Origin of the sequence: Chryseobacterium sp. OV279 (assembly GCF_900128945.1) — a bacterium.
Classification (GTDB): domain Bacteria; phylum Bacteroidota; class Bacteroidia; order Flavobacteriales; family Weeksellaceae; genus Chryseobacterium.
The window spans coordinates 346,030-461,372 of sequence record NZ_FQUD01000004.1 but is presented as its reverse complement, the minus strand read 5'-3'; the positions used below and the strand labels follow the sequence as shown (position 1 = coordinate 461,372).

The following is a 115,343-nucleotide window of genomic DNA, read 5'->3' as shown; positions in this document are numbered from 1 at the left end:
GCTTCTGTAGGAGGTTTCTCCATTATGAAAGCTATGTCTACCAGAAATGATGATTTTGCCACCGCAAGCCGTCCTTATGACACAGACAGAGACGGTTTTGTCATGGGTGAAGGTGCCGGAGCTCTGGTTCTTGAAGAATATGAGCACGCCAAAGCAAGAGGCGCTAAAATTTACGCTGAACTGGCAGGTGCTGCTATGACCGCAGATGCTTATCACATGACGGCACCTCATCCGGATGGAGTGAGCGCGATTAAAGCGATGCAGCTGGCTATGAAAGAAGCGGGAGCCAATTTAGAAGATCTTGATTATCTTAATCCTCATGCTACCTCTACTCCGCTTGGAGACCTGGTAGAATTAAAAGCGATCAGCAAATTATTCGGAGGAAACAAAAAGCTTGATATCAGTGCTACAAAATCCATGACCGGACACTTATTGGGTGCGGCAGGTGCTGCGGAGGCTATTCTTTCTATTAAAGCTGTAGAAAAGGGAATTATTCCACCTACGATCAATCTTCACAATATTGACGAAAGCATTCCTAAGGATGTAAATATCGTTTTTGGAGAAGCTAAAGAGAAGAATATCAACTTCGCGCTAAGCAATGCCTTTGGATTCGGGGGACACAATGCGACTTTGGTTTTCAAGAAATTTAATTAATTTCGTACTATACATACAGTAACATGTCCAAATTGAAAGAAATAAGAGAGAGAAAAAATCTGACTCAGGAAGAGTTGGCCGAGAGCTCTGGTATTTCTGTCAGGACAATACAACGGATAGAAGCAGGAACTCAACCAAAAGGTCATACGCTTCGGGTTTTGGCTAAAGCTTTAGAAACAACAGAAAGCGAGTTTCAAAACATAGAAATCGAGACAAAAGATCTTGAAATTAAAGAAGATCAAATTCCTGCGAATTATTCTTTAATAAAAGTGATCAATCTTTCTTCTATCCCTTGTATGTTGCTACCGCCATTAAATATTTTGGTTCCTCTTTTTCTGATGTTTAAACTAAAACAGAAAAATGGCTTAGTAAAGCAAATAATTTCTGTTCAGATCATTTGGACCATATTTGCACCTGTCACATTTCTATTCGGTATCTTCTTAAAACCCGGACCTGCACTTACGATTATCATGATCATCTTGATTTTCCTGTCCAATATTTTTATTATCCTTAGAAATTCTGCTGAAATAGACAGAAACAAAGAACTTCTTTACAAACTTAATTTCAGCCTCATATAACCTTGTCGGATGATTGTCGGGTTTTTGTCAGGTTCTATTTTTTGTACTAAAAATAAGAAACCTAATCTTTGTCAAAAAAAAATAAGACAATGACAAAACTCTTTTATTTTACCCTGTTATTTCTCCTTCTGTTTTCCACGAATACCAATGCTCAGGCAGAAAAAGTAAGCAGCCATTACATTACAGATTCAATTTTTGATCGTGATAAAGAAATTGAAAACTGGCTCCACGAACTTAAAGTTCCCATTCTTGGGCTTGGCATTATAGAAGGCGGCACATTAAAACAGATTAAAGTATTCGGAAAAATTAAAGACGATATTTCAGCACCTTACAATACGATTTTCAATGTAGCATCACTTACCAAACCAATTACCGCAATGGTAGCATTACATCTGGTGAATATGGGAAAATGGGATCTTGATGAACCGGTTTATACATATTGGACCGATCCGGATATAGCCAATGATCCAAGGAATAAACAGTTGACGACAAGAATAATATTAAGTCATCAAACAGGCTTTCCCAACTGGAGATACATGAAAGAAAACAAAAAATTAAGTTTTGATTTTGACCCGGGAACAAAATTTCAATATTCAGGAGAAGGTTTTGAGTATTTGAGAAAAGCCATTGAAAACAAATTCAAAAAACCACTGCAACAATTAGCAAGAGAATTGATATTTCAACGTCTAAAAATGAATGATACCAATTATATTTGGGATGAAAACACAGATAAAAACAGATTTGCCAAAGGCTATGACAAAAATGGAAAACCGTATAAAACAGAGGAAAATAAATTGGCAAATGCGGCTGATGATCTGCATACAACAGTAGAAGATTATGGAAACTTTCTCGCTGACATTCTTAACGGAGGACATCTTAACAATGATCTTTATAAGCAGATGATGAAAAGACAGGTTCAAACCAGGAAAAACAAATACTATGGATTAGGCTTTGTTATTTACGATCTGGGTAATGGAGAATATGCATTGTCACATGGTGGTTCTGACTCCGGAACATTTTGCATTACGATCATTCTTCCGAAAACCAAACAGGGACTTCTGATTTTCACCAATTCAGATAACGGCTACAAAGTATTCGATAAATTACTTGCTCATTATCTGGGAGAAAACGGAAAGAAAATCATCAAGATAGAAACTCAATAAATAACAAAAAGCAGTCAAAACTGACTGCTTTTTGCTTTTACCTTTCTTACTTTAGATGGCAGATTCTTACTCAGAATCCTGTATAAAAAAATCATCCGCATTGTCTGCCATTGGAATATATAACCGTTCCCATTGTTCTCCTTCTTCTATTTCCCAACTGTGCCCCTCGCCCTCTACATCTTCTGCCAGAAGGATAATTCCAGGTTCGATATGAAATGTGGAACCATTACTTACCTTAAACCGAATTTTTCCTTTCAACGTTACTACATATTGCTTTCTTGGGGCAGTATGCACCTCTTTTTCCCATTCTTCAGTAGCAGTACTTATCCAAAAAGCTTTTGTGTTCATCTGCTTCAAAGTAGGAATTTTCCCTATTTCGAAAGTACTTGTCCCATCGGGATTATTAAGTAACCTTATGGCAGGTACAGAATCGCTTGTGCTTTTCAAATTATACTATTTTTATACGGTTATTACTCTCAATTAAGATTTCAGCCATTCCGAAGAAGAAAGGTATTTCTGATCGGGATAATAGATGAAAAGGCAGTTACGCCCTTTTATGGTATTAATGATAGGCTGTGTCAATGCTTTCGGTACGGCAGGACATCCCCAGCTTCTTCCGATTCTTTTGTGCATTGATGCAAATTCATCGCTTACATATTCTGCCCCGTGCATGACGATCGCTCTTCTGTAGGCTGCATCATTAAATCCTTTATCCATTCCCAGCAGTTTCAAAGAATATCCGTTGTCTCCCTGATAAGTGGCATCCGTGATATAAAATCCCAAACTGCTCTGCAGCGAACTTTCCGTGTTAGAAAAATTCGCAGCAAATTCTTCGCCTGTATTTTTTCCGTGTGCTACCAGTGAATTGAACAGTACCTTTTTCTCGTTGGTATCAATGACCCAAAGTCTTTTTGTATTCGAAGACATAGAAAAATCGCAGATAGTCAATAAATGCGAGTCCTGATTCAGCAATCCTGCTTTTTTTAAATTTTCAAATCCTGTTAATGCTTTTGAGAATACTTCATAATTCAATTCATGCTCAGGATCAAATGGAATTGATTTGTACAATTCTTCTGATGAAGATGCTTTAGCGTCAGTCTTCTCAGATTTCGTGTCAGCTACTTTTTCAATTTTTGCTGTATTCACATTCCCAGTCTTTGCTGCCTTTCCCGGCGAAAGATAGAATGAAGTCGTGACCATATAAACAAGGCCTAATACACTATAAATTCCTTTCATTCAATAATATTAAATTCCAAATTAGTGAGGCAAAATTATAAAAACATAATTACCAGCCTGTTATAAACGCGGAAAGTTTAACTGAATTTAAGAAACTTTAACTTCCTGATTTCGTGAATTAAAAGGGCTTATTTCTCTGAATCTCCAACAAATTCCAGGCTGACAGAATTCATGCAATACCGCAGTCCCGTAGGTTTCGGACCATCATCGAAAACATGTCCCAGATGGGAATCACATCGTTTGCAGAGCACTTCTACCCTTTCCATTCCATAGGCTCTATCTCTTTTGTAATACACGCCTTCTTTATCGGCTTCAAAAAAGCTTGGCCATCCGCAGCTGCTGCTGAATTTCGAAGTGGACCGGAACAGATGATTACCGCAAACGGCACAATAATAGTCCCCGATCTCATCAAACTCATTGTATTTTCCGGTAAAAGCTCTTTCCGTAGCAGCTTCTCTGGATATCGCATATAGGTCGGGAGCAAGGATTTTTTTCCATTCTTCGTTGGGAATATCCAGTTTTGCAGTATCGGTTCTGGAGTAGTATGGATTGTTTTTTGCTTCTTTATTTTCCATAGGAACAGTTTTAAAAGGCTGAAACTTCTGCGGACAAGCCTGCAGAGTGATTAATAATATAATGAAAGTTAAACATTTCATGATGAGTTTTACTTTCAATTAAACTCATCTCATGACCAAATTTAGTAAATTTGAGAATATGAATGATGAAGCCAAAAGAAAACAACTGAGAAAATATAAAGCATTTGCCACCGGATTATTTGTCCTGATGGCCATTATTTTCATTGCCACTACGCTCCTTCAAAAGTCAAACCCTTCGCATTGGTTAGGTTATGTAAGGGCTTTTTCCGAGGCAGCAATGGTAGGGGCACTGGCAGACTGGTTCGCGGTGACCGCTTTATTCCGGCATCCGCTGGGTCTTCCGATTCCGCATACGAATCTTATTGAAAACAGTAAGCAGAGGCTCGGTGATAATCTCGGCAGCTTTGTGGTCAGCAATTTCCTTTCACCACAGAATATCCGCCCTTATATCCAGAAGCTTAAAATTTCAAACTTTGTCGGCGAATGGCTTGCTAAAGAAAAAAGCCAGGACATCCTGATCAGGAATCTTTCGGATATTGTTCTGGACATTCTCAATAAGCTTGATGATACTTCGGTAAGCCAGTTTATCAGCAAGAAAGTGTCTGAAATGACGGATGATATTAAGCTGAATAAAGTGGTTGGAAACGGGATCACCTATATTCTGGAGAAAAATGATCATCAGAGAATCATCACCAATCTTTCCAAACAGATTAAAGAATATATTATCGAGAATGATGAAATGATCAAAGAGCGTGTTGAAAAGGGAAGCTATTCATTCATTCCTTCTTTTGTTGACAATAAAATCGCTGATAAAATTGCGAGTGGACTTGCTGATTTTTTCAAAGAAATAGAAGAAGATCCGGAACATGAAATCCGCAATCTGATCACTCAAAAAATCCATGAATTCTCTACCGATCTGAAGGAAGATCCGAAATGGGATGATGAATTTAAAACCATCAAAAACGGTCTTCTGAAAAGCGATAAGTTAGATGAATACTCCAGTGACATCTGGATTTCCATTAAAAAAACATTAATGAAAGAACTTCAGGACGACCAGTCTTCATTAAAAGGCTATCTCACTAAAAACCTGAATGAATTTTCCCAAAATTTAAAAACGGACGAAAATCTTCAGAATAAAATTGATCATTGGGTAAGAGTGACTGCTTACAAATACATCCTTAAAAATACCCATCAGTTCGGAAACCTCATCAGCTCTACCGTTGGAAACTGGCAGGGAAAAGAACTAAGCGAAAAGCTGGAGCTGGAAGTAGGAAAAGACCTGCAGTTTATCCGGGTCAACGGAACACTCGTCGGCGGATTGGTAGGACTGATCATCTACACCATTGCCAACTTCTTCATTTAAAAAACTATTCACCAACCAACCATGAAAAAACTTTTTATTACATTATTCCTCCCTCTTTTTGTCCTCTGTTTCTGCCAGAAAGTTGAACTCAAGGCCGTAACAGATTCCTCACAGATTTTCAAAGGCGAAATTGCGGGAGTTCCCGTTACCATGCAACTTCATTTCGCAGGAATTGCAGATTGCAGCCTGTATCAGTATTTTGTAGACGGCTGGTATTATTACGATAAATATCAGAAAAAGATCCCTCTGACGGGTATTTATGATTATGGGAAACTGTCTTTATATCATTTCGGAAACAAACAAAAGCAGAATTCCAAACTGTTGAAAGATCAGATCACTTCGCCGCAGAAAGTGGAAAAAACTGCAGAAATTGCGGAGGCTATGAATCCCAAAGAGTCTATTACTTTTACGACAGATAATCCTAAAGAAAATTCTATCACCGGGAACTTTTATATGGATAAAAAAACGCAACCGGCCAAACTGTTTACCGGAAATGATATGATTTACCGTTATAACAATTACCTGACGTTACCCAACAACAAAAAGATCAATACGTTTGATTTCATTAATAAACATGGAGGAAACCAATTGATTTCTTACGCCTCGGGAGACAACGGGAATCGTATCTTATTATACTTTGAGCATTCTTCCAATTTCAATGCATGTGGAAAATGCGGGGCCAGCGAAGGGGAAAAAGGCTACAGAATTCTGTACTTCACCAAAGACTGGAATTATAAAAACTATGAAGAATTCCTGACTGAAAGCTGTTTGGAAAACATTTATGACACCACAGAAACAAAATCCCAGGACCGGAAAATTTTAAAGTATAAAATTAAAAAATCCTCATCTACAGCAGCATACAGTCTTATGGTAGATATAAAAAATGCCTCTATAATCAAATCTAAATAATATGAGATTGGAAGCTGGAAGAAGGAGGCTGGAAGTTACTATTAGTCACTAATTTTAAATAATTACCGTAAAATTAGTTGAAGTAGTTAAAAAATTAAACTACGTTTCGGTTCTACCCTGGACTGCAATAACTTCCCTCTTCGCGCTTCAAACTTCCTAACCATATTATCTTGGAAGCCTGCTGGCTCTCGTTAAAATTTCTTTGTTGATCTCATTGATCAGTTCCGGGCCTTCATAGATAAATCCGGTGTAAAGCTGTATCAGACTTGCTCCTGCATCCAGTTTCTCGATCGCATCTTTAGCCGAATGAATTCCTCCTACTCCAATGATCGGGAAAGCTCTGTTGCTTTTATCGGAAAGGTATTTGATCATTTTTGTACTTCTTTCACGGATCGGTTTTCCACTTAGTCCGCCATTTCCTATCTGTTCTAAAACTTCAGGAGAGGTTTTCAGACCTTCGCGGTTGACAGAGGTATTGGAAACAATCACGCCGTCAATTTTTGTCTCTGCAATCAGTTCGACAATTTCGTCTAACTGAGCGTTATTAAGATCTGGGGCAATTTTAAGTAGTATGGGTTTCTGTACCGATTTTGACTGATTGATTTTCTTTACTTCTGTAATCAGTTCGCGCAGATAGTCTACATCTTCCAGCTTGGCGTGGCTTCCCACATTCGGGCAGCTTACATTTAGTACAAAATAATCTACATGGGGATGAAGTCCTTCAAAACAGTCCAGATAATCCTGGGTGTAATTTTCAGGGGTTGTATGGGTGTTTTTTCCAATGTTTCCTCCGATGATTATTTTTCCTTTGTTGGATTTCAGCTTTTCGATTGCTGCTTCAAGACCATCATTGTTGAACCCCATTCTGTTGATAATTCCGCCATCTTCAATAAGACGGAACAGTCTTTTCTTAGGATTTCCTGCCTGAGCTTTTGGTGTTACGGTTCCGATTTCTACAAATCCGAAACCAAGATCTCCCAACTCGTTGAACAGGACAGCATTTTTATCGAAACCGGCTGCCAATCCTACAGGATTTTTAAATTTCAATCCGAAAACTTCTCTTTCCAAACGTTTGTCTTCAATAGGTTTTGGAAAAAATAATTTGGCAAGAAATCCAAAATTTTTAAGCATTGAAAATGTAAAATGATGAACTTCCTCGGGATCGAATTTGAAGAGAATGGGTCTGATGATACTTTTGTACATTGAAAAAAAGTTTTACAAAAATAATCAATTTAAAATTAACCTTCGGCTAACCTATGATATTTTATGAAAAAATGTATTATAAATATCATCTATAAAACGCAGACATCTGCATGATATGTAAAATCAAACTACTTTTATCCTTACTGGACATTTATTCCTTAAATTAAGAATACGAGCTTAAATCCAGCTTCAAAATACCTCCTACTCTTTTGAACTCTTCGTTTACCGTAGCATTCACCGTAATTCTTTCATTGGTAATGGGATGATTAAACACCAATTGATGGGCATGAAGCATCAGTTTACTCATATCGAAAGTTTCCAGCCACAGTTTATTTTGTTTGTTGCAACCGTAAGGACGGCAGCCCAAAATGGGGTGCAAAATATGTTTAAAATGTTTTCTCAGCTGATGCATTCTGCCCGTTTCCGGAATAGCTTCTACCAAACAGTAGCGGGAAGTCTGATGTTTTCCAAAAGCCAGATCTATTTCCGAAGTCTGTAAACGATGGTAATAAGTAATAGCATTCTGCTGGATTTCGTCTTCGTTAATCAAATCATAATCGATCGTTTCTTCTTCTTTTGCCCAACCCCGAAGAATGGCCAGATATTTCTTCTCCACCGTTCGTGCTGCAAACTGATCACTCATTATTCTCAAAGAATCTTTATCTAAAGTAAACAACAGAACACCCGAAGTTTTCCGGTCTAAACGATGCACAGGATACACATACTGCCCAATCTGATCTCTCAATTCCTGAATGGCATAAGTATCTGCCTCTCCTGCATAATATGATTTATGAACCAGTAATCCGCTTGGTTTATTGATGGCGATAAGATGCTCGTCGCGATAAAGAATTTCTAACATGGGACAAAAGTAGAAATTTTTGGGCGATTTAGCCCTGATTGAGCGGCATGTTTGAGCTCTCTTTATTGGTTTAGGCGCGGCGGCGGAGCCGCCGCGCCTAAACCAATAAAGAAGCGAGTAGCGAAAGCAGGTTCCCGGCTCCTGAAAATAGTACAAAGTATTACCGTTATCAGTTTTATTTTTCTATTTTCGCGGAAAAATTACCCTATGAAACTATTATTTTCGGCTTTATTCATGGCCTTTTTCTTTATTTCGACCTCTGCTCAGGTTTCAGATTCTGTTAAACTCGGGAAGAATAACCGTGAATTTTTTATCAAAGGAGATCAGAAATTCAAGTTCTCGGAATACAAAAAGGTATTTACCAACCCTGAAGCTTTAGGCTACATGAAAAAAGCCAACACCAACGGTACTGTTGCGCAGATCTTTGGAGCTATAGGCGGCGGTTTGGTAGGTTTCGGATTGGCTAAAGAAGTATTCAGAACGAAAACAACGTATCAAAATGGTGTTGCTTACAAGAAAAAAGATAAAAGCGGCTGGGGATTGGTAGGAATCGGTCTTGGAGCCATCGGAGTAGGAATTCCTTTTGCGATAAGCTCAGGAAAAAACATGAAAAAGGCCATCAATACACAAAACCAAGCTGGCGGTACAGACGAAACGAAGACAACATCTTACAAACTTGATCTTAGCGGAAACAGTGTTGGGATTACTTATAGTTTCTAAAATCTGTTTAATCTGAGAGAGTCTTTAACTCAGATGAATACCTGTTTTTTCTGTTAATACACTCTTTTTTTATTGAATTTCATGAATTTGGAATCCAAATTCATATTTTTGCACATCAGACGTAAAAAAAATTATGGCAAAGCAAGAAGATGTTTTCAAGAAAGTGATTTCTCACGCTAAAGAATATGGTTTTATTTTCCCTTCCAGTGAGATCTATGACGGTTTATCCGCTGTTTATGATTATGGACAGAATGGTGCCGAATTAAAAAACAATATCAAACAGTATTGGTGGAAAGCTATGGTACAGCTTAACGAAAATATTGTGGGTATTGATTCCGCGATCCTTATGCACCCTACCACATGGAAGGCATCAGGCCACGTAGACGCTTTCAACGATCCATTGATTGACAATAAAGATTCTAAAAAACGTTTCAGAGCAGATGTTCTGGTAGAAGACTACTGTGCGAAAATTGAAGATAAAGAGAATAAAGAAATTGAAAAGGCAGCGAAAAGATTCGGTGACTCTTTTGATAAAACTCAGTTTGTTGCGACGAATCCAAAAATTCTGGAATACCGTGCTAAAAGAGAAGCTATTCTTTCAAGATTAGCCAAATCTTTGGAAAATGAAGACCTTGCTGATGTAAAGGCTTTAATTGAAGAGCTTGAAATTGCTGATCCTGATACTGGTTCTAAAAACTGGACGGAAGTAAGACAGTTTAACCTGATGTTCGGAACGAAGCTTGGAGCTTCTGCAGACAGCGCAATGGATCTTTATCTGAGACCGGAAACCGCTCAGGGTATCTTCGTTAACTTCCTGAATGTTCAGAAAACTTCACGTCACAGACTTCCTTTCGGTATTGCACAAATCGGTAAAGCGTTCAGAAATGAAATTGTTGCAAGACAGTTTATCTTCAGAATGCGTGAATTTGAGCAAATGGAAATGCAGTTTTTTGTAGCTCCGGGAACTGAACTTGAATTCTACGAACAGTGGAAAACAAAACGTCTGAACTGGCACCTTGCTTTAGGTTTAGGGGATGACAACTACAGATTCCATGATCATGAGAAATTGGCTCACTATGCGAATGCAGCGGCTGATATTGAATTTAACTTCCCATTTGGTTTCAAAGAACTGGAAGGAATTCACTCCAGAACAGATTTCGACTTAAAAGCGCATGAAGAATTCTCAGGAAGAAAACTTCAGTTCTTCGATCCGGAAAGAAACGAAAACTATGTACCTTACGTAGTGGAAACTTCTGTAGGTCTGGACAGACTATTCCTTTCTATCTTCTCACACTGTCTTAAAGACGAAGTATTGGAAGACGGTTCGGAAAGAACAGTTTTATCTTTACCACCGGCATTGGCACCAATCAAAGCAGCGATTCTTCCGTTAATGAAAAAAGATGGTCTTGCTGAATATGCTGAAAAGATCTTCAACGACCTGAAATATGATTTCAATTTATTCTACGAAGAAAAAGACGCCATCGGAAAACGTTACAGAAGACAGGATGCCATCGGTACGCCTTACTGTATCACCATCGACCACGACTCTCTTACAGATCATACAGTGACCATAAGAGACAGAGATACGATGCAGCAGGAAAGAGTTCCTGTTTCTGAATTAAGAAGAATCATCGACGAGAAAACAAACTTCAGAAATTTACTTTCTAAACTATAGACTAAAGCCCCATTAATTGGGGCTTTTTTATTGCTTATTTACAGCTTTTAATAATTTCGCGCAGATTGTGCAGATAACGCTGATTCTTTCTAGTCTTTAGAGGAGATATTAATAATACAAACCTTATAGATCTTTAAGACCTGTAAGGTTTTTCATTTTCAGAAAAACTCAGTACAACACACTTTCTTCATCAGATAAAATCTTTCCTTTTCCTCTGCTTTATTTAGAATATGAATAAAGAAAATGAAACTTCTCCGGCGTATTCGTTAATTTATTATTTTTGGCAAAATAATAACTATGAAAAAAATAAGTTTACTGGTATTCGGGCTTGTTCAGATGCTGGCTTATTCCCAGACTCAGGACCTTACTGCACTGGCTGCCGGTGATCATGTGGGAATGAATGCCCTCTTCGATGACAAAGACAATCTTTACGGTTATGTATCCCTTTATTCTTACGGAAAAACAGGTGACAGAACCAAGAAATTCGAATATGTAATTCTGGATAAAAACCTTAATCCTGTTGCCAATAAAGAATTTGAAGGCGACATCACAGCTGCCTCTTACCGCGGATATGTTGACTTTAAGGGACAAATCATCTTAAGACCTTCCATGATGGATTATTCTCTGGTAAAATCAAGAGAGATCTTCACTCCGGTTTCTATGGTCATCGATCCGAAAACCAATACCATCAAAAGAAAAGTATATTACGATTATCTTGAAGACGGAACTTTCAAAGAGATCAACGAGCCTAAAAACTGGAAAGCACAGCGGAAGGAAAACCGGGAAGAGAAAAAAGAAAAGGGCTACAATTATGTTTCCGCGGTTGGAGAAGTAAAAGAAGGTGGCTACTTTGCCGTAGAATACAAAGACTTCGGAAAATATGTGAACAACAACAGCATCATTAAATTTGATGATAATAAAAAAGAGCTTTGGCGCTATAAATACAATACCGATGGTACTAAAAAGGTTTTCTCTACCTTATCCGTTCTGGACAGAGACGAGAAATACATGTACTGCATCATGAAAAAGGCGGACGATGATAAAAAGTCTTTCAGCATGGTCGTGATCGATATGAAAACAGGAAAAGAAGCCTCCAATAAGCCGATTACAGGACTTTCCGATACCACAATAGACCTCATCGACAGTTTCGCTGTGGGCTATGACAGCAGCCTTGATAATGATAAAACGTTTGACGACAAGATTGTTCTTCTGGGAAGAAATTTCACCAAGAATGATTATATCGGATACGCCAGATTGATGGTTAACAAATCGGATTTTACGGTAGATACAAAACAAATCAATTTCAAGCCGGATTTCGCGTCCTATCTTCCGAAAATCAATACCAATGGTATGGTAGAAAGCGGTTATATGCTTCAGACCAAAGATATGTACTTTATGAATGACGGAAGTGTAGGAATTCTTACCGAAAAATACAAACCGGCCGGACAGTACAATGCTCCTAAAACGACGGATCTCGTTTATGTGTATACGGATAAAGATTTCAAGATTAAAAATATCCAGGTTTTTGAGAAAGAGAAATCGAAATGGGTCAACAGTGATTACCTTTTCTCGCAATACCTCAATGGTGGAAAAGATGTGGTATTCTTCTATCGCGATTATCAGAAAGATGAAGTCACCAGACAGAAAAAATGGAATCTTTTCATCAATACGGTGATCGATGGCAAATTCAAGCAGGAAATCATTCCTATTTCTGAGAAAGACAATTACGCCGTTACGCCCTACGTAGGAAAAGAGGGATACATTCTCCTCCGTGAATACAACGAAAAAGAAAAATTCAATAAGCTCCGTTTAGAAAAACTGAACTATTAAAAAAAACAAGAATCCTGATGATGCATCAGGATTCTTTCATTTGGTAGCTGCTCTGGTAAAAGTCCGCTATATTTTTGATGTCATCAAGGCTCAAATTCCACATAAAGTTCAGGAACTGCTGATAACTTTCACTTTGATTTTTGGGTTCTATTCTGTCCAGATAACGGTTCAGGTTGTAATTTTTCCGGGCTTCGTATATTTTCGAGAAACATTTACCCAGCCAGCCTTTGTAGTATTTTTCCTCTTCCCCATCCTGCAGAAACTGCATCGAGGCATAAATTCCCAGTCCGTAATCTTCGGAGTGAAAATAATTGGGAAGGATCTCCATTCTGGCCATTTTCTTCAGAGTTGTAAAAGTCTCAGAAGGTTTTTCCGACTCTACCGAGGGTTTAAGTTCAGGAAATATTTTTTTTAATTTTTCAATCCTTCTGGACATTTCCGGATGCGAGGCCAGCGAGTCTTTATCCAGTTTTTCTTTATAAAAATTATAATTGTACAGCGAGAAATCTTCCTTCTTCATCCATTTTTCATTGAAGGCCTGTTTGGGAAGATCAAAAAGCTTCTTATAGGTTTCTATCTTCAGCTGGCGCGGGGAAATGGTGTCAAAATCCTGCAGTCGTTGAAGTGCGTTTACATATTCATTCTTTTTAAAATCACTGTTTTTAAAGATCACATAGCCTAGTGAATCTGCTTGCATTTCCTGCTTTCTTCTTTCCACGCCTTTTTTATACGCTCGGTTTTTAAGGATATCAAAAGCTTTCTTATTCTGGGTCTGACTGCGACTTTCCGTCGTTTCTTTCAGGTTTTGTACGGTTATTTTATCCAGCTGATTCTGTTCGATAATATTTAAAAAAGTTTTGAGGGAATGTTCATCAATCTTATGACCTAATTCATGGGTAATCACGGCAGCGATCTGGTCTTCACCATTCAGCCAGTTGTACAGTCCCATATTGATGACAAAAGTTCCGTCCGCAAGGCAATAGGCATTCGGTGTATTATCTCTTGCTACCAAAATTTTAAGATCCTGAGGAATTCTGGGATTATTCTTTCTCAGACGTTGGATCAGGGTTTGTATTTCCGTTTCAAATTCAGATTTAAAAATAAAATCTTTGTTTTTCACCTGCTTTTCAAAATCGGTTCCGAATTCCTTATAGATTTTAGACAGTTCAGAACCTGTCTTCCCGGAATACTGCGATCTTAATTTTTTTATAAAAACTTCGTTATTTCCGGCAAAACTTTTTAAAAATTCTTTTCTCTGCAAATAGTCTGCGGTGTCGATCATTTTATAGGTCTGGGCGGCTCCCATCACTGAAAAAATGAAAAACACGAATACAATGAGTTTTCTGGTCATATTTTTCATCAATAATCGCAAAAATAGTTTATTTACCGTTCCTTTCTCCTTTTCTTATCAAAATTATTTTAAATTTGTTTGAGACTGATACTCATGATCATATGAAGGCATTAAAATATGTAATAGGCGGAGCAGCCGTAGGGGTAGCCGCAGTTTATCTTTTGGGATACGACTATTTATTCAGCGGAATTTCGAAAACGTATCTTAAAGGAAGATCCAGCGCCTACATCGATGATGGAAAGCTTTTTCCGGGAAACCTCATCGCTACGGAGGAACCGGAACTCTGGACGGAAGATCCTGACTACAACAAGAAAGAACTGCCTGAACATGTACTTGAAAATCTGAAACATTCCAAAACCGCAGCTTTTGTGGTTATAAAAAACGGAAAAATCCTTCATGAGCAGTATTGGGACGGCTACAACCAGCTTTCACAGACCAATTCTTTTTCAATGGCAAAAGCTGTTACGGTAATGCTTCTGGGGAAAGCACTGGAGGAAGGCATCATTAAAAATATCGATGACAGGCTTTCTGATTTCTATCCTGAATTTAAAGAAAAAGAATTCGGAAGTGAGGTTACGCTTAAAAATTTAGCCCAGATGGAAGCCGGACTCGACTGGGATGAAGATTACAATAATCCATTTCTGCCGAATGCCAAAGCTTATTACGGCAGAAATCTCATCAAAGCCGTATTTTCAAGAAGATTTCAAGAACAGCCCGGCACTCGTTTTCAATACCAAAGCGGAGCGACTCAACTTCTCGGATTTGCTTTAAAAAAAGCTCTGAATCAAACATTAGCCAGCTATTTATCCGAAAAATTCTGGATCCCGATGGGAATGGAACAAAATGCCTCATGGAGCACCGACAACCACGGGATGGAAAAAACATATTGCTGCATCCACTCCAATGCGAGAGATTATGCGAAACTGGGACAACTGTTTTTAGATGATGGAAAAGTTGGAGAGCAACAAATCCTCAATCTGAATTTTATCGAGCAAATGAGAACGCCTACTGAAAAATCTCAGGAGATCTACGGGATGGGACTTTGGATCAATCATGACAATCCCGTTAAACATTATTATTTCCTTGGATTACAGGGGCAGTATATCATTATGGTTCCGGAACACAATATGGTAATCGTAAGAACCGGAAGCTACAGCAATAACCCTAAAAATGACAGGGGAAGACCGGATCAGGTGAAATTCCTTGTCAATGAATCCGTTCAATTATTTCAGTAAAAAACTATGGAAAAATACAATATACAGGTTGATGAATACATCGAAAAATCCCCTGATTTTGCACAACCCATTTTAAGCTATCTACGGGAAACCATTCATGAATGCTGTCCCGAAGCAGAAGAAGCTATAAAGTGGAAATTTCCCACTTTCATGTACAAAGGAAAAATTCTCTGTTCAGTTACCTCTTTCAAACAATATTGCAGCCTTGGATTCTGGTTACATGGGGAGATGAAAACTTTAAAGGAAATGGAAACGACCGCCGAAAAAAGTTCAATGTTCAGTTTAGGAAAGCTTACTAAAATGGAGGATCTTCCCTCTAAAGTTCAGCTTAAAAAAATGATGAAAGAAGCTATGGAACTTACCGATATGGGCGTTACTATGAAAAAAGCGGCACCGTCCAAAGTGGAAACTGAGGTCCCCGATTATTTTCAGGCTGCTTTGAATGACCATAAAAAAGCTTCAGAGGTTTTTGAAAAAGGATCACCGTCTTTCAGAAAGGAGTATATCAACTGGATCACCGAGGCCAAAACCGAAACAACCAGAAACAAAAGAATGGAACAGGCTTTGGAGTGGCTTGCAGAGGGAAAAGCAAGAAACTGGAAGTACCAAAAACCTTAAGGAAAACAGACATTATATTAAACGTCCTCTTGGCAACCCAACCTCGTGTGCCTGTGGATAAGGTTTTCTGGATGTCATACTCACATCTTCTTTAATTTGCCTGTGAATATCATATTGCTTCTCTTTATCATAAGCATAACGGGGATCAGGAATCATGGGCATTTTAGCCATCTTATGAATGGTGATGGTTGGAAAATGAAAATCGACTTCCACCGTTCCCAAAAGCAAATAACACCCTCCTCCCTGAAAATCATATTGCTTCAAACTATCGGGAAAATGGGCTGTGTCAAAATACTCACCATTCACGTCTATCCAGGTTCCAAAATACATCGTCCCTTTTTTGGTAGGAACATGTTTTCTTGAAATCAGATAGGCCAGCATCTTTACCTGTCTTTTATGAAATTTCAATAAATTATTTACAAAAACAGAACCTCTGTATTTCGTCTGTAGCAGATCAAATGGACTGCAGGAAACCGGAAAACCAATGAGTTCAATTTCATCGAAAGCATCTTCGAAATTTTCTCTTTTTAATTGAGGTAATTTAAATTCCTGAACAGGTTCTTCAATTAACATAAGCCCCCTGTTCTCGGGTTTAAAATTGACTAATAGCAGCCGTGCTTCAACCAGTAATTCATTTTTGGGTTTACCGGTAAATCTGAATGCGCCAATAAAAATTAAAATCTGTACGGTTTCAATACTAATGGAGATGCGTCTGATAAAATCTTCTAATGACTTATAGTCTCCATTTTTTTCACGTTCTTCAACAATTGCATGAGCAATTCGTGTTTCCAGCCCTTCCAAAAGCATTAAACCCAAATAAACGTCTGCTCCTTTCAGTGTGGTTTGATATTCACTTGTGTTGACACATGGAGTCTGGATATTCCCTCCGGACATTTTTGCTTCGTGGATATACACTTCGGTGCGGTAGAAACCTCCCTGATTATTGATCACAGAAACCATAAATTCTAAGGGATAATATACTTTCAGATAAAGGCTCTGATAGCTTTCCACGGCATATGATGCTGAATGGGCCTTACAGAAAGAATATCCGGCAAAGGATTCAATTTGCCGGTAAGCTTCGGCGGTCAATGCCTCAGAATGCCTCTTTATTTTACACGATTCAAAGAAATTTGTCTTTACCTCCTGCAGCTTTTGAATAGAGCGGCCTTTTCCACTCATGGCTCTTCGGAGAATATCTCCATCTGCTAAGGATAGCCCCCCGAAGTACTGGGCAATTTTAATCACATCTTCCTGATACACCATAATCCCATAGGTCTCCTTCAAATGTTCTTCAAACACCGGATGAAAATATTCAAACTGATCGGGATGATTATGCCTGAAAATGTATTCCCGCATCATTCCACTTTGGGCTACTCCCGGTCTGATAATGGAAGAAGCTGCGACGAGGGTTCTGTAATTGTCACATTTCAGTCTTCTTAAAAGCCCACGCATGGCCGGAGATTCTATATAAAAACATCCGATTGTCTTTCCTACCGCTAAGTATTCATTTGCCTGTTCTTCATTTTTTGACAAGGTTGTGTCCCGGATATCAATGGTGATTCCTCTTGTTTTTTTAACCAGATTTACAGTATCATTAATGGTCCCAAGACCTCTTTGGGAAAGAATATCAAACTTTTCAAGGCCAATATCTTCTGCTACGTTCATATCAAACTGAACAATCGGGAATCCTTTGGGAGGCATTTCTAATGCAGTATAATGGGTAATAGGTTCTTCTGAAATCAAAATTCCGCATGCGTGCATACTTCTTTGATTAGGAAACTTTTCCAATAATTTACCGTATTTCTGAACCTGTCGTACCACTGAATTCCGGTCATGGCTCTCCATCGGTTTTTTCGACAAATCATCCAGCTCTTCTTTGGGTAAACCGAATACCTTACCTACTTCTCTGAAAATAGATCTGTATTTAAACTCGACATTGGTTCCACAAAAAGCAACATGGTTTTTTCCATATCGATCAAAAATATATTCCAAGATGGCATCTCTGTTTTGCCAGCTCCAGTCGAGGTCAAAATCCGGTGGTGTTTTCCGGTTCAGGTTCAGGAATCTTTCAAAATACAGATCCAGCTCCAGCGGACAGATATCGGTAATTCCTAAGCAGTAACTGACTATTGAATTTGCTCCGCTTCCCCGCCCTACATGCATAAATCCCATCTTATTGCTGTACCGGATAATATCCCAGGTAATCAGAAAGTAAGAACAGAAATTGAGTTCGTCAATAACTCCCAGCTCTTTCTCAACTCTTGTTTGAGCCACTTCATGACCGAGTCCGTATCTTTTTTCCAAACCTAAATATGCCAGCCTGCGGAGAAGTTGTACATCAGATTCTTTAGATTTTGTATAGAACTGTTTGTTCTTAACTTTTTTAAAATCAAATTCAAAATCACACTGTTCAAGAATGTTTTTTGTGTTTTCAATAATTTTGGGGTATCTCTCAAATGTCTTTATAATATGCTGTTCGGAAATAAAATATTCAGATTGACGACAAACCTCTCTTTTTGTTAATTTTGACAGCAATATATTATTGTCAATGGCCCGGAGGATTTTATGCAGTCCATATTCTTCATCTGTGCTGAAAGTAACAGGATGAAGGACGACCATTTTAGAAATATACTTTTTATATTCCGGACGGATCAGAAAATTTAACTCTTCTATTCTGACTCCTACAAATTCATTGGCTTTCAGTTCTGCAGGAATATTACTCATCGGATACACCACCAATACTTCTTTAAATTCAGGTGCCGTTTCAAAGAGTTCTTTATCATCAAAATTATGATCAGTGATTACTTTATTAATTTCACCAATTCCTGAAAACCTTCTGGCAATTGCCACATACAGAAGTTTTCCTTCTTTTCTGACCTCAACTCCGGGAATAGGCTTTATACCCAGATCTTCGCATGCTTTTTTAAAATCATAGATTCCGGTCACGGTATTAATGTCAGTCAACACTAATTGTTTTGCCCCCAATTCATGCGCCTGCCTTACCAATTCCTTAATGGATAAAGTTCCGTAACGGAGGCTATGGAAGGAATGACAATTAATAAACATGTTGAAAGATTTAAAACTTATTTTCCGAAATCGAAGCCGGATGCCCGTCCTACAGCATCGGCACCGAAACGGTTTTTGATATAATCCATCGTTTGATATAAACTCATTTGCTCCTCGGTATCTTCAAATAAATTCATTTGATGATTCCCATGTACCAATCCTGTAAACCGTAAGCCTACGAGCCGAAGCCTCATCCTCCTTGTATAGACTTTATTAAAAAGGTCCAGTGCCACTCTCGACAAGGTATGATCGGCAGATGTGTAGGATACTTTGCACTGCTTGGTTTCCGTATCAAAATTGGCATAACGTATTTTTATAACGACTGTTGAAGTCAACCACTTTTCCTGTCTCAGCTGATAAGCCAGCTGTTCTGCCATTCCCGAGATCAATCTTTTCAGTTCTATCATATCCATGGTATCGGAAGTAAAAGTTCTTTCAGTTGATATAGATTTTCTTTCAGAATAAGGAACTACAGGATTTTCATCAATTCCGTTGGCTTTTTTCCATAATTCTTTTCCGTTAAGACCAATCATCTGCTGCAAGACCAAAACCGGCATTTCTGACAATGTATGGATGGTACGGATTCCTATTCTTGACAACAGTTGAAAGGTCTTGTCACCCACCATTGGAATTTTTTTGATTGACAGGGGGTTTAAGAATGGCTTAATTTCCATTTCATTGATCTCCATTCTCCCAACGGGTTTTGCTTCTCCGGTACCAATTTTAGAAACGGTTTTATTCGTTGACAGCGCGAAACTTATGGGAAGCCCGGCCTCTTTAGTAACCGCCTCTGCAATTTCTTTTGTCCATTGATAGCATCCAAAAAACTTATCCATCCCGGATAAATCGAGATAAAACTCATCAATACTGGCTTTTTCCATCAGGGGAACTTTTTCCTGAATAATTTCCGTAACCGTATGTGATAAATTAGAGTACATTTCATGATCTCCACGAATCACTTTTGCATCGGGACAAAGTCTTAATGCCATCCGAATTGGCATCGCTGAGCGAACCCCAAATTTTCTTGCTTCATAGGAACACGAGGCCACCACTCCACGGTCGCCCCCTCCTATGATTAAGGGAATACCGTCAAGCTGCGAGTTATTACGCCTCTCACAGGATACAAAAAATGTATCTAGGTCCATATGTACAATTGCTCGGTTCACGTCACAAAATTAGATACTTTTTATATCAAATCAATCATTAAAGTTGATATAATTAATATCAATATCGTTTTTATCAGATACAATACGCTTTTTAAGAGGCAAGAAGGAAAAATGGAAATATTCCTCTGGTGTATGACCAGAGGATCTTGAACCGAAGAATTTTGATAATTAATATTTTTGTAATTAAGAGGGGCTGTTACAAACAATTTGCCACCCCGGGTTCTCCGTTTAGATCATCTTCAGACGCTCCTCTTCAAGGTCAATCTGGTACAATTGCTGGCGGATCACGTCTTCATTGATGGTAACATCTTTATTCAGCTCTGAAAGATACTGTCTCTGCACTTCCAGCATTTCAACAAAGATGATTTTATTTTTTTCATTCATCCAGCCGTCATCATTGGCTTTTGTTTTTTCTTCCCAGTGTTTCAGCATCCTTTCTACCCCCGCATGTCCCTGCAGTTCATTTTCATGTTTTGTTTTAAGGAACTGATAGACGTGCTGTTTCAGTTCATGTTTTATTTTCAATCTGGTCTTTTCTTCTTCCTCTTCATTCATAAAATCCCGAAATGCTTTTCCTTTGTTGATAATATAAGGCAAAGTAAGGCCCTGTACCAATAAAGTAAGCAGGATGACCACAAATGTGATAAACAATATTAAATTTCTGTTAGGGAAAGGCTCACCATTGCTAAGAGTAATAGGAATAGCAAGTGCCGCCGCCAGAGAAACCACCCCTCTCATCCCTGTCCAGCCAAGAAAAAGGGGCATGAGCAGACTTCTCCTTCTTGTAGACGCTCTTGGAGCAACACTTGGCCGAAAGACATAGGTAGCCACCATGGCCGCATAGGCGCTGATGATTCTCGCCAGAATAAGAACAGCGGTCACGAGGATCCCATATTGTATGGCTGTTGCTAAAGGAATTCCTTCGGAACGCAGACCTCCTACAATTTCAGGAAGCTCGAGACCGATGAGTAAGAAAACGATCCCATTCAGGATGAATACAAAGCTTTCCCAGACACTGTGTCCTTTTATTCTGCTCGCACTATTCAAAAATATGAGACGTCTTGTTGACATAAACAAACCTCCGCACACTACGGCAAGTACTCCGGAACTATGGAACTGCTCTGCCACCCAGTACATGATGTAGGGCTCTATAAGGGTCATGGCAATATCAGAAGAGGCGTCTGTAGGGAGTCTTTTATGAGCCTGTACGAAAATCCACCCCAGCAGCAGCCCAATTCCCGCGCCGCCAATGACCATCCATAAAAAGCTCAGGGAAGCTTCCTGCCACACAAACTGACCGGTTCCTACGGCTATGAGCGCAAAGCGGAAAATAATAAGGGAAGAGGCATCATTTAATAAACTTTCTCCTTCAAGAATGGCAGAAGTGGTTTTTGGAATCTTTACAAATTTCATAATGGCTCCGGTACTTACAGCATCCGGCGGAGAAACAATTCCTCCCAGCAAAAATCCTAAAGCAATGGTAAATCCGGGGATAAAATAATTGGCAGCCACAGCTACTGACAATGCTGTAAAAAACACTACCAGAAAAGCAAAACTGCCGATAATACGCCACCATCTTCTCATCTCCTTGAAGGAAATAGCCCAGGAAGCTTCAAACAGTAAGGGTGGTAAAAATATAAAGAAAATAAGATCGGGATCTACTTTTACAACGGGAAGTACCGGGACAAAACTGACCAGCAGACCGAAGACGACCAGCAGAATCGGGTAAGCAATTTTCAACTTAGTGGCCCACATATTCAGCAATACGATAGCGGCTATCATTGCCAGAAAAAAAGGTAAAATAGTATGCATTGAAATATTGTGTTTTTATCAGTTTCTCATTTCAATTTTCAATCTTAATGAGCAAGTTTTTTACAAATATACAGTCAATTCTCTTTTCTTGTATTCATTTTTCCGACCCTATACGAACTTAATTTGAAATAGTCATAAAACCCTGTATCATTGCTCCGCCAGCTGTAATTTATTAACAAATAATAAAATCTTTTATTTAAAAATTTAATTAAATACGTCAAGTTTCGTCGCCTCTGATCTATACTTTTGTATTATAACAATATACATCATGGACAAAGTAACCACAGAGAGAATCAACAAACTGCACCCTTCCGTAAGAGATGAAGTAAAACAAATCATCAAAGAATGCGATGAAGCCCTTACCGGAAGAGCAAAAATCAGAATAACACAAGGCTTGAGATCTTTCGAGGAACAGGAAAAACTATATGCCATCGGAAGAATTACGGCGGGCAAAAAGGTTACCAATGCCAAAGCGGGACAGAGCATTCACAACTATGGACTTGCTGTGGATATCTGCCTTATGATTGATGGAAAAACAGCAAGCTGGGATACGGCAAAAGACTGGGATAACGATCAGGTAGCCGACTGGTATGAGTGCGTCAAGATTTTTGCCAGACACGGCTGGGACTGGGGCGGAAACTGGAAGACTTTCAAGGACCTTCCTCACTTCGAAAAAAAGAATATCCAGACTAAAAAAGGCCTTGTGAAAACGACTTGGCGAACGCTATCAAAGATGCCGAGGGATAAGCAGAATTATATTCTATTTTAATTCCCTATTATTTGAAAATAATTATAATACGACAAGTTCTGTCGCTTCCCAGGCCTACCTTTGTTTTATAAGAAAAACGTTAGTAAACTGAGATCTCAATACTAAAACCAGCATCTGTTTTCAAGGGCAGAACGTTGGTTTTAGTTGTCTCAGGACCTTAGTTTATCTTTTAAAAACCAACAAAACATCACATGAAAAAGACAACCATTCTTTCTTTGGACGGGGGCGGAATAAGGGGTATTATTACCTGCATTATTCTCCGCTACATAGAAGAACAGCTTCAGTATCATGATAATCCGGGAGCCAAACTCGGTGATTATTTTGATCTGGTAGCCGGAAGCAGCACAGGAGGACTGATTGCTTCTATTATTCTATGTCCCGATGAACACCGAAAAGCGAAATATTCTATCCAGAAAGGGCTGGAATTATACGCTGAAAGGGGCGGCGACATCTTCCAGGTTTCTTTCTGGGAAAAGCTGGTCAATCCGTTTGGCCTTCTGAATGAAAAAATTCCCCAGGAATCACTTGAAAAAAATTTGAATGACTTTTTTGGACACTTAGAACTTAAAGAATTTATAAAACCATGCTTAATCACCAGTTATGATATAGAAAACAGAAGAGCCAAGCTTTTCAATTCGTGGGAAGCCAATCTGAGCACAGATAATTTTTATGTAAAGGATATCTGCAGAGCGACATCGGCGGCACCTACTTACTTCAGCCCGGTACAGATCAAATCTATGTACGGACAGATTTTCAGTCTGATAGACGGCGGTATGTTTGCCAATAATCCTGCTCTCTGTGCTTATGCTGAGGCGAGAAAAATTCCTTTTGCGGAAGTATTGAAGAATCATCAGAAAGCCAATCATCCCGGCGTGAACGATATGATCATTGTTTCTATCGGAACGGGGATTGAGGCAAGACCTTATTCTTTTAAAAAATTACAGAAATCCGGAAAGATAGGCTGGGTAAATCCCATCATTGATATTCTGATGTCTGCGAATGCTGAAACGGTAGATTATCAGCTTTGTCAGATGTTCCAGACTTTAGGACAACGGAATCAGAAAAATTATTACCGGCTGAATCCATCCTTAAAAAATGCATCTCCGGGTATGGACAATGTAAGAAGGTCGAACATTGAAAATCTGATCCAGGCGGGATTGAGCTATATTGATGATAACAGGGAAACACTGAATCAGATTGTACAGAAACTGATCAGAAATAAAATATAAGCTTTTTACCTTATAATAACTCAATATAAGCTTAAAAGATAATATTTAAAAAATAAAAAAAGTTTTTAAAACACGTCAAGTTTTGTCGTCTTCTCCCACTACTTTTGGAGTATAAACAAAGACACAAAAAAACAATCATTAAAATTTTAAAAAGCCTTTGAATTCACCATTTATCAATGCTGGACAGCCAGAAATATGTTTAAAACATAACCTCAACTTTAAGACACCCAACATGGAAACACCAGATCACAATCCAGATATACTTTTCGATGAAGATCTCTATACTATTGAATGGAGCGACATTGAACATGCAGAGATGGACTATGAGAACTATCTCAACGACATTGAAAACTTTTTCAGGGAAGATTTCACAGATGGTATTCCTGAAGAAGATATTTACTAAATAACATGAGCTCGGGATAAGACATTTCAGTTTTATCATGATGTAAGGAAGTCAGAAGCCCGAAGAAGGAAGTTATTGAAGGTCAAAGATAGAAATACGGGATATTTTATTCATCTTTTTAAAACGACTTCAATACATTTAAAAGGAATTGTTAAATATTTAATACCAAACAGTAACTTCCATCCTCCAGCTTCCATCTTCCAACTTTTAATCTTAATTACTTATCCCAAACTCAGCTTAAATTTAATTTTATCACGACAAGTTCTGACGCTGTCCGGAATTATCTTTGAAACACCAAATCAAGACACCCGACATCACCCCATCATCATTCAAACACCCCTTTGAATCCATCATTCACAAAATGCCGGACAGCCAGAACTATGTCAAAAACTAACCAAGAAACATAAAAAATGAATCACAACATGAAATGCACAAGTGGGCATAAGTTCTACCACTTAAAAAACTAAAACCTTTAAGAGCTTTTGTAAAAAGACTCTTCAAAATATAACCTATTTATTAACCCAAAACAAAATCACAGTGTTTTTATTATGAAAACAAAACAAGAATTAAGGCTCAAATTCGAGAATGGAGACAAGCCTACACAAGACCATTTCTGGGAATGGCAAGACTCTTACTGGCATAAGGATGAGAAGATAGAAATGTCCAAAATTACAGGTCTGGAAAACGGATTTCCACGTTTCAATGACTTTTATGCCGAGACAGATGAATCAGGAAACGCTTCGCTGGCTCATTTGCAGGTCAGAAGGATCTTTATCAAACCAGGAACACTGCATATTCCCGATCTATTTGCCAATTCATTGGGGATATCTGAAGTAATCCTTACTGACAGCATACTTACCATCGGAGCTGATGCTTTTCGTGGCAACGCAGTTAAAACCTTAACCATTACAGGAAATGTATCCATTATTGGCGAGCGTGCTTTTGAAAACAATGAGCTGACTTCAGTGGTAATCCCTGAAAGCGTCAAAGAAATTAAAGATTCTGCCTTTGCTTATAATAAGCTTAAGTCATTGTACGTACCTCCAAGTGTTACCCTGATCAGGCCGAATGCCTTCAATTTTAACCCGGGTTTATCCTCTGTACTACTGGACAGAGCCACGCAATATTATCCTGATGCATTTGGAGCAAACACAAGGGTTACCGGCGGAACCTTAATCTTTGATATGTAAAAATCAAATAAAGCAACAATGAAAACAAAACAGGAAATAAAACAATATTTCGAGAACGGAGATATCCCTACTCAGGAACAGTTCTGGGAATGGCAGGATGCTTACTGGCATAAAGAGGAAAGCATTGCCCAGGATAACATCAGCGGACTGAAAGATGCTTTAAATGCTAAACTTAATAAGCCACAGGCAGGAACCGGCTTTTATATTATTGCCCAAAATGGGGATATTCCCGGTTATTCCAAACTCAATCTGCAGTCTTATAATATTCCTTACTGGAACGGATCCAGCCTTACAAGCAGCGGCATTTATCACAGTAATAATAGAACAGGGCTTGGAACGCAGAACCCTTCGGAAATGCTTGAGGTAGCAGGAAATATTAAAACTTCGGGACTCATTGTCTCTAATCTTCCAGCAGCGAACCTCAATTTCAGCAGAAATCTTGTAGCGAAAGATGACGGAACTATCGGATGGGAAGCTAAATCTGTCTCTTCCGGAACGTATATCCCATTATCCGGAACACAAGCCAGCAAGCCTATCTCAGGAAATCTGGAACTGATGACGGAGCAGCCTGAAGAAAACAATCTTATCTACAGAAATAACATAGATACAGGGGTAAAAAATGAAATCGGGTTTTATCCTTCAGGAATGTCCTTCGCCTCTTTGAACACGCAGCAAAATATGATCATGTCCCGGATAGATCTTTCCAATGATGCTCTTTATGTATCCGGTCCTTCTTCCCAGCTTGCTATGGATCAGGCAAGAACTACTCTGGCTTATCACAATGGCAGAGATATGAAAGGAATTATTATAGATTCCAATCTGGAGCAACCAATCATGATCAGCCATATTGACTCTTCTCAAAAACCCAGAGGACTCTCGGGAGTACAATATTACGGTGATTATGCAGAAGCAAACGACTATATCCAGAAGCAGTATGTAGACAAAAAAATGTCCTATACCCGCGAGGAAGTAAGAACGGAAGGAACCTGGATCAATGGTAAACCGGTTTACAGACAAACTCTGTTTTTTGACCAGATTCCAAGAACGGGAGAGATCGATCTCGGAAAGTATATTCCGGACATTGAAACCATCATTTCCAATGAAATGTTTACCGAATGGTGGGCTTTGGATATGGCATTCGCCGGCAACCAATGGAGAAGCCAGATTTTCATCTCCGTAGAAACAAAACTCATCAAAATTGAATTTCTGAAAGAACCTGATTACGATTACTCTGTCATTAACTCCTTCAGCATCACCCTGGAATACACAAAAAGAACTGATTAATAACAAAAACAACAACACAATATTAAAATGGCAACAAACGACACAACTAACAACGCTTCACAAACTCTTTTCAGATTTGTAAGCCTTAGAAATCCTCAATTAACAGAAACTAAAGAAAAAAACTTAGGTTTCATTCACAGACCTCAGAAAGGTTTAACCAGCTATTTCGATTCTTATATCAACCCTGCTGATTCTGCACTGGTTAAATTCCAGGCTATGGAACGCGCTTCAAAGTCTTTCAATCCTGCGGGTTTTGAAACGGAACTTAAGATAGAAGAAGGAGGTTACGCTGACATTCTGAAAATAGGAAGAAAAATTTCAAAACAGGAAGAGCTGACCGTGCTGGAAGAAAGTGCAGCAATCAACGCTTGTCAAGCCACCTCTAAAGACCAGCTCAGCGTTTTATGGGATAATCTAATGTATCAAACGGCATCCCAGAACAATTTTTATGTGAAAGAAGCTGTAGCTCACATCTTGAGAGCCCTTCATTTCGGATATGTATGCACCCTTGCTTCAACTGACGAACTAGTCAAAATAAACGGTTCCGATTTTAGAGCAAAAGCGCTTGAAGCAAGAATTGTTCTTCCAATGAAATTTTTTGGAGACGGTTACGAAGGCGAAGGTTCCGGAACAGGAAATCCTACTTCCCGTCAGCCCTTCACCGTGGGAAAATCTGCTATTGGAGACGATCCTATTAACGAAACAAAAGCCGTTCTTTCTGTTCCTGCCAAAGAACAGCTAAAAGCTGAAGGGGAAAAAATTCTGGAACTTACCAACCTTAATTTAGAAAAAGACAGTTTAAATGTTCTAAAATCTGAGCTGGAAAAAGTACAGAAAATTTACCAGAAAACAAGAAACAAAGCGTATGATGAGGCTTATAAAGAATATCTTGCCGCCAATCAGCCAGCACTTGACAGATATAGAGCCCAACTGAAAGAAATTCAGGACCAGATCACAAAGGAAATGACAGAGCAGGAAATCAATGCTTTGTATGCAAAACTTGAAGAACCTTCTATTCCTCCATTCGTTTTCACGTATAAGAATGAAGTCAATTTCGGGGATTTTACAGAAATACTTTCATTGAACTCTTTAAAAATCTTCGTTGACAAGTTTACGGCATTAACCAGCGGACAAAAACCTGAAGACGGCTTTGACTTCACAAAAATAAGTGTGGTATCCGACAGAAAACTTCAGCTTGGAGCAGCAGTGGTTTCCATCACCGATGAGTTTGATACTTATCCTGAAGTATTTGAAAAAATCGACGAGGAGCATGCTGCAAAATCTCAGACCCTGTATAATAAAACACCGGCTCAGGAGCAGACATTTGCCAGCCTTGGAGGAATCCTTGTCCCTGTTGCTGATTCTTTTACACAATATGCAGCTAAGGTAACGCCAAGATCTTATTTCCTAAAAGCAACACCTCAGGGAAGTATTTTTGCAGGCAGCCAGGCATACCTTACATTCTATTATCAGGCAGATAGCTCAGCATGGGGAATAGCATCCGCTAAATTATCACTGATCTCCGATGTAGGTAATTTTGATGAAAGCTACAACAATATCGAAGTTGTGGACAACAAAGTGACTCTTGCATCAATTATGGTAGGCAAGTTCAGCAAATACATCCGAAACATCAAGATCAAAATCTACTTTAACAACGGTAAAGAGGCTTCACTGGATCTTTCAGGAATAGAGCCTAACCAAGCCTATACTGATGTTTTATATGTTAAAGATATTAAAGATGAAACCGGAAATCCAGGCGGTGGTATTGAAAACCCTAAACCGGGAACTTTCATCCCTAAACATTTCGGTGTAAAGAGATTGGGTATTGCCGATTATCTCAAAGTAGAGCAAAGCGTTCACGCCTACGTTCCGGGAGAAGTCTCCAATATTGAGAATGTGATGGCCAGCGAACTGCGTCATAAGTCTTCTGTAGCCAGAGATTATTCTGAAATTACAGATACCACTTCTGAATCTATTGAAACGGAAAAGATTTCTGATACTACAAAAGCGGACAGAAATGAAATGCAGACCGAAATCGCTCAGGAGCTTAAAAAAGAGCAGGCAATTACTGCGAGCACTAAGTTTACATATGACACAAAAGTAATGAAGTACGAGATAGGTGGAACCTATGCCAACAATACTTCACAGCAGGACAGTACCAAACAGGCCGTAAAAAAATCTCAGGAGATCACAGAGCGAGCCATGGAACGTGTCCTTACGAAGATCAACAAGGAGCGTGTGCAGAAAATCATTAAAGAGTTTACTGAAACCAATGTACATGAATTTGATAACAGAGGCCAGGCAAGCCAGGAAAATCCTCAGCACATTACCGGAGTATACAGATGGGTAGATAAGAAAATGAAAAACCAGATCTACAACTATGGTAAACGTACGATGTTTGAATTCATGATCCCGGAACCGGCAAGACTTCATACTCTGGCTACCGCAGTATCGAAAGCAGACACGCTTACCGCTCCGGCAGATCCAAGAAGAGCTGAAAAACCGTGGGGCATGGCAAGTGCTCAGGTGGCTACCAAAGATCAGATTGAATACTGGGCTAATATTTACAATGTGAAACTTACTGAACTTCCAAAATCTCCGATCAATCTTATTTTAGGAAAGCAATGGGAAAAAGTAAACGGAAACGAAGAATACAGACACAGAACGATCGACATTCCTGTGAACTACGAAGCGAGCAGTGTAAAAATGTTCTATGGTTTTGAAAGAAACAGAAAAGGAACGAGTACACTTTATACCAGCAACTTTGCAGGAGGAATGGTTCCTTTCTCAAATGGAGGTACTTCTATTGACTCTACCGCGTATTTCACGCCTCAGAACGTCACCGGATCTTATGATTTTGTGTACAAATGCAGCAACATTGATTCTGTCAATATTGCGTTTGAAATTACTTGTAAACTTTCTCAGGCATTCATGAAATCATGGATTCAGGAAAACTTTACAGCTATTATCAAGGCGTATGACGAGGCGTATGCTGTTTTCTTGGAAAAACAGAAGGAACTGCAGGATAAAGCAAAAGAAGAGGAAGCTGCCAACAAAGAAAAGCTTGGGAATTTCTACCGTGAAATGGAGTCTGTGATTCTGAAACACAACTGTATTGCTTATCTTCTTCAGGATTATCTGACTACTCTGGGACAGGCATTCACTTCAGGAAGCCAGATGAGTGATTTCAAAGTAATTCTGAGCGAAAACCTTGAACAATACACCGCTTTGGCTAAGTTTATGGAACAGGCGTTTGAGTGGAGCATTATGGACTATACGTTCTATCCGTATTACTGGGCAGACAGAAAGAGATGGCAGGAAATGTATCTTACGCAAAGTGTAGATCCATTGTTCAGAAACTTCCTTCAGGCAGGTATGGCAAGGGTTATCGTAACCGTGAAGCCAGGTTTTGAAGACGCTGTACAGTTCTTCATGAGTACCGGAAAAATCTGGAACGGAGGTGAAGTTCCTGTAATCGGAGATCCGTTGTACATGTCTATCGTAGACGAATTGAGAAAGCCAACCGGCGAAGCTCAGGGTAAATTCTGGATCACAAGAATTCCTACTACATTAACGATCCTTCAGGCTAAATCTGTAGGACTGGAAGTAGAACAGGCTCTTCCGATCTTCCGTGAGGATGATCCTGCAAACTGTGAGAATCCGAAGGATCTGGAAACAACGAGTCCATTCAAGCTGCTGGATAAAGCTACGCTTGAGGCAGGAACACTTCCAACCACTTTACCAACCAATATTATCAACAAATAATTTTCATGAACGGCGGCGGAATTTTTTCCGCCGCTTTTTTACCCAAATCAAAAAAATATTAAAATGAAAAATATAGATATACGATATCCTGCGGGGATTGGGGTTTCTGATATTGATGTTTACAAAACCAATAAAAAGAAAGCCTACATTACCACGCCTACCTATTTTCTGAAGATAAGAACCACAGCTGGCTATGATGGCGAATTCGGGTTTGACTGGATTGATGTGGATGCAACCTCGGGAATGGTACAGAAAATTCAGGGAGTAGGCTTCAATGAAATTGAATATTTTTACAAAAAGCCCTCAAACCCGGGAAATCCCATGGATCTGGGAGATATTGTTCCGGTCTCTGCAGATACAACCGCAGTGCGGGAAAGCATAAGCAGCAGGTACAGCGTATCTGAGCTTGAAAAAACAAAAATAGACATCCCGTGGGTTTTTATGAAGCCTGGACAAAGCATCGAATTAAATCTTGAAGTTAATGTAACGGCCGCCGCGGGACTTACTTCAGAGGCCATTCATATCACCGGAGATCAGTTTTATGAATTTACCATCCGTGAGGGCACTAAAACAGGAAATAAAACTGAAAAAAGCCTGGGATTAGAAAAAGTAATTATCCTGAATGTCAAATGTCTGAAAGAAGCTCCGGACAAAGAATACAGTATTCTACAGGAAAGTGCATCCGGCACTCCGTTCAAAGTAGGCGGTTTTAAAATGATGGAAAACAAAGTCCAGAAAATAAAATTCAGAGTGATCGCATTGGTTTCTAGCGGTACCGACGCGGCGGATAAAGCAAAAAAAATCCTGCAGAAATTTACAGATGAGAAAATCTCCAACTATCTTAATGCCCAGTCTATGAACCAGGCCGGATATGAAGTGGAAATCGAAAACCAGACCTTTCTGGATAACCTGGCTACAACTTCCACAGATATTAATGATTATTTTTATGCTTTTGACAAAACTGACTGGACTAATAAAAAATACTTTGCCGCTAGCTTTTCCAAACTGTCGCCGGACGTTATTCCCGGAACCAATGAGTGTAAACCGGGAAGCTGGGACAGTACTAAAAGTGAATGCGCCCTGGTTACGGTAATAAAAGACGTTATTGTTCACGATCAAAAAGATCTGGGACTTCCTGAAAAGTCTAATGAACTGGATAATCTGGTGTATAAAGAGTATCAGGAAAAGCTGAAAACCTTAAGCAAGGACTATTCCGGCGGTATTATCATTCTCTCTGAGTACGAATCGTCCAATAATTACGCAGGCGCCTACAGCCGGTCTATACCGCTCAATCATTATAAGCTCTTTGTTTACAGTACCAATATTGGGTCAAAAGCTACCTACTCCCATGAGATTGGCCACATGCTGGGACTTCCCCATCTGTTTTATGATACTGAAGAAAAGGGTACTTATGACAAGTATAAGCTGTTATTGCTTGGAAACGGAAAACCAGAGATCAATCCTGACAATACTACCAACAATGATTTCGGACTCTACAATTTTGCCCGTGAAATAGAAAAAGCAAAATATGAGTTTCGCGGATGGAGAGGTCTTACTGCCATTAGAGAAGACATGATCAGGAAAATGGATACCCATAATGAAAAAAGAAAGGTTCAGATCTCCAATTTTGAAAAGGAAATTCTAAAATTCGCTCCTTATCCGGATTCATACGTCATTAATTTTTCGGATGGCACCAAAAAGACTAAAAAAAAGCATACAGAAGATCTCAAAGACTCTATTAAGAATTCAAAAAACAGTTTACAGGAAAATACAGATGCTGTAAAAGAACTGAAAAGCAGAAAAGGTAACAATTATGAATCTCTGGATATGTTGGCCAATTTTACAAGAACTGATTTGGTTGTTCTTTTGAAACAAAATATCACCTACGCGCTGGATGTTCTTGAACAAATAACCTCCAACTACATCATGTTCCGCAAAGAAAAAACAGACAATATGATGGATTATTCTAACGTGAGGAAACGTTTTCTACACAATCAAATCAGAATTATGCGTAAAGATCTCCAGAATTATATCAGGGATTCCGGATCACCTCCAGCAGTTTCAAAACTCAAAAAGTAACCCAAAAAAGTTCTGCAAAAAATTAAAACACGACACGTTTTGTCGCATTAAGCCTATATATTTGTCTTATAAAATTTTACCATGAAACGCAGCTTTGCTGCCGCATAAATTATAGACGAATGAAAAAAGATTTTTATCTGACAAGATATGCCTTAATTATCAAAAGATTAGAAAGTTCTCCGGCTACCTATTCCCAGCTGGAGGACTATCTTCTTAACTCTTTCGAATTTCAGGATGCAGGGATCAAGAGCTACTCGATCCGTACGTTGCAGAGGGATATTCGTGAGATTTCTGATCTTTTTAATCTTTCCATTCACAACAAGAAGAAGGGCGACAATCGCTATTATATTGAAAGCCGTCCCATCATGGAAGTGGATGAATACAACCAGAAATTATTGGAATCTTTTCAGGTAAGCAACGCATTAAATCTTCATCCGGATTTTTCAGATTTTATCTTTTTTGAAAGCAGAAAACCCACCGGAATAGAGCACTTCTATGATCTTTTCTTCGCCATCCGTAATAAAAGGGTCGTAAGCTTTGAACATTACAACTACAAAAACAAAATAATGACTTCCCGGAAGGTTCATCCCCTGGCTTTAAAGGAATCCAAGGACAGATGGTACCTCATCGCCATTGATACCAAAGACAAGGTCCTGAAATCTTTTGGTTTGGACAGAGTCAATTACCTGGACGTGAGCGACAACAAATTCCGCGAAAAGTACAATTACAATTTCAGGGAACATTTCAAAAATGCTTTCGGCGTGATGAATCTGGCAGAACAGAATCCTGAGAAGATCGTAATGAAATGCAGCAGACATCAGGGAGAATACATCAGAAGTTTCCCGCTTCACCAGTCTCAAACAGAAACTAAAGAAACTCCCGAAGAGATCTATTTTGAGTTCTTCCTCCACCCCACTTACGATTTTATGCAGGAGATTCTTTCATATGGAAAAGAAGTCACCGTTCTGGAACCTAAAGGTTTAGTTGATGACATCCGCACCCATCTCCAGGAGTCCCTGAGCCGCTATTTTGAAAGCTGATACACAAGAATAAAAAGCTCATTTATTTTGATTATATTTACATAAATATACTCTTTTGAAAGCTTTATTTCTCTACCTGTTTTGTCTTATTTCTTCATTTTGCTTTTCACAGCAGAAGGAAGAATTCCGGAATGTAAAAAGTTTTTACAACCAACACCGGAGTATGCTGAATACGGAGTTTAAAAAGAAATTTGATCTGGAACCGGACTCCTACATGAAAGCCAATATAAAAATTGACTTTGTCCTTTTCATGAAAAAAATGGACAGCATTGAAAATGTAGCGATGATTGGTGCTTTGCTAAAAGTGAGAAACCTCGAAGATCTTCAGTCATTAAAAAATCCAAAAGGCATATCAGGAAATCATACCGAGAAACCCGGTGTTTTTGAAAAACCAGCCGATTATCCTGGTGGTTTTGGTACGTTGAGACAGGAAGTGGCCAATCTTTTTTACACACCAGCGGTTTATACCGAGGCCAAAACGGTAAAAACAGATGTAGCTTTTATCGTAGAGAAAGACGGAACGATTAGCAATGTCCATGCAAAAGGGGATAATTTCACATTCAACCGGCAGGCTGAGATTGCACTGTATTCCATTTCAGAGAAATTCTCACCCGCGGTCATCAAAGGAGATCCGGTAAGATATCATCTGAGACTTCCTTTAACGTTAACGATTGAAGATTAAATGTTTACCGACGAATATTACATGAAAATGGCCCTGCAGGAAGCAGAAGCCGCATTAGAAAAAGATGAGGTTCCTATTGGATGTATCGTGGTTTCCAATAACCGCATCATTGCAAGAGCCCATAACCTTACAGAAACACTGAATGATGTGACGGCCCACGCAGAAATGCAGGCCATCACCTCCGCTGCGAATTTTCTTGGTGGCAAATATCTGATCAACTGTACGCTTTATGTGACATTAGAACCCTGTGTAATGTGCTCCGGAGCGCTTTCGTGGTCGCAGATTTCCAAAGTGGTGATCGGCGCAAGAGATGAACAGAGAGGATTCATTAACAAACACCTTTCTCTGCATCCAAAAACGGAAATCGTAACCGGCATCATGGAACATGAATGCTCAACCATCGTTAAGGAGTTCTTTAAAAGTAAAAGATAATTGAGTTTGAGAGTCAGAGAGTTTTAGGGTTTGAGAAATGCGGGGTTCGGGTCTTCTGATACCAGAAATCTCATATTTACCCAAAAGATTCACTTTTCACTTGCGTAGCAAAATTCACCATTGACGATCTTAGATCTGATGTCTGATGTCTGATGTCTGATGTCTGATGTCTGATGTCTAAAATCTATTCCGCATCTTCTATAGCCGCATGGAAAAGAGGTTGTAAAGCATTCATCTTTCTCCAGTTCAGTTCTTTGGTCTTTATCATGTATTTTCCAAAATCGAGTGTAAGAAGACTGTCTTTTTTCTGATAAACATAATTCACCTTTGTCTTTCTGTTTTTGTAATCTTCGAGAATAAGCTGATTCTTTGAGCCCTGTAGATAATGAAAATCCACCATCTTTTCATTTTTATCCATCAGGATAAGATAGCTGTTCCGGTGAAAGAAAACATATTGAATATCCGAATCTTCATCTAAATTTTTAAAAGCACCATGAAGCAAAGGTCTGTCTGCTGTGTCATCATCAAAATCCCCTGAATTAATGAACGGAAATAGGATGACAACCATTGAAAGTCCCAAAAAAGCAGTCTTGAAAAACACCCAAACAGACTTAAACTTTGGAGTAATTTCTTTTTTTTCTCCCGGTTTGACTTCCTGTTTTAAAATCAAGAAACGGTACAAGGGAATCCAGTCATCTTTTAATGCAAAAACGGCCATAAAAAGCAGGATCAGAGAAAAGAATTTAACCGAAATATCGAATCCGATATTGATGAGAAAAATATTAATCAGGACACCAATGGAAACCAATAATCCCAGTACCCGCGTTTTACGGAAAAGAATCAGGAGCGCGGCCAAAATCTCCAAAATTCCGGCAGATACGGAATACAAACGGGAAGTTCCCATTGTACTCCAAAAAAGAATATCTCTGTCCAGGTTCCCGAAGCGTGAGTACAAAATATTAGGTTCAGGAAGATAGAACTGGGCTTTAAAAATTTTATCAAAACCATATTTCATCAGAACTACAGCTAAGTATAAAACGATGATTTCTTTAGATAAATCAAGAATTCTCTGTTGGTGTTTTTTTTTGATCAATATGACAGCTAAAGCCGATACAGTTATAAGAATCATCACCAATGCAAACATAGAAATGCTGTCCGAAGAAAAATCTATTCTTGCCTGATTCATGTTAAAAATATTTTTTACGATCCAGCCTGCGAGATCTTCCCATAAAAACAATGACCATTGTCGCTGAAAATCACCCAAAAAAGTTAATGGAAAGAAAAGCACAAACAGCAGAAAAAAGATTCCTGTTCCGGGCAGAAGTCTACTTCTCATTTTTCTTTTTATTCTTTTTCCAGCTGTAGAATCCTGAAGCTCCCGAAAACATCAGTATCCCTAAAAGAAGACCTTTCGGGATTTTTTCTGACTTCTCTTTTTCAGGTTTAGCAGCTGCGGGTTTAATGACTTTATAGGATTTATTCTTTTTGCTGTACTCTACCACAACAACGCTGTCCATATCATTAACGAATTTAAACTCATTTTTCAGGACTGTCTTTACGCTGTCTATATTCTTTTTTGAAAAAAGAGCACGATTCTGCACTACTTTTCTTCCTGGCTGCCATTCCTCTTTTTTATCATTAAATAAAATGCCTGCAGATCTGGTCACCAGAACACTTTCTCCATCCTCAAGAATAATCACAGAATCCAGTTTTGTTTTTTCGTAAAACGGTCTGGAATCACCTAAATTAGAAAAATTGGCATCGAAAAGATCTTCAGAAACTGCTGTACTGAAATTTGCTGAATGACCGCTATGGCTTTTAAAAGCAATCAGTTTGGTTTGTGAAAAGATGGAAATGCTTATCAGAAAAGCTAGAAAAGAATACAATATTTTCATGGGAGTTATTTAAAGTTTAAAAAATCATTTTGAGAAGAATCCTATTATTTCTTCTTACTTTTTTTCCAGCTGTAGAATCCTGAAGCTCCCGAAAACATCAGTATGCCTAGAAGGAGACCTCTAGGTATTTTTTCTGACTTTTCTTTCTTTGGTTTAGCCTCTTTTACAGGTTTGACTTCTTTATAGGATTTATTTTGTTGATCATATTCTACAAAAACAACGCTGTCCATATCATTGACGAAGTAATAGTCTTTTTTCAAAACATTTTTTACACTGTCAATATTCTTCTTTGAAAAAAGGGCATGATTGCGTACCACTTCCCTTCCCGGCTCCCATACTCTTTTAGTCCCTTCGGGAACTATTTTTCGTGCAGAGCTGGTCACCAAAACACTTTCTTCATCATTAAGAATGATCACGGAATCTAGTCTGGCATCTGTTACGTATCTTTTTGGAACAATACCAAGGTTTGACGCATTGGCATCGAAAAGATCTTCAGAAACGGCGCTATTGAAATCTGCTGAATTCCCGCTGTGGCTTTTGAAAGCGATCAGTTTGGTTTGTGAAAAAATGAAAGTGCTGATGCTTAGAGCAAAGAGAATGTAAATTGTTTTCATGGAAATATTTGCAGATTTGATAGCGTATTCCACGAAAGGTTAAATCGTTATTTATTTTTGAAGACAGAATACATCATCACATCAAAGTATTCCCCGTCTTTCTTGAGATGCTGTTTCAGCATTGCTTCTTCTTCCATCCCGGCTTTTTCCATGATTCTTCCGGAAGCAGGATTGTGGAGAAAATAGGTCGCGTAGATTTTATTAACGCCCAGTTCACGGAATCCAAAATCAATCAGAGCAATAGCTGCTTCTGTGATATATCCTTTGTTCCAGAACGGTTTTCCCATCCAGTAGCCCAGTTCGGCTTTATCATCGTCTCTGTCGTGAAGCCCGATAGCGCCTATAATCTGTCCTTCTTTATTGCGGACTGCAAAAGTATATCCTGTACTGTTTTCAAAGGCTTCCTTATAGATTTTTATCCACAATGCCGCGTGTTCCAGCATATAAGGATACGGAATATTGGAAGTAAGATCTGAGAAAATTTTCTCCTGAAGATATACCTTCACCAGAGGAATATCTTCCTCTTTCAATTGTGAAAGGATCAGTCTCTCTGTTTCTATGACCGGAAATTCTTCTAGTTTTCTCATAACCTATTTTTTATGCACTATAACTGTATTCACAAATCCCGATTCCCTCTGCCTTAACCTTATAACGGCTATAAATCTTTTCCTAAGAAATAAAGGCCTTTCAGGGTATGCAACCTGTCCATCACATGGATTTTCTCTGTCAATGGCTTATACACATGGGAAACCCCACCCGTAGCGACAACAAAGCAGTTATCATTCACCTCATCGTTGATACGGTCTATAAAACCTTCTACCATTCCGAGGAATCCATAGACCATTCCGCTCTGCATACAGGTTACGGTATCTAATCCAAGGACTGTTTTTGGCTTTTTAAGTTCAATATCAGGAAGCTGTGCCGTCTGGCTGATTAATGAATTCAAAGAGGTTACAATTCCCGGAGCAATGATCACACCTAATGTTTCTCCTGTTTCCGTAACGCAACTTGCTGTAAGAGCCGTTCCAAAATCAATAACGATTTTCTTACGGTTGGGATACAGATTGTGAGCAGCTACAAGGTTGGCATAAATATCCGTCCCCATCTGTTTGGATTTCGCCTGAACCCCGGAAGGTGTAGATCTGTCAACGATCACCGGTGAAATCTTATGGATCTTTTTAATGGCCGAACTGATCACTTTGGTAAGCTGCGGGACCACAGATCCGATAATGACTTTACTGATCTCTTCCGGTTCTATTTTGTAGGTCTGATACAGCATCAGCATCTGTACATACAGCTCATCTACCGTTCTGTACGGCTTGGTATTGATCACCCATGAAATATCACAGTTGTCTCCATTGAAAAGTCCGAATCTGATATTGCTGTTCCCTACGTTGATTACAATTGAATTCATTTAATTTTTTAAGCTAGTCTGGGTTAAAAAACAGGTGTAAAAATAAGGCTTTATCCTCAAAAATAAGCAATATCGGTGTTATTTAGATGAATTCATAAATCTCTTTTGGTTACAGGAATACATTCTCTGAATATTTTACTTCCGTTATATAAAATTTGAACCTGAGATTTAGAAAATTGAAAACAATTAATTACCTTTAAAACTCAAAATATTTTAAATCTCATCTTCCATGAAAAACCTCATCTTCCTATTTCTCTTTTGTATCGGCCTGAATACTTTTGCGCAGAGTGCGTCTCAGGTGAACAGCGTATTTCAGAAAATAAAAGAAGGGGCAAAGATTGATAAGAATGACCGGGCTGTCTATGATCTTCTGGATGAATTTTACAACAAAAACCTTCAGTCCGAAAAAGATGAAATGACACCGGAAACCGTGGAGAGAATTGAAAAAATGGCCTCAAATCCAGACACCAAAAACCTTCATGTTCTTATGCTTTTTCTGATGTACCAGCAACACATCAGCCGTACAGCAATGGTTGGAAAACCATCTGATACAGACTTTCAGATCGAAGCAATGACTCTGCTGGAAAAGGAAACAAAGGATATTTATGGAAAAGTACCCGCAATCATTTATATCTATAAAGCCGAAGCACTGGACGGAGGCGGAAAGAAAAATGAAGCCAAAGCAGCCGTTGATCAGGGATTAAAAGAATATCCTGATTCTGTTCCTTTAAAAGTATACAGCTACCTTAATACAAAAGATGCAGCCCTAAAAAATGATCTTGTAAAAAATCACTCCAATCACTGGATGGTGCAGCAGTTTGAGATAAAATAAGGAGATAGAGTTCAGATGGCAGACATCAGATCGTCAGTGGTGAATTTTGCTTCGCAAGTGAATGGTGAAGCTTCCTAAGACATAAGATTTCAGACGTCAGATTTCAGACCTGAAAACTAGAAGATTTCAATACAAATAAAAATCCCGCGGAAAAATTCTGCGGGATTGTTTTTTAATTTTATGGATTTATTGTTTTACTTCAACAATATTATCATCCATATTGACATCTGCCAATCTCTGGCTGAAATCTATTCCTAAAACAGACAGCTGAGATTTTGTATAAGGAATCGTCAATGTATATTCTTTTTGGGTCCATGGCCAGTAAGGCATCGTCTTAAAGTCACCATAGATATCTTTATCCTTCCATGTATGGGTCATGTTCAAAGGAATCTGGTAGGTTACCACTTTTTTATCTGTCGTCAGTACACTGAAATCTACAGGCATTGGAACCTGTCCGTTATTGACAAGGGTAATTGTGGTAGATTTTCCATCATACTTCACATCTTTAATCCCGTAATCAATAGTTTTTGTCGTGTTGATCCAATAGTTATGGAACCATTTCAGATCCATTCCTGATACTTTCTGAGCAATATGAAGGAAATCCCTGTCAGAAGGATGTTTCATATGCCATTGGTCGTAGTACTGCTTTAAGGTTTCCGCAAGTTTCTGCTCACCCATAATATAGCCCAGCTCTACAAGATACAACTCTCCTTTTACGTAAGAAGCATAGGTGTAAGCTGTCCCGTTATCGTGATGATCGCCCAACCATACGGCAGGCTCTTCAATTCCTTTTTTAATAAAATTCCTGTAAGCTTCTACAGTATGTACAAAAGGATTCGGAAGTTCTTCCGGGAATAACTGATGCATCACATATCCTTCTGCATAGCTTGTAAATCCTTCATCCATCCATGGACGTACTGATTCGTTGGTCGCCAGCATCTGCTGATACCATGAGTGTGCGCCTTCGTGAGCCATCAAGCCCATTAAACCTTTCATATCTTTAGCTTCTCCCAGGATCATGGTACACATTCCGTATTCCATTCCGCCGTCACCACCTTGAATAAAGGCATAAGTTGGGTATACATATTTTCCGAAGTGAGCATTCATCATTTGGAAATATTTGGTCACATAAGGCTGAGCTTCTTCCCAAACTTTAGTTTTGTCGTTCTGCTGATACACAAGGAATACTTTCGGTCCTTCAGGAACATCAAAACTTTTAATGATATAATCTCGGTCTGCACTCCATGCAAAGTCCAGAATATTATTGGCTTTCCATTTCCAGACTGCTTTTTTGCTTTTATCTGCTTTAATTTTTGCAGCGGCATCATATCCTTTTACATCTGCCGGATTTTCAAGAACGCCTCCAGCTCCAATCACGTAATCTTTATTGATTTTAATGGTAACATCAAAATCCGAGAACGGTGCATGAAATTCCCTTCCAATATAATCAAAAGTTGCCCAGCCGTCATAATCGTATTCTGCAATTTTAGGATACCACTGAGTCATGGTCATGTCTACTCCTTCTCTGTTGTTTCTTCCGCTTCTTCTGATCTGCTGAGGGATTACCGCATCCCAGTCCATGGTAAAAGTAGTGGAAGAATTGGGTTGGATAGGCTCTGCCAGATACACCTTCATGATGGTTTCCTGGATTTCAAACTTCAGCTCTTTTCCGTTTTGCTTGATCCAGTGAATATTTTGAGCGCCTTCCTGATCTTTTGGAATAGAAGCCAGTCTCGAAACACCCTCTTTCTGCAGCCTGGAATCTCCATTTTTTCCCTGACCGGCAATTCTCTGGTCCATCATTGAATTAGGCTTAAAAGCATTCCAGTACAGATGAAAATACACGACATTCAACTCATCCGGTGAGTTATTGGTATATTCTAAGGTTTGATTTCCCTGATAGGTAAATTTTTCAGCATTAACATCAATATCCATCTTATACTTCGCAGCCTGCTGATAATAAGCCCCCTGCTGAGCCTGAAATTGTGAAATGATAAACGCAAAAAGGATTGCAGCCGATTTTCTCATTTAAAATTTATTTTTTTTAAAGGTAGGTAATTTATGTAAAACCCTCAAATATGGAGGTATTTTAGGGCTTTTTGATCTGTTCTGGATTAGATGAGGTTTTATTCTGATGGTTAAGTTTGATCGTGCATATTTTGTTTTTTTTAAACACAAACGGCACAAATTATTTCACGATTTTAAACACTAATGATTCGTGAAGATATTTTCCTGGAAGCCTTGTCAAGGCTCATTCGTGCGAGACATTTGTGGCGTTGTGCTTCAAACTAAAAATCAAGATGATGGGTGAGTCAGCATCTTTTTTATTAAAGTGATCTGTCCCAAATGATAGTAGCTATGCTCAATCATCCCTTCTATATTTCTTCTGTAGGTTCCATATTTTTCATCCACGAAAACATCACCGAGCTTATCATCAGGGATTTGCTCTACCAATGATGCAAACTTTTCTGAATCCGACCAAAGCCTGTTCAACAAATCTTTCCACTGTTCTTCAGATTCAATAGGCGGAAGATCAAAACTGAACTGATCCTTTATTTCAAGATCTCCTCCTTCCAGTACATTGAGAACTCCTGCTATATAATAATGAATATGAAAGGTGAGCATGGCAATGGTATTTAAAGAATCTACTTTGGTGACAGCCTGTTCCCAGGTTACGTCTGAAAGCTGATCTTTAAAATTCATATTGGCGATCCACAAGCCGTCCAGCAAGACTTCTCTGAATCTTTTTGCTAATTGTGAAGCTAAGCTCATTATTTGAAATTTTATGATTCTTAAAGATAATTATTTTTTATTGAGCCATGCTGCAGACTTATTTAACCACAAATGACACTAATAAAAGCACAATTTTAAACACTAATCAATTCGTGGTATTCGTGAAAAAAATTCGTGACATTCGTGTTTAAAAACAAAAAACCTCAAGTGCAAAATACACCTGAGGCTTCAATATGATTTAAAATCAAATTATTTTTTAGCAGGAATTTCTTTTTTTCCGCTTTGTAAGATCTTTTCAAGGATTCTTAAAGTAATCAGATAGGTAGGTTTTACGCCTGTAAGACCAAGACCTCCTGAAGAAAGGGTACTTCCCGTTTCCAATGGATTATCGGAAGCATAATAAGCGTAACACACAAACAGATCCGGTGCAATATGATGTCTGATTTTAGAAGCTACCTGAATGGCTTTCTGGTAATGCGCTCCTTCCATTTCAAGACCGATGGCTTTCCATGAAGTGTTCATAAAGTAAGAAAGGATATCTCTGTTCTGAAGTGATGTTCCCAATACGGTGATCATCGGACCTTCAAACGCCTTCAGCTCATCATCTTTGAAATCATCCAGTTTCAGGGCATTTTCAAATGGATAGTTATCTGCCGTTCCTTCAAAGATATGAGAAGTAGGAATCATGATATCTCCTTTTCCTCCATCCAGAATTCCAGCTTTACCCATGATGGAAACAGATTTCACCTTCATCATATACACCTCTCCTTTGTGTTCGAAAGGTCTTAACAATTCATCCATTACCTCAAAAGCCTGCTCTCCAAAAGCGTAGTCGAAAACCATGATCACATCGTCTCCGCCATATTTTATACCGCTGAATGGGGTATTTTTAAGATCTGTCTTGCTTAAATCGATGATCTGAACATCAATATTACTTCCGCTCTTATCATTAATATAGATCAAACCTTCTTCCAAAGCATATTTTGAAACTTTGTCGCGAAGTTCTTTTTTATCGGAAATATCTCCGTACAATTTATAATCTACTTCTTTGTTGTCTTTTTTCTTTAAAGCATCATTTCCATACAGCATATTTTTCACGGAGTGCATGTTGGCAGAAATGATGTGAAGCGGACGCATGTGAAGATTATTTTCAAATAAAACTTCTTTCACTTTGTTGGCCCATTTTTCACCGAAATAGTGGTGTCCTACTCTTTCCTTTAATATCGCACTGAAATGAATTTCTCTTTCTCTGGTCTGCTTTGCATCTTCAAGACTTACTTTTCCTAAGTTGTAGATGATTTTGAATAAACGGTCTGGGTTTTCATCATCTCCGAAAGAATTATAAGCGTTCAATGTCTCTTCAAAAGTTCTTCCTATTAAAGAAGATAAATGAATCAAAGCCACTTCTTTTTCTTTTCTGCTGAATTTCTTTTCCCCTTTTACTACTTCTTCGATGATTTTAAAAGCACGTGTAGGTTTCCAGTTTTCATCCTGAATGAAAGCCAGATTTCTCACTTTGTCGGCTTCTATAAATAAGAAGGTAAGGTGGGTAAGAATATCATAAATTTCCGAACGGCCCAAAAGAACTTCAATATTCATCTGGTGCTCGTCTATCCTGTAACAGTTTCTTCTTCTCTTTTTAGGTACAATAGGTTCGAAACTTCCTTTATCAAAACCCTCATCCGATGTAAGATGAATAAAAGCACATTCTTCAATTCCTTCCGGAAGTCTGTCTAAAACGTACATCAAACCATTTAATTCCAATTTATTAGGAATATTCATGGTACCATAAATCTCTGGATTGATAGTCTTTAACAAACTTCTGATACTTTCTCCAGAAACACCGGCAGGTTTAAAAAAACCTCTGTAAAAGAGGTGTCTCATAGAAATATACAATCTTTCAATTGCTTCCGTTGTTTCTCTAGCTCTAGAATTTGTCATAAAATAAATTTCACACAAATATACAAAATATCGGCTCAACTTATTTTAAGTATCTTTTAACAAGCAGTTTAAATTTGTATCTTGTAGCTGGCAAAATGCAGGATGTAAAATGTATTGATGATGCTTCTATAAATGATAAATTTTAGAATACATTATCCAGGCACCCCCATAATAAAAAGTTAAACCACAGTTTATATTTTAAAAATTTCAGATACACCCCTATATTTTTTGGGGCAAAAACGTTTTGAATTCATTTTTTTTGTAAATTTGCCCCACAAAATACAACCTTAATATGTCAACTTTAAGATTCAAAGCGTTAGAAACTTTACCATTTAAGGACTTCAGAAGAGATAATTCTGTTGAGGTTCCCGGAAAATTGTCAGAACTATTCTGCCAAAATGTTTTCTCAGAAGAGACAATGAGAGAATACCTGACAAAGGAAGCATTCCAGTCTATTATGGATGCTATTAAAAAAGGAACAAAGATCCAGAGACACATTGCAGACCAGGTAGCCGTAGCTATGAAAGACTGGGCAATGAGCAAAGGAGCAACTCACTACACGCACTGGTTTCAGCCATTGACAGGAACTACTGCAGAAAAGCATGATTCTTTCTTTACCCCTATTGAAGGAGGAAGAGCGATCGAGAGATTCAGCGGAAACCTACTGATCCAGCAGGAGCCTGATGCATCTTCTTTCCCGAACGGAGGAATCAGAAACACTTTCGAAGCAAGAGGTTATACCGCGTGGGATCCTACTTCTCCTGCATTCATTATGGGAACTACTTTATGTATTCCTTCTATCTTTATCTCTTACACTGGAGAAACTTTAGATTATAAAGCACCTCTTTTAAGAGCGTTGAATGCCGTGGATGAAGCCGCAACCAACGTAATGCAGTATTTTGACAAAAACGTAACAAAAGTAACTCCTACTTTAGGTTGGGAGCAGGAATATTTCTTAGTTGACTCCGCATTATACCAATCACGTCCGGATCTTGTTTTAACAGGTAAGACTTTATTAGGTCACTCTCCTGCTAAAGGACAGCAGCTGGATGATCACTATTTCGGTTCTATCCCGACAAGGGTCATGAACTTTATGAAAGAGCTGGAGATCGAATGTATGAAGCTGGGAATTCCTGTAACAACAAGACATAACGAGGTGGCTCCAAACCAATTTGAGCTGGCTCCAATGTTTGAAGAAGTAAACGTTGCCGTAGACCACAACTCTCTGTTGATGGACATCATGGCAAGAATTGCTCACAAGCACCATTTCCATATTTTATTCCATGAAAAACCATTTGCAGGAGTAAACGGAAGCGGGAAGCACAACAACTGGTCTTTAGCAACAGATACAGGTGAAAACCTATTAAGCCCGGGAAAAAACCCTAAGAAAAACTTACAGTTCTTAACATTCTTCGTTAATACCATCAAAGCAGTTTACGAGTACGCTGACCTTTTAAGAGCAAGTATCGCTTCTGCAAGTAACGACCACAGATTAGGTGCCAACGAAGCTCCGCCGGCAATTATTTCCGTATTCATCGGAAGCCAGCTGTTCAGAGTATTGGAAGAACTGGAAAAAGTAACAGAAGGAAAACTTTCTCCGGACGAAAAAACAGATCTTAAATTAAATGTAGTTGGAAAAATCCCTGAAATTCTTCTGGATAACACAGATAGAAACAGAACGTCTCCATTTGCATTTACAGGAAATAAATTCGAGATCAGAGCGGTAGGATCTTCTGCAAACTGTGCAGAGTCTATGACGGTAATGAACACTATCGCTGCAAAACAATTAATCGATTTCAAAAAAGAAGTTGATGCTCTTATTGAAACAGGTCTTAAGAAAGACGAAGCAATCTTCAACGTATTGAGAGAATACATAAAGCAGTGCAAGAGCATTATGTTTGAAGGTGACGGATATTCTGATGACTGGGCTAAAGAAGCTAAAAAGAGAGGTTTGAATAACTTAAAAACCACTCCGGAAGCGCTTAAGCAGGAAATGGATAAAAAATTCGTTGCTCTTTACGAAGAAATCGGAGTATTTACGCATAGAGAGGTTGAGGCAAGAAACGAAATCAAATTAGAAAAATATTCTACTGTTATTGATATTGAAGCAAGAGTTTTAAGTGATATCGCAAGAAACCACATCATTCCTTCAGCTTTAAATTATCAGAACAGACTGATCGAGAACGTAAAAGGTCTTAAGGAAATTTTCCCGGACAAAGAATTCAAAACACTGGCGAAAGAGCAAATGAGCTTAATCACCAATATCTCTGAAAACGTTTCCAAAATTAAACTGGGCGTTGAAGATCTTATTAAAGCAAGAGAAGCAGCGAAGGCTGTATCTAATAGTCAAAAGCAGGCAGAAACATACTGCACCAAAGTAATTCCTTTATTTGATGTAATCAGAGAAGCTTCTGATGATCTTGAAATGATGGTGGATGACGAGCTTTGGCCAATGACTAAATATAGAGAAATGTTATTTACAAAATAACATCTGTAAAGTTCCATATTAGTTAAGTTCCCCGGTTTTTCCGGGGAATTTTTTTTGATCTAAAACCTCTTCCGGCGGTCATCTTCAGACATTCATCCTCCCTCTTCCATTCCCGAATATCAACCTCAGCATCAATATTTTAGTCAACTTCAAAATTCGTATAAGATTTAGTTTTAATTTTGTTGCGTTATGAAAATTCTGATCATTGAAGATAACAAAGATTTAGCCCAAAGCATGTCGTGCTATCTGGAGCGGGAGCACTATATCTGCGAATGCGTATACAAGTATCACGAAGCACTGGAACGGCTGAGCTTTAACTCTTATGACTGTATATTGCTGGACATTATGCTTCCGGACGGCAATGGACTGCAGCTGCTGAATCACCTCAAAAAAGAGAAAATCAACAGCGGAGTCCTGATTATTTCTGCTAAAGATGCGTTAGATGACAAGATCCACGGACTGGAAAAAGGAGCTGATGACTATATTACCAAACCTTTCCACCTTCCTGAACTCCATGCCAGATTAAGAGCCGTTTTCCGCAGAAAAAAAATGGATGGCTACAATGAAGTAAGGTTCAATGAGATTATTTTGAATACAGACACTTACGAAGTTTCCGTGGGTGAAGCAAGGCTGGAAGTCACCCAGAAAGAATTTGAACTGCTCCTTTATTTTCTGGTCAACAAAAACCGGGTATTATCCAAACAATCCATCGCCAATCATCTTTGGGGCGATTATACCGATAATTTAGCTAATTTTGACTTTGTTTATCAGCACGTTAAAAACCTCAGAAAAAAGATAGGAACAGCAAAGGGCAACGACTATATCGAAACCATTTATGGCCTGGGATATAAGTTCAATGCATTAAAGTATAAGGGTTCATGAATCTATTAAATAAAATATCGCTCTGGTTCATTGCTATTGTCTTATTGGTTACGCCAGTGAGCATGTATATTTCCTACAACAGCACAAAAAAAAGGCTGGACAATGTAGAAATTGAGCGTTTAAAATCAGTAAATCAACATGTCACCTACCAATTAAGAGTAGGTGAAACACCCGAAAAAAAGACACAGGGACTTCCCATTTCCGTTACCTTATTAAAAGGAAATACACTTCCGTCCAAAAATCCTGAAGTCATCCATACCTGTCTTAAAAACAATGGATTTTCACTGAATGAATGTAAAATCCGGATCAATACTTATATGGCGCTCGATCAGAAAGTATACAGGATTTCCTCGTATACCTATGTGACAGCAACGGAAGAAATCATCGGCGGCATGTTGAATGCACTCTTCTTTAAAATGATTCTGATCACCGCATTGGTCCTGATCACGGCGAGAATTCTATCCAAATTTATCCTCAAACCATTTCATCACGCAATAGACGGACTGCAACAGTTCAGCATTCAAAAGAAGGAACGTCTTCAACTGATTCCTACCAGCACCAAAGAATTTAAAAAGCTGAATGAATTTCTCCAGAATATGACAGACAAAGCGCTTGAAGATTATGCCTCAGTCAAAGAGTTCAGTGAAAATGCCTCACATGAAGTTCAAACGCCGCTGGCCGTTATTCAGAGTAAAATAGAGCTGCTTGCTGAAACCGACATCAACGGAACACAGGCCGCCCTTCTCAACGATATTCAGAATTCTATTGATAAACTGAGCCGAATCAACCGTTCACTCATGCTTTTAACCAAACTTAATAATCACGAATTTTCAGCGCATCAAAAGGTTAAGTTCTGCACTGTTGAAAAGGAAACCCTCTTTACGTACTCGGATCATCTGGCATTGAAAAGCATTACCCTGAACCGCCAGTGCGAGAAAGGAGTGTATGTAAAAATACATCCCGCGCTTACAGAAATTCTCCTCAGCAACCTTTTATCCAATGCGATCCGCCATAATCTTGAAGAAGGCAGGATAGAAGTCAATCTTACCCGTCATTTCTATCAGATCAGCAATACCGGCCAGGCACCTGATGTTCCTACGCAGGAGCTTTTCAAACGTTTCAAAAAAAGCAATCAGTCACAGGACAGCATCGGACTCGGACTGTCCATTGTAAAACAGATTTGCGAAGTGAATGAATTCCCTGTCTATTATGATTTTTCAAAAGGATGGCATACCATTACCGTTTATTTTGACAAAGACCACCATCACCAGCCGTTTGTTCCGGAGCAGAATCCGGAAACCCTTGACTCTGCGTTCGAAAACGTAGAACAGATTATGAATTCTCCGGTTTAAAATTTATCCATTTTTCATTCAAACTTCAAGATTGCTACAAATTGTATTTTTTACTTTGAACAAAGAAAAAATATATAACCGATGCTTTCAAGAGCTTTTATTGCAGCAGTATTTTCTGTAGTATTTTACAGCGCAGGAAGTCCTTTCCCTGCAGTCCGCACTGGAAACTGCCGTCCACAATTACGGATCCATTAAGGCCAAAGAATCTTACAGACTTTCTTCTCAGGAATCTGTAGAATTGGTCAGGCGACAGAGTTTACCCAATCTTAATTTCAGTATTCAGCAGGATTTCGGAACCGTAAACGGACAGAACGGTCCGCTGTACGGATTCGGAGGATATGGAACAGCGTCTTCCGGACTTCCTCTGCCCGAACAAAACTGGAATGCCGCTTTCGGATCTCTCTATCTGGCAAATGCAAACTGGGAATTTTTCTCATTTGGAAAAGCCAAGCAAAGGATAAAAGTAGCAGAATCCAAAACACAGCGCGACACCAAAGACCTTTCCGATGAGGTTTTCCAGCATAAAGTAAAAGTAGCCGCAGCCTACATCAATGTACTCGCGGCTAAAGAACTAAAACTTTCGTACGAAAAAAATCTCAACAGAACAGATACCATCAGAAGAATCGTTGAGGTTAAAGAAAGAAACGGTCTAGTGCCCGGCGTAGACCTTTCGCTGGCAAAAGCGGATTACGCCAATGCCATGATCACCTACACCAAAGCAAAAGACAACGAGCAGGAACAGGAAAATAAGCTGGCCCAGCTTATGGGAATTCCTTCTCAGGAATTTGTTCTGGACAATACGTTACTTCAAAGGATTCCTACAGATTTACCTTCAGGGGCAGAGTTTTCACTTGAAAACCATCCGCTTCTCACCTTATACAAAAGCCGGATCGAAGTCAGCGAGCAGGAGAAGCAATTGCTCAAAACCCAATATTACCCGTCTTTTTCAATGGTTGGTATCATTCAGACGCGGGCTTCAGGATTTGGTAACGGCTATGCGCAGAATCAAAATGATTTCTCCACGTCTTACTGGGATGGAATAAATCCCACAAGAACCAACTATCTGATCGGTGTCGGAATCTCCTGGAATCTTACCCAGACTTTCAGGCTTTCAAAAGAAATCAGCGCTCAGGATTACAACAGCCAGGGACTGAAACATGAATATGATCTTGCTGAACAGCAACTCAAAGCTCAAATGGATCTTTCTGAAACCAAATGGAAAAACTCACTGACCGTTTACGATCAGGTTCCGATTCAACTAAAATCTGCCAATGATGCCTACATCCAAAGATCTGTTCTGTACAAAAACGGGCTTACAGATCTGGTTGATTTATCCCAGGCCATTTACGCTTTAATCAGAGCAGAAACAGACCGGGATATTGCAGTAAGCAACGTCTGGAACGCTTTATTACTGAAAGCAGCAGCCTCCGGAGATTTCTCCGTATTTGAAAGCAAACTGTAAAATACCTATAAACGATATCAATATTATATAAATGAACTTAATAAGATTTGCATTAAGAAAACCCATTACGATCCTGGTGATTGTAGCAGGACTGTTTTTCTTCGGACTGCGTTCTGTAGATTCTGTCAAGGTGGACATTTTCCCTAAACTGGAACTCCCTGTCATCTACGTTTCCCACCCTTTCAGCGGTTATACTCCCCAGCAGATGGAAGCCTTTTTTGCCAAGCAGTATATCAATATTTTCCTTTTCGTCAACGGGATTAAAAGCATTGAGACTAAAAACATTCAGGGTCTTACGCTGATGAAGATCAACTTTTATCCGGGAACCGATATGGCTCAGGCCGCCGCAGAGTTGAATTCATTCTCAACCAGAATTCAGGCTGCCTTTCCGCCGGGATCCAACCCGCCATTTATCATCCGTTTTGATGCCTCTACCCTTCCGGTGGGCCAGCTGGTTTTAAGCAGTGATAAAAGAACCAACAATGAATTGCTGGATTTAGCCAATGTCTATGTGCGTTCTACATTCACTTCTATTCCGGGTATTGTTTCTTCACCGCCATTTGGAGGAAATATCCGTACGGTAGTGATTAATGCAAATCCAGATCTTCTCCGCCAGCATAATCTGACACCGGATCAATTGGTGGAAGCCCTTCGTCTCAATAACCAGACGGCTCCGTCAGGAAACGTTCGTATCGGGGATAAATATTACATTACTCCAACCAATACAATGATCAAGAATGTAAAAGATTTTGAGAACATTCCTTTATTCAAAGGTGGTGTGCAGAATCTTTATTTAAGAGATGTGGCAACGGTGAGTGATGGTGCAGATGTCACTTCCGGCTATGCATTGGTAAACGGCCGCCGTTCCGTCTATTTAAGTATTGCTAAAAGCGCCGATGCCTCTACATGGGATGTTGTTCAAAATCTTAAAAAACAGCTTCCACAGATCCAGTCTAACCTTCCGGATGATGTAAAGGTAAGTTTTGAATTTGATCAGTCTACGTATGTAATTAATTCCGTTAAAAGTTTACTTAGTGAAGGAACGATCGGCGCTCTTCTCACAGGATTAATGGTGATCCTCTTTCTCGGAGATATCCGGGGAGCGATTATTGTGATCCTCACCATCCCGATTTCCATTATTTCAGCGGTCTTATTTCTCAACCTGTTTGGTCAGACTATTAATATCATGACGTTGAGCGGACTTGCCTTGGCGATCGGAATTCTGGTGGATGAAAGTACGGTAACCATAGAAAACATACATCAGCATTTTGATATGGGCAAACCAAAAGCCCTTGCCATATGGGATGCGTGTAAAGAAATAGCTTTCCCAAAACTACTAATCCTGTTCTGTATTCTGGCCGTTTTTGCGCCGGCGTTTACAATGAGTGGTATTCCGGGATCTCTTTTCCTTCCATTAGCATTATCCATTGGGTTCAGTATGATTATTTCCTATTTCCTTGCTCAGACGTTTGTCCCCGTTATGGCCAACTGGATTATGAAAGTGAAACATCATAAGGCAAAAGACGGACATACCATGACCGAAGCAGAAGAGTTTCAGGCAGCCGGTTTAAGCAATGAGAATGATATCTGGAGCCAGAAAGAAATCCTCCTGCAACAGGAAGACAGCAATCGGGATGGAAAAGTCAGTCTGTTTGAAAAAGTAAGATTCCGATACCTGAAATTTCTGGACAGAATCATGCCTTACCGGAAAACTGTTGTGCTAGGCTATATGATTTTAAGCATAGGATTGGTCGCTCTGCTTCTTAACAGCATAGGAAGAGATGTTCTTCCTCAGGTTAACGGATCTCAATTCCAGTTACGAATGAGAATTCCCGACGGAACCCGGATTGAAAAAACAGAACTGCAAGCCTTACAATTATTGAAAGGAATAGAAGGTATTGTAGGAAAAGACAATATTTCCATTACCTCAGCGTATGTAGGAAACCACCCGAACCTGTTTTCGGTAAGTCCTATTTATCTTTGGATGGCCGGATCTCATGAAACGGTAGTTCAGGTTGCGTTAAAAGAAGGCTTCCATACCAATATGGATGACCTTAAAGATAAGATCAGGGAAAAAGCGAAAAGCATTAATCCTGAAATGAAACTTTCGTTCGAACCTATTGAGCTGACGGAAAAAATTCTCAGCCAGGGTTCTCCAACCCCGATTGAAGTAAGACTTTCGGGTAGAGATAAAGGCGTTAATGAAGCTTACGCTAAGAAAATAGAAGCAGAACTTAAAAAAATCCCATATCTGCGTGATGTGCAGATCGGCCAGTCTATCAAATACCCTACGGTAGATATTACGATAGACCGGATCCGTGCCGCTCAACTAGGTGTAGATGTTTCAGAAATTTCGCGCTCACTTGTGGCTTCCACCTCTTCTTCAAGGTATACCGAAAAAAATATATGGACCGATGAAAAGGCAGGATACAGCTATAATGTACAGGTTCAGATTCCGGAAAATAAGATGAACAGCAAAGCGGAAATCGCCGCTATTCCATTACAGAAAAACTCCAACAGACCGAATCTGGGCGATGTAGCCACCATCAAAGACGGCTTCACGTACGGAGAAACAGATAACCTGGGAGCCATGCCGATGCTTACTGTCACTGCAAACCTGAATCACACAGACCTTGGAACTGCTACAAAAGACGTACAGAAAGTAATTGACCATCTTGATGATTTGCCAAGAGGACTGAATATTAAACTTATCGGACTGAGTGAAACGCTTAACGAAACCCTGAGCAGTTTACAAAGCAGTCTTGTCATCGCAATTATGGTGATCTTTCTGATGCTGGCTGCCAATTTCCAGTCGTTTAAAGTGTCCGGAGTGGTTCTGGTAACCGTACCAGCCGTACTTTTAGGAGCGTTGGCCTTGTTAATTGGAAGTGGATCTACTCTTAATCTTCAGTCTTATATGGGAATCATCATGTCTGTGGGCGTTTCCATTTCCAATGCGGTTCTGTTGATTACAAATGCCGAGCAGCTTAGAAAACACAACGGTGATGCTTTACTGTCTGCCAGAGAAGCTGCTGCTTTAAGGCTCAGACCTATTGTGATGACTGCTTTAGCCATGGTCGTAGGAATGGTTCCGATGGCTTTAGGACTGGGAGAAGCCGGAGATCAGGTTTCTCCGTTGGGACGCGCTGTGATTGGCGGACTGGCAGCTTCCACTTTTGCAGCCCTGTTTATTCTCCCGCTTGCATTCGCGTGGGGACAGGGTAAAGCAACCACTCAAAGTGTTTCCCTGGATCCTGAAGATGAAGAAAGTATTCATTTTATCCCTGAACTGACAAAATAGATTGATCAACCGCTATTAAACCTTAACATTATGAACTCATTTTCTAAATATTTAATTCCCGCAGTCCTGTTTTTAAGCCTCCAAAGCTGCGGGCACAGTGACAAACCCGAGCAAAAAAAGACTGCTGTTTCAGCAACTCCGGAAATTGAAGCCATTAATCCCAAACAGGGAGATTTTGCTTCTTCCAGAACTATTCCCGGCGAGCTTCAGCCTTATCAGAAGGTTGATGTTTATGCTAAAGTAAGCAGCTTTGTGAAAAAACTGTATGTAGATGTCGGTAATGAAGTAAAAGCCGGGCAACTTCTCGCGACTCTGGAAGCTCCAGAACTTAATGCCCAGCAAAGTGCCGCTGCCTCAGTTTTAAAATCTAAAGAAGCCATCTATATTGCGAGTAAAGCCAAGTACGACCGTTTAAAAGAAACCAGTAAAACTCCCGGAACGATTTCCGCCCTCGATCTGGAACAGGCTCTGGCAGCTCAAAGATCAGACATCGCCCAGCTGGAATCCGCAAAAGCTTCCTACAGAGAGGTGATAGATGTTAAAAATTATCTTCAGATCAGAGCCCCTTTCAGTGGGAATATTGCGGTGAGAAATGTAAGCGCCGGAGCTTATGTAGGACCTTCAGGAAAAGGATCTGAACTTCCTATGTTCAATCTGGTACAGCAAGACAGGCTCCGTTTGATCGTCAATGTTCCTGAATTTTATACAGGCAGCCTTAATAAAGAAGGGGACATCAAATTCTCTGTACAGTCTCTTCCGGGCGAAACCTTTACCGCAAAGATATCCAGATCGGCAGGTGCTCTTGACAGCCGTTTACGCTCACAATCTGTAGAGATGGATGTATACAATAAAGATAAAAGACTGCTTCCGGGAATGGTGGCTAATGTGATCCTTCCTTTAAGCGAAAATAATAAGACATTATCTGTTCCTACGTCTGCGGTTTTAAATTCCTCTTTAGGTGTCTTTGTGATCCGGGTTGAAAAAAATACAGCTCACTGGGTTCCGGTAACGTCAGGAATTTCAAATGGTGACACGACTACCATCATAGGTTCTGTTACTCCGGATGATATAATTGTTAAAAGTGCCTCAGAGGAGATCAGAGACGGGCAAAGCATCAAAATAAAGCTTTTAAAATAAGCTCTTTTTGGTAAAGAATATTTGATCTGTTTTCTCCCACAATTTTACAAAACCAGCATATTTAAAGGAAAGTAGAATTATTTTGTTAAAGAATCATAATAAAAAAAACCGCAGACCCACCAAAAACAGGCGGTTGCGGTTTGTTTTTCTTTAACATACTTAAATAATATGTTAAAATGTGTTAAATAAAGAACCTGACAATAATCATATCAGGGCTCTTTTGCTCGGAATCTCTACTTTTGTAATGCTTTGTGAAAATAAATATTCCTTTTAACACGGATAATCAAATATATATGAAGAAAAGAGTTTTGTTTTATTTAGTTGCTTTAGTGTCTACAGTATCAGTTCAATCTTGCGCTACAAATTATGTAGTTTCACAGCCAGCAACTTACGCTAAAGAATACAAAACAGATGCCAAACTAGCTTCTATCGATAACAAGAAAATGGAGCAGGATAAGCAAAGACTTATCGATTCTTTTCTAGCCGAAAAGGCCGCATCTATCGCCAACGCGAAAAAAGCCATTAAGAATTCTGAGATTGCAAAAGCAGTCAAATACAATAAAACGATCGATAATATCCTAACAGAAGCTGAAACATACCTTGGAACTCCATACAGATACGGAGGAATGACCAGAAGAGGTATTGATTGTTCAGCTTTCGTTCTTTCTGTATTCGGAGCAGCAGCGGGGCTTAGCTTACCAAGAGTAGCAGCTTCTCAGGCTCAGGAAGGGGAAAGTATTGAAAAAGGAGACCTTCAGAAAGGAGACTTAATCTTCTTTTCACACGGAAGAAGAATTTCTCATGTAGGTATCGTAGAAAGTGTAACTGAAGAAGGAGAAATCAAATTCATCCACGCAGCCACTTCTAAAGGGGTAATGATCTCATCGCTGAATGATTCTTACTGGGGACCAAAATTCAGGTTTGCAAAAAGAGTGATCAACGAGAACGGAGATGCTTATAACAACTTAGCTTCTTCTACTCCATCCACAGCGACAAGTTTTTAATTTTAAATAATTGATTTAAATAATGAAGCCATCAGATATCTGATGGCTTTTTTATTTTGGGAATGATGGTGGGTGGGAAGTGAACCTCGAGCCTGTAAGAAGGGTTGCTTAATTTTTCAGATGAGGGTCTGTATGAATAATAGGTTTTGGCTAAAGCCTTTATTGTGGCGGGATCAATGCAAAGGCAGGCTAAAGCCCAACACTATTGAATAATTTAAGGATAGTTTTAGAATAGATGAATTAATCAAATAATATTCTTTTTGTAAACGACCTGTACAATACAGAGGCGGGCTAAAGCCCACCCCTATTGAATATTCCAGGATAGGTTTCAAAGTACCGAAATCTATGAAATAGCTCTTTTATTTCAAACTACATAATGTAAATAAAGAAGGCGGGCTAAAGCCCACCTCCATTGAATTTTTAATTATATAAACTATAAGAGGTTTTACGGCCTCCAATCTCTAACTTCTAATCTCTAGCTTCTAACTTCTAATTCCTATCGATTTCAATATCCAGTTTATAAAGAAGTCCATGTACTTCGGAAAGTGAAAACTTAGCCTTTTTAAGCTTGTTTACGGCAGGATCTATGGAATAATTGAAGGATGTTCTGAAATCTGCTTTTTCAAGGTTTGTACGGTCGAATATGGCGTCGGATAAATCACAGTTTTTAAATACTGAATTGGAGAGGTCACATTCAGCAAAATCTGTTTCTATTAGTTTTGAATCTCTGAACACGGTCTTTTTAACTGAAGTATTATAAAACACAGCATTATTGAGAGCACATCCGTCAAAAGTAAATGAAAGTCCAAAACCATTGCAGTCATTGAACTGAAGCCCGAACATTTTGCATTCTTTAAAAGTAACGGTACGGAAAGCTGTTTTAACCAGTTTTGCCATACTCAGATTGCAACCGATGAACTCGCAGTCTGTGAAACTGAAATCTGAAAGATCTGCGTATTCAAAGCTGCAGTTTCTGAAGGTACAGTTTTCATATTCGCCTGTTGTTAAGGGTTGATCTGCAAAATTGATATTTTGGAAATCCTGATCGGAGATATATGCCTGTTTCATACTGGTATTAATTCATAAGTAATCCCTATTAGCCTTTCGCACTAATTATAAAGATTTTGAGAAAGAATAAAGCTTACACCAAGCTGTTCTTATCCGAATAATTAAGTTTAAAGAAAATAAAAGTCATCATAGAAAAGGCAAGCAGCGAGCTTCCTCCATAACTGAAATACGGGAGCGGAATACCCACAGTCGGGAAAAGCCCCATAACCATTCCTAAATTGATGGTAAAGTGCATCATGAGGATGGAAGCAAAGCAATACCCAAATACACGGTTAAAGGCAGACTTCTGCTGCTCCGCGAGATAGTAGATCCGTCCGATGTATACCATGTAACACAAGACCAGAACAGCACTTCCTACAAAGCCCCATTCCTCGCCTACCGTACAGAAAATATAATCGGTTTCCTGTTCCGGAACGAATTTCCCCTGGGTTACAGATCCTTCACGGTATCCTTTTCCTAAAAGTCCACCGGATCCGATGGCTGTTTTTGAATATAATAAGTTGTACCCGGAGGTATCTCTAAATGCTTTTTCTCCTTTATAAAGTACCTCGATTCTTTCTCTCTGGTGCTTTGGCAGTTTTTCTAAAATGTATGGTGAGCCAAAAGCCAGTCCGCACAGCAATATAATTGACCCGGCAATCCCTGAAATAGAGATCACATCCCAGGACATTCTATGATAATTCATAGCAATCAGCACTCCGGCAATGATAACCACGGCCAATGCCACATACAAAGGAGGGACAGCAAGAGAAATCAAAAAGACTCCAGCAAATATAAATCCTACCCCAAATAAAAGACCGTTCAGTCCTTCTCTGTATAAAGCGATAAAGAATGCAATAAATACAAGCATGGAACCTACATCCGGAATCATCAGAACCACTGCTGCGGGAATTCCGATAATAGCTAAAACAGTCCAGAGTGATTTTTTAACCTTAAGATTAAAATCAGGCCCGGAAACGTAGTTCGCCAACATAAGTGCCGTTCCTATTTTTGCAAATTCGACAGGCTGCATGGTAAAACTTCCGAATTTGTACCAGTTTTTCTGCCCCAGGATTTCTTTACCGAACGGGAAAAGTCCTATCAAAAGTAAAACACCTCCGATATAAATAATACCAGACATATTCTCGAAGAACTTGCTTCTTCCCACGAATATAATCAAACCAACAAACAATGAGATACAGAAGAATACCAACTGTTTTTCTCCTAATTTCTGGTCAACACTGTAAATATTAGCAATAGCAAAAATGCAAAGCAGGAAATACAGCCCCAGTCCTAGTTTATCTATACCTTCTGCCCACTTCATTGCTTTACTTTTTTAGCGTTGTTCTTTGTTTCTTCGTCTATTTTTTTCTGCAGTTTTATTTTCTGCTCCTTGATAAAATTCAGGCTGTCCTGTTTTCTTTTAAGCTTAACAGAATCTGCTTTAGGGTCTTTGTATAAACCTTTACGCTTCAAATCAGCTACCCACTGTCTTTTGTACTCCGGCATAAAGGTCGCACCAGTCATCTTCTTGTACAGGTTTTCTCTCTTCAGATCTCCTGTAATATATTTTTCAGCGATCACTGTACAGGCTGGACCGGCCCATGTGGCACCAAATCCGGCATGTTCCATTACTGCCGCTACAACAATTCTTGGTTTGTCTGCAGGCGCAATTAAAACGAAAATCGAGTTATCTTTTCCCTGAGGCACCTGTGCCGTACCTGTTTTGGCAAGCTGGGTAAAGTCGTTGGATTTCAAACTTCTTGCGGTACCTCTCAATACTACGGCTTCCATACCTTTCAGTACAGGCTCGAAGTGTTTAGGGTCTACAAGGGTCTGATGTTTTGTTTTAAATCTTTTATCCGGATTAGGTTTTCCGTCGATAGATTTAACGATATGAGGAGTGTAGAACCAGCCTTTATTGGCAATGGCCGCTACATAGTTGGCTAACTGAAGAGGCGTCACCAAGACATCTCCCTGTCCCATTCCGTTGAAAATAGAACCATTCATGGTATAGTCACCCGTCCAGTCTTTTTTACCACTTCTCTTTTCGTAAAATTTCCCGGTAGGAATTCTTCCCGGTGAACCAACGGCAATATCATTATTCAGATATTCTCCTACCCCAAAGCTGCTCATGATCTTTTTCCATTCATCCACTCCTCTGGAAGGATCTTTCGGATATTTATTCATGATGGCAATAAAGGCATGCGAGAAATAACAGTTACTGGAAACCTGAATAGACGGAATGAGAGGATCTGCTCCTCCATGTCCTTTAATTCTCAAACCTCTGTAGAAAAATCCTCCACCACATGGAAAAACGGTATTTTCATCCATTACACCCATCTGCATTCCTGCCAAAGCAGTCAGCAGTTTGAAGGTAGATCCGGGAGGATAAGCCGCCTGAACAGACCGGTCAAACGTAGGTTTATTTTCGTATAATGTATCTTTGGATAATGCGTAAAGATTTTTAGATTTATAAGGGCCTGTAAATAAATTCGGGTCAATATCCGGGCCGGTTGCCATGGTTAGAATCTCTCCGTTATTAGGATCAATGGCTACGATAGCTCCGTGTTTTCCTACCAGCATTTCTTCTGCCATTCTCTGAAGGTCATAATCAATGGTCAGCGTGATATCTTTTCCGGTAATAACGTCTTTATCCAAGGTTCCGTTTTTATAAGAACCAATACTTCGAAGTTTAATATCTTTCTGGATATATTTCATTCCTTTTACGCCTCGAAGTTCTTTTTCGTAAGATTTCTCAACTCCGGTTTTTCCGATAAAATCTCCCGGAAGATAGTACACTGAGTCTTTCTTGATTTCTCTTTCATTCACTTCACTGGTGTATCCCAAAAGGTTTCCGGAAGTTCCCACTTCATACTGACGCTGAGGTCTGGATACAATACTGAATGCAGGATATTTGAAAATAATTTCCTGTACTCTGGCAATATCTTCTCTGCTGAGGTCCTTTAGAAAGGTCATCGGAGTCAGCTTGGAATAGTATTTTTCTTTTTTGATGATGTCGATTCTCTTGATAAAATCGGGTTTGCTGATCTGCATCAGATTACAGAATCCCAATGTATCAAAATCAGGCTTCATGAGCGCCTGTGTAAAGGATATTTCGTAGGCTGGCTGGTTTCCCACCAGAATCTTTCCGTTTCTGTCGAAAACGACACCCCTTTGTGGAATGACGTATTCAGTTTTAATGGAAGTGTTAGCCGCATTTAAGGCATAACGGTCTGTAAACATCTGCAAATACGCAAGCCTCGCCACAAAAATAAGGGCGATTACGACTAAGGCAGAAAAGATTTTTAAATAATGTGTGTTCAAACTTTTTGTTTGATTTTAAATATTAATGCGTAAACAACGATAAATATAAAGGAAATTATACTTGTGATCACTACATTAAGTAATATTTCAAAAAAACGGCTAAATTTAAAAAATTCGATGTACTGCACTAAAAGCTGATGCAGGAAGATACTCGAGAACAGAAACAGCAAAAACTGCGCCCACTGGAGGGACTGAAAAGAGAAAAAGTCTGTGGAAGTATCTGTGGAAGTTCTGAAGATCAACGTTCTGAAATACGCAATCAACGTGGTTGCAAATGCATTGATTCCCCATGAAAAGAGGAATGCATCTACAGAAAGTCCTATTAAAAAGCTTAAAGCTAAAAACTGATATTTATTTCTGAAGAAAGGATAAAACATGACAAAAACCGGATAAAGAACCGGTGTGTACTTTCCGAAAAGAATGATCTTGTTGAGTACAAAAATCTGTAATGCAACCAGGAAGATCATGATCAATATATCGGTAAATAGAGTCCTGCTAATCATTTTCTTTTTTTATTACGGTCTGCAATGTATCCTGAATTCTCTGTACTTCGGCCTTCTTAAGATTTTTCACAACGAATACTTTACTCAAAGCACCCATTTTTTCACTCAGTTCCACTGAGATATCCCAGAAACCAGTTTTATTGTCTACAGAATATCCTGCGATGGTTCCTATCATGACTCCCTTAGGAAAAATAGCAGATTTACCGTCTGTAACAACAGTATCTCCTACTTTTAAGGCTACATATTTAGGAATATCAGCAAGGTGCATCACTCTGGAATTATCACCATTCCACGTTAAGGTTCCAAAATATCCGGAATTTTTCAACGATGCGTTGATTCTGATTTTATTGACACTAAGAACAGACTGCACCAAAGCGTAGCTGTCTGTAGAATTGATAACAATCCCCGCGATTCCTTTAGGAGCCATAACGCCCATCTGAGGAAAAACACCGTCTCTGCGGCCACGGTTGATGGTAAAATAGTTATTTCTTCTGTTGATACTGTTAAACACGATTTCACCGTCTACAAAAGTATAGATCTGTCCGCCGCCTAACGTATCATGTACTTTTTTGAATACAGGATTCTTGGCTCCCTCTTTTCCATAAAGCTGGAGCATCAGAGATTTATTCTGAGCCACAAGATCTTCATTGATCTGTTTCAGTTTCAGATATGAAACCCCTTCATCTATATACCCCGAAATCCATGAATTCAGCGCAGCCGACTGGCCAGCTACCCATGATTTCTGCATGGCGTTTTTAGAGAATATAAGAACCAGAGCAACAATCTGCAGGAATATAAAGAAGACAAAAAGAGCGTTCTTCGAAAATAGTCTCAGCAAAAATCCCATTCAGATGTATTGTCGTAAAAAGTTAAAATTATTTAATTAAGAAATTGAATTTATCCATATTCTTAAGGGCAATACCGGTTCCGCGAACAACAGCTCTCAACGGATCTTCTGCTACAAATACAGGAAGACCAGTCTTTTTGTGCAATCTGTCTGCAAGACCTCTCAATAAAGCACCTCCTCCAGCAAGATAGATACCTGTTTTATAAATATCAGCAGCCAGTTCCGGTGGCGTAAGAGAAAGCGTTTCCATTACCGCATCTTCAATTCTGATGATGGATTTGTCTAATGCACGCGCAATTTCTTTGTAGCCTACCATGATTTCTTTCGGCTTCCCTGTAATAAGGTCTCTACCCTGTACCGGGATATCTTCAATGTCTACATCAAGATCTTCCACTGCAGAACCTACTTCAATTTTGATTCTTTCAGCCGTTCTCTCTCCGATGTAAAGGTTATGGTGAGTTCTTAAGTAATAAGCGATATCGTTGGTAAATACGTCACCTGCAATTTTCACAGATTTGTCACATACGATACCTCCTAAAGCTACCACTGCAATTTCCGTAGTACCACCACCTATGTCGATGATCATATTTCCTTCAGGTTTCTGTACATCTATACCCACCCCTATTGCCGCAGCCATTGGTTCGTAAATCAGTCTTACTTCTTTAGCGTTTACTTTCTGAGCAGAATCTCTTACCGCTCTTTTTTCAACTTCAGTAATGCCAGAAGGGATACAGATCACGATTCTCAGTGCCGGCTGTATGAATCTACCTTTAATTCCAGGAATTTTTTTGATAAATTCTTTGATCATGTGTTCAGAAGCGTGGAAATCTGCAATCACCCCATCTTTTAACGGACGGATGGTTTTGATATCCTCATGAGTTTTACCCTGCATATGCTTGGCCTGCTCGCCGACCGCAATGGGCCTACCCGTAGAACGTTCAATTGCAACAATTGACGGCTGATCTATAACAATTTTATTATTATGGATGATAAGGGTATTGGCAGTACCAAGGTCTATCGCAATTTCTTGCGTAAACATATCGAATAAACTCATATTTTTCTTCTGATTTTAAGTTTACAAAGATATAAATTTAACACTACTAAAGAAATTTAACCTGCATATAATTTGGTTAAAATTTTATTAAAATTTATAATCTTATATTAACTTTTGCTTTAATCATTTACGGAGTCTGATTTAAACTAAAATTAATGGCAATGGGGCCTGAACACGTAAGGTACGAATCTTTGAGTCAAATACAAAGAAATCTCTCTCTTAAAAAATGATAAAATGCTGATTATAAATTATTTTCCAACCAACCATGCCATCATCCAACTTCAACCTGCCTTCTTTCAGCGTCTGTTTCACTCCTTCCCCACCATAGTTTTTCACGATAATTATCATATACATTATCAGAGGTTGATTAATTAAAAAAACCGTAAATTTGCCGTGCTTATGTTACAGTATTCCAACATCCATCAAACATCGAATTTTGCTGTACTTTCCATCAGCTACGAGAAGGCTGATGTAGAAACGAGAGGGAAATTTGCATTCTTTGATGACAACATCAAGAACTTTGTCACCCGGATCCATAACGTGGATTTAGGGGATGCATTTGTGGTTTCCACGTGTAACAGAACTGAGATCTATACCACTTCGCCCAATTATCTTCTGGTTGCAGAGGAATATTGCAAAACCATCGGGGTTCATCTTACGGATTTCCTTCAGTTTGCAAATATCCTGACCAAAGAAGAAGCGCTGATCCACCTGTTTAGAGTAGCTGCAGGACTGGAAAGCCAGATTATCGGGGATTTCGAGATCATCGGACAGATCAAAAAAGCATACAGCCGTTTCAAAAAAGAAAGACAGAATTCAAATCCTTATCTGGAAAGAGCAATCAACGCAGCAATCCAGATTTCGAAAAGAATTAAAAACGAAACCGGAATTTCAAACGGGGCCGCTTCTGTGTCTTATGCTGCCGTACATTACATCTTAAACAGCCAGAAAAAAATAACGGAGAAGAACATTCTTCTTTTGGGTGTAGGTGAAATCGGGCAGAATACGGTTGAAAATCTGGTGAAGCACGTTTACCAGCCTAAAATTAAAATCGCAAACAGAACTCAGGAGAAAGCTGAAAAAATTTCCGAGAAGTATAATATTCCTCATGTTGATTATTCTGATTTTGACAAGGAAATAAAAAATACAGACATCCTGATTGTTGCCACCGGAGCAAAACATCCCATCATCAACAAGTCTCATTTCCCGAACGGAAAAGAAACACTCGTGATCGACCTTTCCATTCCGCATAACGTTGAAAAGAATGTTACCGAGAACGAAAACGTAACGCTGATCGACGTGGATGAACTTTCAAAACAGATTCAGGAAACGATTCAGCAGCGGGAAAAAGAAATCCCAAAAGCTGAAAAAATCATCAAAGAACTGATGAAAGAGTTTCTGGAATGGGAAAAAAAGAGAAAGCTGGCACCCAATATTCACCATTTCAAAGCAGTTCTGAAGAATATGGAACGCAATGAAATGCATAATTTTTACAGAAAAAATAAATACATAAACATCACGGACATGGAGCTTTCTGACAAAATGATCCAGAAAATCACCAACCGTTTTGCAAAATTTATCATCGACAATCCTTTAAAAGCCGAAGAAATTAGTAAATTAATGCACGAAATATTAGTTGAACAACCAAACAACGAATTCAATGAAAAGCATTAGAATCGGAACAAGAAATTCCGCACTTGCACTTTGGCAGGCAAGAGAGGTTGCGAGGCACCTTCAAAACCGTAATTATCTAACGGAAATCGTTCCTATCGTATCTTCGGGTGATAAGAACTTAAATCAACCGCTTTATTCTTTAGGGATCACCGGGGTTTTCACAAGAGACCTTGATGTGGCTTTACTGAATGACGAGATTGATATCGCTGTACACTCTTTAAAAGACGTCCCTACACAGCTTCCTCAAAACATTGAGATCATTACTTATCTGGAAAGAGATTTCCCGCAGGACGTACTGATCAGAAAAGAATCTTCGAGAAATAAAGAATTCCACGAACTGAAACTGGCGACCAGCAGTTTGAGAAGAAGAGCATTCTGGCTGAAGAATTATCCTCATGCTGAATTTTCAGACATCCGTGGAAATATCCAGACCCGTCTTCAGAAACTGGAGGACGGAGATTTTGATGCTACGATTTTATCTCTGGCAGGAATTAAAAGAATGAAAATGGACATCGATTATGAGATGCTTCCGTTAATGATCCCGGCAGCTTCCCAGGGAGTAATCGCCGTGGCCGGACATTCTGACAAACCGGAGATCAACGAAATCCTGAGCCAGATCAATCATAAGAAGACCCAGATCTGTGTAGAAATCGAAAGAAACTTCCTGAGCACACTGGAAGGCGGATGTACCGCTCCAATTGGTGCTTATGCAGAGATCATCGAAAATCAGGTTCGTTTCAAAGCGGCTTTATGTTCTCTTGATGGTAAAAACTGCATCGCTACCGACGAAAACTTCGAGTACAACGAAACGGAGAATTTTGGAGAAAAATTCGCGAAGATCGTTCTTGAAAACGGAGGAAAAGAGCTGATGGCTGAAATCAAGAATTCTTACTAAACGTATTCAAAAGCCTTTTTATCTTTACATTCTATTAAGTGCGGAACTATGAAAAAGTATCTGTTTTTATTGGCATTCACCTGTTGCATGTGTATGGCAAGTGCACAGAATAAATTTGCACTTCAGCTATCCGATTCCGCTTTGGGACTGGTTGATAAAACGGTTACCTATGATCCCACTTACTTTGTCCTTAAATACCCCAATGGAGATGTACCGGCAGATAAAGGCGTCTGCACGGATGTCGTGATAAGAGCCTACAGAAAAATAGGGATTGATCTCCAAAAGGAAGTTCATGAGGATATGGCAAAGAATTTCTCAAAGTATCCGAAAATCTGGGGCTTAAAAAAGCCTGACACGAATATTGACCACCGCAGGGTTCCGAACCTTGCTGTGTTCTTTTCTAAATTCGGGACAGCAAAATCTATTGAGACCAATCCTGCATTGTATGTTCCGGGAGATATTGTTACATGGCTTCTACCGGGAAATTTAACGCATATCGGAATTGTGGTCAATAAAAAATCTGCCGACGGAAAAAGGTTTCTGATTGTGCATAATATAGGAGGCGGACAGGTGGTTGAAGATGTCCTTTTTAAATATACCATTACAGGACATTATCAATACCAGAAATAAGTACCATTGTATGAAAAACCTTATTTATGCTTTCTTTGTATTGATCGCGTGCTATATGAAAGCGCAAACCGGTGAATTTAAAATCGTCAATAAACCTATTGATTATTCTCCTGAAAGAGTAAAACTGAGCCTTGAGTATCTGAAAAGTCATTATAATATCACTCAGAATTCACCCGTTATTTCGCCCAAAATCATTGTTCTTCACTATACTGCAGGCGGAACTGTAGAAACGAATTACAAATATTTCAACAGGACCCATCTGGAATCTGCCCGAAATGTTTTAAAGAAACAAAGCACACTGAATGTTTCCTCACAGTTTATTGTAGACAGAGATGGTACTATTTATCAGCTTATGGAGCCCAATATGTTTGCAAGACATACCATCGGACTTAATTACTGCGCCATCGGTATTGAAAACATAGGAAGCAAAAAACAGCCGCTGACAGAAAAGCAGGCTTTAGCGAACGCACAATTAATTAAGCACTTAACTAAAAAATACAGTATAGAATATCTGATAGGTCATTCAGAATATGGTATCTTTAGAGGATCTAAACTCTGGAAAGAAACCGACCCGAATTATTTCACAGCAAAAGAAGACCCGGGTCAGGATTTTATGAAGAAAGTACGATTGCTTGTTGATGATTTACATTTAAAAGATAAACCCTAATGAAAATTCTATTCACCAAAACCATAGATGCCACATTGCTGTCCAAAGAATTAGGATCGGATATTTCGGCTGAATGTATTGAGGTGATCAGAACAGAGCCTATAAGAATTGCTTCATTCGATTTAAAGAATCACTCACTGATCTTCACCAGTGTAAATGGAGTGAGGTCTTTCTTTACCAATCAGTTTAAACCCAACGAAGATTTTACCGCAAAAAATTATAACAAAATATATTGTGTCGGTGAAAAAACGAAACGGGAACTCAGAAAATACGGTTTCGGGACCTTCAAGGTTCTGAAAAATGCAGAAACCCTTTCGAGATTTATCATCGGAAACTGCCAGCACGAACAGTTCCTTCACTTCTGTGGCAATCTGGCTATCGATGTTCTGGATAAAGATCTTCCGCTGCAGAATATCCGTTACAAAAAGATCACGGTTTACAACACTGAAGAAATCCATCCTCTGGTACCTGAAAAATATCATGCTACAGTTTTTTTTAGTCCAAGCGGAGTTCGTAGTTTTGCAAAACTCAACTCTTTAGAAGGAATGAAGATTTTTTCAATTGGTGAAACGACGTCCAATGAACTGCGAAAGCACACCTCAACGGAGATCTTCACCTCAGAAGAAAATAATCTGGCTTCTATCTTTGAGCTGATAAAAAAAGAACTTTGAAGCAGCCGCAAGTTTGGCTGGTAAAAATAATAAGTGCCGGGAACGGACATATTAGTTTAAATAAATTATGATTAAAAACGACTTATATTTAAAAGCACTCCGCGGAGAAACGGTAGAAAGACCACCGGTATGGATGATGAGACAGGCCGGAAGATATCTGCCTGAATTCATAGCTCTTAGGGATAAATATGACTTCTTTACAAGATGTCAGACGCCTGAGCTGGCTTCTGAGATTACTGTACAGCCTATCCGTAGGTTTCCTTTGGATGCAGCCATCCTGTTTTCTGACATTTTAGTAGTTCCTCAAGCCATGGGAATTGATTTTAAAATGAAAGAAAATGTAGGTCCGTGGCTGGACAATCCGATCAGAACAATGGAACAGGTTCAGAATGTGATTGTTCCTGATGTGGATGATACTTTAGGATACGTTTTTGATGCCATTGAACTTACCTTAATTAAATTAGACAACGAAATTCCATTGATCGGTTTCGCGGGTTCTCCATGGACGATCCTATGTTACTGTATTGAAGGAAAAGGAAGTAAGGCTTTTGATATCGCAAAATCATTCTGTTTCCAGCAGCCTGAAGCGGCTCATTTACTGCTTCAGAAAATCACAGATACTACGATTGCCTATTTGAAAAGAAAAGTGGAAAAAGGAGTTTCTGCGGTTCAGGTTTTTGATTCATGGGGCGGAATGCTGTCTCCTACGGATTATCAGGAATTCTCATGGCAGTATATCAACCAGATCGTTGAAGCTTTGAGCCCTCTTACTCATGTAGTGGTATTCGGGAAAGGATGCTGGTTTGCGCTGGAAGATATGACGATGTCTAAAGCATCTGCTTTGGGTGTGGACTGGACCATTACTCCTGAATTCGCAAGAACATTAACGAATCACACGATGACGCTTCAGGGGAATTTTGACCCTGCAAGATTACATTCTACACCGGAAACCATCAAGAAGATGGTGACTGAAATGATCAACCGTTTCGGAAAAGACAGATATATCGCGAATCTTGGCCATGGAATCTTACCTAATATTCCTGTGGAAAATGCAGAGGCGTTCATCAGAGCGGTTGTGGACTGGAAACCGAATAACTAGTTTTCTAACCATAAAAGGAGCAAAAGTTTTTATTGCTTCATTACAACAGACAAATAGAACTTCAAACCTCATAGGTTTTTGAAACCTATGAGGTTTAGACAGAAATATGATTAAGTAATTAGTCAAAAAACAAAATCCCTTTCAAAACAATTGAAAGGGATTTTTTATGAGAAAAAATTGAGTCATTAATTCACTTCGGTAATAAAATCTTCTTTAGGTTTTCTCACCTTCGTAAGATTCACCAACCAGTCTGATTCAGAGTTTCTGTAACCGATAGGAAGAAGCAGGACGCTCTTTAAGCCTTTTTCTTTTAAGTTTAAAATTTCATCTACCGCGTCAGGAGAAAAACCTTCCATTGGTGTAGAATCTACTTCTTCAAACGCTGCTGCGATGATGGCTGCACCGAATGAAATATAAGCCTGTTTTGCGGCATGCGTAAAGTTTTCCTCAGCAGATCTCTGAGGGTAAGTTCCCAACAGCATCTGTCTATAGTTTTCCCAGCCTTCGTTTTCAAAACCTCTGATTTTATTGGTCAGATCAAACATACCATTGATTCTTTCTTCCGTGTAATTATCCCATGCTGCAAACACCAAAAGATGCGAACAGTCTGTGACCTGTGGCTGATTCCATGCATGAGGCTTGATCTGCTCCTTCACCTCCTGATTTGTGATCACAATGATCTCAAAAGGCTGAAGTCCGCTGGATGTAGGTGCCAGTCTTGCGGCTTCTAATATTTTATCCACTTTTTCCTGTGGTACTTTCTGACCGTTCATTGCTTTGGTCGCAAATCTCCAGTTCAATTTTTCTATTAATTCCATTACGTTAAATTTAGACCATACAAAATTACTTCAAGAAGCAAGACGCAGGTACACAAAAATTGCTATTTGCGCTATTGGCAGAATCTATAGAACTAAGAATGGAAGGTCGGAGAGGGAAGCTGGAAGTTACTAGTGAATGTTAATTAAAATTTACAGAAAGGTTTATTCTTTTCTGAACTTTTTATTTATGATTTCCTTTTTATTATTGATCTGAATGAGATAGTTTCCTTTCGGCAGATCAGAGAGATTGTATTTTTCATACTGTCCCGTGAAGCTTTTGACTTTTCTGCCGGACATATCAAGTACGGTGACTTCAGCATCAGATTTCATTAGATCCGATTGGATATACAAATCATCTTTTACCGGATTTGGATAGACCTGCACTGCATCTGCAAGAGAAACTTCGGAAGTTCCCAATACTCCTGCTGTAATGACAACGTCATCCACTACCGCTCCAAACGAGTAATCTCCTATATCATCATATACAAATCTCATCTGAAAGTTAGCATTGGCATACGGAGCCAGATTGATACTGGTTGCTACACTATACCCTGTAACAATGTAAGTCAGGGTATTTAAGTCAATCGTCCAGGTTCCAGATTCTCCCGAAGCTGTAAATACCTGTATCCATGAAGTACCATTAAAAACTTCAACCTTTAACGTCGTATTAAGGGTATAAATCTTATTGGCATATTTAAATGAAAGTCTGGGATTCGAAACGCCGGTAAGATTGATAACGGGAGATACTAATCTCGCATTGCTGTTGACCCCACTAGGCCCCGCATCATCATCATCAAAAAAAGCGGCCCCGTTGGGAAATGAAGCAAAGCCACTCGTTGTCCCTACGCTCCAATTGTATGTCGTATTCGGGTTATTTGTGGTCCATCCCGGAGGCAATCCAGCTCCGTTAAAGTTCTCAGAAAATACCTGTGCATGATAAAATCCACAGGCCATCAGAAAAAAGAGTATTTGTTTTTTCATGATATAACAATTATTAGTTTCGGTAAAATTACTAATTAATAGTCATCACAAAATAAACATTTAACATAATATTTACCGTCAAACGTCATATTAAATTAAAAAAAGCAGTTGATTAACTGCTTTTTATGTTTTTTATCCCAGCATTTTCTGAGCTTTTTTGACACCTTCTACAAGCTTGTCAATTTCATCAAACGTATTGTAAACAGCAAAACTTGCTCTTACGGTTCCGGCTATATTGAAGAAGTCCATGATCGGCTGTGTACAGTGATGTCCGGTTCTTACAGCAATGCCCATTTTATCAAGGATCATTCCTACATCGGAAGAAATTCCCGTTCCTTCTAAGTTAAAGGAAACCACCCCCACTCTTTTGGCTTTCTCTCCGTAGATCTTTATATTCTCCAGCTCTAAAAGCTGTCTCTGAGCATATTCAAGCAAAGCATTTTCATGGTTCTGAATATTCTGTCTTCCGATTTTTTCAATAAAATCTACAGCAGCACCCAGTGCAATATTTCCTCCTACATTCGGAGTTCCGGCTTCGTATTTAAATGGAAGTCCTGCGTAAGTAGTTCCATCGAATGAGCAGGTTGCGATCATCTCTCCTCCTCCATGGAAAGGCGGAAGTTCTTCCAGGAGCTCCTGTTTTCCGTAAAGGATACCGGTTCCCATTGGTGCATACATTTTATGACCTGAAAACACAAAGAAATCACAATCCATCTTCTGTACATCGATCTCGAAGTGAGGAGCAGACTGAGCCCCGTCGATCACAATATAAGCATCTGAATTTTTTCTTGTTTTCGCGATGATTTCTTCAATAGGATTTACAATTCCCAAAGCATTGGAAACTTGGTTTACAGCCACCACTTTGGTTTTTTCGCTTAAAAACTCATCCAGATAGTTCAGCTGAAGGATACCATTCTCGTCAATCGGGATCACTCTCAGTTTCGCTCCGGTTCTTTCACAAAGCAACTGCCATGGAACGATGTTGGAGTGGTGCTCCAGATAGGAAATAATGATCTCGTCGTCTTTTTTAAGCTTCTGTGTTAAAATATAAGCGATGAGGTTCAGACCTTCTGTCGTTCCTTTTGTAAAAATAACTTCAAAATCATGCTTGGCATTGATGAACTTCTGAATCTTTCTTCTGGAAAGCTCCATTTCTTCAGTAGCCAGCTGACTTAATGTATGGATTCCTCTGTGAACATTGGCATTAAGCTGCGTATAATACTCATTCCATATCTTCAAAACAGAATCAGGTTTCTGAGATGTTGCTGCATTATCTAAGTAAACCAAAGGCTTACCATTCACTTCGCGGTTTAATATCGTAAACTGACTTCTTATTTCTTGAATGTCAAACATTTATTAAAATTTTAAATTAGATGGCTCTTATTTAGAACACTTCAAATTTACGGCTTTTTTTCTGAAAGGAAGTATCGGATGAGTGGGTGATACTTGTCAGGTGATAGAAAGATTCGATAGATAAGATCGCAAAGAAGGCTCATTTCTTTTGCTCTTTATCCTCTGTACATAAAAAAACCTGCCAATGAATTGACAGGTTTTATATGGTTTGTTGAATATACAAATATTATTCAGCAGATTTTTCTTCAGTTGTTGGAACATCAGGAGATTGTGTTGCCACTTCTTCTGCTGCTTCTTCGTCCTCATCATCTTCTACTGCTGCACCACCTTTCATTGCATTTCTAGACATCTTAACAGCTACTACAACTGCATTGTCAGGGTGTACGAAAGAGAATCCTTCAGTCTTGATTCCACCTACATAAAGTTTGTTACCAATTTTTAATGGAGTTACATCTACAACTACCTCATCTGGCAAGTTTGCAGGAATAGCTTTCACTTTTAGTTTTCTGAAAGACTGACGTAAAACACCACCAGCCACAACACCTTTAGAACGTCCTGTAATTCTTACAGGAACTTCCATAACTACTGGCTTATCGTCAGATAATTGGTAGAAGTCTGCGTGTAAAATTTTGTCCGTAATTGGGTGGAACTGAATATCCTGAAGAACTGCTGGAATTGTTTTTCCGTCTAGTTCAATAGATACCGTGTGTGCTTCAGGAGTATATACTAAACCTTTGAACGCTCTCTCTTCTGCAGAGAAGTTCAATGGTGTTTCACCTCCATAAACAACACAAGGAACTAATTCAGCATCACGTAAAGCTTTTGTAGACTTTTTGCCCACGCTTTCTCTTTTTGTACCTTGAATTGTAATAGATTTCATTTTATAAAAAATTTAAAAATTTGTTCAGTTTAATTTTGCAATCCGCTAAAAATCAATTAGATAATAAACTTACTACTGATTGATTGGTGCTCATGAACCATCTTCATAACGTCCGCAAATAATGGGGCGCAAGATAGCACTTTTATTTTAGATGACAAATTATTTTTAACAGGAATTGAGTCAGTTACAATAACTTCCAACAATTTAGAGTTCTCAATATTCTCGTACGCTTTTCCGGAAAGTACTCCGTGAGTAGCCATCGCTCTTACTGATTTTGCTCCTTTTTCCACTAAAATATCTGCAGCTTTGCAAAGTGTTCCCGCTGTATCGATCATGTCATCGATAAGGATTACATTTTTCCCTTCTACATCTCCGATAAGGAACATCTCTTCTACAACGTTTGCTTTTTTTCTTTCTTTGTAAGCAATTACTACTTCAGCCCCTAAGTGACCGGCATAGTTTTTTGCTCTTTTCGCACCTCCCATATCCGGAGAAGCGATGGTAAGATTATCCAGGTTTAATGCTCTGATATAATCTACGAAAATACTTGAAGCATAAAGATGATCTACCGGAATTTCAAAGAATCCCTGAATCTGATCTGCATGAAGATCCATGGTCATGATTCTTGTAGCTCCTGCTGCTGTCAATAGATTAGCAACCAGTTTTGCGCCTATAGGAGCTCTTGGCTTGTCTTTTCTGTCCTGTCTTGCAAGTCCGAAATAAGGGATTACAACAGTAATGCTTTTTGCGGAAGCTCTTTTCGCTGCATCAATCATCAATAGAAGTTCTAAAAGATTGTCTGCGGGCGGAAAGGTAGATCCGATTAGGAAAACTCTTCCTCCTCTTACAGATTCATCCAGAACAGGCTCGAATTCCCCGTCGCTGAACTCCTGAAAGTTGATTTTTCCTAACTCTTTCCCATAATGTTGGGCAATTTTTTCTGCCAAGTCCTTACTGGTTCTTGTACAAAATAGATAACTTAACTGATCGGCCATTTTTACTTTTTAAAGATTTGCAAATTTAAAAAAAAACCACAAGAATTACTCTTGTGGTTTCTAAGTTTTTATTTTCCTGTATGATTACGGGAATTTTACTCCTGAATATTTATTTGGATCTACCTGTGGTAACGTAGATTTATACTTCATGTTGATAGACTTGATAAATTCATTGGCAATCACCGCGTAACCTCTTCCTGTAAGGTGAACTCCATCAAGAGAGAAAGCTCCTCCGGTTACAAATTTAGCCGTATACTTTACTCCATCGAAGGTAATTCCAGACTTCCCATTAAGCTCAATCATTTTAGCATTCCCGTCTACAAAAGCCAGTCCATAAGAATCAGCCAGTGATTTGATAGAAGCATTATAGGCATCTACTGCTGTTTTCACATAAGAAGCTTCTGTTTTCGTTAATACATGTTGGTTTTGCAGTGGATAAGAAATTCCATACACATTCACAGGTGCCGGTGCTCCGGGCGCAACCGTTCCAATTAGAGAACTTGTTGTAAGAAGGACATAATCATCTGCTGTAGCCTGTCTGGCCTGTCCGAAGATTAACCCAAACGCCGCTGCTGTAGGCGCTCCTAAAGAAGGAGTCAAAGCAGCAGTAAGCTGTGCCCCCAGATCCGTAAGTGCAACATCCTTGATTAAAACAGGGTTGGAAGAAGTAGAAGAAAGTAAATTAATTCTGTCTCCAGCTCCGAAAGCCGTAAGCGCCTGCTTCAATGGCCCGTATAAACTTGCATTAAGTGTTGCTAAATTCGCTCCTAAAGTGGTAGGCGTTAAAGGATTGTAAGGAACTGTCGTAAAGAAAGGAATAGAAGTAACATAAGGAATATTTCCAATCACTCCTTTTGTGGTTCCTACACTTTTAAGACCATCCAGCACACCTTTAATAGATCCTGCTACAAGATTAGGATCAGAAATATCGTTTGATTTATAAGTTAATGGATTTACATTTCCAGTCTGAACTACCGCCGGCGTATAAGTCGTAACGGTTCCTACAGTCTGAGAATTCGTTCCTCCGTTCGTAGCATAAGATAATACATCATTATTTCCGATCCAAAGAGAGAAGAATGTTGGCTTCTGAAGCATTGCATCCTGTAAAACAGAATTTGTTGCAGAAGTAGCAAATCTCACAAAGTATGGATTGGCAGCTCCCAAGGCAAGGTTAGCAGCACTTCCGTAACCTGGTGCAACCAAGTGGAAAGATTTCGCTCCTGGAACACCCATATTCTGGTAAGGTCCACCTGCAGTTACATTATCTAATGCCGCCGCAGGACTGCTTGGAACCGGACTTAAACTTCCGCTGGCAGTCACCGTAAGATTCAGTTTACCAGGAAAGCCCGGCAATCCTATAAATCCACCTACATCATTAGGCATCAAAGGCTGCTTAAATGCACCGCCACCAGCCAGTTTCATCTGCATAGCGATGATACTTGGATAGGATTCATTTTGTCCACTGCTGTAAAGAGCTCCATCTCTATAACCGGAAGTCAGAGAGTTCCCCAAAGCAACATAATTGGAAAAGTTCGCTTCTCCGCTTGTTACCTGGATATCTTTTACATCAGTATCAAAATCAGTCTCACAGCTTGTTGTAAAAAGAAGTGCGGAAACGGCAAGTGTTGATATTATAATTTTTTTCATAGTCTTTCAATTAAAAAGGGTTGTACGATAAACCTAAACCAAAGTAGAATGCCTGAGCTTTTGCCTGCCCATTAAATCCAATGGCTGCATTTCTTACATCTCTGGACTGAGGCAATGCATATCCACCTGCTAAGTCCACTCCAAACTGCTTTAATTTAAAGCCAACACCCCCTGTAATTACATAGGTATTGAATGAAGGAGTTTCCGGAATAAAGTGATCATCCGTATAAGGAGACTCATCATAGTAAGCACCCAGACGTCCGAAGATCATATCTGTGAATGCATACTGAGTACCCAATCTGAATGTTTTGGAATTTCTGAAGTTTTTAGGAGCAACCAATACGGTAGGATCCGGCTGATTCCCCACTGGAGCATTAGCAAAATCTAAAGTAAGCTTGCTGTATCTCTCCCATCCGTGGTAGTTAAAGTCAGCTGAAATCAACCATTTTGGAGTCACTTTATACGTTAAACCAATGGTATATTCTTCTACCAAAGGAAGTGTTGCTGTAAATTTATCCTGTCCTGTACTTGGATCAAGACCTAACAGAGGATAAATAGCTGCTGAAGGGAACTGGAACGTAGCTGTTCCTTTTTTCGCCTTCATATCTATAGGAGAACGGTAAGCGATACTTACATCTAATTTTGGATCTGGTCTGAAATAGAAACCGAATCCATACCCGCTTCCGCTGGCTTTTTCGTCTTTAATGTTCAACTCGCCGCCAAACTGCGTTACGGCTTTGTCCCAGTCTACTTTACCTTTAGCATAAATATAACTTGCCCCAAAAGATACCCAAGGAGCCAGTTTTACAGAGACCATCGGTTGGAAATAGAAACTTTTCAGTTCCAGCTTCTGTACCAGTTCTCTTCCTTCCCAGTCGCTTGGCCACTCGATCGTACTTCCGAAAGGGGTACTGAAACTGAAACCAACAGAAAGGTTCTCTATCGGTCTATAAGCCACTGCAGCGTATAACGGAGTCCCTATAGGATTATCTGTGGATGTACTCTGTAGTGTATTCAAGTTTTGAAAAGTAACTTTATTACTTGCACCAAACCCTCCTGCCACTATACTCAGTTTAGAAGGAATGAATGACATACCCGCTGGGTTAAAGAATGCCACACTTGCATCTTCGGCATGAGCACTAGTATGCGCCATTGCCAATTGTTTCACTCCCTGCAGAGATACCCTGAAGCCTCCTGCGTAAGATAAAACACCCGCCAATAAAGCAGTTGATACTAATATTTTTTTCATAGACTGTTATTATATAACCCAAATATAAAATTATTTTGAATACGCCTGTTAATATTTCTTAATATTTTAAACAATATCTTAAAAGAAAATTATGTTTAAAATAGCACTTTAGAAATACATTCACTTAAAGACATACTGTATAGTAACTTATCAACTTTTTATGGATCGCATATTTTTCACGTTTAATGTTAAACAACAGCGATATTGAATATTTAAGTATTTTAGAATTGCATAAAGATAAATTTACATAAATTTGCAAGATTATAAAAAATAGTTATATGAGTTGTGGATGCAAAACATCCGGCGATTCTGCCCATTCTTGCGGACCCAAGAAAACCGCGAATGGTTGTGAAAGTGTAAATACCTGTGGTAATAGTTATAAATTAAGTGTTTTCGATTGGCTTTCTAACATCAACAACCCCGCATCAAACAGGTGCGACCTTGTGGAAGTTAGATTTAAAAATGACAGAAAATCGTTTTATAGAAATGTAAATAATATTCCTTTACATATAGGTAGCGTAGTAACAGTAGAATCGAGTCCCGGACACGATGTAGGCGTTGTAAGCCTCACCGGAGAATTAGTAAAGATTCAGATGAAAAAGAAAAAATTTCCTGAAGAATCTATACTCAAAATATACAGACAGGCTAACCAGAAGGACCTTGAGGTCTGGCAGGAAGCCAGAAAAAAAGAAGACGGCGTAAAGCTGGAAGCCAGAAAGATCGCCCATAGAATAGGTCTTGAAATGAAAGTCACTGATGTAGAATATCAGGGAGATTCTTCAAAGATCACATTTTATTACACGGCCGATAACCGAGTGGATTTCAGACAGTTGATCAAAGAATACGCAGGTGCTTTCAGAACAAAAATCGATATGAAACAGATCGGTTTCAGACAGGAAGCCGCAAAAGTTGGAGGTATCGGATCATGTGGAAGAGAACTTTGCTGTTCAACATGGCTGACCGATTTCAGATCTGTGAATACCAATGTCGCCAGATATCAGCAACTGAGCATTAACCCGCAAAAGCTTGCAGGACAGTGTGGTAAATTGAAATGTTGCCTTAATTACGAACTGGATAGCTACCTTGATGCATTAAGCCACTTCCCTTCTTCATCCACAACGCTGGATACGGAAAAAGGAAGAGCATTCTGTATCAAAATAGACGTTTTCAAAAAGAAAATGTGGTTTGCGTATGTAGACAGCTCAATGGCCTGGTATGACTTTGACATTGATCTCGTTAAAAAATTAATCGCAAAAAATAAGAAAGGCGAAAGAACCCCTCCTCTGGAAGATCTGAAACAGCCTGATACTCCAGTTCAAAGCATCGATCTTATCCAGGAGAACAACGTGGACAGATTCGAAAAGAAGAACAGAGGAAACAACAGGAACAGAAACCAAAACAGACCGAATAACAACGGACAAAACCAGGGAGCACAGCAGGGACAAGGCCAGGGACCAAAGAAAAACAGACCGGAAAGGGCTGAAAGAACAGAGAGACCTGACAGACCGGAAAGAGCTGAAAATCCTAATGCTAATGCCAACTCCGGAAATCAGCCAAGGCCACAACAGAAGCCGCAGCCCAAACCGCAACAGCCAAAAGCACAGGTAGAAAAGACAGATGCTCCTTCTGATCCTGAGAAAAAACAGCAGAACCCGAACAAGAAAAATTTTAAAAAGAAATATCCTCCAAAAAAAGATAAAAATGCGTAAAATTTTAGGATTATTACCTCTTATCCTTTTCTTTAGCTGCCAATCTTCCCAGGAAGAAAACGTCATCATGAATTCCGTTAACAACAAATGGAATAAGAAAAGTGAGCAAAAATTTAATCTTGAAGTTTCAGATCCGCAGAATCCTAAAAATATTATATTTGTCGTAAGAAATAACAATACGTATCCTTACAGCAATATAAGATTTATTGTAAACTTCACCAATCTGCAGAACAAAAAGAAGGAAACAGACACCCTGAATTACGTTCTGGCAAAACCAAACGGCGAATGGCTTGGTACAGGTTTTGGTGATACGAAGGAAGCATTATTTCAGTATAAATTGAACTATAAATTTCCGGGAAAGGGGAAGTATGAAATCAGCCTGACACAGGCGATGAGGAATGACAACCTTCCGGGAATTGAAGATGTTGGAGTAAAACTAGAAACGGCTAAACCGTAACCATCAATGGAAGACAACAGAAAAAACGCAGGAAATAAGGGAAAAACCTTCCCTCTTCCTCCCAAAAAGAACAAAAATACCTCTTGGAAAAGATGGGTTAAATTTATTTGGATTGGACTCATTGCGGTCGTTTTAGGTATTTCAGGACTTTTCTTTGCCGTTTCCCAGGGCTTTCTTGGAGAAATGCCGGATGTAAAAGAACTGGAAAATCCTGATATCTATGTGGCTTCTGAAATCATTTCATCAGACGGAGTTTTGCTTGGAAAATTTGAGAAAGAAAAAACGCAGCCTATCACTTATAAACAGCTTCCGCCTTATCTTATCTATGCTTTACAGGCAAAGGAAGATGAGCGTTTCAAAGAACACTCAGGAATTGATTTAAAGTCTATTCTGAGAGCTGTACGATACGGAGGTGACAGAGGTGGAGGTTCTACCATCACACAGCAGTTAGCTAAACTCTTATTTACCAAAGAGCCTTCTAAAAACCCGATCAAAAGGGTGATCCAAAAATTAAAGGAATGGTCTGTTGCGGTAAGTTTAGAGAAACGATATACCAAAGAAGAAATCATTACGCTTTATTTCAATAAGTTCGACTTTACCTATAATGCGAACGGTATTGAAATGGCTTCCAAGATTTATTTTAATAAAACCACTTCAGAACTTACACTTCCGGAAACAGCAGTTTTTGTAGCAATGTTAGAAGCTCCGATTGCTAATAACCCTATGAGAAATCCTGAACGTGCGAAGCGTAGAAGAGATGTTGTTTTACAGCAAATGTTTGAAACTGGGTATATCGATCAGACAACTTATGACAAAGCAGTCGGAACACCGGTTGAGACAGATTATCATCCAATCAAAAACATTAATGATGACTACTCTGCCTATTATAAGTTTTATTTAAGAAAAGAAATCGACAAATATCTTGCTGATTACGAAAAAGAAAACGGCAAGAAACTTAATCTTTACAAAGACGGTTTAAAAATATATGTGACTCTTGATTCAAAAATGCAGAAGTATGCAGAAGAGGCTATCAAGGAGCATTTAACAGACCTTCAAAAAAGATTTGACGCAGAACAGAGAGGCAGAAAAAACAGACCTTTCTACTACCTTACAGATAAGCAGGTAACGAGTGTGATGTGTCAGGCCATGAAGAGAACCGGACGTTACAAGCAACTGAAAGCTGCAGGAGTTCCTGAAGATTCTATTTTAATGGAATTCCATAAACCCATCAAAACTTCCCGATTTACGTGGAGTGGAGAGGAAGAGGTGGAAATGTCACCTTGGGATTCTATCAGATACCACAAACAGATTGCACAGGCAGGTTTAATGTCTATGGTTCCTGGAAGTGGAGAGATCAAAGCGTGGGTAGGTGGTATAGACTGGCAGCATTTCCAGTATGACCACATCAAACAGGGGAAAAGACAGGTAGGATCTACCTTCAAACCTTTCGTTTATGCTACCGCGATTATGAAACTGGGTATGACTCCATGTTCAACGGTTTCTAACGGTACTTACGACCACAAAGGATGGCATGTTCCGGGAAGAGGTGGAATGCTGACGTTAAAAGATGCATTGGCTCACTCTCAAAACCCCGTAGCTGCACGTCTTATTGAAATGACAGGTGTAGATGCTGTTATCCAGACGGCAAGAGATTTGGGAGTAACTGAAGATATTCCAAGAAACAATACCATTGCCTTAGGTTCGTCAGATATCACTATCTATGAAATGCTGGGTGCCTACAGTACTTTTGCCAACTATGGAAACCACAATAAACCGGAGATGATCTGGAGAATTGAAGATGCCAACGGAAGGGTAATTAAGGAAGTGAATGTAGAGCCGAAAGAAGTCATGAACCCAATGTATGCATACACCATGATCGAACTGATGAAAGGTGTTGCCCAATACGGTACGGCTTCCGGAGAACTGGGAAGAAGAGGAATTTCAAAAGGTGTTGAAATTGCTGCTAAAACAGGTACAACACAGAACAACTCTGACGGTTGGTTTATGGGAATCACTCCAAAACTGGCAACAGGAGCCTGGGTAGGATGGGAAGACAGAGCAACTCACTTCTTTGGAACCGGTGAAGGTCAGGGTGCGAAAATGGCATTGCCGATCTGGGCGATCTTTATGAAGAAAGTCTGGGCAGACAAGTCACTGGGAATTACCCCTGATGATAAGTTTATCAGACCATCAGACTGGAAAGACGGATGTTCAAACCTGAAAGGCCTCGGTGAAGGATACGGAGACGACGGAGGACTTCAGACTATTGACGAGATCAAAAATCCAAGACCAGCAGATCCAACTCCAAAAAACAACACAGACAAGAAAGAGGAAAACATCAATGACAATCTTCACTCCACTGATGAGGTAGATTTCAATAAATAAATTCTCTTTTAGAAATACACAAGACCTTTCAATAATTTGGAAGGTCTTTTCTTTTATAATTAATACCTTTGATCTATGAATATTGAACAGATCAAACAGCCTTTCACCGATATATTTCCAGGGAATCTTTCTGACAACACAATGCAGAGAAACACTCCAAAAGTTTTATTTGCCGCTGTAAAACCAGCAGGTTTTGACAGACCGAAACTTATTGCTTTTAATCAAGCCCTATCGGAAGAGATAGGCCTTGGATCCTATGAAGAAAAAGATCTGGATTTTCTCGTTGGAAACAATCTTCCCGACAATGTAAAAACCTATGCCACGGCTTATGCAGGACATCAGTTCGGAAACTGGGCAGGACAGCTTGGGGACGGAAGAGCAATCCTGGCCGGAGAAATCATCAATGCAGAAGGAAAAAAGACAGAAATTCAATGGAAAGGCGCCGGTGCCACTCCCTATTCGAGACATGCAGACGGAAGAGCCGTACTGAGATCATCTGTACGCGAATACCTGATGAGTGAGGCCATGTATCATCTTGGAGTTCCTACCACCAGAGCTTTGAGTCTGGCCTTTACCGGAGAAGATGTGGTAAGAGATATGATGTACAACGGAAATCCACAACTGGAAAAAGGGGCCGTAGTCGTAAGAACTGCTGAAAGTTTTCTGCGTTTCGGACATTTTGAACTGATGTCTGCACAAAGAGAATATGATACGCTGCAGGATCTGGTAGATTTTACCATTGATCATTATTATCCCGAAATCAAAGCAGAAGGCATTCAGAAATACAAAGAATTTTTTGAAAATATATGCACCAGAACCGCAGATCTTATGACAGAATGGTTCCGCGTAGGATTTGTTCATGGGGTGATGAACACTGATAATATGTCTGTTTTAGGCTTGACGATAGATTATGGCCCTTATTCAATGATGGATGAATATGATCTCAATTTCACTCCAAATACGACTGATCTTCCGGGAAGAAGGTATGCTTTTGGAAAACAGGGTCAGATTTCACAGTGGAACCTTTGGCAACTGGCCAACTCCCTTCATCCGTTAATCAAAGATGAAAAGTTTCTGGAGGACACTTTAAATCATTACGGAACTTATTTCTGGAAAGCTCACGATCAGATGCTTTGCAAAAAATTCGGTTTCGACGAACTCAGAGAGAGCGATGAGGAATTTTTCACCAACTGGCAGGGACTGATGCAGGAACTTCAGCTGGACTACACGCTATTCTTCAATAAGCTTGAAAAACTAAGTCCTGAAAGTGATATGAAATCTCTTTTTGAAAATGTATCCTATGTTGTTTTATCTGATCAGAGAGTCAGAAAACTGGAAGATTTCGCTAAAAAATATGACGCAAGACTTTCATCAAATACCATTTCAAGGGAAGAATCATTATCTATGATGAAACATTCAAATCCAAAATTCACTCTTAGAAATTATCTTCTTTACGAATGCATTGAGGAAATCAATAACGGAAGCACGGAAATGCTTGAAAAACTGACGAAGGCCTTAGAAAATCCTTACGAAGAATTGTATCCGGAATATTCTGCAAAAAGGCCATCAGCCTACGATGACACTACCGGATGTTCTACGCTTTCATGCAGCTCATAATACATAAAACTCAGTATTTGTGTTATTTAGATAAATTATTTTCATTGTATTGACGTTTTTTTTATTATTTTTAGAAAAAATATCCTTATGAAAAGAATTCTATTTTCAATTACAGCATTATTCATCAGCGGAGCTGCTTTCTCCCAATATTGGAGTACTCAAAACTCAGCATTTGCAACCGCTTCAAGAGGAATCAGTGGTATGGAAGTCTATGATGCCAATACTGTTTGGGCTTTTGCTTACAATGGAGTAACGACTACGGCCAACGTTCAGGAGTTTACAAAAACATCTAACGGAGGAACGACATGGACAGCAGGAAGTATTAATGTCGGCAATTCCGCTTTAAAAATCACCAACATCTCAGGTGTAAGTGCCACAACGGCATGGGTGGGAGCTTTTGACAATACAAACGGATTAGGAGGTGTATGGAAAACTTCGGATGGAGGGGCTACATGGACTAACCAACATATGCTAACTACCGCAGGACAGTCCTGGACTAACTACGTGCATTTTTTTGATGCTAACAATGGTATTATCGGAGGTGACCCGGAGAGTGGTGAGTTTGAAATTTACACAACCACCAACGGAGGAACGACATGGACCAGAGTTCCGGGAGCCAACATTCCCGATCCTTTGACAGATGAATATGGATACAATGGCGGATATTATTCTGTAGGTAACAATATATTCTTCTATACAGGAAAAGGAAGAATTTACAAGTCAACAGATAAAGGTTTAACATGGACGGTATTGGCCACCAACTCTATCATAAGTGATTTTGGAGGTGCTGCTGTAAGCGGAGATATGGCCTGGAGTGATGCAAACACGGGAATAATTGTAAGAAAAACGTTCACAGGTCAAACCCCTACCGGGCTACAGCTTCACAGAACAACAGACGGAGGAGCTACATGGACACAAGTTACCTATACAGGAATTACTGCTGCCAATAACATCAGTGACATCACTTACATACCCGGCACTACTATTTTAGTCGCAACAAGCTCAGCCAACACAAGCGGAGGATCGTGGAAAAGCAACAACGGAACCACATGGACTGCCATTGACGCAATACAGCACCTGACCGTAAGATGTTTCAACACCAGCACCTGTTATTCTGGAGGATTCAACACATCTGCCACTGTTGGAGGAATGTTTAAGTCCACACAGGTCCTTGCAACATCTGAGGCTGCAAAAACAGCAAAACAAATAGCAGTTTATCCTAATCCTACAAAAGGGGAAATCAATATCAAAACAGATCAAAAAATAAAAATGATATCTGTCGTAGATATGTCCGGAAAAACAGTCATTACAACAGATTCCGGAAAAGCCGATCTATCTTCACTTCCAAAAGGAACCTATATGGTAAAGGCAGAACTTAACAACGGCACCTCTGTAACTGAAAAAGTGATCAAACAATAATGATCCTATTTTAAAGCATATTTAAAACTCACCCCCTTCGGTGAGTTTTTTTATTTTAAAAATAGAAATTAAGAGACACTTGCCCAATTTATAAACATTCCGAACACTCCTATTCTATAAAGAGATCTTCACTTAACAACACAGGCTATACGTTCTACATCCACCTACAATTATTGCCTTATAAATTGCAACAATTAATCGTTTTTATTAAATTTTATATATTATATTATTATTTTTCACTAATTTTAGAAAAAAAATATTATCATGAAGAAAGCTCTCTTTTCTCTAGGCTTATTGCTTGCAATAACAACCTCTAATGCACAGACCCTTCTATCGGAAGACTTTGAAGGTGCGACGTTTCCTTCTACAGGATGGACAAGAACCCAAACAGTAGCAAGCAGACCATGGCAGCTTACCAGCGCATTTCCTACAAGTATCTCAGGTTTTCTTATTTCAGGAACAAAATCTGCTGGGGTAGATTATATCAACCAGAGTAACAACGCTGCGCTCATCAGCCCTGCGTTTTCACTTGCAGGTACAACAACACCTGTCTTAAAATTCAAGGTAAAAGTAGGCTGGAATTATATGATCGGCCAAAATCTTGGAAATCTTGTGGCTCAAATTTCAACAGATGGAGGTACAGCCTGGACTACTCTTTGGGATGAAGATACAGAAGCTGGATTTACAGATGACGGCGACGGCAATCAGGCAACAGACCTTTACAACACTGTATCCGTACAAAAAGCACTTACCGCTTATGCTGGACAAGCTAACGTTAAAATAAGATTTCAGTACATCGCTAATGATGCGGATGCCGTATCTATAGATGATATCCAGGTTTTAGGAAGCGCGACTTTAGGTACTCAGGAGGCAGCCTCTAAATCTAAAGATGCAGTCGCTCTTTATCCTAACCCTACAAAAGGAGAAATCAATATCAAAACTGATCAGAAGATTAAATCGACTACAGTTTTTGACATGACAGGTAAATCCCTGCTTCAGAACGATACTGAAAAAGCGGACATTTCTTCACTTCCAAAAGGAACTTATTTAGTTAAAATAAGTTTTGCGGACGGAAGCACTTCCACAAGAAAAGTGATCAAGCAATAATTACTTAATCATAAACATTAAAACTCACCAACCATGGTGAGTTTTTTTATTTTATTTTTGCAAAAAACTGACACGTGTCTTTTATTAAAACAAAACTCATCTACCTTTTAAAACAGGTCTTCCCTTCTTCTTACACAGAATTGGCAGTATTTATATTCTTCCTGATCTGCTATGGAACGCTGGGAACTTATATCGCACTTCATTACCGGATCATTTTTGACAGCAGAATTCCCTGGGATGCTTATTTCAGTTTTGACAATAAAGCGATCGTAATGACCGGTGGAAGTTTTGAAAGACATCCGTTGGCCTATTATTTTTTTAATTGGGTCAGAGAGTTCTCACTATTGATTTCAGGTGGAAAAATGGATGCAACCTTCAGACTCACCCTTGCATGGTTGAGCAATACCGCCATAAGCTTATGTATGGCACAGATTTTCAAATACCTGAAGAATATCATCAGACTTCCATTAAAGATCAGCCTGCTTATCATTCTGTTCTTCGGCTTATTCTCTACCAGCATCATTCTATCTTTTACGCCTGAGAATTTCACCTATACTCTACTGTTGCTAAGCATTTACAATTATTATGCAGCTGTAAAACTCAGAAAAGAGGAGAAAATACCCGGATCAGCTCTTGCGCTTGCCGGAATTACGATCGGCGGACTTACCATTACCAACCTTGTTAAGGTTTTTATTCCAATACTATTTGAGAAAGACCTCTTCCGGAGTTGGAAAAAATTTGGAAATGCAGCTTTTCGTGTGACACTGACCACAGCATGTTTTGTATTCCTCTATTTACTGAGAATTGATTTCAAATATGAAAACATCTTCTCGAAAACCAACCAGCAGTATGAAAAGTTCTCCAATGTAGAATCTATTCCGGATTGGGACATGATGCTTTCCTACTTTTTTGGCGGCAGTATTCTGTTCCCGAGTTTCATGACGACGGACAAACATAATATGAAGGGTTTCGACTTTAAAGGCCTTTTAATGGAGCCTTATTCGTCTTCGTTTTGCTATGCATTTATCGTCATATTATTAGGACTCATTTTGTGGAGTTATATTAAAAATTTTAAAAATAAACTGGTCCAGATTATCACCATTTCTTTCGTGGTTGACATTGTGATCCACTGCATTATGCGGTTCGGACTTCACACGTCTTACATCTACGGAGGACACTTTGTTTTTGTATATCCCTTGCTTTTAGGCTGGCTGTTTTACGCTTATAAATCACAACCGAAGACTTTATCATTTTTGATGATAACCATGGTCATTCTGTTTGTATTTCTACTGGTCAATAACCTGTACAGAATGTCAGACTTTTTCCTCTTTTTAGAAACTTACTACCAATAAAAAAGCCGGAAAAATTCCCGGCTTTACTTTTATATTTTTTGACGACTTATCTCGCTTCTGAACAGAAAATTCTGTACTGTACTGCAATCGCCGATTTAAAGTATTCTCTAATTTTCGACAGGTCAGATGACGCACTCTGTTTTGTGAAATAACTTCCTGCTAAAATTTTGTAGTTAGGTCTTAACGAAGCATCTGTTTCCACTTTCAGGTTCGGGAATCTTTTTCTGAAATAAGATTTCACCTCGTTCGCTTCTTCGTTACTCTTAACCGTAGTGATCTGAATTTTGAATCCTAAAATCCTCGGATTTTTTCTACAGATCTCCGCATTGCTCAATTCTCTGCTCGGAATATAGATTTTGGGCGGTTTTGTGGTATTCACCATTCCACTATCGGTATTATTTTCTTTTACGGAAGAACCCGAAGGACCTCCGGTAGTCCTGGAACATTTATCTTCAATTCCTCCCAAAGCAGCACTTACTTTGGAATCCATGGTCATAATTAGCTCTGTTCCGGACAGTGTGTCTTTTTGAACAACCTGTTGGGCTTCAATGCTATAAAACCCAAATAAAGATATTATTGAAAATATTTTGATTAAATTTCTCATTTAAACTTGTTTCTGCAAATCTATTAAAATTAAAAAATTATACCAAACAACACTATTTAGAATCAATACAAATTAAACGTAAATGATATTTTCCCTTTTCCATATACCGTTAAATTCCTGTTAAAAATATTATTTTTGCGGAATTGATTGGTTCAATATTTTACTAACATAAGATAATTTAAATGATTAGTTGGAGAAAGCATTATAAACAAACGTTGATCGCAATAGGCTTATTGCTATCGACAAGTGCTTCAATTTACGGGCAAGACGGCGATCCTAAAAACGGAGAGAAACTTTTCAAAGCAAATTGTACTGCATGTCACGCACTGGACAAACAGGTAATAGGGCCACCTCTAAAGGGTGTCGTAGAACGTGTAAAGACAGAGGGTGGTGTAGACAAAGATTGGCTTCACAAGTGGATCAAAGACAACAAAGCTCTGAGAGCTTCTGGGGATAAATACGCCAATGAGATTTTCGAAAAATTTAATAAGACTGAAATGTTGCAGTTTCCTAATCTTACAGAGAAGGACATTGATGACATTTTAGCGTACACAACTAATCCGCCGGCGCCAGAACCGCCAAAAGCAGATAAGGCTACCGCTACAGACGGAGCAGCAGCTGCACCAGCAGATAAGACCACTTCAAGTGTTGTTATTATCTCGCTTCTTGCCATTGCAGCTCTATTGGTTTGGATCTTAATTAAACTGAGACAATTGGTTAAATTAGGTCAATCCGAAGACTTAGCAGGACTTAACGCAACAAGAGTTAAATCTTTCAGCGAAATTTATGAGAAGTACCACTACGTAGGGAAAGCAGTATTGGGTATCCTTGCCCTTCTTGCCGCTTACGGAGTTTGGAACTGGATTATGTGGATTGGTGTTTACAAAGGGTACAAGCCTGAACAGCCTATCTACTTCTCTCACAAAATTCACGCGGGAGAGCAAAAAATCGACTGTCAACTATGTCACTCCAGTGCCAAGTATGGTAAAGTATCTGAGATTCCATCTATGAACGTTTGTATGAACTGTCACAGAACAATCTCTGAGTACAACGCAGACCACTACATGGAACCAGGAAAAGATAAAGCATTCTACGACGGTGAAATCCAGAAAATCTATGCCGCTACTGGCTGGGATCCTGCAAAACAGGTGTACACTGGAAAAACACAGCCTGTTGAATGGACCAGAATCCACAACATGCCAGACTTCGTGTACTTCAACCACTCTCAACACGTAGTAGCAGGTGAACAAGCGATCATTAATTCTTTCAACAAAAAGAATCCTAACAACAAAATTGATGTTGTATGTAAAGCTTGTCACGGAAAAATTGATACAATGAATGTTGTTCAAATGGCTAACGACTTCACTATGGGATGGTGTATCGAGTGCCACAGAACGACTGAGGTTGATATGAACAACGGTTATAATAAAGAGTACTTCAAGAATCTACATGACAAGTTGAAAAAACAATATCCTCAGGATGGCGGTAAAATCACTGTAGATGCAATTGGAGGTCTTGAGTGTGGTAAATGTCATTATTAATAACTAAAAAATTAGAAGTATAAATGGCTTCAAACAAAATACAATTTAGAAGTATTCATGAACTTAAAGACCCAGCTTTGAATAATAAGCTGGCTCAGAAAGAGTTTCAGGAAGAAATTCCGGTAGAAGATTTCCTTGGAGATGCTGAACAGAACGGATCCAGTACTTCAAGAAGAGATTTCTTAAAAATATTAGGATTCTCTACAGCAGCCGTAACATTGGCTGCCTGTGAAGCACCGGTGATCAAAACGATTCCTTATGTGGTAAAGCCACATGACATTATTCCAGGGGTTCCGAATTATTACGCTTCAACATATTTTGACGGATTCGACTTCGCCAGTGTTTTAGTAAAGACCCGTGAAGGAAGACCTATCAAAATAGATCCAAACCCGGCAGCAGGTGATTTAGGAACAACTAATGCAAGAGCTCAGGCAAGTGTACTTTCTCTTTATGATAACGATAAAGTAAAGCAGCCTAAACTGGACGGTAAAGATGAAACTTTCGATAAAGTAGACAGTTTTATCCTTAAAGGTCTGGCAGATGCAAGTGCAGCAGGTAAAAAGATCGTGCTTTTGTCACACTCTTTCCCTTCTCCTACTTTCAAAAAGCTATTTGCAGAATTCAAAGCTAAATATCCAACTGCGGAACTGGTAACGTATGATGCGTATCCTCACTCTGCAGCTTTAGATGCAGCTCAGGAAGTATTCGGACAGAGAGCATTACCGGTGTATGACCTTAAAGGTTCAGAATTGGTAGTTTCTTTCCAGGCTGATTTCTTAGGAGATTACAACGGAGCAAGTTTAGAAACATCTTTCGCAGCAGCAAGAAAGCCAGGACCAAACATGTTGAGACACATTCAGGTGGAATCAAACATGTCATTGACTGGTGCTAACGCTGACTCAAGATACAGATTAAAGCCAAGCGCAGTAAACAAAACTCTAGTTGAAGTTTACAATGCAATCGTAGGTGGTGGTACTTCAGATAAGACTGCTACTGAAATTGCAACTGAACTTAAAGCGAAAGGCAGCAAAGCTGTTGTTTTAGCTGACGGTTCTAAAGGAGCACAGGTTTTAGCACACTTAATCAACCAAAAATTAGGTTCAGTAGCTTTCACAGGTAAAGCAAACTTCCTGAAAGAATTTGATAAAGCAAGATACCAAGAATTCTTAGGATGGGTAAATGCAGGTCAGGTTGGCGTATTGATCGCTAACAATGTAGACCCTATCTACTCTCATCCAAAAGGAGAAGATTTCAAAAAATCTTTAGCTAAAGTTGCTTGTGTAGTAGCGGTAGCGGATAAGAAAAATGAAATGTATAAAGCAGCGAAAGCTGTAATCCCGGTAGCTAACTGGCTGGAGTCTTGGGGTGATATCGAACCTCAGACCGGCGTATATTCATTAATGCAGCCTACGATCCAGAAGATCTACAAATCAAGACAGATTGAAGAATCTCTATTGGTTTGGAAAAACGGTAAAAACAATGCTGCAAACAATTACTACGACTATCTGAAAGGAAGTGCAGCATCTATCTTAGGCGCTACTTCATTCAACAAAGCTTTATATAACGGTATCACGACTTCCAATAATGCAACTGCATTATCTTATTCAGGAGGAAATGCTGCTCAGGCTATTGCTGAATTAGGAAACTTCAAAGCTTCTGAATTAGAACTAGTATTATACACCAAGCCTTCAATGGGTGACGGTACTCAGGCCAACAACCCTTGGCTTCAGGAATTACCGGATCCTATCACAAGAATGTCTTGGGATAACTATCTGACTATTTCTCCGAAAGACGCAGAAAAATTTGCGATTGACAACGATCTTAATGCAAGAATGCAGCTGGATGGTTCTATCGTAAACCTTACTGTAAACGGAGTAACAATAAAAGACGTTCCTGTATTCGTTCAACCGGGACAGGCAGAAGGATCAGTAGGTCTTGCGCTTGGATACGGTAAAAAAGATTCTGGAACGACTGCTGATACGGGTGTAAACGCTTATCCATTATTTGACGGTACTAACCTGACTGTTTCAGGAGTTAAGATCGAAAAAACTGGAGAAGATCACGAATTCGCAGGTATCCAGCTTCAGAATACATTAATGGGACGTTACGAAATCGCGAAGGAAGTTCCTTTAGCTGAATTCATCAACGTAGCTTTCGATGACGAACATAAAGGATGGAACAAGCCTTTGGAATATCACACGATCAGTGGAGCTCTTCCAGCAAGAAAGATTGACCTTTGGGATGCTTTCGATGATACGGACGGACCACACTTCAACTTATCAATCGACTTGAACTCTTGTACTGGTTGTGGAGCATGTATCATTGCTTGTCAGGCAGAAAACAACGTTCCTGTAGTAGGTAAAGAAGAGATCAGAATGTCTAGAGATATGTATTGGTTAAGAATTGACCGTTACTATTCTTCAAGACAAAAAGTAGAAGTATACGAAGGATTGAAAGAAGGAATGGCAGTACCGGAATTGTACGGTACGGCTTTCGGAGACGGAGGTGCATTAAACCACCCTGCAGACAATCCAGATGTGATCTTCCAGCCGGTTATGTGTCAGCACTGTAACCACGCTCCTTGTGAAACTGTATGTCCGGTAGCGGCTACTTCACATGGTAAGCAAGGTCAGAACCATATGGCTTACAACAGATGTATCGGTACCAGATATTGTGCAAACAACTGTCCGTACAAAGTAAGACGTTTCAACTGGTTCACATATAACCTAAACGACAAGTTCGACTTCAACATGAACAACGACCTTGGAAGAATGGTACTAAACCCTGACGTAGTCGTAAGAACCAGAGGGGTTATGGAGAAATGTTCAATGTGTATCCAGGAAACTCAGGCTACTATTTTAGCAGCTAAGAGAGAGAACAGAAAAGTAACAGACCACGAATTCAAGAATTCTTGTGCTTGTGCTGCTGCTTGTTCTACCGGAGCAATGACGTTCGGAGACATGAATGACAAAGAATCTGAAGTGAGAGAATTGTATTCTAGCAACAGAAGATATTATTTACTAGAGGAGATCGGCACAAAACCAAACGTGTTCTATCACACTAAAGTAAGAAACAGAGTAGAAAAATAAAGTTTAAATAATAAATAGGTAAAAAATGTCAGGACATTACGAAGCTCCGATAAGGGAACCTCTAATTATTGGTCACAAAACTTATCACGATATTACGGAAGATATCGCACGACCTATCGAAGAAAGAGCAGGTAAATTATGGTGGATCTCACTATACGCAGCCTTAGTTCTATTTCTATACGGATTCGGCTGTATCGCCTACACTATCGGGACAGGTATTGGAGCATGGGGGCTTAACAGAACTATTAACTGGGGTTGGGATATTACCAACTTCGTATGGTGGGTAGGTATCGGTCACGCCGGAACACTTATCTCCGCAGTATTATTATTATTTAGACAGCGTTGGAGAATGTCTGTAAACAGATCTGCAGAGGCGATGACGATCTTTGCGGTTGTACAGGCAGCAATCTTCCCTGTAATCCACATGGGTAGAGTTTGGGTAGGATACTGGGTATTCCCATTACCTAACCAGTTCGGTTCTCTTTGGGGGAACTTTAACTCTCCTCTACTTTGGGACGTATTTGCTATCTCAACGTATTTCTCAGTATCAACTGTATTCTGGTTCATGGGACTTATCCCTGACTTTGCAATGATCAGAGATAGAGCTAAAACTCCTTGGACTAAGAAAATTTATACATTCCTGGCGTTTGGATGGGGTGGTAAAGCAAAACACTGGCAGAGATTCGAAGAACTTTCTTTGGTTCTTGCAGGTTTAGCAACTCCACTTGTATTCTCAGTACACACCACGGTATCATTTGACTTCGCAACGTCGGTTATTAAAGGATGGCACTCTACAATCTACCCTCCTTACTTCGTAGCCGGTGCGATTTTCTCAGGATTCGCGATGGTACAGACGCTATTGTTGATTGCCAGAAAAGTATGTCACTTAGAAGAATACATCACAATGTATCATATTGAAATTATGAACATCGTAATCGTTCTTACAGGTGGTATGGTAACGGTGGCTTATGCTACTGAATATTTTATCGGATGGTATTCCGGATCAAGATTTGAAGACTTTACTTACCTTTCACCGGGTGCTGCAGTAGGACCTTACTGGTGGGCATTCTGGGCGTTGATTACTTGTAACTTGATTGTTCCTGCATTATTCTGGTTCAAGAGAGTAAGAACAAACATTATCGCTACATTTATTATCGCGTTAATTATTAACATCGGTATGTGGTTTGAGCGTTTTGATATTATCGTTATCAACCTTTCGAGAGATTACTTACCAGGATCTTGGACTATGTTTAAGCCAACGATCATTGATGTGGGTGTATATTTAGGAACAATCGGATTCTTCTCTGTATTATTCTTACTATACGCAAGAACGTTCCCTGTAATTGCACAGGCTGAATTAAAATCGATTCTGAAAATTTCAGGTGAAACTTATAAAGCAAAAGAAGGAGATGAGCACCACTAAAATTGTATACGGACTTTATGCCGATGACGACGATTTAATGAACGGCGTTAAGGCATTCAACGATAAAGGAATTGCGATCAACGAAGTGTATACTCCGTTTCCGGTTCACGGACTTGACAAAGCTCTAGGTTTAAAGAAAACCAGAATTTCAGATGCTGCATTCTTCTATGCTCTATATGGAGTGACCATCGGTGCTACGGTAACGTGGTATGTGATGAATCATGACTGGCCTCAGAATATTGGTGGTAAACCAGCTTTTGACTGGGCACACAACATGCCTGCATTCGTGGTACCTATGTTCGAATTAATGGTATTCTGTGCCGCTCACATGATGTCTTTAACTTTCTTGGTTAGAAACAAAATGTATCCGGGAGCTCCGGCTCAGAACCCAGATCCAAGAACTACTGATGATAAATTCCTAATGGAGTTTGTAACTGAAGACGTAGAGTCTGTAAAGCAGTTACTTATTGAAACTGGAGTTGAAGAAATAACTGTTAAAGACGCTTAAAATGAAAAAGAATGTATTAAAAATTACAGCTATTTTAGGTTTAGCAACGGTTTTACTTAATTCTTGCGGACCAAAAGAAAATACACCATTGGTATATTTCCCGGATATGTATTTTCCGGTAGCTTACGATCCATTGATGAAAGCTCAGGATGCTTATTCAGATCATGAAAATGAAATCCCTGCTTTCGTTAAAAATAGCTTTGCAACAGGTCTTGCTCCTGTAGAAGGTTCAGTTGCTCAGAATAAAGACGGAATTTTCGAAGAAAGTCTTCTTCCTAAAAATGTAGATGAATATAACGCAGGTTACGATGCATCCAAAAAGATGACAGGATCTCCTCTTAATCCAGCTAACGCAGCTAAGGATATTGAAAGAGGAAAAATGCTGTTCGATCATACTTGTGCTGCATGTCACGGAACTGGTGGTGATGGACAAGGTCCAATTGTACAAAGCGGTGCTTTCTCTGGTGTACCAAACTATGCTGACAGAGAGCTTACTGTAGGATCTGTTCATTATGTATTAACTAACGGTAGAAATGCAATGGGATCTTATGCTGGTCAGCTTAACGCTGGAGACAGATGGAGAGTGGCCATGTATGTGATGAGTGCCTTCAAAAAAGGAGCAGCAGCACCCGCAGCAGCTACAACGGCTACAGCTACACCAGCTGCAGCTGCAACAGAGACTACTACCGAAACTAAAAAATAAGAAAAGAAATGTATAGTTTTTCACCAAAATTAAAATCAACTTCTCTAATACTTCTTGTTGTAGGTTTAGTTCTGTTTGGTATTGGTTATTTCATGAATCATGGAATCAGTACAGAGAGAATTAAAGAAATGATGGAGGCAGTTCACTCTGCAGGTCACACAGCACCTACTCACTCTAGTGAAATGGTAGGACCTCAGGATGAAGCTTCTCATTTAGAGCATGCGACAATGCAGATTCATAATTCGCCTTTAGCATCAATACATTTCGTAGCTGTATTTTTCTTCGGAGTAAGTTGTGCCGTATTATTTTTCTACTGTATTCAGCATGCAGCTCATGCAGGATGGCCAATCATTATTACAAGAGTAATGGAAGCTATTGCTTCTTATATTCCTTATGGAGGTGCTATTTTAGTAATCTTAATGTTACTGAATATCTTCCACCAAGGTCATATTTTCCACTGGATGGATCCGGATTTGACAGATCCTAATTCTGCACATTTCGATGTGATCCTATTCGAAAAGAAAAGATTCTTAAACATCCCTTTCTATGCGATCAGAACATTGATCTACGTAATCGGAGCATCATTCTTCGCATGGAAACTGAAAGCACAGTCTAAAAAAGTGGACGATACAAAATCTTTGGTTGAGTATCAGTTCCTTTACAGATGGGCAGTTGGATATATCGCATTCTTCGGATTTGCTTCTGCAGCTTGGGCTTGGGACTGGTTGATGTCTATTGACCCTCACTGGTATTCTACAATGTATATCTGGTATTCAATGGTAAGCTGTCTTTCAAGCGGAATCGCTGTGATTATCCTTCTAAGTGTTTACCTGAAGAAAAACGGATTCTTACCTCAGTTCAATGACAATCACTTACACGATTTAGGAGTATTCCTTTTCGCTACAAGTATGCTTTGGACGTACACATGGTTTGCTCAGTTCATGCTTTACTGGTATGCGAACGTTCCGGAAGAGGTGAACTACTTCTTCGGAAGATTCCAACACTACGGAATTACTTTCTTACCAATGCTGATCGTGAACTTCTTATTACCACTATTGGTATTAGTGAGCAGCAGCATCAAGAGAAATTACAAAGTAGTAACCGTTATGGCTGTAGTGGTTATTTTAGGACACATCTTAGATTACTTCAATATGGTAATGCCGGGAACAGTAGGTCCATACTGGAAAACTCCTGAAGTATTCATCTTGATATTAGGTGCGCTTCTTTTTGTAGTTGGATTATTCATGTTCACAGTACTGACAGCATTGTCTAAACTGAAACTGATCCCTACAGGTAACCCTTACCTTCACGAATCTGAAATTTATGAGTATCCTTTCTAAGGACTTGTAACAGAAATAAAATAAAAAAGACTGATTGTAATGATCAGTCTTTTTTTATGCAGACAACTGAACTTTTTAACCTGTTCAGGCAACCATTTTGAATTTTGTGTGTCTTTATAATGAGATTGATGTATGATTTCAATAAACCAACAAATCCAAATATCATTATGAAACGAAATTATCTGCTCTTCGCGCTGTTCATTTTTCTGTTTAGCTTTATTCAGGCACAAACTGTAACGTTTATTTCTGAACGAACCAATAAACCCCTTCCTAAAGTTTCCGTTTTCGGAAAAGACGGAAGCATCCTTGCCTTTTCTGATATTGATGGCAAAATAGATAAACAGGCGCTCAACCCTTCACAGGAAAAATTCCAGCTGGTTTACAATAACTTTTCTGTGGCTACGCTCTCCTATTCCGACTTCGACCAGAACGTGATTAAAATAAATGATCAGGTGAAGGAAATAGAAACGGTCGTCATTAAAAACTCAAAGCCTGCAAAATATATTTTCATTAAAGGGAATTTCAATGCTTATGTAACCGTGAATAGTAAACTGAATAGCTATGCTGACGGAATCGTTACTTACATTTTCGACAATAAAACCAAAAAACTGAAAAGCACGAATGTTGAACAATACAGGGTTTTCAGATTAACAGGTCCAAAAAACGAAAAAAAGGAAACATCATCCTGGGATTATGGTAACTCATTACAGCTTCCAAAGCTTAAAAATGTCGGGAATCCGGAAGAATACAAAACAAAAAGAAATACCATCAAAGAACTAAAAGGAGATCGTAAAGACCAGATCGAAGTGACCGGTGCGGCGCTCCAGGAAAAAGAGTTTTCGTTATTCGGATTCAGATTCTTTGATATCAGAACTATTCTGAATATGTCTTTCGAAAAGGAATCGGAAAAAACCCTGAAAGATTTCCTCGAATACAATGAAGTAGCCTTTGTAAAACTGAAACACAAAAGCGAACCGGACTACAACCAGATCATCCTCTACAATAATTTTTATCCTACAGAATTTAATTTCAGCAATGACAACGATATTGAAAAAGTAAAATTTGATAAGGACAACAGCAGTTATACCACAAAATACTGGCAGGAGTCTTCATTTCCGAATATGCAGACCATTTTCAGTTCATTTTTCAAAGATGATCTGAAGGAACAGGTAAATAAAAAATAAAACGCTGAAAATTTTATAGGAACACTCTATAATTTACACAAGAAAAAGACTGACATTATTGAGGTATTCCAGTAAATCATTAATAATAAATATTATCACAAACTAAAAACACAAAACAAAAATAAAAACCAGCTATTATTAAAGGTTTTACTAAATTTGCAGTAAACAAAATAAAATGAAAAAGTTTTCTTTTCTACTTGTTCTCAGTCTGTTGCTTTTTACGGCATGCAGGAAGGATCATGTAGATGCTACGAATACTAAAACGCTGCAGTCTAGTATCAATGATATGACTTCCAGCCTTTCAACCATTAATCAGATCAAATTCAGTGAAGCTCTTTATATCCTAAAGACTTTCGGTGTAGAAGCAGAAGGTGATGTAGAAGAACTGAAAGCCCTTGGAAAGCTGATCAACGGAAAAAAAGTTCCGGAGATTCTTACAATGGCTGATGAAGTGGCACAGAAAAACGGAATAGAATGGGCAAGCACATCTCCTCCTTCTCTTGGAGAAATGAACATCTTCGGGGATGACAAAGCCAAGGAAACCGATAACAATGATGTAAAAGCAAACTCACTAAGCATTGTCACCAGACCTACTGGAGATGATGGAAACGGTGCTGCTACTGCTATTCAGATCATTCCGAGACTTGTAGATGCTGCAGGAAATCCTGTTTCATTTACCGGAGCCGGTTTAGAAGCTACTTTGGAAGTTTTCAGCAACGGCGTAAAGCTTTCAACAGCGAAAAACCTGATGCAGGATAATAACTTTAAAGGATTTAATTTAAAATTCTCCTCCATTCCTGCGGCAAAAGTGGTAGACAACAAAATCGATATTACCGTTTCAGTAAAAACGACAGCAAAGACATTCAAAATGTCAAAAATCGGACTTGATGTAAACCCATCAGCTCTGAAAGTTCCTGCTCCGCCAAAAACTGATTCAACGGCTGTAACTCAGGATCCAAACGCTGTCATCGATCCAAACAATCCTACAGCAACACCGGCTACCCCTACAGATCCAAACGCAACCACAACGACTCCGGCTGGACCGAAACAACCGACTGCAGATCCAAAAAATACAGTAAGTAAGTTTTTAAGCAGTGTAAGCTCTCAAAATCTTAAAGCCGCCTATGATAATTCAAGCAACCCAAGCTGGGGAAGCTATGAATCATTCTCCAACCCTACTTCAGGTTTTGGATCGGTGAAAAATGTAAGTGTAAAAAATATCACAACCAATGCGACCAACGCCAGCGGTGCCAGCGTAAACGCAACGTATGATGTAACGGATAAGAACGGAAAAACAACTTCTTTAAAAGTAACTTTCGGACTTAAAAATGTAAATGGAGACTGGAAAATTTCCAGCTATAAAATAAACCCATAATGGCCTCACAAGAACTGATCAAAAGACTGGAACAAACGATTGAAAACATTCCTGATTTTCCCATCCCGGGAATCCAATTCAAGGATATTTCACCTATTTTCCTGGACCCGAAGCTTTATGAGGACGTCATCACAGAACTGGCCGCCTTCAGCAAAGGAAAAATAGACGCCGTATGCGGAATAGAAAGCCGTGGTTATCTTTTCGGTATTGCCATCGCTGTTGCGTTGGAAGTTCCGTTTATTTTAATCAGAAAAGCAGGAAAACTTCCCCCACCGGTCATTTCAGAAAAATACGATCTTGAATACGGAAGCGCTGTCATAGAAACCCGTGACGGACAGATCAAAAAAGGACAGAGAATCCTGATCCATGATGATCTTCTGGCAACCGGAGGAACTACAGAAGCAGCCGCTAAATTGGTAGAAAAACAGGGAGCAACCGTTTCACAGTTCAGCTTCCTGATCGGATTAAAAGACCTTAATGGAACTGAAAAACTTAGTAAATACGGGGCTGAAGTCTACAGCATTCTGGAATATTAAGCTTTTCATATTAAAACAAAAATACCGGTTGTAAAGATGTCACGCTGAGCGGAGTCGAAGCGTTTTTACCATTAACATCTGACAATTCACAACATTTTCACAATAATACTTCAAAGTATTTTGTAAATCATTCAGAAACAATTAAATTTGCAGTTCAATTTTTAAGAATTTATGGCAAAATTGGGAAACAATGCTCAGAACGAGCAAGAAGGTAAAGAAACGGTTGAGTTCTTTAAAGACCTTGACAGAGAGGCTTTAAACACGGAAAGATTCCTTGAGAAATATTCAAAGCAGTTGGGTATTGTATTCGGGGTATTGGTTTTAGGTGTTTTAGGATTCTTTGCTTACAAACAGTTTGTAGTGGCTCCAAAGAACGTTGAAGCCGTAAAAGGTTTCCTTGCTGCTCAGAAGAACCAAACATCTGGTAAAGATAAAGAAGCTTTAGGTGGAAATTCTGCAGCTAACCCAGGTTTTGTAGGAACATATAACGAATATTCAAGTACAAAGATTGGTGAACTGGCTGCTTACAATGCAGGTTTACTGAAATTCAAAGCAGGAAAATTCCAGGAAGCTTACGATCTTTTAGATAAATTTTCATCTGACAACAAAACATTAATGGCATTGAAATTTGGTGCTATGGCAGATGCAAAATCAGGTCTTAACAAAAACGATGAAGCGCTATCTTTATTAGACAAAGCGTCAACTGCTTCTAACGATGCTTACACCACTTACTATTTCACAAGAAAAGCAGGTTTAGTAGCATTAGGATTAAAGAAAAATGCAGAAGCTAAGAAATACTTCTCAGCAATTGACGAGAAATATCAGGACTACGATAACGGAATGTCTGATTCTTATATTGAAATGACTAAATATTTTTAAAAAATGGCAACAGTTAATCTATCCGATTACAAGCCACTTCATATAACAAATGCCGAAGATTTTTCTATCGGCATTGTTTTTTCTGAGTGGAATGATTTTGTAACTTACAATCTTCGTGATGCAGCACTGGAAATTCTTGAAAAAGAAGGGGTAAAAGCAGAAAATATCAGACTATTCCCAGTTCCGGGCGCTTTTGAGCTGAACTACGCAAGTATGCAGCTTTGCAAAGAAAGAAAATATGATGCAGTGATCGCTATAGGATGCGTAATCCGTGGCGAAACCCCTCACTTCGACTTTGTATGCTCAGCAGTAGCACAGGGAATCAAAGACTGTAATATCTTAACGGACACCCCTACCATTTTCTGTGTTCTGACAGATGATACCAAGGAACAGTCTATCGCCAGAAGCGGTGGAGATTTAGGTAACAAAGGGGTTGAAGCTGCCGTAACCGCTTTGAGAATGATTGATTTCAAAAAGAATCTTTCTGACAAAAAAGGAAACATCGGTTTCGGACACTCTTAATTTTAATACAACTTAACAGTATACAGGGCTATTTTTTAATAGTCCTTTTTTTATGGATATTCTTTATTCTTTGACCCGTTATCTTTATCAAGAACTGTCTTTTCTAATGATAATGATGGTAAGAAAGTCTGAATCTGCTTATATCCTTGCAATCCAGTTAACCATGTCAAGGTTTTGAACCTTGACATGGTTAAAAATCCGTTGTTTTTCAAACTTATCATCTATCCTGCCTTTATCTATAATATCCGCCTGTTTTTAAATATCTGACGTCTGATATCTGATGTCTAAACATCTTTGCTCTTTACTCTTTGTTCTTTGCTCTTATACCCTGTTCAGTTTAAATTAATCCTTCATTAATAATTCAAAAAAATGATAAGAAATGTCATGTTTCCGTTTTTTTTCACTGAAAGTTATATACAAAAACTATCTTTGCGGAAATTAACTTATACATTACGTGCATGTTTCCAAGTAAAATAAAACCATTCTTGTATCTAGGGATTTTTTATCTGATTATCTCACTGATCATACGGATTGTATTCTTTTTTCATCCGATCACTACGGCCAGCTTTGGATTTTTTGAAGTCATCAAAGTTCTGTCTATTGGTCTTTTGAATGATATTTTTGCTTTTACGCTAGCCAGCACCCTTTTGGCAGTCTACTTTTTATTCCTATCGAATTCTAAATATAAAAAGCCATACGGATATATTATTTTTGGAGCATTGGTTCTGTTTTTCCTGTACATCCTGCTCATTCCGAATAATATTTTCAATCAGTACGGAGGATCCATTTCTGAAGTGGCACTTGCGTTCGTAGGAATCAAAACTGTTTTCTTTGGATTAATGCTTTTTCTCCCTTCAAAAAGGATCAAAATCAGGAATGTACTGTACTTCATTACATTATTATTATATGTTCTTCTCATCATTTTCAATGCGGTAAGTGAGTATTTCTTTTATAATGAATTTGGGGTACGCTACAACTTCATCGCTGTAGATTATCTGATCTATACCAATGAGGTTATAGGAAACATAATGGAAAGTTACCCTGTTGTTCCTTTATTTTCAGCGATCCTGATCGTTACTTTAGCCGTGACATGGTTTATCTATAAAAAAACAAAAGACGAGCTTTTAGAGCTTCCGAATTTCAAACAGAAAATGATTCTTCTGGGATCTTTCGTGGTTCTTGCCGGCATCAGTCTTTTGGGTATATCTTCATTAATGCAGCTGAGATCGGACAATGTCTTTGCTGATGAGATTGAAAACAACGGACTTCCTAAATTCTACTGGGCTTTTACCCACAACGAATTGGATTATTTCCAGTTTTACCCGCAAATTGCTCAGCAGGAAGCTGAAAAGAACTTTTTAAGCCAGTATTCTGAACCTTCATTATCAAGAAATATCGTTTCAGAACAACCTGAACTGAAGAAGAATGTAGTTCTCATCTCTATTGAAAGTTTATCTGCTGATTTCATGGCACATTATGGCGGTACTTTAAAGATCACTCCTTTCCTGGACAGTCTTGCTGAGCGCTCCATGATGTTCACCAATCTTTATGCGACCGGAAACAGAACCGTAAGAGGACTGGAGGCATTAACGCTTTGTATTCCTCCTACTGCAGGGGAAAGTGTTATTAAAAGAGATGACAATAAAAATAAATTCACAACCGGAAGCGTATTCAAATCTAAAGGATACGATGTAAAATTTCTGTACGGAGGCTACAGCTATTTCGATAATATGCAGGACTTTTTCGCTGGAAACGGATACGGTATAGTTGACAGAAATAATTTTAAACCTGAAGAAATCACATTTGCCAATGTTTGGGGCGTTGCTGATGAAGATATGGCTAAAAAGGCAATTCAGACGATGAATGCTGAAGCTAAATCCGGGAAACCGTTTTTCAATCACTGGATGACTGTTTCCAACCACAGACCTTTTACGTATCCTGATGGAAGAATTGATATCCCTGGAACCGCAAAATCACGTGATGGAGGTGTAAAATACACTGATTATTCACTGAAACTGTTCTTTGAAATGGCTAAAAAACAGGATTGGTACAAAAATACAGTCTTTGTCATCATTGCTGATCACTGCGCATCTAGTGCAGGGAAAACAGAACTTCCAATGGACAAATACAGAATTCCTGCGATGATCTTCTCAGAAGGATTCATTGAACCTCAGAAATTTGATAAGCTGATGTCTCAGATCGATATCATGCCTACCCTTTTCGGACTGTTGAATTTCAATTATCAATCTAAATTCCTTGGCCAGGATGTCTTCAAAAAAGAATTCCAGCCAAAAGCTTATATCGCAACTTACCAGGACCTTGGTTTTGTAAAAGACGGACGTCTGACGATCATTTCACCTGTTAAAAAGGTAAAACAGTATTCTTTACAGCTGGAATCCAGTAGCCTGGCTCCTGAATTCAAACTGTATTATGATGAAAAACTGATGAAGGATCCTGATCAGAAACTGGTCAATGACGCTGTTTCTGCCTATCAGTCCACTTCATTCTGGTTAAAAGAAAAGAAACTTAACCGATAAGGTGAGGAACAAAACGGCTTTGGTTATTGGTGATCAGGTGAACACTTTCCCTGATCCCGATGCCGGCAGGCTCCTGCCCGATAACCCAGCTGCCAATAACCGGATAATTCCCGTTAAAATTGGGAAGGTCAAACAGCTGCTGATAAATAAAACCTTCTTTACCGTATATCCCATCGTTCTGCTCAACCGGAACATTATTTTTGTGAAGGATCACATTCGCTCCCTCTCTTGAATAAATTGGTTTTTTAGCAAAATCTTTCAGATGTCTCGGTTCAAAATAAGATTCCAGCAAATACGGATGATTCGGATACATCTCCCAAAGGATTGGCAGAAGCGCTTTGGAGGAAAGTAAAATTTTCCAGGCCGGTTCTATCCATTGCGATCTGAAGCCGTTTTTCACAAGCTTTTCACCAAAACCGTCTGCAAGAATCCATTCGTAAGGATACAGCTTGAAAATATATTCCATCACCGAGCGGTCTCCGGCTACGAATTCTGAGATATCCTCGGCCCATCCGATATCCTGAACAGGTATAAACTCTGTATCAAAACCCGCCTGTGAGGCACAGTCACGCATATATTCCACATTAGTTACATCCTCAATATTGGTAAGGGATGCGAAATAAATATGGTGCGGATTCATATAATTTTTCAGATGTTTCCAATAGCCCACCAGTTTCTCATGTATTGAGTTAAACTGATCTTTATAAGGGTACAATTCCTGAAGCCAATACCACTGAATAACAGAACCTTCGTACAGCGATGTCGGTGTATCGGCATTAAATTCAAGTAATTTCAGGTTTTTACCATCAAACCCGAAATCAAATCTCCCGTAAATGGATGGATGATCTTCTTCCCAGCTCATGGTGATGTAATTCCGGAACCATTCAGGAATATTGAATTTGTCCCACAGATTTTTTGCAATAATATAATCTACCGCTTCCAGACACATCTGCCAAAGCTCGGCAGTGGCTGTTTCTATGGTATTAATCTCTTCGGGAGTCAATTGGTAATAATGGCTTTCGTCCCAATAAAGCCCATCCAGAGAATGATATCCGAAGCCTAGATTTTCAAGCTTATGCTGCCAGTCCTTCCTGAACTGTGATTGAATTCTTTCCATAGTTTATGATGATGCACTGAAACCACTTCTTCCCAACTGGCCTCTTACTACATTTCCTTTGTAATTATTTCTTCCGACATTGGACTTGGTGCTTATCGCATCACTATAATAGCCGGCTTTCTGATAAGATCCGTAACTATAGGCTCCATATGGTCTGAAGGCATGATACAGAAGAATCCCCGTCATAAAACCATGTGATCTGGAATAGGAAGCCGTGGTATCAGACCTCATGTAGACTTTCTTTTCTCCTTTATCTTTAGGCTTTTCCTGAGAGCAGGCAGCCAATATACCGGTAACGAAAAGTAATTTGATAGAACTGGACTTTTTCATTATTGAACCGTTATAAAAAATTGATAGTCTTTTTTCGTTTTGGCAATATGGTCGTTGTCATCATTGTCTTCGCCTCCCACAAGAGTATCTCCAAGACTTGGAATCGTGTCTTTTTTTATAATTTCTTTGAATAACTGTTTATCCTTCCATATCCTGTGTTTTGTAATAAGAATATCAGCATTATCAATATGTTCAACGGAAAGTTCTGTTTCGATAGAACCCATCTTGTCTACGCTGTTTACTTCGTCTTCTTTTTCTTTTTTACATGCTGTAAATGCCAATATCCCAACTGATAACAGGCAAAGTTTAATTTTTTTCACGCGGGCAGTAATTTTTCACAAAAGTAGTAATTTAGTAATGATATTATTTTAAATTTACAAGGCAAAAATTTTTATTATGAAATGGACAGACGATAGAGGCGGGAACGTAGATGACCGCCGTGGTTCTGGTGGCAGCGGAGGTATGGTTGTAGGTGGAGGGCTCGGAACTTTGATTATAGCTGCGATTATTTTCTTTTTAGGAGGTGATCCATCAGGTATTCTGAACTCCGGTAGTGTCCAGTCTTCCGGGAGTGGACAGAAGCGGGAACTCAGTGCCCAGGAACAAAAAATTGGAGAAATGGTTGGTATGATAGGTCAATGGAACATTATTACGTGGGATCAGATCTTTAAAGAAAATGGAATGACTTATACCAAACCGGAGATTGTTCTTTTTGAAGACACTACACAATCCGGATGCGGAACCGCTCAGTCAGCAATGGGACCATTTTATTGCCCGGCAGACCAGAAAGTCTACATGGATATGACCTTTTTCAATGAACTTCAGCAGAGATTCGGAGCTCAAGTAACAGAATTTACGGTTGCTTATGTTCTCGCTCATGAAGTAGGGCATCATGTACAGACTCTTCTCGGAACGACACAGAAAGTAGACGCATTAAGAAGAAGCGGAAGATATTCTGAAGCAGATATGAACAGGGTTTCTGTAGCCACAGAACTTCAGGCAGATTTTTATGCCGGCGTATGGGCAAAACGAACGAATGATACAAAAGGTATTCTGGAGCCAGGCGATATAGAATCAGCGATAGATGCTGCACAGGCGGTGGGTGATGACAATATCCAGAAAAGATCTCAAGGATACGTTAATCAGGAAAGCTTTACTCATGGCTCTTCTGCCCAGCGTAAGGAATGGTTTCTGAAAGGTTATAACACAGGAGACATTAAGCAGGGAGATACATTCAACCAGCTTTTGAAATAAATGTAATCTAAACAAATAAAAACCCTGAAGAAGTTCTTCAGGGTTTATTTTTTTATTGTAATTCGATTGGATTGCTGTTTCTTTTAGCTTCCTCTTTTGCTCTCTCTTCCATTCTCTTTCTCATGTCTGCCGGGTTTTGATTTCCGCCACCACCACCTGCTCTTGGGGGTGCTGGAAAACCGCCACCACCACTTTGCATAAATGACATCGGATCTTTTTTAAATTTCTCCTGCTGTTTGAGGTAGTCAGCTCTTTTTACTTTTATGGTATTTCCAAACTGGTTTAAAGTAACGAGCTCTGCAATTTTATAGTTCTTCATCAGGTCAAAAGAATATTCACCCTTATCATCTTCTACTTTAACGATCAGTCCTGGAAGTCCGCCAAATTTATAAGGTCCATCTTGGTAAGGAAGATCCGTTGTAAACCATGCGGTCCATTTTCTTCCTGCAAAATCCGTTGTGGCTTTTTGCACCTTGTACTCTCCTATTTTAGTTGTTTCAGAAGACATTTTCCAGTTCAGAGGACGGTCTTCCTCGTACACATAAATATCTCTTCCTATTCTGTCTTTAAACGATATGGTCTGGCTGGATTTATCTTTTTCCACCGTATAATTGATATTGCTCCTCAATCCTTCCATCTGTTCTCTATTGATAGAAGCTCTTCCAACGCCGCCCTGAAAGGCCTTCTGCAGGATAGAATCTCTTTTGTATCTGTTTTCGGAATAAAAAAGAGACTTTTCACCGGAAATATCTAAATATGCATTTTCAGTTTTAATATCCGTTTTATTTTCCGCATCAGGTTTCATGGTTACCTGGTACACAAATCTGTTGTTTTGTGCGGAAATATGCTGCATCAACAGCGCTAAAGCAAGAATGCCTATTTTTTTCATTTCTAAATTTTATTTTAATTCAATTGGGTTCTGACTGACTTCATTTTTAAAAGAAGAATTACTGCTCATTCCGGAACTTGGCCCAGACATATCAATTCCATCCATTCCTCTGGGCGACATCCCGCTGCCTGAGTGATTTCCTCCTCTCATTCCGCCCATTCCGCCACCATGTTTTCCACCACTGCCAAAATTCTGCATTCCTCCATCGCCGCCCGGTGCTATTCTCCGGTTTTTTGAAAACTCCAGTTCAAGGGCCGCTTTATCTCCATTAAAATTAACTCTCGTGCTTTGCCTTGCATCGGAGGTTACTGGCTCTTCAAAAGAATTTTTAATCATCATTTGTTTTACAAGATCAAACTTATAATCTCCTTTATCATCTTCCAGCTTTACAATCAGCCCCGGTAATCCTGAGAATTTATAAGGTCCGTCAGAAACATTAATATCTTTTGTAAACCATGCGGTCCAGATTCTGCCTCCAAAATTTGTAAGAGCCTTTTGAGCCTTATATCCATTTTGCACTTCCGTAACATCTGTTATTTCCCACTTCACTGGCCTGTCTTCCTGATAGTAAATCTGTTTTCCAAGTACTCTGTCATAAAAATAAACTTTCTGCTCAGGAATGTTTTTAGTGATGTAATAGTCAAAAAAAGTAGGTTCGGGATGTTTTCTTATGCCTGATTTTGAAATATCTTTTTTTTCTTTTTTTATTTCTTCTCCTTTATTCGCACTCCATAAAGAATCTTTAATTAATTTATTTTCACTGATGAATAAAGACTGCTTTCCTCTGACATCCAAAAAAGTTTTTTCACTTTTCATGCTTACCAGATTAATAGAATCCGGATTTACTGAAGTCTGATAAATGTATCTTATCGTCTGCCCATGGTACATTGTTAATAAAAACAATCCAAAAAAAATAAGAAATTTGTTTCTCATTATTATTTCTTTTATAGATATTAAAACCTGCTCAAAGTTAAACCAAAAACAGAATTTTAGAATTTACAGGGTCGAATTTATCTAAATTTAACATTCACAATCATATCGATAATGACGTTAATAACATCGGAATCATTAAAATAGATATCTTCAATTTGAGATTGCGGAAATTAGTTCGTATTTTTGCATCATTAAATCATTCTAAATAAATACAATGATAAAAGTATCGGACCAAGCAAAGGCAAAAGCCATCCAACTTATGTCGGAAGATGGCTTCAACCCTGCTGAAGATTATATAAGAGTAGGGGTAAAAAGTGGAGGATGTTCTGGTTTAGAGTATGTTTTGGGATTTGACAATCAAAAAACAGACACAGATCAAATTTTCGAAGACAATGATGTGAAAATTATTGTTGAGAAAAAGTCTATCCTTTATTTAGCAGGAACAATCCTTGAATATTCAGGAGGATTAAACGGAAAGGGGTTTGTTTTCAACAATCCTAATGCATCCAGAACGTGTGGTTGTGGAGAGAGTTTTTCTTTATAGAAAAGACATTAGATAAAGATGTCAGATCTGTTTCTGAGATCTGAAGTCTGATATCTGAAATCAAAAAAAACAATGAGTAAATATACTGAAGACGATTTAAGAGTCGATCTAGAAAATAAAAAATATGAATTCGGGTGGGAAACGAAACTGGATTATGAAGAGTTTCCAATCGGTTTAAATGAAGATATCGTTCGTGCGATCTCTGCTAAAAAAGAGGAGCCGGAATGGATGACAGAATGGCGTTTGGAATCTTTCAGGATCTGGCTGAAAATGACAGAACCTACATGGGCTAACATTAAATATGAAAAGCCTGATTTTCAAGCGATCCGTTACTATGCTGCGCCAAAAACGAAGCCGGAACTGGAAAGCCTTGATGAGGTAGACCCTGAATTATTGAAGACTTTCGCGAAACTGGGTATCAATATCGAAGAGCAGAAAAGACTTTCAGGAGTTGCTGTAGACATCGTTATAGATTCTGTTTCTGTGAAAACAACTTTCCAGGATACCTTAATGGAAAAAGGAATTATTTTCTGTTCTATTTCGGAAGCGATTAAAAACCATCCTGATTTGGTAAGAAAATATCTTGGAAAAGTAGTTCCGAGAGGAGATAATTTTTATTCAGCACTGAATTCCGCAGTATTTTCTGACGGAAGTTTCTGCTATATTCCAAAAGGTGTAAGATGCCCGATGGAACTTTCCACTTATTTCCGTATCAACCAGGCAGGAACAGGACAGTTTGAAAGAACGCTTGTGATCGCAGATGAAGGAAGTTATGTATCTTACCTTGAGGGATGTACAGCTCCTTCAAGAGATGAAAATCAGCTTCACGCAGCTGTTGTGGAACTTATTGCCATGGACAACGCTGAGATTAAATACTCAACTGTTCAGAACTGGTATCCCGGAAATGAAGAAGGAAAAGGAGGAGTTTTCAATTTCGTAACCAAAAGAGGATTATGCGAGAAGAAAGCAAAAATCTCATGGACACAGGTGGAAACAGGTTCTGCGGTAACCTGGAAATATCCTTCTTGTATCTTAAAAGGTGACGGATCTATCGGAGAGTTCTACTCTATCGCAGTGACCAACAATCACCAGTATGCTGATACAGGTACAAAAATGATCCACATCGGAAAGAATACAAGATCAACGATCATTTCAAAAGGTATTTCTGCAGGAAAATCTCAGAATTCATACAGAGGTCAGGTGAAAGTAATGCCTTCTGCAAAAGGAGCCAGAAACTTTTCACAGTGCGACTCTCTGCTGATGGGTAATGAATGTGGTGCACATACATTCCCATACATTGAAATCAAAGATCCTACTGCACAGCTGGAACATGAAGCTACGACTTCAAAAATCGGGGAAGATCAGATCTTCTACTGTAACCAGAGAGGAATCAATACAGAAAAAGCAATTGCTCTTATTGTGAACGGTTTCAGTAAAGAAGTATTGAATAAACTTCCGATGGAATTTGCCATTGAAGCACAAAAATTATTGGAGATCTCTCTTGAGGGAAGCGTTGGATAATAATTTAAACATTAAGAAGTTAAGCATTTTACTTTCTTACAATCTAAATGTTAAAGAATTAAGGAATTGATAAATCAATTTTTTGAAGAAAATTAAAGATGACCAAAGCAGAAGTAACACAGCTTTCTTATGACATCATAGGATGTGCAATCAAAGTCCACAAAGAATTGGGACCAGGTCTGCTCGAAAGTGTTTATGAACTGTGTTTGGCATATGAATTAAAAGAAAGGGGATTCTTTGTTGATCAGCAAATTAGTACCAAAATCAATTATGGAAAAATTGAGATTGAAACTCCATTGAAAGTTGATCTGCTTGTGAATAACACAATTATTATAGAAATCAAAACGGTTGAAAGTTTATTACCGGTTCATCAGGCTCAATTGATGACTTATATGAAAATTTTGAAAAAGCCTCAAGGCCTGCTCATTAATTTTTATACGGATAATATTACTAAATCTATGATTCCTTTAATAAATGAATATTTCACAAAACTTGCAGAATAAGAATAAAGCATTGTGGAATTAAGTAGATTTGCAAACCTTAAAGTCCTTCATTCAAATCAATTTATTGGTTTGCTTAAAAAAGATAATACATTAAGAAAAACTTAATTTCTTAATGTTTAAAATAAATTAAAAATTGTATTTCATTCGCGGGGCCCGGAACATTTGTGATTAGTGGTTTAGGATTACAAAAGACAAAAATGTCAGTCTGATCTTGCGATAAACTAAAATATATGTTAGAGATAAAAAACTTGCACGCCAAAATTGAAGACGGCGCAGAAATTTTAAAAGGTATTAATCTTGAAATAAAGCCGGGCGAAGTTCATGCTATCATGGGACCGAACGGAGCTGGAAAATCTACTCTTTCTTCTGTTATTGCAGGAAAAGAAGATTATGAAGTAACGGACGGAGAAATTCTTTTCCAGGGGGAAAACATCAGTGAAGATGCTCCTGAAGAAAGAGCACACAAAGGAATTTTCCTTTCTTTCCAGTACCCGATAGAAATTCCGGGAGTTTCTGTAACCAACTTTATTAAAGCTGCTTTAAACGAAACGAGAAAAGCAAACGGACTTGAGGAAATGCCGGCAAAAGAAATGCTTGCCCTTATCCGTGAAAAGTCGGAGCAATTAGGTATAAAAAAAGACTTCCTTTCAAGATCACTGAACGAAGGATTCTCAGGAGGTGAAAAGAAAAGAAACGAGATCTTCCAGATGATGATGCTTAATCCGAAACTGGCTATTCTTGATGAAACAGATTCAGGTCTTGATATCGATGCCTTAAGAATTGTTGCAGACGGTGTGAACCACTTTAAAAACGAAGGGAATGCAGTACTTCTGATTACTCACTATCAGAGATTGCTGAACTATATCCAGCCTGACTTTGTTCACGTTCTTGCTAATGGAAAAATCATCAAAACAGGTGATAAATCTCTTGCATTAGAACTGGAAGCAAAAGGGTACGACTGGCTTCTTAACTAAGAAGAAACTCTTTTCAGCAGGGATTTTATCAATCCTTTCTGAAGATGCGGAAAACCCGCAATACATAATATTATTTTTAAATATATAAAATAAGGTGTGATGGCCGAAATATCAGTAATGGCTTTATACGATCAGATTATTGACAATCACGGTGAATTTTTGGAGAGTCTTCGTCACAGATTTCTGGATGAAGAAAGAAAATCTGCTCTTCAGAATTTCGAAAACTTAGGTTTTCCGACAAAAAAAGACGAAGAATATAAATATACCAGCATCAAAGAAATCACGGAAAAAAACTATAATTTTTTCCCGAAAGAAAGTCATAATATTACCAAAGAACAGCTGGATCAGCTGCATTTAGGGGAAGAAAATTTTGACTGGATCGTTTTTGTGAATGGTAAACTTCATAAAGAGCTTTCAAAAGTTTCTATTGAAAACGTAGAATTTCTTTCATTCAACTATGCATTGAATGATGAGAAACATAAAGAAGTATTTGATAAGTATTTTAATACCATTGCTTCTAAGGATACGGCTTTCACCAACTTAAATCTTGCTTACTGCAAGTATGGTTTCTTTTTGAAAGTTCCTAAAAACGTAGTGATCGAAAAACCGATTCACGTTTTTTATATTTCTCAGAATCAGGAAGAAAACACATTCTACAACACAAGAAATTTACTGATTGTAGAAGAAGGCGCTAAAGTAGAGGTTATAGAAAGTCACCACAATTTCGACAGTACCTATGTGCTGACGAATTCTGTAACGGAGATCTTTACCTATCCGAATGCAAAAGCAGACTGGCATAAACTTCAGAACGACAACAATACTTCGTATCTTATAGACAGTACATTCGCAAGACAGGAAAAAGACAGTTTAACAACTGTAAATACCTTCTCTTTCGGAGGAAAACTGGTAAGAAACAACCTGGACTTCATTCATAACGGAAGCAATATCAATTCGTTTATGAACGGAATCACAATTATTGGAAAAGATCAGCTGGTAGACCACCACACAGCGGTTCACCACAATTTCCCGAACTGTGAAAGCTACCAGAACTATAAAGGTATTTTCGATGGAAATGCTCATGGTGTTTTCAACGGAAAGGTTTTCGTAGATAGAATTGCCCAGAAAACAAATGCTTACCAGCAGAACAATAATGTATTGCTAAGTGAGGGTGCCAGCATTGACACTAAACCTCAGTTGGAGATCTTTGCTGATGACGTAAAATGTTCTCACGGATGTACTGTGGGGCAGCTGAATGAAGATGCGCTGTTTTATCTAAGAGCAAGAGGTATTTCTAAGAAAAAAGCTCAGGCTTTGCTTTTATATGCTTTTGCTAATGATGCGATGCAGAACATCGATATTGAACCGCTTAAAGAAAAAATTTCGAAACTTTTAGCTGAAAAGCTACAGGTGGATTTAGAATTTTAAGACTAATATAAATTGATACCCAAAAAAGCACTTCTTCTGAAGTGCTTTTTTATTGATATCCTATCAGGAATGGAAGCCCGAAGCTGGAAGAAGGAAGTTATTGAGTCCAAATCGGAACTCTATTGTTTTTTGAGACGACTTCTTACTATAACTGTCAGAAATCATAGGTCTACTAGTAACTTCCAGCCTCCCTCTTCCATCTTCCTGCGGCCTAATTATTTCAACCAGGACTGATTCTCTTTCTTATCAGAACGTTTCTTACCGTTATCGATGTTATAAGCGAATCCTACTCCCAGAGTCTGTTTAAGCTGAGTTTTCTGAATCTGGTTATGATCATACATCAGATCCAGTGTTATATTGGTTGAGATAAACTTATTGATCTTCATATTAAGAATTCCGCTGTATCCAAGCACCAAATGGTCCGGTTTATCAAGATAGTTTGAAAATACGGAAGCCGTATTCGTCAGGTTGATGTTATCCATGATCTTGACTTTGTAAATAGCCGTTCCCAGGAAACCGAACTGGAACAGAGAAGAATCACCGTTATTTTTCAGGCCATAAGTTCCTGCCGTCTGAAGAGCTTCATCCAGAACAAAAGTTACTCTGGCATTGGCCGGACGAAGTGTCGCTGTAAAATTATCATTAGGGCGATAGGTAACACCCACCCCTACATTAAGATATCCCGGAGCCATAAAATTGGAAATCTTTTTGGCATCAGGATTATTGCCATCCTCATAACCTCCTGCAAACTGCGTCTGAAGGCCTATACCTCCAGACAGATACCAGTTCTTGGCAAATTCACGCCCGTAATTCGTAGAAATATTGATGACATCCTGTGTTTTTCTGGTTCCGATCCCTTTTGTATTATTCTGTCCGTAACCCAAAATAATGATGTTTTCCCAAAGGTCCTTCCCTTTTTCATACGTAAGATTATAATTCACTCCGGCAAGCCACCCCACATTGTTAGCTCCACCACCAACCCAGTTCGAGAACGCAGCCTGATTAAGCATTAATGTATTCTGTCCCTGAATAGACCAGGCTTTCACTGTATCTGTTGTAGCAGCTTCGGATTTGGCCTCCTGAGCCATTGTGCTTACTCCCATAGAGATGGAAAGGGCAAATAAAAGTTTTTTCATAAGTAAGGATTTTTCGTTACAAAAATATACATATATTTTTTGGTAAAAAACTAATCACTCATTTATGATATATATTAATTATTATTTAATGCATTAAACAGCAGCTTAATTCACTAAAATAATAGAATAAAAATCATCAAATAAAACAATACTGTTTAAAATATTTATTTGAATTAGGGCTAATAAAAAAATCACTCCGGATTGAAGTGATTGTATATTTTTTACTAAAATTAAATCTTTATTTTTTAATCCACCACTGGCTGTCTTTACGGTCAGAGCGTTTCACTCCATTATTCAGTGTATAGGCAAATCCGATCCCAAGGGTCTGTTTCAGCTGGGTCTTCTGGATCTGGTTATGATCATACAGAAGATCCACTGTAATATTGGATGAGATAAATTTATTCACTTTAAAGTTGATCAATGCTCCATAAGCAAGTACCAGTCTTTCAGGGTGATCCAAGTAATTGGAAAACACAGAAGCGGTATTGGTGATGTGAACATTATCCATCAATTTTACTTTGTATTGCGCCGTCCCAAGAAAACCGAACTGCAACAGCGAAGTGTCACCATCATTTTTCAAACCGTAGCTTCCTGCATACTGAAGTTCTTTATCTAAGACAAAAGTCCATCTGCCGTTGGTAGGACGCAGCGTGACCGTCAGATTATCATTCGGCCTGTACGTGATACCCATACCGAGGTTGAGGTACCCTGGCGCCATAAAATTGGAGATCTTTTTAGCCGCTGGATTATTTCCGTCCTCATATCCGGGTGCAAACTGCGACTGCAGACCTGCTCCCAGTGAAAAATACCAGCTTTTGGAAAATTTACGCCCGTAATTGGTGGACACATTAATAACATCCTGGGTTTTTCTTATACCAAGCCCTTTCGTATCATTCTGCCCGTAATCCAGGACAATAATGTTCTCCCAGAGGTCATTGTCTTTTTCATAGGTAAGATTGTAATTCACTCCGGCAAGCCATCCTACATTGTTGGCTCCCCCACCGACCCAGTTTGAAAAGGCCGCCTGATTGATCATTAAACTGTGTTTTCCTAATACCGACCAGTATTTTACCGTATCTACGACTACTGAATCTTTTTTCAATTCTTCTTGTGCACTTGCATAAATCCCTATAGCAAAGGAAAGAATCAATAAAAACTTCTTCATTATTTTACATGATTTTCATTACAAAAATATTAATATAATTTTTTTTAAAGCAAATCTCAGGTCATAAAATGCCTTAAACACGCTAAATTCTCTTCATGCAACCAAAAACAGGCCAGTTTAATACGTTCAATGTCAAAATATTAAGCTCCGTATGTTAAAATTGAAACCTTTTGTCTGAAAATAAGCAGATCTCCACACGACACATCGCCAAATTTTCCGAAATTTATCATTGGCTTTTGATTTGACGTACCCTCCACATGTTTAAAAATATAATTTCCAAAAGGGCTGTTATCACCCCACTGCTGATGCTTTCAGCTATGTGGTTCGGCTACTTTCTGCAGATGCAGGGCTTTTTCCAAAGCTGTTTTGGGGCCATTATACCTCTATTGCCGGAAGGCTTGCTGGGAATCATCACAGCTCCTCTTCTGCATGGAAATATTGATCATATTATGGGGAACTCTATTCCGGTAGCGATCCTTCTCTTTCTTTTGTATCAATTCTATCCTTTGGTAGCCAATAAAGTGTTTGTCATCGGCTGGCTTGCAACAGGTCTTCTGGTCTGGATGCTGCCTCCTATAGATATTCTAACCGGAGATTATATGTACACCTGTACCATTGGAGCCAGTGGTGTGGTGTATGTCCTCGCCTTCTTCCTTTTCTTCAGCGGTGTTTTCAAATGGAATATGAAACTGCTCACCATTTCGCTCCTTGTCGTTCTGTATTATGGCAGTTTGATTTGGGGAATGTTTCCGGAAGAACTGTTCTACAATCTTCAGGAACCGAGTAAAATCTCATGGCAGGCTCACCTTTCCGGAGCTGTCGTAGGAAGTATCATTGCTTTTGCGTTTAAAAATGTAGGCGAAAGAAAAAAAAAGTATATCTGGGAATTTCCAAATTACTACAGCGAAAAAGACGATAAACTGTGGCAGGAATACAAGGAAAATCATCCTGATGACTTTCTGGAAC

General features: G+C 39.0%; 98 protein-coding genes (2 of these 98 only partly in view). 60 read left to right on the top strand and 38 right to left on the bottom strand.

Annotated elements, in window-relative coordinates; all coding sequences use genetic code 11:
* The 3 genes from fabF to BUA72_RS19155 form a co-directional block, all read left to right on the top strand.
* Positions 1–654, top strand: partial view of a beta-ketoacyl-ACP synthase II gene (fabF, locus tag BUA72_RS19165; RefSeq protein ID WP_072924625.1) — the 3' portion only. 588 nt of this gene lie to the left of the window's left edge; 654 of the gene's 1,242 nt are visible here — the last part of the coding sequence; its start codon lies beyond the left edge, outside the window; the stop codon is at positions 652–654.
* Between the two features lie 23 nt (positions 655–677).
* On the top strand, positions 678–1,232 hold the full coding sequence (locus BUA72_RS19160; protein WP_072924623.1) for a helix-turn-helix domain-containing protein: 555 nt from the start codon (positions 678–680) through the stop codon (positions 1,230–1,232).
* Positions 1,233–1,321: 89 nt separating this feature from the next.
* Positions 1,322–2,395, top strand: coding sequence for a serine hydrolase domain-containing protein (locus BUA72_RS19155; protein WP_072924622.1), 1,074 nt, complete (start codon positions 1,322–1,324; stop codon positions 2,393–2,395).
* A 66-nt stretch (positions 2,396–2,461) separates the two neighbouring features.
* Here BUA72_RS19155 and BUA72_RS19150 read toward each other — a convergent pair whose 3' ends face one another.
* The 3 genes from BUA72_RS19150 to msrB form a co-directional block, all read right to left on the bottom strand.
* The gene (locus BUA72_RS19150; protein WP_072924620.1) at positions 2,462–2,842 is read right to left on the bottom strand and encodes a cupin domain-containing protein; all 381 of its coding nucleotides are present in this window, start codon (positions 2,840–2,842) and stop codon (positions 2,462–2,464) included.
* Positions 2,843–2,875: 33 nt separating this feature from the next.
* A complete protein-coding gene (locus BUA72_RS19145; protein WP_072924618.1) occupies positions 2,876–3,631 on the bottom strand; it encodes a murein L,D-transpeptidase catalytic domain family protein in 756 nt (251 codons plus the stop codon).
* Between the two features lie 128 nt (positions 3,632–3,759).
* On the bottom strand, positions 3,760–4,206 hold the full coding sequence (gene msrB, locus BUA72_RS19140) for a peptide-methionine (R)-S-oxide reductase MsrB (protein WP_139259651.1): 447 nt from the start codon (positions 4,204–4,206) through the stop codon (positions 3,760–3,762).
* A gap of 139 nt (positions 4,207–4,345) precedes the next feature.
* On the opposite strand from msrB, the gene BUA72_RS19135 reads away from it, so the two are divergent.
* A complete protein-coding gene (locus BUA72_RS19135; protein WP_047451312.1) occupies positions 4,346–5,590 on the top strand; it encodes a DUF445 domain-containing protein in 1,245 nt (414 codons plus the stop codon).
* A gap of 21 nt (positions 5,591–5,611) precedes the next feature.
* Positions 5,612–6,499: a hypothetical protein gene (locus BUA72_RS19130; protein WP_072924615.1), complete on the top strand. Its 888-nt coding sequence runs from the start codon at positions 5,612–5,614 to the stop codon at positions 6,497–6,499.
* Between the two features lie 165 nt (positions 6,500–6,664).
* Here BUA72_RS19130 and BUA72_RS19125 read toward each other — a convergent pair whose 3' ends face one another.
* A complete protein-coding gene (locus tag BUA72_RS19125) occupies positions 6,665–7,702 on the bottom strand; it encodes a quinone-dependent dihydroorotate dehydrogenase (RefSeq protein ID WP_072924614.1) in 1,038 nt (345 codons plus the stop codon).
* 163 nt (positions 7,703–7,865) lie between these two features.
* Positions 7,866–8,561, bottom strand: a complete 696-nt coding sequence (locus BUA72_RS19120) for a pseudouridine synthase (protein WP_047450868.1) — start codon at positions 8,559–8,561, stop codon at positions 7,866–7,868.
* Positions 8,562–8,768: 207 nt separating this feature from the next.
* Between BUA72_RS19120 and BUA72_RS19115 the strand changes: the two genes are divergently transcribed.
* The 3 genes from BUA72_RS19115 (at position 8,769) to BUA72_RS19105 (ending at position 12,786) form a co-directional block, all read left to right on the top strand.
* Entirely contained in the window at positions 8,769–9,281 is a 513-nt protein-coding gene (locus tag BUA72_RS19115) for a hypothetical protein (protein ID WP_072924612.1), read from the top strand.
* 133 nt (positions 9,282–9,414) lie between these two features.
* Positions 9,415–10,956, top strand: a complete 1,542-nt coding sequence (locus BUA72_RS19110) for a glycine--tRNA ligase (protein ID WP_072924611.1) — start codon at positions 9,415–9,417, stop codon at positions 10,954–10,956.
* Between the two features lie 297 nt (positions 10,957–11,253).
* Positions 11,254–12,786, top strand: coding sequence for a hypothetical protein (locus BUA72_RS19105; RefSeq protein WP_072924609.1), 1,533 nt, complete (start codon positions 11,254–11,256; stop codon positions 12,784–12,786).
* 25 nt (positions 12,787–12,811) lie between these two features.
* On the opposite strand, the gene BUA72_RS19100 is transcribed toward BUA72_RS19105, so the two are convergent.
* A complete protein-coding gene (locus BUA72_RS19100) occupies positions 12,812–14,137 on the bottom strand; it encodes a M48 family metalloprotease (protein WP_228407921.1) in 1,326 nt (441 codons plus the stop codon).
* 101 nt (positions 14,138–14,238) lie between these two features.
* Between BUA72_RS19100 and BUA72_RS19095 the strand changes: the two genes are divergently transcribed.
* Together BUA72_RS19095 and BUA72_RS19090 are read left to right on the top strand one after the other, a co-directional pair.
* A complete protein-coding gene (locus BUA72_RS19095; protein ID WP_072924606.1) occupies positions 14,239–15,372 on the top strand; it encodes a serine hydrolase domain-containing protein in 1,134 nt (377 codons plus the stop codon).
* Positions 15,373–15,378: 6 nt separating this feature from the next.
* Entirely contained in the window at positions 15,379–15,990 is a 612-nt protein-coding gene (locus tag BUA72_RS19090; RefSeq protein ID WP_072924605.1) for a YdeI/OmpD-associated family protein, read from the top strand.
* A gap of 12 nt (positions 15,991–16,002) precedes the next feature.
* Here BUA72_RS19090 and BUA72_RS19085 read toward each other — a convergent pair whose 3' ends face one another.
* The 3 genes from BUA72_RS19085 to BUA72_RS19075 all read right to left on the bottom strand — a co-directional run bounded on the left by BUA72_RS19085 (position 16,003) and on the right by BUA72_RS19075 (position 22,034).
* Entirely contained in the window at positions 16,003–19,056 is a 3,054-nt protein-coding gene (locus tag BUA72_RS19085) for a DNA polymerase III subunit alpha (protein WP_072924603.1), read from the bottom strand.
* A gap of 17 nt (positions 19,057–19,073) precedes the next feature.
* Complete coding sequence (dinB, locus tag BUA72_RS19080) at positions 19,074–20,222, bottom strand: DNA polymerase IV (protein ID WP_072924601.1); 1,149 nt, start codon at positions 20,220–20,222, stop codon at positions 19,074–19,076.
* A 228-nt stretch (positions 20,223–20,450) separates the two neighbouring features.
* Entirely contained in the window at positions 20,451–22,034 is a 1,584-nt protein-coding gene (locus BUA72_RS19075; protein ID WP_072924600.1) for a Na+/H+ antiporter, read from the bottom strand.
* A gap of 268 nt (positions 22,035–22,302) precedes the next feature.
* On the opposite strand from BUA72_RS19075, the gene BUA72_RS19070 reads away from it, so the two are divergent.
* From BUA72_RS19070 to BUA72_RS19030, 10 genes are all read left to right on the top strand, one after another.
* The gene (locus BUA72_RS19070) at positions 22,303–22,803 is read left to right on the top strand and encodes a M15 family metallopeptidase (protein WP_047450898.1); all 501 of its coding nucleotides are present in this window, start codon (positions 22,303–22,305) and stop codon (positions 22,801–22,803) included.
* A 191-nt stretch (positions 22,804–22,994) separates the two neighbouring features.
* Positions 22,995–24,032, top strand: coding sequence for a patatin-like phospholipase family protein (locus BUA72_RS19065; protein ID WP_072924598.1), 1,038 nt, complete (start codon positions 22,995–22,997; stop codon positions 24,030–24,032).
* Positions 24,033–24,264: 232 nt separating this feature from the next.
* Positions 24,265–24,435 carry a hypothetical protein gene (locus tag BUA72_RS24530; protein WP_156122717.1) on the top strand — a complete coding sequence of 57 codons (171 nt, stop codon included), beginning with the start codon at positions 24,265–24,267 and terminating at the stop codon, positions 24,433–24,435.
* Positions 24,436–24,983: 548 nt separating this feature from the next.
* Positions 24,984–25,625, top strand: a complete 642-nt coding sequence (locus BUA72_RS19060; protein WP_072924597.1) for a leucine-rich repeat domain-containing protein — start codon at positions 24,984–24,986, stop codon at positions 25,623–25,625.
* Positions 25,626–25,643: 18 nt separating this feature from the next.
* Positions 25,644–26,909 carry a hypothetical protein gene (locus BUA72_RS19055; protein ID WP_072924595.1) on the top strand — a complete coding sequence of 422 codons (1,266 nt, stop codon included), beginning with the start codon at positions 25,644–25,646 and terminating at the stop codon, positions 26,907–26,909.
* Positions 26,910–26,936: 27 nt separating this feature from the next.
* Positions 26,937–30,674, top strand: coding sequence for a hypothetical protein (locus tag BUA72_RS19050; protein WP_072924594.1), 3,738 nt, complete (start codon positions 26,937–26,939; stop codon positions 30,672–30,674).
* A gap of 63 nt (positions 30,675–30,737) precedes the next feature.
* Complete coding sequence (locus tag BUA72_RS19045) at positions 30,738–32,753, top strand: hypothetical protein (protein WP_072924592.1); 2,016 nt, start codon at positions 30,738–30,740, stop codon at positions 32,751–32,753.
* Between the two features lie 119 nt (positions 32,754–32,872).
* Positions 32,873–33,793: a helix-turn-helix transcriptional regulator gene (locus BUA72_RS19040; RefSeq protein WP_072924591.1), complete on the top strand. Its 921-nt coding sequence runs from the start codon at positions 32,873–32,875 to the stop codon at positions 33,791–33,793.
* Positions 33,794–33,848: 55 nt separating this feature from the next.
* The gene (locus tag BUA72_RS19035; protein WP_228407920.1) at positions 33,849–34,475 is read left to right on the top strand and encodes an energy transducer TonB; all 627 of its coding nucleotides are present in this window, start codon (positions 33,849–33,851) and stop codon (positions 34,473–34,475) included.
* The gene (locus tag BUA72_RS19030) at positions 34,476–34,907 is read left to right on the top strand and encodes a nucleoside deaminase (RefSeq protein ID WP_034724123.1); all 432 of its coding nucleotides are present in this window, start codon (positions 34,476–34,478) and stop codon (positions 34,905–34,907) included.
* Between the two features lie 184 nt (positions 34,908–35,091).
* On the opposite strand, the gene BUA72_RS19025 is transcribed toward BUA72_RS19030, so the two are convergent.
* The 5 genes from BUA72_RS19025 to BUA72_RS19005 form a co-directional block, all read right to left on the bottom strand.
* Positions 35,092–36,243, bottom strand: a complete 1,152-nt coding sequence (locus BUA72_RS19025; protein ID WP_072924589.1) for a hypothetical protein — start codon at positions 36,241–36,243, stop codon at positions 35,092–35,094.
* Positions 36,233–36,802, bottom strand: coding sequence for a hypothetical protein (locus BUA72_RS19020; protein WP_072924588.1), 570 nt, complete (start codon positions 36,800–36,802; stop codon positions 36,233–36,235). The genes BUA72_RS19025 and BUA72_RS19020 overlap by 11 nt, the downstream gene beginning before the upstream one ends.
* Positions 36,803–36,846: 44 nt before the next feature.
* A complete protein-coding gene (locus BUA72_RS19015) occupies positions 36,847–37,416 on the bottom strand; it encodes a hypothetical protein (protein ID WP_139259650.1) in 570 nt (189 codons plus the stop codon).
* A gap of 47 nt (positions 37,417–37,463) precedes the next feature.
* Complete coding sequence (locus BUA72_RS19010) at positions 37,464–38,003, bottom strand: GNAT family N-acetyltransferase (RefSeq protein WP_072924584.1); 540 nt, start codon at positions 38,001–38,003, stop codon at positions 37,464–37,466.
* A gap of 68 nt (positions 38,004–38,071) precedes the next feature.
* Positions 38,072–38,830 carry a type III pantothenate kinase gene (locus tag BUA72_RS19005; protein WP_072924583.1) on the bottom strand — a complete coding sequence of 253 codons (759 nt, stop codon included), beginning with the start codon at positions 38,828–38,830 and terminating at the stop codon, positions 38,072–38,074.
* Positions 38,831–39,059: 229 nt separating this feature from the next.
* On the opposite strand from BUA72_RS19005, the gene BUA72_RS19000 reads away from it, so the two are divergent.
* Positions 39,060–39,662 carry a hypothetical protein gene (locus BUA72_RS19000; protein WP_072924581.1) on the top strand — a complete coding sequence of 201 codons (603 nt, stop codon included), beginning with the start codon at positions 39,060–39,062 and terminating at the stop codon, positions 39,660–39,662.
* A gap of 186 nt (positions 39,663–39,848) precedes the next feature.
* Here BUA72_RS19000 and BUA72_RS18995 read toward each other — a convergent pair whose 3' ends face one another.
* The 3 genes from BUA72_RS18995 to BUA72_RS18985 form a co-directional block, all read right to left on the bottom strand.
* Positions 39,849–41,690, bottom strand: a complete 1,842-nt coding sequence (locus tag BUA72_RS18995; RefSeq protein ID WP_072924580.1) for a M1 family metallopeptidase — start codon at positions 41,688–41,690, stop codon at positions 39,849–39,851.
* A 267-nt stretch (positions 41,691–41,957) separates the two neighbouring features.
* Positions 41,958–42,434 (bottom strand): DinB family protein, encoded by a 477-nt coding sequence (locus BUA72_RS18990; RefSeq protein WP_072924578.1) that lies wholly within the window; start codon positions 42,432–42,434, stop codon positions 41,958–41,960.
* Positions 42,435–42,644: 210 nt separating this feature from the next.
* Positions 42,645–44,336 carry a DUF6909 family protein gene (locus BUA72_RS18985; protein WP_034724139.1) on the bottom strand — a complete coding sequence of 564 codons (1,692 nt, stop codon included), beginning with the start codon at positions 44,334–44,336 and terminating at the stop codon, positions 42,645–42,647.
* Positions 44,337–44,628: 292 nt separating this feature from the next.
* Between BUA72_RS18985 and BUA72_RS18980 the strand changes: the two genes are divergently transcribed.
* From BUA72_RS18980 to BUA72_RS18950, 7 genes are all read left to right on the top strand, one after another.
* Positions 44,629–46,824: a glutamine synthetase III family protein gene (locus BUA72_RS18980; protein ID WP_034724140.1), complete on the top strand. Its 2,196-nt coding sequence runs from the start codon at positions 44,629–44,631 to the stop codon at positions 46,822–46,824.
* A 189-nt stretch (positions 46,825–47,013) separates the two neighbouring features.
* A complete protein-coding gene (locus BUA72_RS18975; protein WP_072924577.1) occupies positions 47,014–47,706 on the top strand; it encodes a response regulator transcription factor in 693 nt (230 codons plus the stop codon).
* Positions 47,703–49,058, top strand: a complete 1,356-nt coding sequence (locus BUA72_RS18970) for a sensor histidine kinase (protein ID WP_083544251.1) — start codon at positions 47,703–47,705, stop codon at positions 49,056–49,058. Before BUA72_RS18975 ends, BUA72_RS18970 begins: the two co-directional genes overlap by 4 nt.
* Before the next feature lie 148 nt (positions 49,059–49,206).
* Complete coding sequence (locus tag BUA72_RS18965) at positions 49,207–50,520, top strand: TolC family protein (protein ID WP_083544250.1); 1,314 nt, start codon at positions 49,207–49,209, stop codon at positions 50,518–50,520.
* 31 nt (positions 50,521–50,551) lie between these two features.
* Positions 50,552–53,821 carry an efflux RND transporter permease subunit gene (locus tag BUA72_RS18960; protein WP_072924574.1) on the top strand — a complete coding sequence of 1,090 codons (3,270 nt, stop codon included), beginning with the start codon at positions 50,552–50,554 and terminating at the stop codon, positions 53,819–53,821.
* Positions 53,822–53,851: 30 nt separating this feature from the next.
* Entirely contained in the window at positions 53,852–54,958 is a 1,107-nt protein-coding gene (locus BUA72_RS18955; protein WP_072924572.1) for an efflux RND transporter periplasmic adaptor subunit, read from the top strand.
* 293 nt (positions 54,959–55,251) lie between these two features.
* Entirely contained in the window at positions 55,252–55,962 is a 711-nt protein-coding gene (locus BUA72_RS18950; RefSeq protein ID WP_034724147.1) for a C40 family peptidase, read from the top strand.
* Positions 55,963–56,451: 489 nt separating this feature from the next.
* Here the strand turns inward: BUA72_RS18950 and BUA72_RS18945 are convergent, their stop codons facing one another.
* The 6 genes from BUA72_RS18945 to BUA72_RS18920 form a co-directional block, all read right to left on the bottom strand.
* Positions 56,452–57,030: a pentapeptide repeat-containing protein gene (locus tag BUA72_RS18945; protein ID WP_072924571.1), complete on the bottom strand. Its 579-nt coding sequence runs from the start codon at positions 57,028–57,030 to the stop codon at positions 56,452–56,454.
* 73 nt (positions 57,031–57,103) lie between these two features.
* Positions 57,104–58,333: a rod shape-determining protein RodA gene (gene rodA / locus BUA72_RS18940; RefSeq protein ID WP_034724149.1), complete on the bottom strand. Its 1,230-nt coding sequence runs from the start codon at positions 58,331–58,333 to the stop codon at positions 57,104–57,106.
* Positions 58,330–60,336, bottom strand: a complete 2,007-nt coding sequence (locus BUA72_RS18935) for a penicillin-binding transpeptidase domain-containing protein (protein ID WP_072924569.1) — start codon at positions 60,334–60,336, stop codon at positions 58,330–58,332. The genes rodA and BUA72_RS18935 overlap by 4 nt, the downstream gene beginning before the upstream one ends.
* Entirely contained in the window at positions 60,333–60,839 is a 507-nt protein-coding gene (locus tag BUA72_RS18930) for a hypothetical protein (RefSeq protein ID WP_047450943.1), read from the bottom strand. Before BUA72_RS18930 ends, BUA72_RS18935 begins: the two co-directional genes overlap by 4 nt.
* Entirely contained in the window at positions 60,832–61,686 is an 855-nt protein-coding gene (gene mreC, locus BUA72_RS18925) for a rod shape-determining protein MreC (protein ID WP_034724154.1), read from the bottom strand. Before mreC ends, BUA72_RS18930 begins: the two co-directional genes overlap by 8 nt.
* A 28-nt stretch (positions 61,687–61,714) precedes the next feature.
* A complete protein-coding gene (locus tag BUA72_RS18920) occupies positions 61,715–62,740 on the bottom strand; it encodes a rod shape-determining protein (protein WP_034700899.1) in 1,026 nt (341 codons plus the stop codon).
* Between the two features lie 399 nt (positions 62,741–63,139).
* Here BUA72_RS18920 and hemA point away from each other — a divergent pair, with 399 nt between their 5' ends.
* The 6 genes from hemA to hemE all read left to right on the top strand — a co-directional run bounded on the left by hemA (position 63,140) and on the right by hemE (position 68,376).
* Positions 63,140–64,414, top strand: coding sequence for a glutamyl-tRNA reductase (gene hemA, locus BUA72_RS18915; RefSeq protein WP_047450950.1), 1,275 nt, complete (start codon positions 63,140–63,142; stop codon positions 64,412–64,414).
* Positions 64,401–65,309, top strand: coding sequence for a hydroxymethylbilane synthase (gene hemC, locus BUA72_RS18910; protein ID WP_047450953.1), 909 nt, complete (start codon positions 64,401–64,403; stop codon positions 65,307–65,309). Before hemA ends, hemC begins: the two co-directional genes overlap by 14 nt.
* Positions 65,310–65,357: 48 nt before the next feature.
* A complete protein-coding gene (locus BUA72_RS18905) occupies positions 65,358–65,939 on the top strand; it encodes a DUF1287 domain-containing protein (RefSeq protein WP_072924568.1) in 582 nt (193 codons plus the stop codon).
* Between the two features lie 10 nt (positions 65,940–65,949).
* Positions 65,950–66,606: a peptidoglycan recognition protein family protein gene (locus tag BUA72_RS18900; protein ID WP_072924566.1), complete on the top strand. Its 657-nt coding sequence runs from the start codon at positions 65,950–65,952 to the stop codon at positions 66,604–66,606.
* A complete protein-coding gene (locus BUA72_RS18895) occupies positions 66,606–67,277 on the top strand; it encodes a uroporphyrinogen-III synthase (protein WP_072924564.1) in 672 nt (223 codons plus the stop codon). Before BUA72_RS18900 ends, BUA72_RS18895 begins: the two co-directional genes overlap by 1 nt.
* 67 nt (positions 67,278–67,344) lie before the next feature.
* Positions 67,345–68,376 carry a uroporphyrinogen decarboxylase gene (gene hemE / locus BUA72_RS18890; protein ID WP_034724166.1) on the top strand — a complete coding sequence of 344 codons (1,032 nt, stop codon included), beginning with the start codon at positions 67,345–67,347 and terminating at the stop codon, positions 68,374–68,376.
* Between the two features lie 185 nt (positions 68,377–68,561).
* Here hemE and BUA72_RS18885 read toward each other — a convergent pair whose 3' ends face one another.
* From BUA72_RS18885 to BUA72_RS18855, 7 genes are all read right to left on the bottom strand, one after another.
* The gene (locus BUA72_RS18885) at positions 68,562–69,194 is read right to left on the bottom strand and encodes an NAD(P)H-dependent oxidoreductase (protein ID WP_072924563.1); all 633 of its coding nucleotides are present in this window, start codon (positions 69,192–69,194) and stop codon (positions 68,562–68,564) included.
* Between the two features lie 162 nt (positions 69,195–69,356).
* Positions 69,357–70,175, bottom strand: a complete 819-nt coding sequence (locus BUA72_RS18880) for a T9SS type A sorting domain-containing protein (RefSeq protein ID WP_072924561.1) — start codon at positions 70,173–70,175, stop codon at positions 69,357–69,359.
* 132 nt (positions 70,176–70,307) lie between these two features.
* Positions 70,308–71,528 (bottom strand): cysteine desulfurase, encoded by a 1,221-nt coding sequence (locus tag BUA72_RS18875; RefSeq protein WP_072924560.1) that lies wholly within the window; start codon positions 71,526–71,528, stop codon positions 70,308–70,310.
* Positions 71,529–71,754: 226 nt separating this feature from the next.
* Positions 71,755–72,408, bottom strand: coding sequence for a 50S ribosomal protein L25/general stress protein Ctc (locus BUA72_RS18870; RefSeq protein ID WP_047450968.1), 654 nt, complete (start codon positions 72,406–72,408; stop codon positions 71,755–71,757).
* A 56-nt stretch (positions 72,409–72,464) separates the two neighbouring features.
* Positions 72,465–73,403: a ribose-phosphate pyrophosphokinase gene (locus tag BUA72_RS18865; RefSeq protein ID WP_034724171.1), complete on the bottom strand. Its 939-nt coding sequence runs from the start codon at positions 73,401–73,403 to the stop codon at positions 72,465–72,467.
* A gap of 84 nt (positions 73,404–73,487) precedes the next feature.
* Positions 73,488–75,050, bottom strand: a complete 1,563-nt coding sequence (locus BUA72_RS18860) for an SGNH/GDSL hydrolase family protein (RefSeq protein WP_072924558.1) — start codon at positions 75,048–75,050, stop codon at positions 73,488–73,490.
* Between the two features lie 10 nt (positions 75,051–75,060).
* Entirely contained in the window at positions 75,061–76,299 is a 1,239-nt protein-coding gene (locus tag BUA72_RS18855; protein WP_047450972.1) for an OmpP1/FadL family transporter, read from the bottom strand.
* A gap of 278 nt (positions 76,300–76,577) precedes the next feature.
* On the opposite strand from BUA72_RS18855, the gene BUA72_RS18850 reads away from it, so the two are divergent.
* From BUA72_RS18850 to BUA72_RS18820, 7 genes are all read left to right on the top strand, one after another.
* Positions 76,578–78,008 (top strand): PSP1 domain-containing protein, encoded by a 1,431-nt coding sequence (locus tag BUA72_RS18850; RefSeq protein WP_047450974.1) that lies wholly within the window; start codon positions 76,578–76,580, stop codon positions 78,006–78,008.
* The gene (locus BUA72_RS18845) at positions 78,001–78,465 is read left to right on the top strand and encodes a gliding motility lipoprotein GldH (protein WP_047450976.1); all 465 of its coding nucleotides are present in this window, start codon (positions 78,001–78,003) and stop codon (positions 78,463–78,465) included. The genes BUA72_RS18850 and BUA72_RS18845 overlap by 8 nt, the downstream gene beginning before the upstream one ends.
* Positions 78,466–78,471: 6 nt before the next feature.
* On the top strand, positions 78,472–80,850 hold the full coding sequence (locus BUA72_RS18840; RefSeq protein WP_072924557.1) for a penicillin-binding protein 1A: 2,379 nt from the start codon (positions 78,472–78,474) through the stop codon (positions 80,848–80,850).
* Positions 80,851–80,925: 75 nt separating this feature from the next.
* Entirely contained in the window at positions 80,926–82,467 is a 1,542-nt protein-coding gene (locus BUA72_RS18835) for a protein adenylyltransferase SelO (protein ID WP_072924555.1), read from the top strand.
* An 87-nt stretch (positions 82,468–82,554) separates the two neighbouring features.
* Entirely contained in the window at positions 82,555–83,886 is a 1,332-nt protein-coding gene (locus tag BUA72_RS18830) for a T9SS type A sorting domain-containing protein (protein ID WP_072924554.1), read from the top strand.
* Positions 83,887–84,150: 264 nt separating this feature from the next.
* Positions 84,151–84,993 (top strand): T9SS type A sorting domain-containing protein, encoded by an 843-nt coding sequence (locus BUA72_RS18825; RefSeq protein WP_072924552.1) that lies wholly within the window; start codon positions 84,151–84,153, stop codon positions 84,991–84,993.
* 74 nt (positions 84,994–85,067) lie between these two features.
* A complete protein-coding gene (locus BUA72_RS18820) occupies positions 85,068–86,345 on the top strand; it encodes a DUF6080 domain-containing protein (protein WP_228407919.1) in 1,278 nt (425 codons plus the stop codon).
* A 46-nt stretch (positions 86,346–86,391) separates the two neighbouring features.
* Here the strand turns inward: BUA72_RS18820 and BUA72_RS18815 are convergent, their stop codons facing one another.
* Positions 86,392–86,949 carry an SPOR domain-containing protein gene (locus tag BUA72_RS18815; protein WP_034724183.1) on the bottom strand — a complete coding sequence of 186 codons (558 nt, stop codon included), beginning with the start codon at positions 86,947–86,949 and terminating at the stop codon, positions 86,392–86,394.
* A 182-nt stretch (positions 86,950–87,131) separates the two neighbouring features.
* Here BUA72_RS18815 and BUA72_RS18810 point away from each other — a divergent pair, with 182 nt between their 5' ends.
* The 12 genes from BUA72_RS18810 to BUA72_RS18755 all read left to right on the top strand — a co-directional run bounded on the left by BUA72_RS18810 (position 87,132) and on the right by BUA72_RS18755 (position 102,586).
* Positions 87,132–88,490, top strand: a complete 1,359-nt coding sequence (locus BUA72_RS18810; RefSeq protein ID WP_034724184.1) for a c-type cytochrome — start codon at positions 87,132–87,134, stop codon at positions 88,488–88,490.
* A 23-nt stretch (positions 88,491–88,513) separates the two neighbouring features.
* Positions 88,514–91,579, top strand: a complete 3,066-nt coding sequence (locus tag BUA72_RS18805) for a TAT-variant-translocated molybdopterin oxidoreductase (protein WP_034724186.1) — start codon at positions 88,514–88,516, stop codon at positions 91,577–91,579.
* A gap of 25 nt (positions 91,580–91,604) precedes the next feature.
* Complete coding sequence (nrfD, locus tag BUA72_RS18800) at positions 91,605–93,002, top strand: NrfD/PsrC family molybdoenzyme membrane anchor subunit (RefSeq protein WP_034724187.1); 1,398 nt, start codon at positions 91,605–91,607, stop codon at positions 93,000–93,002.
* A complete protein-coding gene (locus BUA72_RS18795) occupies positions 92,989–93,510 on the top strand; it encodes a DUF3341 domain-containing protein (RefSeq protein ID WP_034724188.1) in 522 nt (173 codons plus the stop codon). The genes nrfD and BUA72_RS18795 overlap by 14 nt, the downstream gene beginning before the upstream one ends.
* Before the next feature lies 1 nt (position 93,511).
* Complete coding sequence (locus BUA72_RS18790) at positions 93,512–94,213, top strand: c-type cytochrome (RefSeq protein ID WP_034724190.1); 702 nt, start codon at positions 93,512–93,514, stop codon at positions 94,211–94,213.
* A gap of 8 nt (positions 94,214–94,221) precedes the next feature.
* Positions 94,222–95,553 carry a hypothetical protein gene (locus tag BUA72_RS18785; RefSeq protein ID WP_034724192.1) on the top strand — a complete coding sequence of 444 codons (1,332 nt, stop codon included), beginning with the start codon at positions 94,222–94,224 and terminating at the stop codon, positions 95,551–95,553.
* A 167-nt stretch (positions 95,554–95,720) separates the two neighbouring features.
* Positions 95,721–96,737, top strand: a complete 1,017-nt coding sequence (locus tag BUA72_RS18780) for a hypothetical protein (RefSeq protein ID WP_047451324.1) — start codon at positions 95,721–95,723, stop codon at positions 96,735–96,737.
* A 175-nt stretch (positions 96,738–96,912) separates the two neighbouring features.
* Complete coding sequence (locus tag BUA72_RS18775; RefSeq protein ID WP_072924551.1) at positions 96,913–98,112, top strand: NTF2-like N-terminal transpeptidase; 1,200 nt, start codon at positions 96,913–96,915, stop codon at positions 98,110–98,112.
* Positions 98,112–98,648 carry an adenine phosphoribosyltransferase gene (locus BUA72_RS18770; protein WP_072924549.1) on the top strand — a complete coding sequence of 179 codons (537 nt, stop codon included), beginning with the start codon at positions 98,112–98,114 and terminating at the stop codon, positions 98,646–98,648. The genes BUA72_RS18775 and BUA72_RS18770 overlap by 1 nt, the downstream gene beginning before the upstream one ends.
* Positions 98,649–98,819: 171 nt before the next feature.
* Positions 98,820–99,527 carry a YfgM family protein gene (locus BUA72_RS18765; protein ID WP_047450991.1) on the top strand — a complete coding sequence of 236 codons (708 nt, stop codon included), beginning with the start codon at positions 98,820–98,822 and terminating at the stop codon, positions 99,525–99,527.
* 3 nt (positions 99,528–99,530) lie between these two features.
* Positions 99,531–100,049: a 6,7-dimethyl-8-ribityllumazine synthase gene (gene ribH / locus BUA72_RS18760; protein ID WP_047450992.1), complete on the top strand. Its 519-nt coding sequence runs from the start codon at positions 99,531–99,533 to the stop codon at positions 100,047–100,049.
* A 458-nt stretch (positions 100,050–100,507) separates the two neighbouring features.
* Entirely contained in the window at positions 100,508–102,586 is a 2,079-nt protein-coding gene (locus BUA72_RS18755; RefSeq protein WP_072924548.1) for an LTA synthase family protein, read from the top strand.
* Here BUA72_RS18755 and BUA72_RS18750 read toward each other — a convergent pair.
* Genes BUA72_RS18750 through BUA72_RS18740 form a run of 3 tightly spaced genes read right to left on the bottom strand, consistent with a single transcriptional unit; the run spans position 102,576 to position 104,353 of the window.
* Complete coding sequence (locus BUA72_RS18750) at positions 102,576–103,703, bottom strand: glutathionylspermidine synthase family protein (RefSeq protein ID WP_175548917.1); 1,128 nt, start codon at positions 103,701–103,703, stop codon at positions 102,576–102,578. The two genes, BUA72_RS18755 and BUA72_RS18750, sit on opposite strands and share 11 nt — an antisense overlap.
* Positions 103,704–103,706: 3 nt before the next feature.
* Positions 103,707–104,033: a hypothetical protein gene (locus BUA72_RS18745; protein ID WP_047450995.1), complete on the bottom strand. Its 327-nt coding sequence runs from the start codon at positions 104,031–104,033 to the stop codon at positions 103,707–103,709.
* On the bottom strand, positions 104,033–104,353 hold the full coding sequence (locus tag BUA72_RS18740) for a hypothetical protein (protein WP_139259649.1): 321 nt from the start codon (positions 104,351–104,353) through the stop codon (positions 104,033–104,035). The genes BUA72_RS18745 and BUA72_RS18740 overlap by 1 nt, the downstream gene beginning before the upstream one ends.
* A gap of 76 nt (positions 104,354–104,429) precedes the next feature.
* Between BUA72_RS18740 and BUA72_RS18735 the strand changes: the two genes are divergently transcribed.
* On the top strand, positions 104,430–105,287 hold the full coding sequence (locus BUA72_RS18735) for a KPN_02809 family neutral zinc metallopeptidase (protein ID WP_034724201.1): 858 nt from the start codon (positions 104,430–104,432) through the stop codon (positions 105,285–105,287).
* Between the two features lie 52 nt (positions 105,288–105,339).
* On the opposite strand, the gene BUA72_RS18730 is transcribed toward BUA72_RS18735, so the two are convergent.
* On the bottom strand, positions 105,340–106,176 hold the full coding sequence (locus BUA72_RS18730; protein WP_072924545.1) for a GLPGLI family protein: 837 nt from the start codon (positions 106,174–106,176) through the stop codon (positions 105,340–105,342).
* Positions 106,177–106,185: 9 nt separating this feature from the next.
* On the bottom strand, positions 106,186–107,109 hold the full coding sequence (locus BUA72_RS18725) for a GLPGLI family protein (protein WP_072924544.1): 924 nt from the start codon (positions 107,107–107,109) through the stop codon (positions 106,186–106,188).
* A gap of 214 nt (positions 107,110–107,323) precedes the next feature.
* On the opposite strand from BUA72_RS18725, the gene BUA72_RS18720 reads away from it, so the two are divergent.
* The 5 genes from BUA72_RS18720 (at position 107,324) to sufD (ending at position 112,076) form a co-directional block, all read left to right on the top strand.
* Entirely contained in the window at positions 107,324–107,653 is a 330-nt protein-coding gene (locus BUA72_RS18720) for a HesB/IscA family protein (protein ID WP_034724203.1), read from the top strand.
* Between the two features lie 72 nt (positions 107,654–107,725).
* A complete protein-coding gene (sufB, locus tag BUA72_RS18715) occupies positions 107,726–109,174 on the top strand; it encodes a Fe-S cluster assembly protein SufB (RefSeq protein ID WP_047451002.1) in 1,449 nt (482 codons plus the stop codon).
* Between the two features lie 98 nt (positions 109,175–109,272).
* The gene (locus BUA72_RS18710) at positions 109,273–109,677 is read left to right on the top strand and encodes a GxxExxY protein (RefSeq protein WP_072924542.1); all 405 of its coding nucleotides are present in this window, start codon (positions 109,273–109,275) and stop codon (positions 109,675–109,677) included.
* Positions 109,678–109,907: 230 nt separating this feature from the next.
* Entirely contained in the window at positions 109,908–110,651 is a 744-nt protein-coding gene (gene sufC, locus BUA72_RS18705) for a Fe-S cluster assembly ATPase SufC (protein ID WP_047451004.1), read from the top strand.
* A 117-nt stretch (positions 110,652–110,768) separates the two neighbouring features.
* A complete protein-coding gene (gene sufD, locus BUA72_RS18700; RefSeq protein WP_175548920.1) occupies positions 110,769–112,076 on the top strand; it encodes a Fe-S cluster assembly protein SufD in 1,308 nt (435 codons plus the stop codon).
* 215 nt (positions 112,077–112,291) lie between these two features.
* Here sufD and BUA72_RS18695 read toward each other — a convergent pair whose 3' ends face one another.
* Positions 112,292–113,212 (bottom strand): DUF3078 domain-containing protein, encoded by a 921-nt coding sequence (locus tag BUA72_RS18695; protein ID WP_047451007.1) that lies wholly within the window; start codon positions 113,210–113,212, stop codon positions 112,292–112,294.
* 238 nt (positions 113,213–113,450) lie between these two features.
* Positions 113,451–114,377 carry a DUF3078 domain-containing protein gene (locus BUA72_RS18690; protein WP_072924541.1) on the bottom strand — a complete coding sequence of 309 codons (927 nt, stop codon included), beginning with the start codon at positions 114,375–114,377 and terminating at the stop codon, positions 113,451–113,453.
* 257 nt (positions 114,378–114,634) lie between these two features.
* Here BUA72_RS18690 and BUA72_RS18685 point away from each other — a divergent pair, with 257 nt between their 5' ends.
* Positions 114,635–115,343 carry the 5' portion of a rhomboid family intramembrane serine protease gene (locus tag BUA72_RS18685; RefSeq protein WP_072924539.1) on the top strand. 59 nt of this gene lie beyond the right edge of the window, so 709 of the gene's 768 nt are visible here — the first part of the coding sequence; it begins with the start codon at positions 114,635–114,637; its stop codon lies beyond the right edge, outside the window.

Excerpts from the sequence above, each read along its gene's own strand:
- BUA72_RS19160 (WP_072924623.1), top strand. The coding sequence starts at position 678 with ATGTCCAAATTGAAAGAAATAAGAGAGAGAAAAAATCTGACTCAGGAA.
- BUA72_RS19155 (WP_072924622.1), top strand. The coding sequence starts at position 1,322 with ATGACAAAACTCTTTTATTTTACCCTGTTATTTCTCCTTCTGTTTTCC.
- BUA72_RS19145 (WP_072924618.1), bottom strand. The coding sequence starts at position 3,631 with ATGAAAGGAATTTATAGTGTATTAGGCCTTGTTTATATGGTCACGACT.
- msrB (WP_139259651.1), bottom strand. The coding sequence starts at position 4,206 with ATGGAAAATAAAGAAGCAAAAAACAATCCATACTACTCCAGAACCGAT.
- BUA72_RS19135 (WP_047451312.1), top strand. The coding sequence starts at position 4,346 with ATGAATGATGAAGCCAAAAGAAAACAACTGAGAAAATATAAAGCATTT.
- BUA72_RS19130 (WP_072924615.1), top strand. The coding sequence starts at position 5,612 with ATGAAAAAACTTTTTATTACATTATTCCTCCCTCTTTTTGTCCTCTGT.
- BUA72_RS19125 (WP_072924614.1), bottom strand. The coding sequence starts at position 7,702 with ATGTACAAAAGTATCATCAGACCCATTCTCTTCAAATTCGATCCCGAG.
- BUA72_RS19120 (WP_047450868.1), bottom strand. The coding sequence starts at position 8,561 with ATGTTAGAAATTCTTTATCGCGACGAGCATCTTATCGCCATCAATAAA.
- BUA72_RS19115 (WP_072924612.1), top strand. The coding sequence starts at position 8,769 with ATGAAACTATTATTTTCGGCTTTATTCATGGCCTTTTTCTTTATTTCG.
- BUA72_RS19110 (WP_072924611.1), top strand. The coding sequence starts at position 9,415 with ATGGCAAAGCAAGAAGATGTTTTCAAGAAAGTGATTTCTCACGCTAAA.
- BUA72_RS19105 (WP_072924609.1), top strand. The coding sequence starts at position 11,254 with ATGAAAAAAATAAGTTTACTGGTATTCGGGCTTGTTCAGATGCTGGCT.
- BUA72_RS19100 (WP_228407921.1), bottom strand. The coding sequence starts at position 14,137 with ATGACCAGAAAACTCATTGTATTCGTGTTTTTCATTTTTTCAGTGATG.
- BUA72_RS19095 (WP_072924606.1), top strand. The coding sequence starts at position 14,239 with ATGAAGGCATTAAAATATGTAATAGGCGGAGCAGCCGTAGGGGTAGCC.
- BUA72_RS19090 (WP_072924605.1), top strand. The coding sequence starts at position 15,379 with ATGGAAAAATACAATATACAGGTTGATGAATACATCGAAAAATCCCCT.
- BUA72_RS19085 (WP_072924603.1), bottom strand. The coding sequence starts at position 19,056 with ATGTTTATTAATTGTCATTCCTTCCATAGCCTCCGTTACGGAACTTTA.
- BUA72_RS19075 (WP_072924600.1), bottom strand. The coding sequence starts at position 22,034 with ATGCATACTATTTTACCTTTTTTTCTGGCAATGATAGCCGCTATCGTA.
- BUA72_RS19070 (WP_047450898.1), top strand. The coding sequence starts at position 22,303 with ATGGACAAAGTAACCACAGAGAGAATCAACAAACTGCACCCTTCCGTA.
- BUA72_RS19065 (WP_072924598.1), top strand. The coding sequence starts at position 22,995 with ATGAAAAAGACAACCATTCTTTCTTTGGACGGGGGCGGAATAAGGGGT.
- BUA72_RS24530 (WP_156122717.1), top strand. The coding sequence starts at position 24,265 with ATGGAAACACCAGATCACAATCCAGATATACTTTTCGATGAAGATCTC.
- BUA72_RS19060 (WP_072924597.1), top strand. The coding sequence starts at position 24,984 with ATGAAAACAAAACAAGAATTAAGGCTCAAATTCGAGAATGGAGACAAG.
- BUA72_RS19055 (WP_072924595.1), top strand. The coding sequence starts at position 25,644 with ATGAAAACAAAACAGGAAATAAAACAATATTTCGAGAACGGAGATATC.
- BUA72_RS19050 (WP_072924594.1), top strand. The coding sequence starts at position 26,937 with ATGGCAACAAACGACACAACTAACAACGCTTCACAAACTCTTTTCAGA.
- BUA72_RS19045 (WP_072924592.1), top strand. The coding sequence starts at position 30,738 with ATGAAAAATATAGATATACGATATCCTGCGGGGATTGGGGTTTCTGAT.
- BUA72_RS19040 (WP_072924591.1), top strand. The coding sequence starts at position 32,873 with ATGAAAAAAGATTTTTATCTGACAAGATATGCCTTAATTATCAAAAGA.
- BUA72_RS19030 (WP_034724123.1), top strand. The coding sequence starts at position 34,476 with ATGTTTACCGACGAATATTACATGAAAATGGCCCTGCAGGAAGCAGAA.
- BUA72_RS19025 (WP_072924589.1), bottom strand. The coding sequence starts at position 36,243 with ATGAGAAGTAGACTTCTGCCCGGAACAGGAATCTTTTTTCTGCTGTTT.
- BUA72_RS19020 (WP_072924588.1), bottom strand. The coding sequence starts at position 36,802 with ATGAAAATATTGTATTCTTTTCTAGCTTTTCTGATAAGCATTTCCATC.
- BUA72_RS19015 (WP_139259650.1), bottom strand. The coding sequence starts at position 37,416 with ATGAAAACAATTTACATTCTCTTTGCTCTAAGCATCAGCACTTTCATT.
- BUA72_RS19010 (WP_072924584.1), bottom strand. The coding sequence starts at position 38,003 with ATGAGAAAACTAGAAGAATTTCCGGTCATAGAAACAGAGAGACTGATC.
- BUA72_RS19005 (WP_072924583.1), bottom strand. The coding sequence starts at position 38,830 with ATGAATTCAATTGTAATCAACGTAGGGAACAGCAATATCAGATTCGGA.
- BUA72_RS19000 (WP_072924581.1), top strand. The coding sequence starts at position 39,060 with ATGAAAAACCTCATCTTCCTATTTCTCTTTTGTATCGGCCTGAATACT.
- BUA72_RS18995 (WP_072924580.1), bottom strand. The coding sequence starts at position 41,690 with ATGAGAAAATCGGCTGCAATCCTTTTTGCGTTTATCATTTCACAATTT.
- BUA72_RS18990 (WP_072924578.1), bottom strand. The coding sequence starts at position 42,434 with ATGAGCTTAGCTTCACAATTAGCAAAAAGATTCAGAGAAGTCTTGCTG.
- BUA72_RS18985 (WP_034724139.1), bottom strand. The coding sequence starts at position 44,336 with ATGACAAATTCTAGAGCTAGAGAAACAACGGAAGCAATTGAAAGATTG.
- BUA72_RS18980 (WP_034724140.1), top strand. The coding sequence starts at position 44,629 with ATGTCAACTTTAAGATTCAAAGCGTTAGAAACTTTACCATTTAAGGAC.
- BUA72_RS18975 (WP_072924577.1), top strand. The coding sequence starts at position 47,014 with ATGAAAATTCTGATCATTGAAGATAACAAAGATTTAGCCCAAAGCATG.
- BUA72_RS18970 (WP_083544251.1), top strand. The coding sequence starts at position 47,703 with ATGAATCTATTAAATAAAATATCGCTCTGGTTCATTGCTATTGTCTTA.
- BUA72_RS18960 (WP_072924574.1), top strand. The coding sequence starts at position 50,552 with ATGAACTTAATAAGATTTGCATTAAGAAAACCCATTACGATCCTGGTG.
- BUA72_RS18955 (WP_072924572.1), top strand. The coding sequence starts at position 53,852 with ATGAACTCATTTTCTAAATATTTAATTCCCGCAGTCCTGTTTTTAAGC.
- BUA72_RS18950 (WP_034724147.1), top strand. The coding sequence starts at position 55,252 with ATGAAGAAAAGAGTTTTGTTTTATTTAGTTGCTTTAGTGTCTACAGTA.
- BUA72_RS18945 (WP_072924571.1), bottom strand. The coding sequence starts at position 57,030 with ATGAAACAGGCATATATCTCCGATCAGGATTTCCAAAATATCAATTTT.
- rodA (WP_034724149.1), bottom strand. The coding sequence starts at position 58,333 with ATGAAGTGGGCAGAAGGTATAGATAAACTAGGACTGGGGCTGTATTTC.
- BUA72_RS18930 (WP_047450943.1), bottom strand. The coding sequence starts at position 60,839 with ATGATTAGCAGGACTCTATTTACCGATATATTGATCATGATCTTCCTG.
- mreC (WP_034724154.1), bottom strand. The coding sequence starts at position 61,686 with ATGGGATTTTTGCTGAGACTATTTTCGAAGAACGCTCTTTTTGTCTTC.
- BUA72_RS18920 (WP_034700899.1), bottom strand. The coding sequence starts at position 62,740 with ATGAGTTTATTCGATATGTTTACGCAAGAAATTGCGATAGACCTTGGT.
- hemA (WP_047450950.1), top strand. The coding sequence starts at position 63,140 with ATGTTACAGTATTCCAACATCCATCAAACATCGAATTTTGCTGTACTT.
- hemC (WP_047450953.1), top strand. The coding sequence starts at position 64,401 with ATGAAAAGCATTAGAATCGGAACAAGAAATTCCGCACTTGCACTTTGG.
- BUA72_RS18905 (WP_072924568.1), top strand. The coding sequence starts at position 65,358 with ATGAAAAAGTATCTGTTTTTATTGGCATTCACCTGTTGCATGTGTATG.
- BUA72_RS18900 (WP_072924566.1), top strand. The coding sequence starts at position 65,950 with ATGAAAAACCTTATTTATGCTTTCTTTGTATTGATCGCGTGCTATATG.
- BUA72_RS18895 (WP_072924564.1), top strand. The coding sequence starts at position 66,606 with ATGAAAATTCTATTCACCAAAACCATAGATGCCACATTGCTGTCCAAA.
- hemE (WP_034724166.1), top strand. The coding sequence starts at position 67,345 with ATGATTAAAAACGACTTATATTTAAAAGCACTCCGCGGAGAAACGGTA.
- BUA72_RS18885 (WP_072924563.1), bottom strand. The coding sequence starts at position 69,194 with ATGGAATTAATAGAAAAATTGAACTGGAGATTTGCGACCAAAGCAATG.
- BUA72_RS18880 (WP_072924561.1), bottom strand. The coding sequence starts at position 70,175 with ATGAAAAAACAAATACTCTTTTTTCTGATGGCCTGTGGATTTTATCAT.
- BUA72_RS18875 (WP_072924560.1), bottom strand. The coding sequence starts at position 71,528 with ATGTTTGACATTCAAGAAATAAGAAGTCAGTTTACGATATTAAACCGC.
- BUA72_RS18870 (WP_047450968.1), bottom strand. The coding sequence starts at position 72,408 with ATGAAATCTATTACAATTCAAGGTACAAAAAGAGAAAGCGTGGGCAAA.
- BUA72_RS18865 (WP_034724171.1), bottom strand. The coding sequence starts at position 73,403 with ATGGCCGATCAGTTAAGTTATCTATTTTGTACAAGAACCAGTAAGGAC.
- BUA72_RS18860 (WP_072924558.1), bottom strand. The coding sequence starts at position 75,050 with ATGAAAAAAATTATAATATCAACACTTGCCGTTTCCGCACTTCTTTTT.
- BUA72_RS18855 (WP_047450972.1), bottom strand. The coding sequence starts at position 76,299 with ATGAAAAAAATATTAGTATCAACTGCTTTATTGGCGGGTGTTTTATCT.
- BUA72_RS18850 (WP_047450974.1), top strand. The coding sequence starts at position 76,578 with ATGAGTTGTGGATGCAAAACATCCGGCGATTCTGCCCATTCTTGCGGA.
- BUA72_RS18845 (WP_047450976.1), top strand. The coding sequence starts at position 78,001 with ATGCGTAAAATTTTAGGATTATTACCTCTTATCCTTTTCTTTAGCTGC.
- BUA72_RS18840 (WP_072924557.1), top strand. The coding sequence starts at position 78,472 with ATGGAAGACAACAGAAAAAACGCAGGAAATAAGGGAAAAACCTTCCCT.
- BUA72_RS18835 (WP_072924555.1), top strand. The coding sequence starts at position 80,926 with ATGAATATTGAACAGATCAAACAGCCTTTCACCGATATATTTCCAGGG.
- BUA72_RS18830 (WP_072924554.1), top strand. The coding sequence starts at position 82,555 with ATGAAAAGAATTCTATTTTCAATTACAGCATTATTCATCAGCGGAGCT.
- BUA72_RS18825 (WP_072924552.1), top strand. The coding sequence starts at position 84,151 with ATGAAGAAAGCTCTCTTTTCTCTAGGCTTATTGCTTGCAATAACAACC.
- BUA72_RS18815 (WP_034724183.1), bottom strand. The coding sequence starts at position 86,949 with ATGAGAAATTTAATCAAAATATTTTCAATAATATCTTTATTTGGGTTT.
- BUA72_RS18810 (WP_034724184.1), top strand. The coding sequence starts at position 87,132 with ATGATTAGTTGGAGAAAGCATTATAAACAAACGTTGATCGCAATAGGC.
- BUA72_RS18805 (WP_034724186.1), top strand. The coding sequence starts at position 88,514 with ATGGCTTCAAACAAAATACAATTTAGAAGTATTCATGAACTTAAAGAC.
- nrfD (WP_034724187.1), top strand. The coding sequence starts at position 91,605 with ATGTCAGGACATTACGAAGCTCCGATAAGGGAACCTCTAATTATTGGT.
- BUA72_RS18795 (WP_034724188.1), top strand. The coding sequence starts at position 92,989 with ATGAGCACCACTAAAATTGTATACGGACTTTATGCCGATGACGACGAT.
- BUA72_RS18790 (WP_034724190.1), top strand. The coding sequence starts at position 93,512 with ATGAAAAAGAATGTATTAAAAATTACAGCTATTTTAGGTTTAGCAACG.
- BUA72_RS18785 (WP_034724192.1), top strand. The coding sequence starts at position 94,222 with ATGTATAGTTTTTCACCAAAATTAAAATCAACTTCTCTAATACTTCTT.
- BUA72_RS18780 (WP_047451324.1), top strand. The coding sequence starts at position 95,721 with ATGAAACGAAATTATCTGCTCTTCGCGCTGTTCATTTTTCTGTTTAGC.
- BUA72_RS18775 (WP_072924551.1), top strand. The coding sequence starts at position 96,913 with ATGAAAAAGTTTTCTTTTCTACTTGTTCTCAGTCTGTTGCTTTTTACG.
- BUA72_RS18770 (WP_072924549.1), top strand. The coding sequence starts at position 98,112 with ATGGCCTCACAAGAACTGATCAAAAGACTGGAACAAACGATTGAAAAC.
- BUA72_RS18765 (WP_047450991.1), top strand. The coding sequence starts at position 98,820 with ATGGCAAAATTGGGAAACAATGCTCAGAACGAGCAAGAAGGTAAAGAA.
- ribH (WP_047450992.1), top strand. The coding sequence starts at position 99,531 with ATGGCAACAGTTAATCTATCCGATTACAAGCCACTTCATATAACAAAT.
- BUA72_RS18755 (WP_072924548.1), top strand. The coding sequence starts at position 100,508 with ATGTTTCCAAGTAAAATAAAACCATTCTTGTATCTAGGGATTTTTTAT.
- BUA72_RS18750 (WP_175548917.1), bottom strand. The coding sequence starts at position 103,703 with ATGGAAAGAATTCAATCACAGTTCAGGAAGGACTGGCAGCATAAGCTT.
- BUA72_RS18745 (WP_047450995.1), bottom strand. The coding sequence starts at position 104,033 with ATGAAAAAGTCCAGTTCTATCAAATTACTTTTCGTTACCGGTATATTG.
- BUA72_RS18735 (WP_034724201.1), top strand. The coding sequence starts at position 104,430 with ATGAAATGGACAGACGATAGAGGCGGGAACGTAGATGACCGCCGTGGT.
- BUA72_RS18730 (WP_072924545.1), bottom strand. The coding sequence starts at position 106,176 with ATGAAAAAAATAGGCATTCTTGCTTTAGCGCTGTTGATGCAGCATATT.
- BUA72_RS18725 (WP_072924544.1), bottom strand. The coding sequence starts at position 107,109 with ATGAGAAACAAATTTCTTATTTTTTTTGGATTGTTTTTATTAACAATG.
- BUA72_RS18720 (WP_034724203.1), top strand. The coding sequence starts at position 107,324 with ATGATAAAAGTATCGGACCAAGCAAAGGCAAAAGCCATCCAACTTATG.
- sufB (WP_047451002.1), top strand. The coding sequence starts at position 107,726 with ATGAGTAAATATACTGAAGACGATTTAAGAGTCGATCTAGAAAATAAA.
- BUA72_RS18710 (WP_072924542.1), top strand. The coding sequence starts at position 109,273 with ATGACCAAAGCAGAAGTAACACAGCTTTCTTATGACATCATAGGATGT.
- sufC (WP_047451004.1), top strand. The coding sequence starts at position 109,908 with ATGTTAGAGATAAAAAACTTGCACGCCAAAATTGAAGACGGCGCAGAA.
- sufD (WP_175548920.1), top strand. The coding sequence starts at position 110,769 with ATGGCTTTATACGATCAGATTATTGACAATCACGGTGAATTTTTGGAG.
- BUA72_RS18695 (WP_047451007.1), bottom strand. The coding sequence starts at position 113,212 with ATGAAAAAACTTTTATTTGCCCTTTCCATCTCTATGGGAGTAAGCACA.
- BUA72_RS18690 (WP_072924541.1), bottom strand. The coding sequence starts at position 114,377 with ATGAAGAAGTTTTTATTGATTCTTTCCTTTGCTATAGGGATTTATGCA.